91 protein-coding genes, 1 tRNA gene, 2 pseudogenes and 1 riboswitch (1 of these 95 only partly in view) are annotated in these 115,343 nt (G+C 46.4%); of the genes and pseudogenes, 38 read left to right on the top strand and 56 right to left on the bottom strand.

Annotated elements, in window-relative coordinates:
- Window positions 1–104: 104 nt before the first annotated feature.
- The 3 genes from OIM59_RS01990 to OIM59_RS01980 all read left to right on the top strand — a co-directional run bounded on the left by OIM59_RS01990 (window position 105) and on the right by OIM59_RS01980 (window position 3,156).
- A complete protein-coding gene (locus OIM59_RS01990) occupies window positions 105–809 on the top strand; it encodes an SIMPL domain-containing protein (protein ID WP_299174167.1) in 705 nt (234 codons plus the stop codon).
- Window positions 810–996: 187 nt separating this feature from the next.
- On the top strand, window positions 997–2,781 hold the full coding sequence (rpsA, locus tag OIM59_RS01985; protein ID WP_072541857.1) for a 30S ribosomal protein S1: 1,785 nt from the start codon (window positions 997–999) through the stop codon (window positions 2,779–2,781).
- 99 nt (window positions 2,782–2,880) lie between these two features.
- Window positions 2,881–3,156, top strand: a complete 276-nt coding sequence (locus tag OIM59_RS01980) for a putative quinol monooxygenase (RefSeq protein WP_022353991.1) — start codon at window positions 2,881–2,883, stop codon at window positions 3,154–3,156.
- A 120-nt stretch (window positions 3,157–3,276) separates the two neighbouring features.
- Here the strand turns inward: OIM59_RS01980 and OIM59_RS01975 are convergent, their stop codons facing one another.
- Entirely contained in the window at window positions 3,277–4,662 is a 1,386-nt protein-coding gene (locus OIM59_RS01975) for a threonine/serine exporter ThrE family protein (RefSeq protein WP_072541856.1), read from the bottom strand.
- 84 nt (window positions 4,663–4,746) lie between these two features.
- Here OIM59_RS01975 and OIM59_RS01970 point away from each other — a divergent pair, with 84 nt between their 5' ends.
- From OIM59_RS01970 to OIM59_RS01955, 4 genes are all read left to right on the top strand, one after another.
- Complete coding sequence (locus OIM59_RS01970; RefSeq protein ID WP_148330027.1) at window positions 4,747–5,052, top strand: nitrous oxide-stimulated promoter family protein; 306 nt, start codon at window positions 4,747–4,749, stop codon at window positions 5,050–5,052.
- A gap of 180 nt (window positions 5,053–5,232) precedes the next feature.
- Window positions 5,233–6,429, top strand: coding sequence for an efflux RND transporter periplasmic adaptor subunit (locus tag OIM59_RS01965; protein WP_299174173.1), 1,197 nt, complete (start codon window positions 5,233–5,235; stop codon window positions 6,427–6,429).
- A 21-nt stretch (window positions 6,430–6,450) separates the two neighbouring features.
- Entirely contained in the window at window positions 6,451–9,555 is a 3,105-nt protein-coding gene (locus OIM59_RS01960) for an efflux RND transporter permease subunit (protein WP_303894565.1), read from the top strand.
- Between the two features lie 17 nt (window positions 9,556–9,572).
- Window positions 9,573–10,958 (top strand): efflux transporter outer membrane subunit, encoded by a 1,386-nt coding sequence (locus OIM59_RS01955; RefSeq protein ID WP_299174179.1) that lies wholly within the window; start codon window positions 9,573–9,575, stop codon window positions 10,956–10,958.
- Window positions 10,959–11,026: 68 nt separating this feature from the next.
- Here the strand turns inward: OIM59_RS01955 and OIM59_RS01950 are convergent, their stop codons facing one another.
- From OIM59_RS01950 to OIM59_RS01930, 5 genes are all read right to left on the bottom strand, one after another.
- Window positions 11,027–11,563 carry a GNAT family N-acetyltransferase gene (locus OIM59_RS01950; protein ID WP_299174182.1) on the bottom strand — a complete coding sequence of 179 codons (537 nt, stop codon included), beginning with the start codon at window positions 11,561–11,563 and terminating at the stop codon, window positions 11,027–11,029.
- A 20-nt stretch (window positions 11,564–11,583) separates the two neighbouring features.
- Entirely contained in the window at window positions 11,584–12,870 is a 1,287-nt protein-coding gene (locus OIM59_RS01945; protein WP_299174184.1) for a M64 family metallopeptidase, read from the bottom strand.
- Between the two features lie 136 nt (window positions 12,871–13,006).
- Entirely contained in the window at window positions 13,007–15,313 is a 2,307-nt protein-coding gene (locus tag OIM59_RS01940; protein WP_299174187.1) for a TonB-dependent receptor, read from the bottom strand.
- A gap of 49 nt (window positions 15,314–15,362) precedes the next feature.
- Window positions 15,363–15,704, bottom strand: coding sequence for a hypothetical protein (locus tag OIM59_RS01935; protein ID WP_022353983.1), 342 nt, complete (start codon window positions 15,702–15,704; stop codon window positions 15,363–15,365).
- A 26-nt stretch (window positions 15,705–15,730) separates the two neighbouring features.
- Window positions 15,731–17,425, bottom strand: a complete 1,695-nt coding sequence (locus OIM59_RS01930; RefSeq protein ID WP_299174420.1) for a bifunctional UDP-sugar hydrolase/5'-nucleotidase — start codon at window positions 17,423–17,425, stop codon at window positions 15,731–15,733.
- Window positions 17,426–17,636: 211 nt separating this feature from the next.
- Between OIM59_RS01930 and OIM59_RS01925 the strand changes: the two genes are divergently transcribed.
- The 12 genes and pseudogenes from OIM59_RS01925 to OIM59_RS01870 all read left to right on the top strand — a co-directional run bounded on the left by OIM59_RS01925 (window position 17,637) and on the right by OIM59_RS01870 (window position 38,915).
- The gene (locus tag OIM59_RS01925; RefSeq protein WP_299174192.1) at window positions 17,637–19,775 is read left to right on the top strand and encodes a Tex family protein; all 2,139 of its coding nucleotides are present in this window, start codon (window positions 17,637–17,639) and stop codon (window positions 19,773–19,775) included.
- A gap of 12 nt (window positions 19,776–19,787) precedes the next feature.
- A complete protein-coding gene (nudC, locus tag OIM59_RS01920) occupies window positions 19,788–20,585 on the top strand; it encodes an NAD(+) diphosphatase (RefSeq protein WP_299174195.1) in 798 nt (265 codons plus the stop codon).
- Window positions 20,582–22,987: a transglycosylase domain-containing protein gene (locus OIM59_RS01915; protein WP_299174198.1), complete on the top strand. Its 2,406-nt coding sequence runs from the start codon at window positions 20,582–20,584 to the stop codon at window positions 22,985–22,987. Before nudC ends, OIM59_RS01915 begins: the two co-directional genes overlap by 4 nt.
- Before the next feature lie 144 nt (window positions 22,988–23,131).
- Window positions 23,132–24,094, top strand: a complete 963-nt coding sequence (locus tag OIM59_RS01910) for a hypothetical protein (protein WP_299174201.1) — start codon at window positions 23,132–23,134, stop codon at window positions 24,092–24,094.
- A gap of 105 nt (window positions 24,095–24,199) precedes the next feature.
- Window positions 24,200–24,352 (top strand): annotated as a pseudogene (locus tag OIM59_RS18655) (D-alanyl-D-alanine dipeptidase); the annotation flags it as partial.
- Between the two features lie 120 nt (window positions 24,353–24,472).
- Window positions 24,473–26,101, top strand: a complete 1,629-nt coding sequence (gene pepT, locus OIM59_RS01900; RefSeq protein WP_299174206.1) for a tripeptide aminopeptidase PepT — start codon at window positions 24,473–24,475, stop codon at window positions 26,099–26,101.
- 1,169 nt (window positions 26,102–27,270) lie between these two features.
- Window positions 27,271–31,566 (top strand): two-component regulator propeller domain-containing protein, encoded by a 4,296-nt coding sequence (locus OIM59_RS01895; protein WP_299174209.1) that lies wholly within the window; start codon window positions 27,271–27,273, stop codon window positions 31,564–31,566.
- Window positions 31,563–32,210 carry a response regulator transcription factor gene (locus OIM59_RS01890; protein WP_299174210.1) on the top strand — a complete coding sequence of 216 codons (648 nt, stop codon included), beginning with the start codon at window positions 31,563–31,565 and terminating at the stop codon, window positions 32,208–32,210. Before OIM59_RS01895 ends, OIM59_RS01890 begins: the two co-directional genes overlap by 4 nt.
- A 175-nt stretch (window positions 32,211–32,385) precedes the next feature.
- On the top strand, window positions 32,386–33,642 hold the full coding sequence (pgk, locus tag OIM59_RS01885) for a phosphoglycerate kinase (RefSeq protein ID WP_299174212.1): 1,257 nt from the start codon (window positions 32,386–32,388) through the stop codon (window positions 33,640–33,642).
- A gap of 135 nt (window positions 33,643–33,777) precedes the next feature.
- Window positions 33,778–37,767, top strand: coding sequence for a response regulator (locus tag OIM59_RS01880; protein WP_299174214.1), 3,990 nt, complete (start codon window positions 33,778–33,780; stop codon window positions 37,765–37,767).
- A 13-nt stretch (window positions 37,768–37,780) separates the two neighbouring features.
- Window positions 37,781–38,323 (top strand): chromate transporter, encoded by a 543-nt coding sequence (locus OIM59_RS01875; RefSeq protein WP_299174216.1) that lies wholly within the window; start codon window positions 37,781–37,783, stop codon window positions 38,321–38,323.
- 22 nt (window positions 38,324–38,345) lie between these two features.
- Complete coding sequence (locus tag OIM59_RS01870; protein WP_299174219.1) at window positions 38,346–38,915, top strand: chromate transporter; 570 nt, start codon at window positions 38,346–38,348, stop codon at window positions 38,913–38,915.
- 3 nt (window positions 38,916–38,918) lie between these two features.
- Here OIM59_RS01870 and OIM59_RS01865 read toward each other — a convergent pair whose 3' ends face one another.
- The 8 genes from OIM59_RS01865 to OIM59_RS01830 form a co-directional block, all read right to left on the bottom strand.
- Window positions 38,919–39,464: a ParB/RepB/Spo0J family partition protein gene (locus OIM59_RS01865; RefSeq protein ID WP_299174222.1), complete on the bottom strand. Its 546-nt coding sequence runs from the start codon at window positions 39,462–39,464 to the stop codon at window positions 38,919–38,921.
- Window positions 39,455–40,753: a DUF3440 domain-containing protein gene (locus tag OIM59_RS01860; RefSeq protein WP_299174225.1), complete on the bottom strand. Its 1,299-nt coding sequence runs from the start codon at window positions 40,751–40,753 to the stop codon at window positions 39,455–39,457. Before OIM59_RS01860 ends, OIM59_RS01865 begins: the two co-directional genes overlap by 10 nt.
- Complete coding sequence (locus OIM59_RS01855; RefSeq protein ID WP_299174227.1) at window positions 40,740–41,147, bottom strand: hypothetical protein; 408 nt, start codon at window positions 41,145–41,147, stop codon at window positions 40,740–40,742. Before OIM59_RS01855 ends, OIM59_RS01860 begins: the two co-directional genes overlap by 14 nt.
- A gap of 69 nt (window positions 41,148–41,216) precedes the next feature.
- Window positions 41,217–42,230 carry an ABC transporter ATP-binding protein gene (locus OIM59_RS01850; RefSeq protein WP_299174230.1) on the bottom strand — a complete coding sequence of 338 codons (1,014 nt, stop codon included), beginning with the start codon at window positions 42,228–42,230 and terminating at the stop codon, window positions 41,217–41,219.
- Window positions 42,230–43,270, bottom strand: a complete 1,041-nt coding sequence (locus OIM59_RS01845) for an iron ABC transporter permease (RefSeq protein WP_299174233.1) — start codon at window positions 43,268–43,270, stop codon at window positions 42,230–42,232. Before OIM59_RS01845 ends, OIM59_RS01850 begins: the two co-directional genes overlap by 1 nt.
- Window positions 43,267–44,403: an ABC transporter substrate-binding protein gene (locus OIM59_RS01840; RefSeq protein WP_299174236.1), complete on the bottom strand. Its 1,137-nt coding sequence runs from the start codon at window positions 44,401–44,403 to the stop codon at window positions 43,267–43,269. Before OIM59_RS01840 ends, OIM59_RS01845 begins: the two co-directional genes overlap by 4 nt.
- A 5-nt stretch (window positions 44,404–44,408) precedes the next feature.
- Window positions 44,409–45,494 carry a DUF5074 domain-containing protein gene (locus tag OIM59_RS01835; protein WP_299174239.1) on the bottom strand — a complete coding sequence of 362 codons (1,086 nt, stop codon included), beginning with the start codon at window positions 45,492–45,494 and terminating at the stop codon, window positions 44,409–44,411.
- A 17-nt stretch (window positions 45,495–45,511) separates the two neighbouring features.
- The gene (locus OIM59_RS01830) at window positions 45,512–47,539 is read right to left on the bottom strand and encodes a TonB-dependent siderophore receptor (protein WP_299174240.1); all 2,028 of its coding nucleotides are present in this window, start codon (window positions 47,537–47,539) and stop codon (window positions 45,512–45,514) included.
- Window positions 47,540–47,598: 59 nt separating this feature from the next.
- Window positions 47,599–47,815, bottom strand: a riboswitch (cobalamin riboswitch).
- 376 nt (window positions 47,816–48,191) lie between these two features.
- Here OIM59_RS01830 and OIM59_RS01825 point away from each other — a divergent pair.
- Window positions 48,192–49,652 carry a potassium/proton antiporter gene (locus OIM59_RS01825; protein WP_299174243.1) on the top strand — a complete coding sequence of 487 codons (1,461 nt, stop codon included), beginning with the start codon at window positions 48,192–48,194 and terminating at the stop codon, window positions 49,650–49,652.
- On the opposite strand, the gene OIM59_RS01820 is transcribed toward OIM59_RS01825, so the two are convergent.
- A complete protein-coding gene (locus tag OIM59_RS01820) occupies window positions 49,649–51,706 on the bottom strand; it encodes an RNA degradosome polyphosphate kinase (RefSeq protein WP_299174246.1) in 2,058 nt (685 codons plus the stop codon). The two genes, OIM59_RS01825 and OIM59_RS01820, sit on opposite strands and share 4 nt — an antisense overlap.
- Window positions 51,707–51,768: 62 nt before the next feature.
- Between OIM59_RS01820 and OIM59_RS01815 the strand changes: the two genes are divergently transcribed.
- From OIM59_RS01815 to asnA, 3 genes are all read left to right on the top strand, one after another.
- Window positions 51,769–52,260 (top strand): metallophosphoesterase, encoded by a 492-nt coding sequence (locus tag OIM59_RS01815; RefSeq protein WP_299174249.1) that lies wholly within the window; start codon window positions 51,769–51,771, stop codon window positions 52,258–52,260.
- A 65-nt stretch (window positions 52,261–52,325) separates the two neighbouring features.
- Window positions 52,326–53,465, top strand: a complete 1,140-nt coding sequence (gene rfbB / locus OIM59_RS01810; RefSeq protein WP_288353398.1) for a dTDP-glucose 4,6-dehydratase — start codon at window positions 52,326–52,328, stop codon at window positions 53,463–53,465.
- A 207-nt stretch (window positions 53,466–53,672) separates the two neighbouring features.
- The gene (asnA, locus tag OIM59_RS01805) at window positions 53,673–54,713 is read left to right on the top strand and encodes an aspartate--ammonia ligase (RefSeq protein WP_299174252.1); all 1,041 of its coding nucleotides are present in this window, start codon (window positions 53,673–53,675) and stop codon (window positions 54,711–54,713) included.
- A 98-nt stretch (window positions 54,714–54,811) separates the two neighbouring features.
- On the opposite strand, the gene OIM59_RS01800 is transcribed toward asnA, so the two are convergent.
- The 6 genes from OIM59_RS01800 to OIM59_RS01775 all read right to left on the bottom strand — a co-directional run bounded on the left by OIM59_RS01800 (window position 54,812) and on the right by OIM59_RS01775 (window position 61,144).
- Window positions 54,812–55,474, bottom strand: a complete 663-nt coding sequence (locus OIM59_RS01800; protein WP_299174254.1) for a uracil-DNA glycosylase — start codon at window positions 55,472–55,474, stop codon at window positions 54,812–54,814.
- Between the two features lie 13 nt (window positions 55,475–55,487).
- The gene (gene metH, locus OIM59_RS01795; RefSeq protein WP_299174256.1) at window positions 55,488–58,247 is read right to left on the bottom strand and encodes a methionine synthase; all 2,760 of its coding nucleotides are present in this window, start codon (window positions 58,245–58,247) and stop codon (window positions 55,488–55,490) included.
- 28 nt (window positions 58,248–58,275) lie between these two features.
- Complete coding sequence (gene smpB, locus OIM59_RS01790; protein WP_022354222.1) at window positions 58,276–58,734, bottom strand: SsrA-binding protein; 459 nt, start codon at window positions 58,732–58,734, stop codon at window positions 58,276–58,278.
- Window positions 58,734–59,303, bottom strand: coding sequence for a Yip1 family protein (locus OIM59_RS01785; RefSeq protein ID WP_299174259.1), 570 nt, complete (start codon window positions 59,301–59,303; stop codon window positions 58,734–58,736). Before OIM59_RS01785 ends, smpB begins: the two co-directional genes overlap by 1 nt.
- Window positions 59,304–59,671: 368 nt before the next feature.
- Window positions 59,672–60,511 carry a hypothetical protein gene (locus OIM59_RS01780; protein WP_299174262.1) on the bottom strand — a complete coding sequence of 280 codons (840 nt, stop codon included), beginning with the start codon at window positions 60,509–60,511 and terminating at the stop codon, window positions 59,672–59,674.
- A 123-nt stretch (window positions 60,512–60,634) separates the two neighbouring features.
- Window positions 60,635–61,144 carry a DMP19 family protein gene (locus OIM59_RS01775; RefSeq protein WP_299174265.1) on the bottom strand — a complete coding sequence of 170 codons (510 nt, stop codon included), beginning with the start codon at window positions 61,142–61,144 and terminating at the stop codon, window positions 60,635–60,637.
- A 291-nt stretch (window positions 61,145–61,435) separates the two neighbouring features.
- Between OIM59_RS01775 and OIM59_RS01770 the strand changes: the two genes are divergently transcribed.
- The 4 genes and pseudogenes from OIM59_RS01770 to OIM59_RS01755 form a co-directional block, all read left to right on the top strand.
- Complete coding sequence (locus tag OIM59_RS01770) at window positions 61,436–62,137, top strand: iron-sulfur cluster assembly scaffold protein (RefSeq protein WP_022354280.1); 702 nt, start codon at window positions 61,436–61,438, stop codon at window positions 62,135–62,137.
- 17 nt (window positions 62,138–62,154) lie between these two features.
- Window positions 62,155–63,165, top strand: coding sequence for a GGGtGRT protein (locus tag OIM59_RS01765; protein WP_072541826.1), 1,011 nt, complete (start codon window positions 62,155–62,157; stop codon window positions 63,163–63,165).
- Window positions 63,166–63,534: 369 nt separating this feature from the next.
- Window positions 63,535–63,951, top strand: a complete 417-nt coding sequence (locus tag OIM59_RS01760; RefSeq protein WP_299174268.1) for an Arm DNA-binding domain-containing protein — start codon at window positions 63,535–63,537, stop codon at window positions 63,949–63,951.
- Between the two features lie 70 nt (window positions 63,952–64,021).
- Window positions 64,022–64,174: pseudogene (locus tag OIM59_RS01755) on the top strand (Txe/YoeB family addiction module toxin); the annotation flags it as partial.
- 2 nt (window positions 64,175–64,176) lie between these two features.
- Here the strand turns inward: OIM59_RS01755 and OIM59_RS01750 are convergent.
- The 7 genes from OIM59_RS01750 to OIM59_RS01720 all read right to left on the bottom strand — a co-directional run bounded on the left by OIM59_RS01750 (window position 64,177) and on the right by OIM59_RS01720 (window position 71,068).
- Complete coding sequence (locus tag OIM59_RS01750) at window positions 64,177–64,371, bottom strand: twin-arginine translocase TatA/TatE family subunit (protein WP_299174423.1); 195 nt, start codon at window positions 64,369–64,371, stop codon at window positions 64,177–64,179.
- Window positions 64,372–64,407: 36 nt separating this feature from the next.
- Window positions 64,408–65,556: a carboxymuconolactone decarboxylase family protein gene (locus OIM59_RS01745; RefSeq protein WP_299174270.1), complete on the bottom strand. Its 1,149-nt coding sequence runs from the start codon at window positions 65,554–65,556 to the stop codon at window positions 64,408–64,410.
- Between the two features lie 26 nt (window positions 65,557–65,582).
- Complete coding sequence (locus OIM59_RS01740; RefSeq protein WP_299174273.1) at window positions 65,583–66,716, bottom strand: aldo/keto reductase; 1,134 nt, start codon at window positions 66,714–66,716, stop codon at window positions 65,583–65,585.
- Between the two features lie 287 nt (window positions 66,717–67,003).
- Window positions 67,004–67,789, bottom strand: coding sequence for a Cof-type HAD-IIB family hydrolase (locus tag OIM59_RS01735; RefSeq protein ID WP_303894531.1), 786 nt, complete (start codon window positions 67,787–67,789; stop codon window positions 67,004–67,006).
- A 53-nt stretch (window positions 67,790–67,842) separates the two neighbouring features.
- The gene (locus OIM59_RS01730) at window positions 67,843–68,199 is read right to left on the bottom strand and encodes a heavy-metal-associated domain-containing protein (protein ID WP_303894528.1); all 357 of its coding nucleotides are present in this window, start codon (window positions 68,197–68,199) and stop codon (window positions 67,843–67,845) included.
- Between the two features lie 29 nt (window positions 68,200–68,228).
- Window positions 68,229–70,445 (bottom strand): TonB-dependent receptor domain-containing protein, encoded by a 2,217-nt coding sequence (locus tag OIM59_RS01725; RefSeq protein ID WP_303898141.1) that lies wholly within the window; start codon window positions 70,443–70,445, stop codon window positions 68,229–68,231.
- Between the two features lie 83 nt (window positions 70,446–70,528).
- Window positions 70,529–71,068 carry an AraC family transcriptional regulator gene (locus tag OIM59_RS01720; protein ID WP_299174429.1) on the bottom strand — a complete coding sequence of 180 codons (540 nt, stop codon included), beginning with the start codon at window positions 71,066–71,068 and terminating at the stop codon, window positions 70,529–70,531.
- Between the two features lie 178 nt (window positions 71,069–71,246).
- Between OIM59_RS01720 and OIM59_RS01715 the strand changes: the two genes are divergently transcribed.
- Entirely contained in the window at window positions 71,247–72,116 is an 870-nt protein-coding gene (locus tag OIM59_RS01715) for a Fic family protein (protein WP_299174281.1), read from the top strand.
- Window positions 72,117–72,139: 23 nt separating this feature from the next.
- On the opposite strand, the gene OIM59_RS01710 is transcribed toward OIM59_RS01715, so the two are convergent.
- The gene (locus OIM59_RS01710; protein WP_303898138.1) at window positions 72,140–73,333 is read right to left on the bottom strand and encodes a multidrug effflux MFS transporter; all 1,194 of its coding nucleotides are present in this window, start codon (window positions 73,331–73,333) and stop codon (window positions 72,140–72,142) included.
- Between the two features lie 143 nt (window positions 73,334–73,476).
- Here OIM59_RS01710 and OIM59_RS01705 point away from each other — a divergent pair, with 143 nt between their 5' ends.
- Window positions 73,477–74,313, top strand: coding sequence for an AraC family transcriptional regulator (locus OIM59_RS01705; RefSeq protein WP_299174283.1), 837 nt, complete (start codon window positions 73,477–73,479; stop codon window positions 74,311–74,313).
- 1 nt (window position 74,314) lies between these two features.
- Here the strand turns inward: OIM59_RS01705 and uxuA are convergent, their stop codons facing one another.
- Both uxuA and OIM59_RS01695 read right to left on the bottom strand, forming a co-directional pair.
- On the bottom strand, window positions 74,315–75,496 hold the full coding sequence (uxuA, locus tag OIM59_RS01700; RefSeq protein WP_303894525.1) for a mannonate dehydratase: 1,182 nt from the start codon (window positions 75,494–75,496) through the stop codon (window positions 74,315–74,317).
- A gap of 20 nt (window positions 75,497–75,516) precedes the next feature.
- A complete protein-coding gene (locus OIM59_RS01695; RefSeq protein WP_303894522.1) occupies window positions 75,517–76,332 on the bottom strand; it encodes an SDR family oxidoreductase in 816 nt (271 codons plus the stop codon).
- Window positions 76,333–76,436: 104 nt separating this feature from the next.
- Here OIM59_RS01695 and OIM59_RS01690 point away from each other — a divergent pair, with 104 nt between their 5' ends.
- The gene (locus OIM59_RS01690) at window positions 76,437–77,300 is read left to right on the top strand and encodes an AraC family transcriptional regulator (RefSeq protein ID WP_299174289.1); all 864 of its coding nucleotides are present in this window, start codon (window positions 76,437–76,439) and stop codon (window positions 77,298–77,300) included.
- A gap of 367 nt (window positions 77,301–77,667) precedes the next feature.
- Complete coding sequence (locus OIM59_RS01685) at window positions 77,668–78,543, top strand: copper resistance protein NlpE N-terminal domain-containing protein (RefSeq protein ID WP_299174291.1); 876 nt, start codon at window positions 77,668–77,670, stop codon at window positions 78,541–78,543.
- A 115-nt stretch (window positions 78,544–78,658) separates the two neighbouring features.
- On the opposite strand, the gene OIM59_RS01680 is transcribed toward OIM59_RS01685, so the two are convergent.
- The 6 genes from OIM59_RS01680 to OIM59_RS01655 all read right to left on the bottom strand — a co-directional run bounded on the left by OIM59_RS01680 (window position 78,659) and on the right by OIM59_RS01655 (window position 86,538).
- Window positions 78,659–80,983: an outer membrane beta-barrel family protein gene (locus OIM59_RS01680; RefSeq protein ID WP_299174294.1), complete on the bottom strand. Its 2,325-nt coding sequence runs from the start codon at window positions 80,981–80,983 to the stop codon at window positions 78,659–78,661.
- A 132-nt stretch (window positions 80,984–81,115) separates the two neighbouring features.
- The gene (locus OIM59_RS01675) at window positions 81,116–81,838 is read right to left on the bottom strand and encodes a hypothetical protein (protein ID WP_299174297.1); all 723 of its coding nucleotides are present in this window, start codon (window positions 81,836–81,838) and stop codon (window positions 81,116–81,118) included.
- A 160-nt stretch (window positions 81,839–81,998) separates the two neighbouring features.
- Window positions 81,999–82,616, bottom strand: a complete 618-nt coding sequence (locus tag OIM59_RS01670; RefSeq protein WP_303894517.1) for a hypothetical protein — start codon at window positions 82,614–82,616, stop codon at window positions 81,999–82,001.
- Between the two features lie 136 nt (window positions 82,617–82,752).
- On the bottom strand, window positions 82,753–85,029 hold the full coding sequence (locus OIM59_RS01665) for an outer membrane beta-barrel protein (protein WP_299174302.1): 2,277 nt from the start codon (window positions 85,027–85,029) through the stop codon (window positions 82,753–82,755).
- A gap of 369 nt (window positions 85,030–85,398) precedes the next feature.
- Window positions 85,399–85,962, bottom strand: coding sequence for a Crp/Fnr family transcriptional regulator (locus OIM59_RS01660; protein WP_299174303.1), 564 nt, complete (start codon window positions 85,960–85,962; stop codon window positions 85,399–85,401).
- Between the two features lie 9 nt (window positions 85,963–85,971).
- Complete coding sequence (locus OIM59_RS01655) at window positions 85,972–86,538, bottom strand: Crp/Fnr family transcriptional regulator (RefSeq protein WP_299174306.1); 567 nt, start codon at window positions 86,536–86,538, stop codon at window positions 85,972–85,974.
- Window positions 86,539–86,942: 404 nt separating this feature from the next.
- Here OIM59_RS01655 and OIM59_RS01650 point away from each other — a divergent pair, with 404 nt between their 5' ends.
- Window positions 86,943–87,206, top strand: coding sequence for a hypothetical protein (locus OIM59_RS01650; RefSeq protein ID WP_299174309.1), 264 nt, complete (start codon window positions 86,943–86,945; stop codon window positions 87,204–87,206).
- A gap of 89 nt (window positions 87,207–87,295) precedes the next feature.
- Here the strand turns inward: OIM59_RS01650 and OIM59_RS01645 are convergent, their stop codons facing one another.
- From OIM59_RS01645 to OIM59_RS01600, 10 genes are all read right to left on the bottom strand, one after another.
- Window positions 87,296–89,572, bottom strand: coding sequence for an outer membrane beta-barrel family protein (locus OIM59_RS01645; protein WP_299174311.1), 2,277 nt, complete (start codon window positions 89,570–89,572; stop codon window positions 87,296–87,298).
- Window positions 89,573–89,631: 59 nt separating this feature from the next.
- Window positions 89,632–90,360 (bottom strand): hypothetical protein, encoded by a 729-nt coding sequence (locus tag OIM59_RS01640; protein WP_299174314.1) that lies wholly within the window; start codon window positions 90,358–90,360, stop codon window positions 89,632–89,634.
- A gap of 292 nt (window positions 90,361–90,652) precedes the next feature.
- Window positions 90,653–91,048: a hypothetical protein gene (locus tag OIM59_RS01635; protein WP_299174316.1), complete on the bottom strand. Its 396-nt coding sequence runs from the start codon at window positions 91,046–91,048 to the stop codon at window positions 90,653–90,655.
- Window positions 91,049–91,526: 478 nt separating this feature from the next.
- The gene (locus OIM59_RS01630; RefSeq protein WP_299174318.1) at window positions 91,527–92,093 is read right to left on the bottom strand and encodes a Crp/Fnr family transcriptional regulator; all 567 of its coding nucleotides are present in this window, start codon (window positions 92,091–92,093) and stop codon (window positions 91,527–91,529) included.
- A gap of 148 nt (window positions 92,094–92,241) precedes the next feature.
- Window positions 92,242–92,317, bottom strand: a tRNA-Lys gene (locus OIM59_RS01625).
- A gap of 123 nt (window positions 92,318–92,440) precedes the next feature.
- Window positions 92,441–94,084, bottom strand: a complete 1,644-nt coding sequence (locus OIM59_RS01620; protein WP_299174321.1) for an ABC-F family ATP-binding cassette domain-containing protein — start codon at window positions 94,082–94,084, stop codon at window positions 92,441–92,443.
- A 56-nt stretch (window positions 94,085–94,140) separates the two neighbouring features.
- Window positions 94,141–95,097 (bottom strand): hypothetical protein, encoded by a 957-nt coding sequence (locus tag OIM59_RS01615; RefSeq protein ID WP_299174323.1) that lies wholly within the window; start codon window positions 95,095–95,097, stop codon window positions 94,141–94,143.
- The gene (locus tag OIM59_RS01610) at window positions 95,094–96,935 is read right to left on the bottom strand and encodes a U32 family peptidase (protein ID WP_299174326.1); all 1,842 of its coding nucleotides are present in this window, start codon (window positions 96,933–96,935) and stop codon (window positions 95,094–95,096) included. The genes OIM59_RS01615 and OIM59_RS01610 overlap by 4 nt, the downstream gene beginning before the upstream one ends.
- A gap of 2 nt (window positions 96,936–96,937) precedes the next feature.
- Complete coding sequence (metA, locus tag OIM59_RS01605; protein WP_299174329.1) at window positions 96,938–97,861, bottom strand: homoserine O-succinyltransferase; 924 nt, start codon at window positions 97,859–97,861, stop codon at window positions 96,938–96,940.
- A 129-nt stretch (window positions 97,862–97,990) separates the two neighbouring features.
- A complete protein-coding gene (locus OIM59_RS01600; protein ID WP_299174330.1) occupies window positions 97,991–98,881 on the bottom strand; it encodes a LysR substrate-binding domain-containing protein in 891 nt (296 codons plus the stop codon).
- Window positions 98,882–98,984: 103 nt separating this feature from the next.
- Between OIM59_RS01600 and OIM59_RS01595 the strand changes: the two genes are divergently transcribed.
- Genes OIM59_RS01595 through OIM59_RS01585 form a run of 3 tightly spaced genes read left to right on the top strand, consistent with a single transcriptional unit; the run spans window position 98,985 to window position 101,785 of the window.
- On the top strand, window positions 98,985–99,893 hold the full coding sequence (locus OIM59_RS01595; RefSeq protein WP_299174333.1) for a hypothetical protein: 909 nt from the start codon (window positions 98,985–98,987) through the stop codon (window positions 99,891–99,893).
- Complete coding sequence (locus OIM59_RS01590) at window positions 99,868–100,290, top strand: hypothetical protein (RefSeq protein ID WP_148330511.1); 423 nt, start codon at window positions 99,868–99,870, stop codon at window positions 100,288–100,290. The genes OIM59_RS01595 and OIM59_RS01590 overlap by 26 nt, the downstream gene beginning before the upstream one ends.
- Window positions 100,291–100,330: 40 nt before the next feature.
- Complete coding sequence (locus tag OIM59_RS01585) at window positions 100,331–101,785, top strand: catalase (protein ID WP_072541814.1); 1,455 nt, start codon at window positions 100,331–100,333, stop codon at window positions 101,783–101,785.
- Window positions 101,786–102,000: 215 nt separating this feature from the next.
- On the opposite strand, the gene OIM59_RS01580 is transcribed toward OIM59_RS01585, so the two are convergent.
- The 4 genes from OIM59_RS01580 to OIM59_RS01565 all read right to left on the bottom strand — a co-directional run bounded on the left by OIM59_RS01580 (window position 102,001) and on the right by OIM59_RS01565 (window position 107,967).
- Window positions 102,001–103,176, bottom strand: a complete 1,176-nt coding sequence (locus tag OIM59_RS01580) for a TolC family protein (RefSeq protein WP_299174338.1) — start codon at window positions 103,174–103,176, stop codon at window positions 102,001–102,003.
- Window positions 103,173–106,283, bottom strand: coding sequence for an efflux RND transporter permease subunit (locus OIM59_RS01575; RefSeq protein WP_299174341.1), 3,111 nt, complete (start codon window positions 106,281–106,283; stop codon window positions 103,173–103,175). The genes OIM59_RS01580 and OIM59_RS01575 overlap by 4 nt, the downstream gene beginning before the upstream one ends.
- A gap of 12 nt (window positions 106,284–106,295) precedes the next feature.
- Window positions 106,296–107,450, bottom strand: coding sequence for an efflux RND transporter periplasmic adaptor subunit (locus OIM59_RS01570; protein WP_299174343.1), 1,155 nt, complete (start codon window positions 107,448–107,450; stop codon window positions 106,296–106,298).
- 103 nt (window positions 107,451–107,553) lie between these two features.
- On the bottom strand, window positions 107,554–107,967 hold the full coding sequence (locus OIM59_RS01565) for a DUF6769 family protein (RefSeq protein WP_299174346.1): 414 nt from the start codon (window positions 107,965–107,967) through the stop codon (window positions 107,554–107,556).
- A 189-nt stretch (window positions 107,968–108,156) separates the two neighbouring features.
- On the opposite strand from OIM59_RS01565, the gene OIM59_RS01560 reads away from it, so the two are divergent.
- Window positions 108,157–108,930, top strand: a complete 774-nt coding sequence (locus OIM59_RS01560) for a lytic transglycosylase domain-containing protein (RefSeq protein ID WP_299174347.1) — start codon at window positions 108,157–108,159, stop codon at window positions 108,928–108,930.
- Between the two features lie 70 nt (window positions 108,931–109,000).
- On the opposite strand, the gene OIM59_RS01555 is transcribed toward OIM59_RS01560, so the two are convergent.
- The 5 genes from OIM59_RS01555 to OIM59_RS01535 form a co-directional block, all read right to left on the bottom strand.
- Complete coding sequence (locus OIM59_RS01555; protein ID WP_299174350.1) at window positions 109,001–109,669, bottom strand: FKBP-type peptidyl-prolyl cis-trans isomerase; 669 nt, start codon at window positions 109,667–109,669, stop codon at window positions 109,001–109,003.
- 13 nt (window positions 109,670–109,682) lie between these two features.
- Window positions 109,683–111,224 carry a glycine--tRNA ligase gene (locus tag OIM59_RS01550; RefSeq protein ID WP_299174352.1) on the bottom strand — a complete coding sequence of 514 codons (1,542 nt, stop codon included), beginning with the start codon at window positions 111,222–111,224 and terminating at the stop codon, window positions 109,683–109,685.
- Between the two features lie 108 nt (window positions 111,225–111,332).
- Window positions 111,333–112,130, bottom strand: a complete 798-nt coding sequence (locus OIM59_RS01545) for an MBL fold metallo-hydrolase (protein WP_299174355.1) — start codon at window positions 112,128–112,130, stop codon at window positions 111,333–111,335.
- Window positions 112,127–113,152 (bottom strand): UDP-N-acetylmuramate dehydrogenase, encoded by a 1,026-nt coding sequence (murB, locus tag OIM59_RS01540; protein ID WP_299174358.1) that lies wholly within the window; start codon window positions 113,150–113,152, stop codon window positions 112,127–112,129. Before murB ends, OIM59_RS01545 begins: the two co-directional genes overlap by 4 nt.
- 4 nt (window positions 113,153–113,156) lie before the next feature.
- On the bottom strand, window positions 113,157–114,014 hold the full coding sequence (locus OIM59_RS01535; RefSeq protein WP_299174361.1) for a DUF4348 domain-containing protein: 858 nt from the start codon (window positions 114,012–114,014) through the stop codon (window positions 113,157–113,159).
- Between the two features lie 146 nt (window positions 114,015–114,160).
- Between OIM59_RS01535 and pheS the strand changes: the two genes are divergently transcribed.
- Window positions 114,161–115,180 carry a phenylalanine--tRNA ligase subunit alpha gene (gene pheS / locus OIM59_RS01530; protein WP_299174363.1) on the top strand — a complete coding sequence of 340 codons (1,020 nt, stop codon included), beginning with the start codon at window positions 114,161–114,163 and terminating at the stop codon, window positions 115,178–115,180.
- Between the two features lie 134 nt (window positions 115,181–115,314).
- Window positions 115,315–115,343: the start of an MFS transporter gene (locus OIM59_RS01525; protein WP_299174366.1), read on the top strand. It continues 1,171 nt past the right edge of the window; 29 of the gene's 1,200 nt are visible here — the first part of the coding sequence; it begins with the start codon at window positions 115,315–115,317; its stop codon lies beyond the right edge, outside the window.

Below are 115,343 nucleotides of genomic sequence, written 5' to 3'. Positions count from 1 at the left end.
ACATTTTCAAGCAAACGTAAAGACGTTTTAAAACCCTTGGGAAATTCAATAATTTTCAATACCTTGCGTTATTATTCCTAACATCTAACTATAATTAAATCATCATGAAAAATTTCAGAATCGAGGCCCTTATCCTGGCTGTCGGACTCTTGTTGTTAGGAGTCTTTATTGAAAAGGGATTCAACAAATTTGCAGAGAAAGACCGTTGCGTCACCGTAAAAGGGCTGGCGGAAATCGAAGTTCCGGCCAATAAAGTCACCTGGCCGCTGGTTTACAAAAGCCTCGGAAATAACCTGGGGCAGCTATACGACGATATCAAGCGTTCCAACCAGACCATTATCAGCTTTCTGAAAGAGAAAGGACTGACAGAAAAGGAAATCAGCGTGAATGCTCCCGAAATCATCGACCTGGCTGCCGAACGCTACGGCAACAACCAGAACCCGGCCAACCGCTACAATGTGACAACCGTCATCACGGTCACTTCCGACAAGGTCGACCTCATCCGTGGACTCATCAGCGAACAAGGAGAATTGCTGAAACGGGGTATCGCCATCACTTCCGGCGAATACCAGTACAGGGTGCAGTATGAATACACCGACCTGAACAAAGTAAAGCCGCAGATGATTGAAGAAGCTACCAAAAACGCCCGTGAGGCTGCTGAAAAATTTGCCAAAGACTCCGGCAGCAGTCTTGGAAAAATCCGGCAGGCCAACCAGGGACAGTTCAGCATCACCGACCGCGACCCTAATACACCGTACATCAAGAAAATACGTGTAGTCACAACCATCGACTACTCTCTTGAAAACTAAAAAAATCCAAAATCCGGAGAACGAAGCCTCCACAGAGCCGTTCTCCGGATTTTCTGTTTTCCTTTCTCCCGAAAAAAAAGAACGAAGTATTTTAATATTCAGTATTTTATTATACCTTTGCAGCCGATTTATATAAACAATATAAAGTCTAACACAATTAGTTATTTAAAAACAATTTTTTTATTTAATGGAAAACTTAAAGAACATTGCTCCTATTGAAGATTTCAACTGGGATGCGTATGAAAACGGTGATGCAACAACCAACGTAAGCAAGGAAGAACTTGAAAAAGCTTACGACAGCACCCTGAACAAAGTAAACGACCGTGAGGTTGTAGACGGTACTGTCATCGCAATGAACAAACGCGAAGTGGTTGTAAACATCGGTTACAAATCAGACGGTATCATTCCGTTGAGCGAATTCCGTTACAATCCGGATTTGAAAGTAGGTGACACTGTAGAAGTGTACATCGAAAACCAGGAAGACAAAAAAGGTCAGTTGATCTTGTCTCACAAGAAAGCTCGCGCTACTCGTTCTTGGGACCGCGTAAACGCTGCGCTTGAAAACGAAGAAATTATCAAGGGTTACATCAAGTGCCGCACGAAGGGTGGTATGATTGTAGACGTATTCGGCATTGAAGCATTCTTGCCGGGTTCTCAGATTGATGTGAAACCTATCCGTGACTACGATGTATTCGTAGGCAAGACTATGGAATTCAAGGTGGTTAAAATCAACCAGGAATTCAAGAATGTGGTTGTTTCTCACAAGGCTCTTATCGAAGCCGAACTGGAACAGCAGAAGAAAGAAATCATCAGCAAACTGGAAAAAGGTCAGGTACTGGAAGGTACTGTCAAGAATATCACATCTTACGGTGTATTCATCGACTTGGGCGGCGTAGACGGTTTGATTCACATCACCGACTTGTCTTGGGGCCGTGTAAGCGATCCTCGCGAAGTGGTTCAGCTGGATCAGAAACTGAACGTAGTTATCTTGGACTTCGACGACGAAAAGAAACGTATCGCTCTTGGCTTGAAGCAGCTGACTCCGCACCCATGGGATGCACTGGATCCTAACTTGAAGGTAGGCGACCACGTGAAAGGTAAAGTAGTCGTTATGGCTGACTACGGTGCATTCATCGAAATCGCTCCGGGCGTTGAAGGTTTGATTCACGTATCAGAAATGTCTTGGTCACAGCACCTGCGTTCTGCTCAGGACTTCATGAAAGTGGGCGACGAAGTAGAAGCTGTCATCCTGACTCTGGACCGTGAAGAACGCAAGATGTCTTTGGGTATCAAACAGCTGAAACCGGATCCATGGGAAACTATCGAAGAAAAATATCCTGTAGGTTCTAAGCACGTGGCTAAGGTTCGCAACTTCACTAACTTCGGTGTATTCGTAGAAATCGAAGAAGGTGTAGACGGATTGATCCACATCTCTGACCTGTCTTGGACAAAGAAAATCAAACATCCTTCTGAATTCACTCAGATCGGTGCAGACATCGACGTAGTAGTACTGGAAATCGACAAGGAAAACCGTCGTCTGAGCTTGGGCCACAAGCAGCTGGAAGACAATCCTTGGGATGTATTCGAGACAGTATTCACTGTAGGTTCTATCCACGAAGGTACTATCATCGAAATGCTGGATAAGGGTGCTGTCGTTGCATTGCCTTACGGTGTAGAAGGTTTCGCTACTCCGAAACACCTGGTAAAAGAAGACGGTTCTCAGGCTCAGCTGGATGAAAAACTGCCGTTCAAGGTAATCGAATTCAACAAAGATGCAAAACGTATCATCGTTTCTCACAGCCGTATCTTCGAAGATGCTGCAAAGGCAGAAGAAAAGGCAGAAAAGAAAGCTTCTAAGAAGTCTTCTAAGAAAGAAGAAACTCCGATGATTCAGAACCAGGCTGCTTCTACCACTTTGGGTGACATCGATGCACTGGCTGCATTGAAGGAACAGCTGGAAGGTAAGAAATAATCTTTCTGAATAAATATCAAAAAGGGATTGCACGTATGTGTAATCCCTTTTTTTATGGTATCTTTACGCCGTAATTTTTAAACTTAAAAACAAGAGACAATGATCAGACTAAACGTATTTATCCAAGCAGAAGAAAAGAACTACGACCAAGTAGTCACTGCAGCAAAAGAACTGGTAGCCGCCTCCCTGAAAGACAACGGCTGTGTAGCATACGATTTGTTTCAGAGCAGCACCCGCAAGGATGTCCTGATGATTTGCGAGACATGGAAGGATGCAGCCTCACTGACTGCCCACGAACAGAGTGCTCACTTCACCACTCTGGTTCCTAAAATCCAAGGACTGGCTGCCATGAAACTGGAAAAGTTTGAGTTCTAAGCACTGTTCTACAGAACTTCATACAAAAAAATCCCACCCCATTCGAAAAGAATCAGGTGGGATTTTTGTTGTATGAAGCCTTCCGGCTTTTTATAGAATAAGATGAACGAACTTTTCAGATTACCATTCCACAAACTTACCGCGTGCGCGACGTTCTTTCAATATCGCAGCCAGACGCTTGTTCTTGGATGCCGCAATAAAACGACGGCCAAAAATGTTAGGAATGGCAACTCCCAAGGCAATGCACATAATGACCAGCCCGGAATTTACCCCACTCTCAATGGCCTTCATCAACGGAGTGACCTGGTCGATGGATTGTACATTCATATTAATCAATCCAAACAGCATACGATACATCAGTACTCCCGGAATCATCGGAATAACCGATGGAATGGTCAGCACGTGATTCGGCACATGGAACCAGTGTACGGCCTTGATGGCAATCAGACTGACAAGTACGGAACCGGAGAAGGAACCGATGACAAGTCCCATGTCCAAACCGATATTATTGGTACTCGGTCCCAGATTCACGAAATTTCGGGTACAAACCGCAATGATACCTCCAATGGCTACCACCCACAACAGGCGACGCTGGATATTGAATATCATCGAGAAGCCCATGGCTGAAATAGCCGCTGCAATGGCATATTCCCAATATTTATGATGAGGAACCATACTGATGGTAGGGAAGAAATTATCGATGTGGCAGAGCTTCACTGCAAACGCGATGCCGAACGCCATAGCCGCCACCATCAAAAGGGTGTTCACCGCCCGCACAATACCTACCTGAATGTAATTGTCGAGCATATCGTCCACAAAATTAATCAAAGGAACACCCGGCACGATAAAGAGCGCACAAGCCAGCAACGGATGCCAGGGAGTAGACGTCCATTCAGCCGGCAACAAAGTGGAAGCCCAGGCAATGATGGTAGCCACAAAAGCAGAAATGGCGATACCCATATAATGGTTCAAACCGGATTCATTGCATATCTGACGGAGACGCATACCCAATATAGCCGCGATGGAAGCATACAGGAACGCCATCCAGTCACAACCGAACTGAATACAGAATCCGCCACACGCAAAACCAGCACCGACAGCCACCTGCCAAGGAGTGTAATTGCGTTTCTTCTTGCGGATGTTCTCCAGTTCTTCTTCATACTGGTCCAGCGTGTAATCCTGCTCAATGGCACGCCAAGAAAGTTTACTCACCTCCGAAATGGCCGTCATATTCACACCGTGACCTTCAATCCGCTGAAACTTGGTGAAAGAATAATCTCCGTCACTCACATTCACCATCAGCATCGTAAAACTGACATTGATATGGAGCTTCTCTTCAGGGATGCCAAGGTAAGCAGCCGTACGTTTCATGTTTCTTACAATACGGTTCGTATCGGCCAGACTCTCCACCAATAATTTCCCCGTACGCAACAATAAATCCACTCTACGATGCAGCAACTGATCGTGAGCCTTTACAGTCGTCTCTAAATGTTCCTCTAATATCATTTTGTTTAAAGATTATTTCGGGCGCAAAGTTACGAAAAATATCAATTCTATTCGTACCTTTGTAAATCGAAGTTCCATGTTAATATGAATAAACTTTCACGGAGAGAAGAAGAGAAACAGACCGTAGAACAGATGATTCGCTTTTATTGCAGACATAAAGAAGGGAATACTACCCTCTGCAAAGACTGCAAAGAGCTATTGGAGTATGCCCACCAGAGACTGTCGCACTGTCCTTTCGGGGAACAGAAGAAAACCTGCCGGCAATGCCCTGTCCACTGCTACCGCCCGCAAATGAAACAGAAAATAAAGGAAGTCATGCGATACGCAGGCCCCCGCATGCTTTGGCATCACCCAATCTGGACCCTCAAACATTTGTGGAGAGAGCGGTGACCACACCCAATGTGTGGATTTTTTCCACAATAATCTGTAAAATTCCCCAATACTTCCTTATCGGAAAGGGAAGGAAGTCTGCTGATTTTCAGCTTATAAAACATTTTTGTAACTTTGGCACGAATCTTGTCGGCCATTTTAGAGATAATGGCATCTAAAACTATAAAAAAAATTGAACTTATGAAACGCTTTTTGACTAGGAAAGAATTAAAGGTGAAAAGAAAGGAAATGATTTACATGATTATCGGCATCGCAGTCATTTTATCCATCTATTTTATTTTTACCCGAGAAAAGAAACCCATAGCTGAAATCCCTGTTGTTTCCGTCATGCCTGCCAGCCGGCAGAACGTACAAATATTCGGTGAATATGTAGGACGGGTTCGTGCGCAGCAGTTTGTGGAAGTACGTGCACGTGTAGAAGGATTTCTGGAACAGATGCTGTTTGAAGAGGGTACCTCAGTCAAGCGGAATCAGGTATTGTTCATCATCAACCAAGACCAATATCGCGCCAAAGCAGACAAAGTACGCGCCCAGCTGAAGAAAGATGAAGCACAGGCACAGAAAGCCAAACGTGACCTGGAGCGTATCCGCCCGCTTTACGAACAGAACGCAGCCAGCCAGCTGGACCTGGACAATGCGGTAGCAGCGTATGAGACAGCCGTCGCCAGTGTAGGCATGAGTAAGGCCGACTTGGAACAGGCCGAACAGGAACTGGGCTACACAGTGGTACGCTCCCCTATCTCCGGACAAATCAGTGAACGTCACGTCGATTTGGGTACATTAGTCGGCAGCAGCGGAAAATCCCTGTTGGCTACCATCGTAAAGAGTGATACCATCCTCGTGGACTTCAGCATGACCGCACTTGATTACCTGAAAAGCAAGGAAAGAAACGTGACTTTCGGACAGAAAGATTCTACCCGTTCCTGGCAGCCCACCGTCACCATCACCTTGCCGGACAACAGCGTCTATGAGCACAAAGGACTGGTAGACTTTGCCGCTCCTCAGGTAAACCCGAAAACAGGAACTTTCTCCGTACGTGCCGAACTGGCCAATCCGGACCATGTATTGCTGCCGGGACAGTTCACCAAAGTGAAAGTGTTGCTCGACGTACGTGAAAATGCCACAGTCGTTCCCCAAAAAGCCTTGATTATCGAAAAGGGAGGAGCCCATATTTTCGTCATGAGAAAAGACTCAACTGTGGAAAGACGTTTCATCGAGCTGGGTCCTGAATTCGGAAACGACGTGGTAGTGGAACGTGGATTGTCTGCCGGAGAAATGATTGTGTACGAAGGTTTCCACAAACTGGCTCCGGGAATGAAGGTCCGTGTGCAAGACCCCGCCCAACTTGAAAACGAAGCGAAAAAAGAGGAAGAATAATCCACCTAAACGAAATTACGCATGAAAGTCAGCTTTTTCATTGACAGGCCCGTATTCTCGGCCGTCATCTCCATATTGATTGTAATCGTAGGTATCATCGGTCTGATGATGCTGCCTATCGACCAGTACCCGCAGATTACTCCCCCCGTAGTCAAAATCAGTGCTTCCTATCCGGGAGCCAGTGCCGTAACCGTATCGCAGGCAGTAGCTACCCCTATCGAACAAGAATTGAACGGAACACCGGGCATGCTCTACATGGAATCCAGCAGTTCCAACTCCGGAGGTTTCTCTGCCACAGTTACTTTCGACATCTCCGCCGACCCAGATCTGGCAGCCGTGGAAATCCAGAACCGTATCAAACTGGCGGAATCCCGACTGCCGGCAGAAGTGATTCAGAATGGTATTTCGGTGGAGAAGCAGGCTCCAAGCCAGCTGATGACTCTCTGCTTGACTTCCAACGACCCGAAGTTTGACGAAATCTACCTGAGTAACTTCGCCACGTTGAACGTACTTGATTTGCTCCGCCGTATTCCGGGAGTAGGACGTATTTCCAATATCGGTAGCCGTTACTATGCCATGCAAATCTGGGTAGACCCTGCCAAGCTGGCCAACTTCGGACTTACCGTACAGGATGTGCAGAATGCACTGAAAGACCAGAACCGTGAATCGGCCGCCGGTGTGCTCGGACAGCAACCCATGAACGGAGTGGACATCACCGTTCCCATCACAGCACAAGGACGTTTGTCATCGACATCCCAGTTTGAAGAAATCGTGCTGCGCGCCAATCCGGACGGCTCACTTATCCGTATGCGCGACGTGGCGCGGGTGTCTTTGGAAGCCTCTTCCTATAGCACGGAAAGTGGTATCAACGGTGGAAATGCAGCCATTCTGGGTATTTACATGCTCCCGGGAGCCAACGCCATGGAAGTGGCCCAGAGCGTGAAAGATGCCATGAAAGAAATCAGCAAGAGTTTTCCGGAAGGAATGGAATACAACTTCCCATTCGACATGACGGATTATATTTCCGAATCCATTCACGAGGTGTACAAGACGTTGTTTGAGGCGTTATTCCTGGTTATCGTGGTGGTATTCCTTTCTTTGCAGAACTGGCGTGCCACACTGATTCCGGTAGTAGCCGTACCGATTTCCTTGATTGGTACTTTCGGATTTATGCTTATATTTGGTTTCTCGCTCAACATCCTGACCTTGTTGGGATTGGTACTGGCCATCGGTATTGTGGTGGACGATGCCATCGTGGTAGTGGAAAACGTGGAACGTATCATGGACGAAGAAAAGCTCAGCCCGTATGAAGCCACCAAGAAAGCCATGGAAGGACTGGTGGGTGCCATCATCGCCACCTCACTGGTATTGGCTGCCGTATTCGTTCCGGTTAGCTTCCTTTCCGGTATCACCGGACAGCTATACCGCCAGTTTACGGTCACCATCGTGGTTTCAGTGCTTCTTTCTACGGTAGTAGCCTTGACGTTGAGCCCAGTGATGTGCTCACTGATTCTGCGCCCGGTTGATCCGAACAAACCCAAGAACAGAGTGTTCCGCTTCATCAACAAATGGCTGGCCATCGGAAACAACAAATACATTATCTATATCAAGCGTGTCATCAAGAATCCGCGCCGTGTGATGGTCGGTTTCGGAATGGTATTGATTTTCATCTATATGTTCCACCGGTTGGTGCCCACCAGCTTCCTTCCGGTTGAAGACCAAGGTTATTTCACCGTGGAACTGGAGCTTCCGGAAACAGCCACTCTGGAAAGAACCCGCGCTGTGACCGACCGGGCTGTAGATTTCATCATGAAGGATCCGGCCGTGGAATACGTACAGAACGTAACCGGTAGCAGCCCGCGTGTAGGAACCAGTCAGGCCAGAAGCCAGCTGACCGTCATTCTGAAGGAATGGAAAGAACGTGACAATACGACTATTGACGAAGTGATGGACAGAATACAGAAAGAGCTGGAGACTTATCCAGAAAGTAAGGTCTACCTTTCTACGCCTCCGGTCATTCCGGGTCTGGGTACGGCCGGCGGTTTCGAGATGCAGCTGGAAGCTCGTGGTGACGCCACTTACGACGACCTGGTACGGGCTACCGATACCTTGATGTATTATGCCTCCCAACGAAAAGAGATTACAGGACTTTCTTCCTCTTTGCAGGCTGAAATTCCTCAACTGTACTTCGACGTAGACCGGGATAAAGTGAAACTTTCCGGAGTGCCGATGGCAGATGTATTCTCAACGATGAAAGCATACACCGGTTCCGTATATGTGAACGACTTCAACATGTTCAACCGCATCTACCGTGTGTACATTCAGGCCGAAGCGCCTTACCGCCGTGAACGTGACAACATCGGCTTGTTCTTCGTACGTGGTTCGGACGGCAACATGATTCCGCTGACAGCTTTGGGTAACACGGATTATACTACCGGACCAGGAAGCATCAAACGTTTCAACATGTTCAATACTTCTATCATTCGAGGTACTACCGCCAACGGGGCCAGTTCCGGACAGGTGATGGAACTGTTGGAACAGATTGCCCGCGAAAAACTGCCCGAAAACATCGGAGTGGAATGGAGCGGTCTTTCCTACCAGGAAAAGCAGGCTGGCGGACAAACCGGACTTATCCTTGCCTTGGTATTTCTGTTCGTATTCCTGTTCCTGGCTGCCCTTTATGAAAGCTGGACCGTCCCCATTGCCGTATTGATTTCACTTCCGGTAGCTGTATTGGGAGCCTATGCAGGTATTACCCTCTGCGGATTGGAAAACGATACTTACTTCCAGATTGGTCTGGTTATGTTGATTGGTCTGGCCGCCAAGAACGCCATCCTGATTGTAGAATTCGCCAAAGACGAGGTGGATAAGGGACGCGACATCGTAGAATCGGCTCTCCATGCAGCCAGCCTGCGTTTCCGTCCGATTCTGATGACCTCACTGGCCTTTATCCTCGGTATGCTTCCGATGGTGCTTGCCACCGGTCCAGGTTCTGCCAGCCGACAGGCCATCGGTACAGGTGTCTTCTTTGGAATGATTGTGGCAGTTACCGTAGGTATCCTGCTCGTGCCGTTCTTCTTTGTAATGATTTACAAAGCCACTCATAAAATGAAAGTGAAAAAGTAAACTTACAGATGTAACTTATGAAACCAACTAACAAATTATACCGCCTTTTACTCATTTCCGTAGCAGCCCTTCTGATGGGGGGCTGCAAAATCGGGAAACAATATACCCGCCCAAAAATGGACCTGCCTGTCACCCTTGACAGCACCAGCGTAGACTCCACATCCATCGGTGACTATCCCTGGGAACAGATGTACACCGATACCATCCTCCAGCAACTTATCCAGAAAACCTTGGACTACAACAAGGATATGCTGATTGCGGCTGCCAGGGTCAAGGAACTGGCTGCCATGAAACGGATTGATTATGCCAACCTGTTCCCTCAGCTAGGGTTGAAACTCTATGCAGAAGAAGAAGGGGAAGACTATGGTGGAAGTAACTATAAAAAAGACAACCAATACGATATCAAGCTGGGAATCACATGGGAAATCGACCTGTGGGGTAACCTGCGTTGGGCCAAGGACAAAAGCATGGCCGAATTTATGGGTTCCATTGAGAACCAACGGGCTCTCCGAATGAGTTTGGTAGCACAGGTAGCACAGTCTTATTTCGAACTGGTAGCCCTCGACAACGAACTTTCCATCGTGAGAAAGACCGTAGATGCCCGTCGGGAAAGCTTGCACCTGGCACGTATCCGCTACGAAGGCGGATTGACATCCGAAACCGCTTACCGGCAGGCCCAGGTGGAATTGGCCCGTACGGCAACCCTCGTCCCCGATCTGGAACGGAAAATCACGTTGAAACAAAATGAGATTACGTTTCTGGCAGGAGAATATCCTCATGAAATCAAGCGGGCCACCCTGCCGGAAGATGTAGTACATTCCGCTTCACTTCCCGTGGGACTTCCTTCTTCCTTGCTGGAACGCCGACCGGATGTACGCCAGGCTGAACAGGCCGTCATTGCGGCCAATGCCGCAGTAGGAATTGCCTTTACCAACATGTTCCCAAAACTGACCTTGACGGCCACACACGGTTCTGAAAATGAAGAACTTTCACACATCTTCAAGTCGCCTCACTACCTGTTGGCAGGAACCATCCTTCAGCCCCTTTTTGCCATGGGCAAGAACCGCGCCATCCTGAAAGCCAAGAGAGCAGCATGCGAACAGGCTGCATACGCATACGAAAAAGCCGTATTAAATGCTTTCAAGGATGCGTACAACGCCATTGCTGAATACAACAAAGTGAAAGAAATCTACGAAACCCGCCTGCGCTTGGAACAGTCGTCGAAAATCACACTGGATTTGGCCCAGCTGCAATACATCAATGGAGTCATCGGCTACATGGATTTGCTGGATGCTCAGCGTGGATACCTGGACGCACAAATCAGCCTGAGCAACGCTGTACGTGACAAACAGATCACGCTGGTCAACCTCTACAAAGCCTTGGGAGGTGGCTGGAAAGAATAAGCCTCATATACCACATAAAAAATGCGGAAACTGGAATCATCACCCCCAGCTTCCGCATTTTTCTTTACTTACACGGATTTTACACCATATACTTTTTCATAAATCTCATCCCTGATGAATGCAAAATCAGCCGCAATATCCCCTGTGCCCGCATACATCAGAAACATGGGTAAGCTCTCTCCACCTTTTCGATAAGGAGGCTGTACATAGTCTTTTTCACACAACCGGAACCCGCATCGCTGATAAAAACCGATACGCCGTCGGCTCATTTCGTCCACCGGCTTCTCTACCTCTAAAACCAAGAGTCCCGGGAACTGATTCTGGAGTTCTTCCATAATTTTCCGGCCATATCCTTTGTTGCGCACCAACGGCGAAGTGGCCAGATGCTCCACATAAGAGAAGCCTTCCAACGTCCATACGGTAATAAATCCTATCTGAAGCGTATCCTCCGCAATCAGATAACAAGTAAATGCATCGTGATGGTCTACATTGTCACGCTGGGGCTCATCCTCTCTCCGCTCCGATTCAGGGAAAGATTCATGCCACAGATTCTCTACAAACACATACGCCTGATCCGTCGTATGAAGGGGAATAAATTGAAGCATACCTATAAATTTAAAGATGACTATTCTGTATAAAAACGAATGGTACGTTCCAAGGAACGCTGGCATACCGGACAGAACACCGGAGCTTCATTGATTTTCATCCGACATTCCGTAGTGGGACGATAAATTCCTTTTTTCGTATAACCGCCCCCTTCATACACACCGACTTTGGTATAAATCAGCTTCTCATCCGTCTGAGGTTTCGTCGGAATGGGAGTTTCCGGGTCTACCATGTCTTTCCACTTGTCCTCAAAGTGTACCAGTGTGGTGATATTCGGTTCCCACGGCTCCACGCTGTAAGGATACAAAGGACTCGGTGCCTCATCGTATGCATATTCGTCGGCCAAGCCTCCGAAGCTGTGTCCAAACTCATGCACGACTACCGGGCGGAACATGGAATGATGCGCCGTAGTCAATGTATAGGAATTATAGATTCCTCCTCCCCCATACGTATCTGTATTGGCCAGGATGATGATATGCTCATAAGGAATACCCGCCAGCCAGTTGTGAATGGCCTTTACACTCCGTGTAGTCAGGTAACGGTCGGAATAGAAGGTATCAAAATGCGAGCTGACCGCCGTGGTCTTCCACTCATTGTTTCGCGGAATGCTGACCCCGCTGTCTTTCGACTCACTGAAAACAGCCACAATATTAAACCGGTCTTTCAGTTTCTTGAACGGTTCATGATCAAACAAAGACTCACAGGCTATCTCAGCATCCTTATAGAACAATGCTTCATCCTTTGCCGAATAACCCTCCGCCATAATGGCCACATCGATGCACTTCTCCGGGGAACCTCCTTTCCACAAATAACGGTGAGGCGTCAAATTACCTGTACCCCGCTGGTGAATCAGAATATCCTTTGGATTGACCTCGTGCGTCAATGTAGCACTGGGTTTCTGATACGCATCTTTTAAAGTCACGGTAATCTCGGCCGGCTGTTTGGGATAAGGCACCAAGAACGTATTCTCAAATCCGCGAGTCACGACCTTGGCTTCCTGCTCTCCAAGCCATTCCTGAAACAGACTGGAAAAGGAAGTCCGGTAAATAACCTTTCCCGTGGCCTTGTCCTTCATGGTGATTTCGCCATTTCCCGCCAATGGAAGCTCCGACAAATGCGTATGCCGGCCTGCCCACTGAGGAAGCGAAGACAACTCATCCAGGCAGATATCCTGCTTGTCGACATTCCCCATAAATATATAATCCAACCGAAGGGTTTTATCAATAAAATAATCATCGAAATTCTGTGCGAAAGCATTTCCACAAAGTGACAATCCAAGTGTGAGAATCCATACTGTCTTTTTCATATATCTTCAATTTTTCCCACAAAAATAGCGATTTGCCTTATTTCACACAATTCTTGTAACAAGAAAGCGAGGTCCCCTACAAAAAAAGCGGTGCCTTGACAGAAGACACCGCTAGAAAGACTATTTTATCCGTTTATCAATTGAAAAACTTGATGCCAATAAAATAGGTACGAGGCTGAGTGGGACCGTAGAAATACTTCGAATCACGCTTTCCTCCCTTGTCCAAATCTTTCTGGAACGCATTGAAGATATTCTGTACCCCTCCGTTCAACTGCAACTTCAGATGGTCGTTCAACACAAACGTATAATTCAACTTCAGATTGAAGTCCATGAAATCGGGTGTGTGCTCCAAGCGGTCCTTTTCAATATACCCTGCAAAGTGAGGCACAATCATCCGGCCTGTATAGACGCCCGAAAGAGAGAAATCAAAATTCTTACAGGGTGCGGAACTGAAGGTGAAATATCCGTAATAGTCCGGTGTACGCGGCATACGCTTGATGGCTGCCACATCTTCATCCTCACTCCATCTCACAGCCTCCGTATAACGGCTCCGCTGTACAGTAAAGCCCAACTGCAATTGGGCTTCCTTTCCATGTGCAATCTTATAGTCAATATTGGCTCCATACACCCGGGCTCCACTACCGTTCCGACGTTCCTGCACGGAGGTACCCGATACCGGGTCTTTTCCAATGCTTTCCAGATAAAACACATCGTTCAACGCCGTATAGAAGCCTTCCACCAACAAGTTCGACTGAAAATGTCCGAAATTTGCCGTCCAGTCAATCGAGCCGCTGAAGCTGTTGGAATGTTCAGGTTTCAAGCCTTTGGCCAGCCGGACTTCCATCGCTTCACCTCCCACGGCTGCCACATGCAAATCTTCATCGTAAGCCTGAGGGGCACGGAAACCTGTCGACCATGTCAGACGTCCCTGAAGCTTGTCGGAAGGTTTCCAAAGCGCATTGACACGAGGACTGAAAATCACCTTGTCCACCAAGTTATGCTTGTCCAAACGGAATCCGGCCAGAATCGTGAAATAGTCCAGCTTCCATTCATTCTGCACAAATCCACTGGCAATCTTTACATCCTGCCGTAAATCACGCTGGTAACCCGTCATCACATCGTGCAAGGAATTATACTGATATTCCACCCCTCCCGTAAAAGTAGCCGGAGAAAACAGACAGTTATCCATATTTCCCACATACATGGCTCCTCCCACAGCTGTCAGGTCCTTGGTCTTTCCGTAAGCATTCGGGTCACCACCTGCGCCATAATAACTGTTGCGGTCGATGTGCTGGGCCGAGCCATAGACCGAAAGCTTATGCTTGTACTCGTTGAAAAACACATCGTACGTCAAACCTCCACTGTTAATGATGTGTTTGGTCTGCTCCGTGATGTCCGTTTCGTGCGGCTGCAAGTCGAACTTGTTACCGCCGCGACGGAACTCATTCGTCGTATGATATTCCAGACTGATGCGGCTGAACTGAGTAGGACGATAATAAGCCCGCAACCCGAAAGTATTCATATTAAGTTTTCCCAATTCAGAGAACCCGTCTCCATCCGCATCATACGGATTACGGTTACGGTAGGACTGATACAATGCAATACCGTACGAGTTATCGGACGAAACGAGTGAGGCATTGGCTCCCATATATTGCTCCCATACCTTTCCGTTCAGGTTCGACATCGTAGAAGCCACCTGAAACGAATTGCGTACCGGGTCTTTGGTAATGATGTTGATGGTACCTCCCACGGCATTGGCCCCGAACAAGGCAGAACCTCCGCCACGTACCACTTCCACCCGCTCAATCATGTTGGTCGGTATCTGTTCCAGTCCATACACCCCCGACAACGCACTCATCACCGGACGGCTGTTAATCAGAATCTGTGAATAAGGTCCCTCCAGCCCATTGATACGGACCTGAGGGAAACCGCAATTCTGACAGTTGTTTTCCACCCGCAAGCCCGACTGATAGCTCAATGATTTAGCCAGATTGGTCGAGTTTACAATCTCAAACAGTTTGTTGTTCATCACATTGACTACCACCGGAGCCACTTTCCGGCTGGTTTCATTCCGGTTGGCCGAAACCACCACCTCATCCGTCATAATGGATTCCTCTTCCATGACAAAATGCATGTCGACCACGAAATCCTTGCTGACCGTCACCTTCTTTATCTGCGTGGCATAGCCCATTATCTGCACCTTCACGGAATATTCTCCTTCCGGAACATTCTTGAAACGGAAATAACCTTCTCCGTCTGTCACGGTACCTTCACCGGTTTCCACTACCAACACGGCCGCATAAGGCAAACCTGCCTCCGAACCCTTTTCAATCACATGCCCCAAAATGGCATTTCCCTCTTTGACGGGACCTTCTGCGTAAGCATACGCATAGCTGACGAGAGTGCATACCACTCCCATCCACAAATTGATATATTTTTTCATTAATTGCTCCTAAAATATTCATACTAAGTTCTTCAAATCTCCAATAGAACTATCGTATGGGAGGAGCACGGAGATAAATTCCTGCCGCATAAGAAGACACGACAGGAGAGATTTCCAGTTTTTCCACCAATGAATAAAGCACATACAGATTCGGAAGTTCCAAGTCTGTCTGCCCTGCTTCCAAAGAGTGAAAACTGGAAAGAAAATGAAGGGCCAGTGTCTGGCCGTCGTTATGAGAATGGGATTTGGTAAAGGGATGCGAGTGTACAAGCATCACCCCGTTCACCACATGTACATGGGCAAACAAGGCCGTAGCAGCATAATAAGAGGCAAACAAAGTTGCCAGACAAAATGCCCATACCCGGAGATGCTTACGAAAACCTCTACACATTTCCCTTTTCTTTCTAATCTCTATAATTATTTATTATTTCCAAACAAAAGCTTGTAATCACGCTGTGCCGCCGGAACGGTCCATTCCTCCGGAATAAACTTCCACTGGTTCAGCGGCTTCGGATCCAATACCTTGACTTCCTCAATCCGTTTCATCAAGTAATAGCGCAAATCCTTGTCGGTAGAGAAAACAATGCGCTTTGACAATTCTGCTTTGGGAATACCTGCTCCTTTGGTCAGCAAATCGCCTCCCCCGTTTCCACGGTAAGAATTGACTGCCACCTTGTATTGCCTATCCAATTCAAAGGGTTCTCCGTCGGCCATGCGCTCAATAGTAATTCTTTCGCCACGCGGTTTGGTCACATCCACCGTATAAATAATGCCTGCCGCAGAATCAAAGTTGAAGCTGGGATTCCGAAAACGCCCGAATCCATTGTCCTTCTCGTTCAGCAGCAACAAATGGTCATCAGCCGATTTCATCTGGTTCACCCAGAGGTCGTACGACATTTCCAGGAAGTTCTTCACCTCTTTTCCGGAAAGCAACATGGTATACAGCATGTTCTCAAACTTATACAAGTTGAACATGTCGCTCACACAGATATCTCCTTTCTGGATTTCCGCATAAGCCGACAGCGGAGCACAGAAAGAAATATCTGCCCCGGTAATATCCAGCTGCAACTGATGAATCAGGTCGATAAAGGCAGAAGGACCAAAGAAGGCATCCTTCGAAGAAATAGTATGTTCTATCCGTCCGATTTTCCGCGAAACAAAATCCATGGTAGCCTCATACTGCTCCTGGAATGTATTCATGAAATCCGAGTCTACGGCATAATCATCCATATTGACCAGCTTACCTTCCATCTGCTTGGAGACTACTTTCCCATCCTGTTTTTTCACGGTGAAAGTGACTTCTGAAACCACCTTTGCCGTATTGGCGGGGTCTATCAGCAGCACAGAATCGCCTTTCACATTGGCCACCCTTTCATTCCAGCGGGTATGGTCGTGTCCCATGAAAATCACATCAAACCCCGGTACGTTTTTAGCCACTTCGGCCGATTCATTTTCAATGGCATTGTCCAAACGGTTTCCTTCCGGTCCCGCATGGAACAAACCAATCAGAATGTCCGGATGTTCCTTTTCCTGGATTTCCTTTACCCATTTTTCCGCACAAGCCCTCATGCTTTCAAAACGCAACCCGCTCCACAGCTGTTCGGGCAGCCAGGAGGGTATGGCCGGAGTAATCATGCCGAGGATAGCAATCTTCACCCCATCCCGTTCCATCACCTGATAAGGCTTCAGATACGGACGGCCTGTCTTGGCATCGATTATATTGGCACCCAACACCGGAAACTCACACTGTTTCACCCAACGGTCGTACACGGCGTGCCCGGTTTCCACATCGTGGTTACCCATGTTGCCCACATCATAACGCATATAGTTCAACATGGCAGCGCATACATGCACCGAAGTCGTATCCATATAATTATAGTAATAAGCCACTGGCTGTCCCTGAAGAATATCACCGTTATCCATCAGGATGACATTCTTCCCGTATTGCTTCCGCTGCTCCTTCACATACGAAGACACACGGGCCAGACTACCCTTCATTTGCTTATTCTGGATAAAATTATAAGGGAAATAACAACCATGCACATCACTGGTTTCCATAAACTTGAGTGTCACAGTCTGACTGTCGGCTGCACACAACTGCAAGTGACTCATGCCCCACAAAGTAATCAGGCTAATAATAAAATAGATTGGTCTAGTCTTCATTTTATCTGACATTGGTCATAACAGCTGCAAAGATACGAGAACTTCCCGATATTCCACCAGAATACTTCCTAAAATACTAAAAAACGAAAGGCTGTTCCACACTACGATTTTCCCATTTTTTCACTACTTTTGCAACCAATATAACTCAACCACATTTTACATGGAAGATTTCAGCCGGATGATTGCCGTCGAACTTAAGCTGCCGGAACATCGTATCGCCCACACACTCAAGCTGCTCCAGGGGGGAGCCACCATTCCATTTATCAGCCGTTACCGGAAAGAAGCTACCGGAGGGTTGGATGAAGTACAGATAGGAGACATTCAAACAAGATATGAAAAGCTCTGTGAACTGTCCAAGCGGAAAGAGACCGTACTTTCCACCATTGAGGAACAAGGGAAACTGACGCCGGAACTGAAAGCGCGCATCACTGCCTGCTGGAACGCTACCGAACTGGAGGACATTTATCTTCCCTTCAAGCCCAAACGGAAAACCAGGGCAGAGGCCGCACGTGCCAAAGGGCTGGAGCCGCTGGCCCTACTGCTGATGATGCAGAAAGAAAACAACCTCGGAACCAAAGTGCGTGCTTTTGTGAAAGGTGACGTAAAAGATGAGGAAGACGCCCTGAAAGGGGCCCGCGACATCCTGGCCGAACAAGTCAGCGAAGACGAACGCTCGCGCCACCTGATGCGCAACCAGTTCCAGCGACAGGCGATTATCCAAGCCAAAGTGGTGAAAGGAAAAGAATCGGAAGAAGCCTCCGCCAAATACCGTGACTATTTTGATTTCAGTGAACCGCTCAAAAGATGCTCCTCCCATCGCCTGCTGGCGCTCCGCCGCGGAGAAGCAGAAGGCGTGTTGAAGGTGTCCATCTTCCCGGAAGACGAAGAAAGCTGCCACGACCGACTGCAAAGGCTGTTCGTACGGACGAACAATGAATGTGGCCGCCAAGTGGAGGAAGCGGTATCCGATGCCTATAAACGGCTGCTGAAACCTGCCATCGAGACTGAATTTGCAGCCCTCAGCAAGGAAAAAGCCGACGAAGAGGCCATTCGTGTATTTGCAGAGAATCTCCGTCAGTTGCTGCTGGCCCCTCCGTTGGGACAAAAACGAGTCATGGGCATCGACCCCGGATTCCGTACCGGCTGCAAAGTGGTCTGTCTGGATGCCCAAGGTACACTTCTGCACAACGAAGCCATTTATCCCCACCCTCCCAAATCGGAATATGCACAGGCTGCACGCAAGCTCGTGAAGCTGGTGGAACAATATAAAATTGAAGCCATCGCCATTGGAAACGGTACGGCCAGCCGCGAAACGGAACAGTTTGTCACCAGTCAGCGCTACGACCGGGAAGTACAGGTATTCGTGGTCAGTGAAGACGGAGCTTCCATTTATTCGGCATCGAAAACAGCCCGCGAAGAATTTCCAGACTACGATGTCACAGTCCGTGGGGCCGTCTCCATCGGCCGCCGCCTGATGGACCCGCTGGCCGAACTGGTCAAGATTGATGCCAAATCCATCGGAGTGGGCCAGTACCAGCACGACGTAGACCAGGCCAAACTGAAGGCGGCCCTCGACCAGACAGTGGAAAGCTGTGTCAATCTGGTAGGTGTGAATGTCAATACGGCCAGCAAGCACTTGCTGACGTATGTGTCCGGTTTAGGCCCTACACTGGCACAGAACATCGTAGACTACCGTACGGCAAACGGCCCGTTCGAATCCCGCAAACAACTGCTCAAGGTACCGAGAATGGGAGCAAAGGCCTACGAACAGTGCGCCGGATTCCTCCGTATTCCACAGGCTCCCAACCCACTGGACAATTCGGCGGTACATCCGGAAAGCTACCCCATCGTGGAACAAATGGCAAAGGATTTGCATTGCAGTGTGAACGACCTGATAAAGGACAAGGAGCTGCGCAGCAAAATTGACTTGAAGAAATACATCACCGATACCGTGGGCCTCCCTACCCTGACAGATATTCTTCAGGAACTGGACAAGCCCGGCCGAGACCCACGCCAGAAAATCCAGGTATTTGAATTCGACAAAAATGTACGCACGCTGGACGACTTACAGGAAGGCATGGAATTGCCCGGCATCGTGACCAACATCACCAACTTCGGCTGTTTCGTCGATATCGGTATCAAGGAAAACGGGTTGGTGCATGTTTCCCAACTGGCCGACCGTTTTGTCAGCGACCCGACCGAAGTGGTTCGCATCCACCAGCATATACGGGTAAAAGTGCTGAGCATCGACCGTGAACGAAAACGTATCCAGCTCACCATGAAAGGATTAAACAAATAAGAACACAACAACATGAAACAAGATAAAAAAGAACTGTGCGGCTGGTTTATTTTCTGTCAAGGCCAGCAGCTTCTAGTCGTAAAGGAAGGTGACAGGTTTCACATTCCTTATGCCACCGAACCTCCGGTAAGAGTCACTGCCGATACGACGATACATGCCATCGGAGAAATCCAAGGACACCCGGCCAAGGCGTACGCCCTCTCTCCCGACGCACTGAACGGAAACGAGGATTCCTTTATTCCGACCGACTTGCGGGCTTCTTACGACATCCTCCCGCTGGAAGAATACCAGTGTGCCGGAAAGGCTTCCCAAATACTGACCTGGGACAAGCAAAGCCGTTTCTGTCCGGCCTGCGGTACGCCCACAGAACAGACAGGCCCCATCACCAAACGCTGTCCCCACTGCGGACTGGAAATCTATCCGCGCATCTCTCCGGCTGTCATCGTACTGATTAAGAAAGGAGACAGCATATTGCTGGTGCACGCCCGTAATTTTCGGGGTACATTCAAAGGACTGGTGGCCGGCTTTCTGGAACCGGGCGAAACGCTGGAAGAGTGTGTACGCCGTGAAGTGATGGAAGAAACAGGTATCCGCATCAAGAACCTGACCTATTTCGGCAGCCAGCCCTGGCCTTACCCCAGCGGCATCATGGTAGGCTATTATGCGGAATACGAGAGCGGCACCATCAAGCTGCAAGATGAAGAATTAAGCGCAGGCGACTTTTACAGCCGCGACCACCTGCCGGAAATACCCAAGAAACTGAGCATTGCCCGAAAACTGATTGATGCATGGTTAAACAACGAAATATGAAAAAATACATCCTTTACCTTACTCAATTTTTAGGAAAAACAGTCCGCCGTATCCTCAAGGCGGGGAAACAAGCCATCCAATGGTATGTACGTACTTTCCGTAAATTGCCGTGGTATGGACGTACCGGCATGGCCATCCTGACAGGTATCTGTTCGCTGATTGTGCTGCTGATTATGATTGACCTCAATTTCCTGTGGCTGTTCGGCAAATCACCCAGCATGTTCAATATCAAGGAACCGATACAGCACATCGCGTCGGAAATCTACAGCGCCGACGGGAAACTGATTGGAAAATTCTATTCAGAGAACCGTACACCGGTAGAATACAAGGATATCTCTCCCATCCTGATCAAGACACTGGTCTATACGGAAGACGAACGTTTCTACAAGCATTTCGGCATCGACTTCGAAGGAGTCTTCGCAGCCGCAAAAGACTATATTACCCACGGGGAAGCACGAGGTGCCAGCACCATCACCCAGCAGCTGGTGAAAAACCTGTTTAAAGTCCGCTCGCAGTATTCCACCGGTCTGCTGGGCTATATTCCCGGTGTAAAACTGCTGATTATGAAAGCCAAAGAATGGGTCACCGCCGTCAAGATTGAGATGCTGTACAGCAAGGAAGACATCCTGACCATGTATTTCAATACCGTAGACTTCGGCAGCAACGCCTTCGGTATCAAAACGGCCTGCCATACCTATTTTAATACTACGCCCGACAAAATCACCGTAGAGCAAGCAGCTACCCTGATTGGGCTGCTGAAAGCCACTACCTACTACAACCCCCGTATCAATCCGAAAAACAGTCTTTCGCGACGGAATGTGGTGTTGGGCAAACTGTACGAACACCATTTTCTGAACAAACACCAGCTCGATTCTATCCGGCAGCTGCCCACAATCTTGAAATTCAGGCAAGAAAGCTACAACACCGGACTGGCTCTCTACTTCCGCGAAGCCGTAGCCAACGAACTGAAAAGCTGGTGCAAGGAGAATGACATCGACTTATATGGAGACGGACTGAAAATCTATACCACCATCGACAGCCGGATGCAACGCTATGCGGAAGAGGCCGTCGACCGGCAGATGCGGGAAGTACAGAAAAAATTTGATGCCCACTGGGGCACACAAGCTCCCTGGCGAGACCGAAGTGGAGAAGAGATTCCTCACTTTATCGAAGATTTGGCTGAAAAAACGCCGGCCTATCAGTATCTGTCGCACAAATACGGCAGTCAGACCGACTCCATTGCCTATTACCTGAACCTGCCTCACCGCTGTAAAGTGTTCGACTACCAACTGGGGCAAAAGGATACGACCTTCAGCACCATGGACTCCATCCGCTACATGGAACGCTTCATGCACTGCGGTTTCGTGGCCATCGCCCCGCATACCGGAGAAGTGAAAGCCTGGGTAGGCGACATCAACTTCCAGTCGTGGAAATACGACAAAGTACTGTCCAAACGTCAGCCAGGGTCTACTTTTAAACTGTTTGTCTATACAGAGGCCATGAACCAAGGACTTTCTCCCTGCGACTTACGGGTAGACGAGAATATTCCCTGGGAAGTGGAAGAGAACGGAGAGAAGAAACTCTGGATGCCGCACAATGCCAACGGAGGTGCCACCCTCGACACCATGTCCCTGAAAATGGCATTCGCCCAGTCTGTCAACACCATCGCCGCCAATGTGGCACATGAAGTCGGCATCTCCAATATAGCCCGCACCGCCCGCAACATGGGCATCCGTACCCCACTGGAAGAAACTCCGGCCCTGAGTCTGGGCGCTTCCGATGTGTCCTTGCTGGAACTCGTTTCGGCCTACGGTACGGTAGTCAACGATGGAGAAGCCATCCGCCCGATACTCATCACGCGGGTGGAAGACAAAGACGGACACGTCATTTACGAAGAAGAACCGGAAAAGACACAGGCCATCCCCTACGCCAGTGCTTACCTCATGCAACAGATGCTGAGAGGGGGACTGACCTGTCCGGGAGGTACCTCACAGGCCCTCTGGCGTTTCCGCATCTTTGACAAAGGGACGGAATTCGGCGGAAAGACCGGTACTTCGTCGAACCACTCCGATGCCTGGTTCGTAGGCGTCAGTCCCAACCTGGTGGGAGGTGCCTGGGTAGGTGGAGAATACCGCAGCATCCATTTCCGCACGGGAGAACTGGGACAGGGCAGCCGCACGGCACTTCCCGTGTTCGGCTACTTCATGGAAAAAGTGCTGGCCGACCCCAAGCTGGCTCCGCTTTATGTGGCAAAGTTCCCGCAACCGAAGGAGAAACTGGACCGCTCATGGGACTGTAACGACTATTTCCCGCATTACAGCGACAGCGATTCCATTTACATGACGCTGAGTGACTCCCTGCGGTTCGAAACGGAAGAAGATGCATCAATGCCATTGGAATAATAAAAATATATTTTCGTATTAACTTCTCAACCTGTCATTAAATTTACCCGATTGCCATAGGTGAATTTAATGACAGGTTTTTTATTTTTTATATTGAAATTTGGGATGAAAGATAACGTTTAATTAAAAAAAGGAACCAGCCTTATGAGAACAATCTTTTTCATCCTTATTGAAGTATTGTTGTATACGTCACTGAGTGCACAAAGCTATCTACCCCTTATCCAAAATAGCGATGCACGCAACGACTATTTTCTGAAAGGAAATCCGCAAAGCCTTTACCATCAGACTTTCGAAATCTCACAAGACCCACAATCCGGAGCTATTACCATCGGAAAAGAAATTGATTCATTCTCCGAATTTTCTTATCGCATTTATTTTACAAACGGAGGCGACGTCCAAGAATTCCATCACATATATGATGGACGCCCTTCGACCTCACTCCGTTATTTTTTCGACCCGGAAGGAAGATATTGTGTACTACAAATCGCAGAAAACAGTCTCACCTCATACCAAAGGAACTGGGTCAGTCAGTACAACGATTCTCCCATCCAACAAAATTCTGTATACAATCTCATCCAGGAAGAATACACCATGGATTATTCCAGTGATTCCCTTCTTTTAACAAGGCGAGACACCATCTCTTTCATCGAAAAAGACCATATTCTTCTCTCATTTTTCTCTTCGGAAACAGCCACTCAATATGACAGCTACCCCATAACAGACAGTGCCTACTACGCACGTTACATTGATAGCTGCCGAAATTACGTCCGCCCCGAAAACAGAAGTATTAATTTATACAATGAGCAGGAACAGCTTGTCAAAACGATAGAATATACTTCCATCAGCGAACAGCCCTCCTATATCGTATATTTTTATTACAACGAACAAGGATTGCCCATTCTGGAAAAAAGACTCAACTATACCACATTCGATGAATTTGGGAACACCGTATACAACCCTGAGCCAATTTCTGACATCTTCCGATATGAATATCCTGATAACGCCATTGACGGACAGGGAAACTGGACCCAAAGATATGTCTTCCGCCAATTCCAGACAGAGAAGGAGCAACCCCTCTATCTGGAATGTCAAAAAATCAGTTATTAGAACAATCAGAATATGAAAATGAACAAATTTACAATTACTGCTGTCATGTTGTTTGTCGGCTTCCTCACGGGGTGGGGACAGACCGAAAGTTCCTCTGTCCGGCACATGCAGGAAAAAGGACTGGTCAACATACATTCACTCGACCCAAGCATACGGGTAGATTTAATGTATGCGAAAGCCGACAACTTTGTAGGAAAAGTCTTATACACAGATCTTAAAGAGGCTTATCTGCATCCGGAAGCCGCAGAGGCACTCATCAGTCTGGCACTTCAACTATAAAGGATATAACCGTAACTGGCTGACAGCCCATGGCTACCAAGCCATCCCATAAACAGCAAGAACAGACTCTTTTTTATCTTACCCTAAAATTTCCACAATATGATACGTATCCTCGTCTTACTTTCCTTCACGCTTTTCACGTTGAACGGACAGGCGCAGTTCTGGAAACAAGTAGGCAGAATTGCAGTCCTAAAAATTTATGAACGTACCAAAGATTCTCAAAAGAATTATCCCCGCAAGAGAGTCCCAGACTCCGTAATAAATGCTATGAGAGGAAGTTACATACTCAAGCTAGACTCAGCCCAGCTGGCCCGTAATGCCAAATCGAAAGTTCTTTCTTCCTCGCCTGCACAACCGTCACAGCCAAAGAAAGAAAAAACTCCTCCGGCTACTCCACGTCCTACCGTCCAACGGAAAAAGACAAACAAGAATGCACACGAGAAAGTGTTGAACCGCTTTTTGTCTTATGTGAAAATTGAAAGCCAATCGGTCGACGCACCCGACTTCAACGCATTTCCCATGACAGAAGGGCAAAAAAAGATGGCCACTTTCCTGGCGAATGAAATACAGTCCTTCGGAGGAAAGAATGTAGAAGTAACAGTAAGTAAGGACTTCTATGTATATGTAAAAATTCCCTCCAACCTGTCTGACTCCAAACACAAGACAGTGCCCAACCTATTTTTTACAGCCCATCTGGATGTTACCCCTGAAGCACCTGGAAAAGGCATCAACCCCATTGTACACACCAATTATCCGGGAGGAGACCTTACTCTTTCACCAGGCATCGTACTCAGCCCCTCTTCACCTGCCGGAGCACGCCTGAGCGAACTGAAAGGAAAAACCATCGTCACCACCGATGGAACCACCCTGCTCGGAGCCGACGATAAAGCGGGATGCACCATTCTCGTCACGCTGATAGAGGAACTGGTGAACAATCCACGCATCAAGCACCCCGACCTTTTCTTCATGTTTTCACAGAATGAGGATATCGGACGGGCAGCCTATCGTTATGATTCTGAGGTATTTGACACAAGGCCCGACATCGTCATCGACGTAGACGGAGGAGAACCCGGCGTTTTCTCGGCCGAGAATTTTACGGCGGCCGGACAGACATTTTATTTCAAGGGAAACAAGGCACACCCCGGAGACGGGCTCAAAAGCCAATATGCCGACGCACTTACTGCCGCCGCCTACTTCATAGGTGCGATTCCGCCTTCCGTACATCCCAGTGCCAGTTCCGGTAAACAAGGATACTTGCATTGCTATGCATGTGAACACCCCGTTGATGCATCAGGAAAGACAATCGAAGAAGATTATATCGCCAAATACCGTATCCGCTATTTTGACAAGCAAGAAGGTGACACATTAAGAGCTTACTTGCAAAAGGCCTATCAAAAGACCTGTGAAGCTTTTCCTTTTGTGAAAGTTACTCCGTCGGAAGAAGTGAAACAATATGATAACATTGCCTATACCATGTACAAGCACACCCCGGAAATCATCCAGAAAGCAGCCTTGAAAGAAGGTTTGCAAATGGTTGCCAAAAGTGAACGTGGAGGAACCACTTCTTCCATGCTGGTCACTACCGGAGCTCTTCCAGGCGGCCCTTGCATTTATTCCGGCCAACAGGCTGCACACAGCTGCATGGAATGGTGCTGTATTGAAGACCTGACGCTGATGGTGCAAGTCTTAAAGAACCTCATTGACGAAACATTGAAATATGAAAAATAGAAAACTTGCAATTAACCTATATTTCCCTAAAAACATGAGTTATGAAAAAGTCCTTTTTTGAACCTATCATCTGACCACCAAGAAGTCAGTGACTTCCATGCCATTTGGATAGTCTTATCTGTTATGCAGCCAAGCTGTATCTTGTGTCCTTCACTATTTTTCGGATATTCCTGTGACACAACCATGGGATGCTATTTTTAACTATATTTTTTCTAACCAATCTTCTTAAAACATGAAAAATCTTCTAATTCTAACCTTAGTCCTTTTCGGTTCAATGGTCTCTTTATCATTTTCAAACAGCAATCCTATCGAAACCAAACATGACAAAAAGGAATCAGGATGCAACTGTAATAATATTATTACAGAATCAAGTTACAAATGTACATGTGGGGGAGAGTTATCTTTAAGTTATACCACATGTTTCAACTGGGTACGCTGTCCACTTAAGTGTAAAAATGGGTGGCTTTATATTGGGGGAAACCGTGTAAAATGTACAGGATGTACCCCAAAACAAAATGGAAATGGACGGGGAAGTGTAAAAGAATTTTACTCTTGTCACGTTTGTAAAACATGTGGTAAAAGATATGTATTCGATTAAGTTCTGCTATGAAAAACGGCAGTTTTCTGCATGCAGCTTCCTGACAGGCTGCATAAGTTACAGAAACTGACCTAGAGCCACTGCCTGAACCGACTATCCAACGGCGGTTCAGGCAAGTGGCCAAATTATCTCCAGAGTCCCACCCTTTTTATCGCCATCACAAAGACTTATCTATGTTTTCCACCCGGAAAACGTACGTTTCACGGACGGGAAACCTATGGTTCCGCTACGGGAAACGTAGGGCTCCCGACCGAGAGACCTAAAAAAAGACCTGACTTTTTCCCATTTACGAACCTGCATTCTTATCATCCCGAAAAAATATATACCTGCAGCCTATGTAGTAATTTTTTCCCCATTTATATTCGATTTATAGCGACAATAAATCCACAGCATTAACCTATCTTTACGAAAAATATAGATTTTTCTCCCGCAAATTAAGGAAACAGGGAGAAATTTTCTATATTTGTCTAATTATTAACAACTTAAAACAAAGGTAAATATGCAGCATGACAAAAACTCAAATGAGTTTTTTCTACATTCATCCAAAACTTGGACAATGGTCAAAATCTGGATGAAGATACTTACACTCACATTATGTACCTTTGTACCCCTTCAAGCCGACACTATATCTTTACCTGTATCCGACAACCTTCGTTTTATCCGGTATTCCACACAAGACGGATTGCCCTCCGACAAAATCTTAAATATCCTACAAGACCAGTATGGATTCATGTGGTTCGCGACAGAAAACGGACTTTCCCGATTCGACGGCATCCACTTCATAAACTATACGCACTCATCCCACAACTCCAACAGCTTATCGAACAATGTTGTCACCTCCCTCACCGAAGACCTGTATGGGAATTTATGGATAGGCACACAAAATGGCTTAAACCGCTATGACAGGACCCACAATCGTTTTCAGCAATATACCACACAAAACGGATTGAAAGACAACTTTGTCAGGGCTCTTCATGCCGACAAGGAAGGCAATCTGTGGATAGAAACCGCACAAGGCTATTTAACGCAATACCGTCTGAAAGAAAACAAATGGATACATTTCAAACACAACCCTGGAGCAAATGAAGGCAATCACTACTACTGGCAAATATATGAGGATTCTCTTCAGAATCTATGGATAGGAGGACGTGCCCTGCACGGCTTCTTATTCTCCAAAAAATCTTATCAATTCACCCCGGTTCCTACATGGTCGGATAAAGGTATGCCACTTGAATCGGCGTTTTATGTGAAAGCCAAAGACGGCAGTCTGTTTTCGTCCTCGTTTGGTTCTGTCCAGAAATATGATTTCCGACAACATAAATTCATACACTATCGCTCCATCCCCTTTGAAGCAACATGCGCAGCTACTGACAAGGAAGGCTGCATCTGGATTGGAGGTTACGGCGGACTACTCAGATGGCATTACCCTCTGGATGAAACCGAACAGCTGACTCCCCATTCCGATATTCCCCACTCCATCTCTTCCAGCCAGATACTTTGTCTGTACGTATCCGATGACGGATGTGTATGGATTGGAACCTCAAATGGAGTCAATCTATATGCACCGCACAACAATCTGTTTCACACTTACGCAGGATATGAAGTCTCTGCCTTGATGGAGGACAAGAAACAGCATTTATGGGTAGGAACCCAAAATGACGGAAGCTATATTTTTGACTTCGAGAACAAACGACTCACACATTTCAATTACCGGCTGATGACAAAAGATATCGATTATCCTACTTTCCAGCGTGAAAGAGAAGTCATCCGGCAGTATATCAGACACGAGGCAATCTATGATGGACAGCAAGCTCTGCCGGAAAGCCTGGCAGACAATTTCCAAGCATACAAAAATGCAAACCTACATTTCCGGTATCCGGATGAGAATCATGTATCCGCACTCTATCAGGATAAAAAAGGCTTGATTTACGTCGGATTATGGAACCATGTAGGGTTCAACGTATATAATCCCCAAAACGGACAATGGAAACGTTATGCCTTGTGGAGCAAAAAACCAGATTATCATTACCCGCGCTTATGGCTGGGAAATCCGTTTGGAGCCAACTGGTACAATGGATTTCTCGAAGACCGGAAAGGACGTTTCTGGTGTGTCACATGGGAATGTTTCGGCCTAAATCTGTTCAACCGTGAAATAGGCAGATTTGAATTCAAGCATTATTTTCCGAACAATGTGCCTTGCTTTCCGCAAGGAAAAATCGAACAGATTTTTTATGATAAAGACCGTGACCGTTACATATTCAATGGGAAAAGTACCTACTTCGGATATTACGACAACAAAGAGAAACGTTTTTACAAATTTGGGGAACACTTCCCTGACAATTATACCAATCTTGAGATTGTAAAGGGATATTATCAATACAGCAAAGCAAAAACATTCTCGCTTCCCAATGAATTTGGATGCGACTACATATTACCAGATGGGAACGACCGGCTCTATATGGCCAATGCACAGAGAATCATGTACATGAATCTGACAGATAATTCCGCGCATCAGGTTCTTTCCATGCCTGGAAATACATCTTTTGCGTGGACGCTTTCTGCCGACCGAAAATCCCTTATAATTTACTGTGACAAAGGATTTATGTCAATAGATACCCACAAACACACTTGTACCCCATTCACTCTGCCCAATACCAATCTGCTGGAAAAAGAAGAGGTGAAAGTCTTGCTACAAACAGGTAACCACGAACTATGGGTGGGTACATCAAAAAATCTATGGAAACAAACCCCACAGCACACATGGGTCAAATTATTACCAGACAATCAAGCCGTCAGCCTTTTACAGAAGACTGCAAATGACAAATTATACGTTGGAGGCAGTAAAGGATTGTATATCTTACAGAAAGGAAAAGTGCTAAATCATATTTCTTTTTCCATCTATAGCGCCAAAGGACTACCTGGCACAGAAATCAGAGACCTCTACGTGACCGACTCACAAACATGCTGGATTGCGACCAACGACGGACTGGCCAAACTGACAAACGGAAAAATCAAAATATATGAGCACAACCCGCTTCGTCCGTACAGCCTCATCGACAATAATGTCTGTGCCATATCCCAAGGTCCCGCACAAAAACTCTGGATTGCCACCTACCAAGGACTTTGCCTGTTCAATCCTGAAAACGAACGTTTCACTGACATGACCCAACCCGGCAACGACTGTCTGACCTCCCGACTCGCCAGTTGCATAACCGAAGACCGTCGAGGAAACATCTGGATAGGAACCACCGAAAAAGGCCTCAACGTGCTGTCTATCGAAGCCGACACCCTTACACACTATTATCACCAGGCATGGAATCCCTACAGCCTGCCCGATAATTACGTTGAATGTATTTTTTGCAGCCAGAACGGTAATATCTGGATAGGAACGCATCAGGGACTGGCGAAATACAATGGGGGAAACAAACCCTTCCAACGCATTCCGCAGACAGAGGAGCTTCAGGTGAAAGGCATACAGGAAGATGCACAACAACATTTATGGATTGCCACCAACGAAGGATTACTGCTATCCGATGCCGACGGACATATCCTGAGAAGGTTTCATGAATATCACGGCCTGCCCAATAATGATTTGTCAAGAGCTGTCTGCCGACTGAAAAACGGATACATCTGCATCGGGGGGAACAATGGATTCAGCCTTTTCAATCCGGAGCAAGCAAGCCGGCCGCTGCCTTCCTTCCCAATCATGTTGACAGACGTGCAAGTAAACGGTTCTTCATTTCCTGCCGACTTAAACAAGGGTGAACAACTGCTTCTTGAAGCTGAACAGAATTCATTTGCCTTTGGATTTGCCGCTGCCGACTATGCATACAGTCCTAATCTGAAATACCGATACAGGCTGGTTCCTTTCGAAGAAAAATGGAATTATACAACACCTCCATTGCTCACTGCCAAATATACGAACATTCCTTTCGGACATTACCATCTGGAAATAGAAGCAAGCAATGCCTATGGAGAGTGGAACGGACACCCCCTCAGACTTTCCATTCATATTGCAACCCCCTGGTATTATTCATGGTGGTTCATCACACTTCTTATACTAGGCGGCATATTGGGTATCTGGACATTTATCCGATTCCGGGAAAGGCAACTGAGAAAAGAAAACGAACAACTGGAAACGCTTGTCAAAGAAAGGACCAACAAGCTGTATCAGATAATGGAAAGCAAAAATAAATTTTTCAACATTGTGTCACACGACTTGAAAAGTCCACTGAATAATTTAAATGTGCTATCTACGGTACTGCTAGAAGAATATAACAGTTTGGAAGAAGAAGAAAAGCTGCAGAAAATACGCATGATCAGCAAAACCTCACGCCAAGGAAAAGTGTTGCTCGACAATCTTCAGCTATGGGTGCTTTCTCAAAAGGAAATCATCAAGCCTGTTTTCCGGCAAACAAATCTGACCGATGAGATAGAGGCTGTGTTGCAACTTCTGAATCCCGATATCCTGAAAAAAGAACTGACCATTACAGCCCCTAACCGGCCAATCATCGTTTGTACGGACAAAAACATGCTATCTACCATTTTAAGAAATCTGATAGCTAATGCCATAAAATACACTTACCGCAAAGGACACATCTACATAACCGTGCAAGAAGACAAGGAATGCTGGCATGTAAGTATCAAGGACAATGGTGTAGGCATGTCGACCGACCGGATTGAAAAACTTTTCCAAATCGGAACCAAAGTGTCTTCTCGAGGTACCGAAAAAGAAGAAGGCACTGGATTAGGACTGCTGATTGTCAAAGAATTCATCAACCGGTTGGAAGAAAGCATTCAGGTGGAAAGCATCCAAGGAAAAGGCAGTATATTCACATTTACGTTACATAAAACCATAAGAAAATGATAAAAATATTCATTGTTGACGATTCAGAAATACATCTGGAAGGCATGAAAAGTATTCTTAAACGATCAGACAACTTAACTGTGGCAGCCACGGCACAAACGCCCAATGAAGCCAAACAACTGCTACGAAACGAAGAATATGATTTAGCTATTCTTGATATCAGCTTAGAAGAAGAAACAGACGGACTGGATCTAGCCCGCTTCATCAAAGCAACCTATCCGAAGATGCCCATCATCATTCTCTCACATTATAAAGATATACACTATATCATCCAGTCACTGAAAATGCAACTCAACGGATACTTGGCTAAAGACACACAGGCAGAAGACCTGATTTGTGCCATACAGGCTGTCGTACAAGGAAAAGGGTTCTACTTTGGCAATACAATCTCTTACAATGACATCATCAAGGCATTCGGAGGTGAAGAAAATATGAAAAAACGGAAACCGTATGAATTGACGGATAGGGAACTCGAAGTAATCCAACTGCTGGCCAACGGATACACCAGCAAAGAAATAGCAAACGAATTGAATATCGACCGTAATACGGTAGAAACCTACAAAGACAGAATAAAAAGCAAACTTGACTGTAAATCCGCGATTGAAATTGTAGTATTTGCCTACAAGAACAAACTTATTCATTAAATATCAGTCTATCAATTACCTTAGTAAATTACTATTTGCTGTTTTTTAATAGAAAATAACACACCTAGATGAATTTAGATGAAAGAGAATGAACTTCGTCACATTTTTTTCTTAACTTTGCGCTGCAACTCAAAGCAAGATTACAAACAACTTTAAACAAAAAATATTAGAGATTATGATGACTATTGACAAATTCAACTTTGCCGGCAAAAAGGCAATCGTTCGTGTGGACTTCAATGTACCTTTGAACGAAGAAGGTAAAATTACTGACGATACTCGTATCCGTGGTGCACTGCCTACTTTGAAGAAAATCTTGGCAGACGGTGGCGCTTTGATTATCATGTCACACATGGGTAAGCCCAAAGGCAAAGTAAACGCTAAATATTCTTTGAGCCAGATTGTAGACGCTGTGGCTGCTGCACTGGGTACTCCGGTGAAATTTGCTCCGGACTGCGCAAAAGCTCAGGACGCTGCTGCTGCACTGAAACCGGGCGAAGTGCTGTTGCTGGAAAACCTGCGTTTCTATCCTGAAGAAGAAGGTAAACCTGTAGGCATCGAAAAAGAAGACCCTGCATACGAAGATGCAAAGAAAGAAATGAAAGCTCGTCAGAAAGAATTCGCCAAGACTCTGGCTTCTTACGCTGACTGCTACGTAATGGATGCATTCGGTACTGCTCACCGTAAACACGCTTCTACAGCTGTTATCGCTGACTACTTTGATGCAGACCACAAGATGCTGGGTTACCTGATGGAAAAAGAAGTACAAGCTGTTGACAATGTATTGAAAGACATCAAACGTCCGTTCACTGCCATCATGGGTGGTTCTAAAGTATCTACTAAAATCGGTATCATCGAAAACTTGATGGACAAGGTAGACAACCTGATTCTCTGCGGTGGTATGGCATTCACTTTTGCTAAAGCTCAGGGTGGTAAGATTGGTAACTCATTGGTAGAAGATGACAAACTGGATCTGGCTTTGGACATCATCGCAAAAGCGAAAGCAAAAGGTGTAAACTTGGTTCTGGGTTGCGACTGCATCGCTGCCGACAAGTTCGCTAACGACGCCAACACTCAGGTTTGCGACGACAAGAACATTCCTGACGGATGGATGGGTCTGGATGCAGGTCCTAAGACTCGCGAAGAGTTCAAGGCTGCCATCAAAGGTGCAAAGACTATCCTGTGGAACGGTCCTGCCGGTGTATTCGAGTTCGACAACTTCGCCGGTGGTTCTAAGGCAATCGCTGAAGCTATCGCTGAAGCAACTAAAGAAGGTGCCTTCTCACTGATTGGTGGTGGTGACTCTGTAGCTTGTATCAACAAATTCGGTATGGCCGACCAGGTTTCTTACATCTCTACAGGTGGTGGTGCTTTGCTGGAAGCTATCGAAGGTAAAGTTCTTCCGGGTATCGCTGCAATCCGCGGTGACAAATAAGATTGTTCTTATAAATAAATACCTGAAGGCATGGCTTGTTCAGCCATGCCTTTTTTATTTTGCCTTGATGAAAGCCTCTGTATAATTTTGATAAGAAATTGTTTTTTGCGAAATTTGCGAACACACAAGAAAAATATGATGCACAAATATGTATATATCATCTGCCTGTTGTTATCGGTCACTTTCGCGCAGATGAACGCGCAAATTTTCCAATACATCGGTATAGAGGATGGACTCAGCAGTCGGCGAGTCCTCTCGCTTCAGCAAGGAGAGCACGATTATATCTGGATTCTTACGCATAAAGGAATAGACCGCTACAACGGCAAACAATTTACTCACTATCCATTAATTAAAAACGGAGTGGTCGTCAGCTGCTTCCCGAACTTGAACACGCTCAAAACAGACAAAGAACAAAGAGTGTGGGAGATCGGGAAAGACGGGCTGGTTTTCACCCTGGACGAAGCACAGGATTCTTTCCAACTGATATTCGACCTCCACGCACGATTTCCTGAGACACAGAATGTTCCGATAACCTGCACCTACATGGATGATGAAAAAAATATCTGGTTCTGTACGGAAGGCCACCAGTACATCTATAACGGACAGAATAAAAAAACATACAAAATAAGTCAGAAGATTCCGGGAAAAGTGACTTGTATCACGCAAGCTCACGGAAACAAATACTTCATATCCAACGAACAGCATCTCTATTCTGTTACCTTTCAGAATGGACAGCTGGAAAACATCCAAAAAGTAAATATATCCCCGATTCATATCATTGACTACATATACTATCACAAGCCGACAAGGAAACTTATCATCAATGCCTTGCTCGACAAACTTTTTATTTACACGCCTACCACCGGCGAACTGACGGATTTGGGAGACCACCTGAAAGACATCGGTGTAAATACCATTATCCCCAACCGGAAAAATTCGGAAGAGGTGTTCATCGCCACCGACGGAGACGGTGTCTACAAACTCAATGTCACCCAAAAACAGCTCTCGCATTTTCTGGAGGAAGACAATGAAAGTTTGAACAAAATGAACGGAAGCATCATCAAGGATATATACATGGACCGTACCAACCGGATATGGAATGTGATTTATCCGATTGGTATTACCATCTACTCGGAAAGGTATCCTCAATACCAGTGGTATAAACATGCCCCCAACAATCCCAACACGCTGCCGAACGACTGCATCAATGGAATCATGGAGGACTCGGACGGAGATATCTGGTATGCCACCAGTAACGGGGTAAGCTGTTTTAATTCCCGCGAAAAGAAATGGAAAAACTACTGTACCACTGAAGAGCTTCCGAACTATGAAAATCATATTTTCTTGTCGGTTTGCGAAATCAAGCCGGGAATCATCTTGGCCGGAGGCTATATGTCGGGGATTTTCCGTATTGAAAAAAATACGGGAAAAGTCACTTTCCACCAGCAAGGAAAGTCACCAATAAGAGAAACACCCGACAAATACATTCGTGGAATCATCGTAGACAAGGAAGGGGTCATCTGGAGCGGAGGATTCTACAGTCTGAAAGGATTCGACACCAGGACTTTCGAAAAGCAGGAGTACAATTCATCCTATCCTATCACTTTCCTGCTGGAAAGAGATGCAAATTCATTATGGGTAGGTACCATCCACGGACTGTATGTATTCGACAAGAAAAAGAAACAACTCCTGCCTTATCAGGAAAAAGAAGAAATCGGTTGTGTGAACGCCATATACAGCACTTCCGACTTGCAAAAAACGTATGTCGGCACATACGGAAACGGACTGTTCATTGTTGACAATCAGACCCAGGAAATTACTCACTGCCGGGCCAACAACAGTGGCCTGCAAACCAACAACATCTACAGCATCGTGCCCGACAGAAATGAAAACCTGTTCCTAGGAACGGAAAATGGCCTGTCTTTCTATAACCGCAAAGACCATACGTTTACCAACTGGACCCGGGAACAAGGACTTCAAGCTGCCAATTTCAATTCGACAGCTGGCCTGCATACACGCGACGGCCATCTTATCTTCGGCAGCAACGAGGGGGTGATTATCTTGTCCGACAGCTTGGAGTTACCCTCAAGTTTCTCCAGCCACATGGTGTTCTCCAATCTGCAAATCATGTACCATCCGGTGCATCCGATGGACCCTAACTCCCCTCTGGCAAAAATATTGGATGAAACCAACTTTATCCAGCTGAAATACAACCAGAACACGTTCTCCATGGAGGTGTCTTCCATCAATTTCGACAATCCGTCGAGTATCTTATACAGCTGGAAACTGGAAGGATTCTATGACCAATGGACTCCTCCTACCAGCAATGGCACCATACGCTATACCAACCTTTCACCGGGAAACTATACCCTGAAAGTACGTTCCATCCTGCTCGACAACCAGCAGGTACTGGAAGAAAGAGAGATTGAAATCCTGGTAGAACGCCCGTTCTGGCTGACGTTCTGGGCTTTCCTGTTCTATGCCCTGCTGATTATCGGAGCCGCTTATACTTTTCTACGCTACCAGATTATCAAACGGGAACGAAAGACATCGGAAGAGAAGATCAATTTCTTCACCCATGCCGCCCATGATATCCGTACCCCGCTGACCATGATCAAGGCACCTCTGGGTGAAATCATGGAAAAAGAAAAACTGAGCGAAAACGGACAGAAAAACATCAGACTGGCCATGGAAAGTACGGAAAATCTGGCAGAACTGGCCAATAACCTGATTAATTTCCAAAAGGAAGAGTTGTATTCCTCACAGACCATTGTCACGGAGCATGAACTGAACCACTACTTGAGCACGTACTTACACCAGTTTGAAAGTTTTGCCCAGCAAAAAGACATCCAGCTATCCTACGAAAGCACATTCCCTACACTACAGGTTTGGATTGACGTCAGCAAAATGGACTCCATCCTGCGCAACCTGTTATCGAATGCCCTGAAATACACTCCTCAGGGAGGCAAAGTGTCCATGAAGGCGGATGCCAACAAAAACACGTGGATGCTGACCATCTCGGACACCGGCATCGGCATGAACAAGGAAGAACAGAAAAAGCTGTTCAAGTACCTGTTCCGAGGACATAATGCGACCAACCAGACCAATACCGGTTGTGGCATCGGCATGCTGCTGACTTACCGCCTGATTGAGAACCACGAAGGAAAAATCACCTTCAACAGCACAGAGAATGTAGGCACCAGTTTCCAGCTGAGCTTCCCGATTCGGAGTAAAAATTATCAGTACAAGAAAATACGCCCTGACACGGAAAAACAAAGCCTTTCCGTCATGCCTTCTCAAGCCGCAGGAAGCGGAGTAATCTCCCAGTTCGAGGTGTCTCCCACTCAGACCGACGAATACAGACCATTGATTCTGGTGGTGGAAGACAATGCCCCTCTACGCTCTTTTATCCAGCAAAGCCTGTCGGACACTTATCAGACAGAAGGGGTGGAAAACGGAAAGGAGGCCATCGAATTTGTACAGGAAAGACAACCCGACCTGATTCTTTCAGACATTATGATGCCGGTCATGGACGGAAGGGAAATGTGCCAGCGGCTGAAAGGAAACATGGAAACCAGCCACATTCCTATCATTCTGCTCACCGCATTGGGAGACAAGGAGCACATTCTGGAAGGACTGGAAATCAAAGCCGACCAGTATCTGGTGAAACCTTTCGACGTACATATTCTGAAAGCCACCATCCATACGCTGCTTGAAAACCGGAAAATGCTCCGCAGCCGCTTCCGCTCGGCCGTCACCGCGCTGCCGGAAGAAGCCGATACTCCCATCGAACTTCCCACCACCCTGGACGACGAGTTCATTCAGAAGGTAACCGAGCTGGTTAAGGAAGGGTTGGGCAAAAACTTCAATGTAGATACGCTGTGCGCCTCTGTCAACATGAGCCGTACCAGCTTCTACAATAAAATCAAGGCACTGACAGGCATCGCTCCGGCAGAATTTATCCGGAACATCCGGATGCAGGAAGCAGCACTGATGCTGAAAAGCCAGCGCTATACCGTAGCAGAAGTTTCCGACAAGATGGGCTTTGCCGATCCGAAATATTTCACCGATACCTTCAAGAAATTTTACGGAGTGCCGCCCAGCATATACATGAAGAAAAACTAAAAAAACAGATAATATGAATTTTTATTTCCGATCGTTTCTCATCTTTTTCCGTATCGGTGTCTTCACCATCGGCGGGGGCTATGCCATGGTCCCACTGATTGAAGCCGACTTGGTGGACAAACGGAAATGGATCAGCAAAGAAGACTTTTTGGACCTAATGGCTCTGGCACAAACGGTACCGGGCATCTTTGCCGTCAATATAGCCATCTTCATCGGCTATAAACTAAAAGGGTTCTGGGGAGCCTTCTGGATGGCACTGGGTACCATTCTTCCTTCCTTTCTCATCATCCTGGCCATTGCCCTTTTCTTCCGGCAATTCCAGCATGTGGAAGCAGTGGAACGTGTATTCAAGGGAATCCGTCCGGCCGTGGTGGCCCTGATTGCTGCCCCGACTTTCAAGATGGCCAAATCGGCCCGTATCAACCGATACAACATCTGGATTCCGGTGGTTTCCGCACTGCTGATATGGCTTATCGGCTTCTCCCCCATCTACGTCATTATTCTCAGCGGACTGGGAGGATACCTTTATGGACGCTACCAAAAGAAATATAATTAACAACACATAGGAGTAAAACAATATGGCTTTATTATTACTGAAACTATTCTATACTTTTTTCAAGATAGGCTTATTCGGGTTTGGAGGCGGCTACGCCATGATTTCGATGATACAAGGAGAGGTAGTGACACGCTACGGATGGCTCAGTTCTTCCGACTTCACCGATATTATTGCCATCAGCCAGATGACTCCCGGGCCTATCGGTATCAATTCGGCTACCTACGTGGGTTATACCGCCATGGTCAATGCCGGTTACTCACACAGCATCGGCATCCTCGGATCGACCATAGCTACCCTTTCCGTGGTACTCCCTTCCTTTATCCTAATGGTCTTCATCAGCCGTTTCTTTCTGAAATACCAGAGACATCCGGCAGTAGAGAATGTGTTCAGAGGACTCCGTCCGGGAGTGGTCGGACTGCTGGCCGCCGCCGCACTGGTACTGATGAACGGGGAGAATTTCGGAACAGATACCTACCAGATTGTGGTAAGTATCCTGCTCTTCCTTGCAGCCTTCGTCGCTTCACACCGATATAAGATTAACCCGATTCTGCTGATTGTCTGCAGCGGTGTACTGGGTTATTTCCTGTATTAGCACTTAATCCTCCTCATTCTCCGGCAAGATAGACTGGGGAGTGGGGATGGAAAAATCATGGTCGGCAAACAAAGAAGCCAGTCCGGAAATCTGTTTCAACCGGAGCAGCTCATCCCGGTCCATGCCGATGTTCTTCATTATCCATTTATCCGACATGCCGGCCTGTGTCAGTTCGGCCACAATGTGTGTCATCAATCCAATATCATGAGTACCTCTTGCACGATTATGACGAATGGTAGAACCTATCCGGTTAGACAAGTCCTTATTGATTACTACGACTGGTAACATCCCTTTTTCTCGTTCGTAAATACGCTTGGAGGTTTTCAACACCTGATAACGGTGGAAACCGTCCACAATGATGTATTTATCATTCTCCTTGTCATAATAGCATACGCAAGGCATGGTGAACCCGTCCTCCCAAATAGACAATTCAAGCAATTTCATCTCTGGAGGTGCCACCACGTTCGGATTATAATCATTGGCATACACCTTCTCTACCGGTACAGCTATCACATTGTACACCGGGCTCTTCTCTTCTTTTAAGTCCATATCTTTTTATATTGTTGCAAAATATAATCTTTCATTTTCTTTTCTTCCTTGCTCACGGCAAATCCCATATACTTGCACGCATAATCATTGCGGAGAATACACAGACACATCCGTTTGTAAGTAGGAATCTCACGAAACTCTGCAATGTCGATGTCATCAAGGTATTCCATCATCACCGGATGTTTGGTAGTTTTATAATTACTCTTATTCCTTACCGTAATCGGTATCTTCATTTCCTCCAGCTTGGCAATGGTTTCATCGCTCAAGCATCCACCCTTGGTTCTCCAGAATTTAATGCTTGTATGCAACTTACTCAGATATCCTCTTCGGGTCTCTTCCGGAAGCGTGGAAAGCAGGAATTCCATAAACGACTTCCACGTATGTCCTTCCGGCAATTTGATTCCGCCATGTCCCATGGCCCGTGTTCCGCCATACAACCCCGAAAAATTAACCCCATTCACACGTCCGATCATCTTGCCCCAAGTGTCTGGTTCAATAGCCTTATACAAACGCAGGCTCTCAATGGCTTCACTGATAAACGGACTGGCCACACGTTGCCGCTCCAGACTGACGCCTGCGTAATAATACAAATCGTATAAACGGTTATAATCCCACCCAAACTTTCCATTGGCCGTCCAGACGTCCGTGGTCTTCCAATCATAAATGGGATAAAGATTATATACATCATTCGCAATCTTTGAACTCCATTGGTATTTATGATAAAGCTGCTGCTTCAACCCTCCATAAATCGTACGCCAACGATTGTAACTTTCTTGTGTACGGATACCTACCAGGCAAGCCGTACGCACTGCCTTTTTCTTTTCATGCAACCATGCGGCAAAGCGTAACTGAAATTCATAGTCCCACATACTTGTATGGAAAAAAGGAAAATCACTGGCCTTCATCACCCCTTCCGGCATCTCACGGACCCAGATATCCCGCAACTTTTCATCCCACGGGCGCCAGTAATGCTGATACATGGACGTACAAGTTCTTACCTTAAAAGGCACACAAATCCGATACACTTCAAGTATATCCTTATGCTGCTCCAACATCCGGTTGACAAACTCAATCGTGTGATCATACTGCACTTCATAATCCATAAAAAACACTCCAAGCTTGATGTTCAGCTTATTTCTACGGATATAGTCTATACACAGATGAAGCAGCACCCCACTGTCTTTCCCTCCAGAAAATGACACATAGACATTATCAAATTCCTTAAACAAAACAGACAAGCGTTCCTGAGTCAACTCATACACATTCTTTCCGTTTTCAGTCTTTTTCATCCTTCCTTCTCATTTTAAGATATGCACTCCACATACGTTCTATTTCAAAATTCTGAACCGAGAAAAACGATTCATGGATTTTCTGCACCACGGCCTCCAGCGGCTTATCCGTATCTTGAAATTCATCTGTCACAGCCTTCAGCAAACCTGCAAATACCGACTCATCATCATTCTCCACATAATAATTGTTGATGACAATTGCTTTTTTGCGTACTTCTACAGGGAAAAAGCCCAACACTTTTTTTTGCTGAAAAGCGACAAACCAAATAAATGACTCACTGGTCTTAAATGGATAGTTATGATTATATTTAAGGATTTCCGGATTCATCACCAAAGGAGCCACACATTTATACAACTCTTGGGATGTGCCTGCCATTTTTATTACATTCCACATAGATACCCACTCTTAGAATTCGCGCCAACAAAAATAGAAAATTCTTTTAAAAAACTATTTCTCAAATAATTATATATTTTCCAACAAACACTTAAAGGAAGTATAACAAACAGTTTGTCCGTTACCTCCCGTATAAGATAGCCGATTGGGGGCAATGACTTCCAACAGCGGAAGTCCTTCTCTTCCAGGAGATGCCTCCAGACAGAAATAATGATGCCGGTTCAATGCATTCTGCGCCCAATGACGCAATATTTCGTCTGCCGCCCTCAATACAATAAATTTCTCCCCCGACACTTCCGGAGAAAAACCTCCATGCATCAAATCAAATTTGATGTGCGGACGGTCACGGAACAAAGTATCCATTCTATTGCCCAATATCAGGTCTTCTGTCACTCCACACTCCAATCCTTCCGCTGAGGAAAGAAGCCACAGACGGTCGGCCAGCACAAGGGCCTGCTCAATGTCGTGCGTGGACAAAAGAATAGCTCTGTTCTCTTCCACAGCCAGCCGATGCAGGAGATTCATGATTTCAATCCGGCTCACCACATCCAGAAAGGCCGTCGGCTCATCCAACAGAATCAACGGACATTCCTGTACCAGCGCTTTGGCTATCATCACTTTCTGCCGTTCTCCATCCGAAAGCTCCGCCATGTAACACCGGGCCTTATGAGCAATCTCCACCGCCTGAAGCGCGTGCTCCACCAACTGTTTGTCCTTTTTATCCAACCGTCCGAAAAATCCCGTATAAGGCTGACGCCCCAAAGCCACCAGTTCATAAACTGTAAGCCCTCCGGCCTGTGTGCGGTCGGTCAATACCACTCCGATGGTTCTCGACAGCTCCCGTTCGGAATACGCCGACAAATCACGTCCCAATAACTCCAAGCCACCCGACAAGAAAGGCTGGGCAGCAGCCAATGTACGGAGCAAAGTTGATTTTCCAGCCCCGTTGGCTCCTAACAGACAGGTCAGTTCTCCCCGGAAAAGCTGGAAGTTCAACCCGATATGTACCTCCGTCCGCTTCTTTCCCACCTGATAGCCGATGGTCAAGTCTTTTCCCTCTATTACGATTTCCGTTTGCCTCATCAGTTAAAATATTGAATCCGACGTTGGTTAATAATCACATAAATAATCACTGGCGCTCCCAGAATAGGTGTGACCGCATTCAAAGGAATCACTCCCGATGCTCCCGGAAGCACACAAATCAGGTTGCACAACAAGGCCAAAGCCCCACCGGAAAGCAAGGTGACCGGCATTAAAGAATTATGGTTGGAAGTTCCCAGCATCAGACGTGCCAGATGAGGAACGGCCAGCCCGATAAAAGAAACCGGACCACAGAAAGAAGTAGTTACCGCAGTCAGCACCCCTGTGGCCAGCAGCAGGTAATTGCGTACCCGCCGGATATTCACTCCCAGATTCTCGGCATAACGCGGACCCAAAAGCAAGGCATTCAACGGCTTGATCAACAGAACCGCCACCACCAGTCCGGCCAAAGTCAGCAGCGAAAAAGCAGGGAGCTGTTCCAAAGAAACACCGCCGAAATTTCCCATCCCCCACACCATATACGATTGTACCCCTTCTGCCGTAGCAAAGAAATTCAGCAGCGAAATCAGAGACGAGGCAATATAACCAATCATGATACCGGCAATGAGCAGCATTACATTACTTCTTATCAGAGAAGACAGAAAAAGAATCAGGGCCAGCACGGCCACAGCTCCTAAAAAGGCTCCCAAGATGACCGAGAAAAATCCGGAAAGCGTAAACACGCCCGTCGCAATGGTACCTCCTCCAGCCAGCATCACCAACGCCACTCCCAGACTGGCGCCTGAACTGATTCCCAGGATAGAGGAATCGGCCAACGGGTTGCTGAACACCGTCTGCAACATCAGCCCGGAGGCCGAGAGCGCCGCCCCACAGAGCAAGGCCGTCACACACTGCGGAAAACGTGATTCCCACACAATATAGGTCCAACTGGCTTTTGCCGCCTCTTCCCCTCCCAGAATACGCACCACTTCCCGTGCCGGTATATCCACCGAACCAAGAAACAGATTGGCCGCTACCAGAAGTACAATCAGGAAAACCAAGCCGACAAACACCATGTAATTCTTTCTGCCTGCAAATATCATTCTGCTAATTTACTAAAATATTTCGGTTCATACCCCTCCAGCAATTCCGGATGGAAGATTTTTACCATATCTTTCAACAAGACCTCGGGATGAAAGGGCGATTCTTCGTAGAACGGAATCCGATAAGTGTTGCATCCGTAAACCCGACGTTCATGAAATGCCTTGAAACGGGCATACAACGAATAGTCTTTCTGCAATTCCCGATAAGTTTTGTCGTGCGGCTGATTGTACTTTATCAGCCAGAAATCCGCATTTTCTCCTTTGTCGAACACCGTTTCAAAAGCCATGGGCACCGAACCACTGTTCGGCAATGCAGCAAAGACATACTCTGCTCCCGCATCCGCATACAAACGTCCCGTCGTACTCTGCCCGCCGGCGATATACCAGGCTGAACCGTATTTCAAGTCACTCAATACCGTAGGATGAGAGGTTGCCTTGGCAGCCAAAGCTTTCACCGTCAAGTACTCCTTTTCTATCTGTGCAAAAAGAGAATCACCTTTCTGCGACTGCCCCACCAGCAAGCCATAGAAGCGCAGCCATTCGGCACGGCCCAATGGAGAAGTCTCCATATAGTCCGCACATTCTATCACGGGTACGCCCAGTTTGCCTACCCGTCCATAACCGCCACTGTTCTCAAACGGAGAAAGCAGGATGGCATCCGGATGCAAATCAATGATTTTCTCGATGTCCGGATTCATACCGTTTCCACAGTCCACCACCGTCCCTTTCCGACAGCCTTCCTGTACTTCCGGCATTTTGAAATATTCCAGGTTGCAAACCCCCTTGATGCTTTCTACGCAGCCCAGCTCTTTCAGCACACTTCCATGTACCACCGAATACACCACCGCCCGTTCCAAAGGCACACGCACGACGGTGCCCTCCGGCAAGTTTTCCGGCACCGGCCGCGTCTTGTCCGTCAGCAGGTAGGTATGCAGTGTTTTCAGCGTATCCCATGGATTACGGATAGAAACCATTGTATAATCCGGAAACTTCACCACCGACAAGTTGGTGGCATACTTCATCCTCAGCGTATCCCCTCCTTCTCGAACAGAAGAAGCCTTGCCTCCTCCGCCACAGGCAGAGAGAAGCAAGACCATGATTACTATATGGGCAGATAGTAAAATTTGTTTCATAAAAATCAGTCAGCTAAGAAACGGATGTTTGTGGTAGAATTTCCTGTTTCAAACTTTTTCTTGAATTGTCCGTCTTTAGAGTAAACATATATATCATTCAGAGAGCTATAAGGCTGACTGATAATATATACATCTTCCGAAACCGGATCTACCGCAATCCCTCCCGGATATGGAATATCATTTATATCAATAAACTCTTTTTTCTCCTTCGTCTCTACATTATATACAAAGCAAGAATTTCTTTCAGGCAGATAATATTCTGCATATAACACGTAAATGTTATCTCCCTTCTTTGCGGCATACGTGGCATTACATACCTCTTCCACTTGATTGGTCTGCACGTCAATCCGTTGAAGAGTTTGGTAAATCCATTGATCTTCAGGTAAGCCCTCTGCACCTGCATAATTACCATTAGACACCACATATACGTATCCGTCTTTCCCATCAAAACAAACAGTATAAGGATTTAATTTCACTGTGATATCCGACTGCTTTGTCCATGATTTTACATCCACGACAGCCACCTTATCTCCCGAACCATATCCAGATATGTTCACATAAAGTTTGCCATCCACATAGGTCAAAGCTTCTGGGTATGCTCCCACTTCCAAACTTCCAGTAACCTCTTGTGAAAGAGTATCTAATTTAGAAACCGTCCCATCATAAGCTGAAAAGAACACACAACCTTCCGCCCCGACAGCATAACGTGGTTGAATCGGCTGATTTTCATCATTATTCAAAGGAATGCTTTTTATCAATTTCCCTTTTAAATCTAAAATTTCAATTTTAGAAGAAGTGCTCCCTATGGCATACATTTTCGAACCATACACACACAAATCCTGTAAATCTCCTATGCCCTTTCCATTCTGTGCTTGATACAAATCACCACTTACCGTCTGGGTCGCCATGTCAAACCACTGGATAGAACCATCATTAGCACCCCAGTTTCCTGTATTTACAATATAAGCTCCATACGTAGTAGTAGGTTCCGGGTCTGTGGTTGGAACAGGATCATTCTCATTATCACATGCGGTCAAACCACTGACCAAAGGAATTGCCATTAAGGCCAAATAAAGCCAATTTTTTTTCATTCGTTCTCGTTTTTAGTTTATAAATAATAGTTGATAGAAATCTTATAATTCCTGCCAGGCATAGGATAAAAGCGTATTACCTCATAATTTTTGTTGGAAAGGTTCAACGCATCCAGTTGGATACGTAACTGATGCCGTTTCCAGGAGAATTTATGGGACAAAGATATCCCATGATCAGAATAAGGTTTAATACGATAACTGGGCAGGTTCTGTGCTAACGTATACCGCTCTGATGCATAAGTCAGATTATAGGACAAATTTATCCAAGGCAATTCAAGGGTAAAATTCCCACCACCGGAGTGGCGGGGTGTATACACAATCTGATTCCTCCAGGTCTTGGAATCCGGGTCAGTCACATCTTCGGCCTGCATAAAGCTGTAGTTTGCGGTCAAATAGCACTTCAACCACTCTGTCACACGAGCTTCAGCCGACAGATTCACATCCAGACCTATCGTTTCCACTTTCCCTACATTCGTCATTTTCCAAACAAACATGGTGGGAACAGCCACAATCTTATCTTTTACTTTATTATAATAAGTATCGGCCGACACACTAAGAAAGTCAAGAAAGCCCAATCTCGATCCGCTCCAAGTCACTCCGATATTTCCCTGCTTGGTTGTTTCCGGGCGCAAACTACTATTTCCTATTACCAAGTAATATAAATCATTGAACGTCGGGGTACGGAAAATATCCTTATAAGATGCCCGAAATCGCAATCCGGTTTCCTCAAAAGGCTTCCATGACACACTAAACGCAGGAGAAAGACGCTTACGGTCTGCAGCCGCCGTTCCAATACGCACATTTTCCGTAATATAGGTATTCAATAAAGAAGCAGTAGCCGTAAAAGAAGCACGTTGATATTGGGCAGCCAGGACCGTCAACAACGTATAACGCTGCGGAAACTGGCACTTTTCCAGATTCGTATGCAAATAGTTATACACAAAATCTTGTGCCAACGACAAAGAGAATCCTTTTCCCAAGTCTCCCCACAAAGTGGCAGACAAATAGGTCTCCGTCTGTCTATAACGGTCATCGGTGATACCTGAGGCCTCATCATTGTAATCCCGGTTCCAGCTATAATTGAACTTACCCGAAGCCTGAAGTTTAAGACGGTCGGAAAAACGGTTCTCATATCGGAATTGCCCGAAATAGTTTTTGTCAAAAAGTCGTTCTGCCGCATAGGGATTGTCATAAACCACACCTCCCGGCAATCCACGCTCCGAATCAAAAAGATAAGCTTTTACCTGTAAATCTTGTTTGGAAGTCAGGTTTGTATACAAGGTAGCTTCCGCACGGTAAGTCCGTATGTCACTATTATTCCGCTTACTGTCAATCAGACTGTTCCCATTCCACATTTTAAAGGGATAATTGCCGTCTGCCCGCAAAAAATCGCCATATACAGACAGGGATGTTTTAGCAGACAGGCGCTGATTGTATAATATGGAAGGATTTACCAAACCGAAAGAGCCGGCCTTCAAATTGGCATTGATATGATACGATGTTTCCTGGAAATCAGGTCGGGCAGTCTGAATGCTCAACACACCCGCAGAAGCAAAAGCACGTGCAGTCTGATAAATATCGTCACTCTGTCCTATCGTCATGGTGAGTTGGGACACGTTATCCAAAGAAAAGCGAGAGATGTCTACCTGACCTGACTGACAGTCACTGACAGCTACCCCATCATAAATCACTCCCGTATGCTGACTTCCCAAGCTACGGACAGAAATCGTTTTCAATCCTCCGATACCTCCATAATCTTTTACCGTCACTCCCGAAAAATGGCGCACGGCATCGGCTACTTCATGCACCCCCAGACGCTCCATTTCCATTTTTCCCATCACCTGCAAGGGGGAAGTAGCTTTCACGGCCTGAGGAGTCTTACGCACGCTCACCGTCACATCCGGAATCTGATGCACTTTTCCCGTAATGCTGTCCGAATCGGCCTGCTGTGCAAAAACACTCCCCACTCCTGTAAGGACACACAGGCACACGAGTATAAAAAAGCGATACCCGACCCTGAAAGCCGGTTCATTCCATCTTTTCATTTAAATTTTTAATTGTAATTCTACATTACGCACGTTCTTGCCATCCTTTCCTCGAGAATGCAAGCATGACTTCGTTTTGCAGGTCTTCTGACTTACTCCCGTTTGTCTTGCCTTCCCATCTTTCATTGAAAGACAGTGGCCTCGTAGTCGGTAGACAAACGTCGAAACGCTGGAGTTCACAGCAGCGGGACTGTTCGGGACTTTCACCCGATTCCCTTTTCATCCGTGATTTCGCCGAACGGAAATCCAAACGGAACAAAACATTGCAAATATACGGTTTTCTTGAAAAACAAAAATAAATTTCTACAAAATTATAGTACAATCCTTTTCTTCCTTACACATTCTTTGAAACTCCCTCACATATTCTTCAAAACACTTCCATAAATTCTCTGTTCCACTGTTTGGTTTTTGTATTTCACACTGTGAAATATATATCCCACACTGTGGTTTTTATATCCCACAGTGTGGGACAGAGAAATTATCCGGTAATTTTCATTTTCACACAAGGATGCCTGAAAAAAATGATACGGACGAACCAAAATAAAAAATCCACAAAAATTTTCATGAAAAGCCCTTATCCACAAAACATTTTCTTACCTTCGGACATTAATATTTACACAAACCTTTACTTTTATTAATCACTTAAGGCATTATGATTTTTACGGCAGAAAATATTTTGATGATTGGGTCAATCCTGATTTTTTCCAGTATTCTTATCAGCAAGACCGGATACCGGTTTGGAATCCCTACCCTCTTACTCTTTCTTGTGGTGGGAATGCTTTTCGGAAGCGACGGACTGGGATTGCAGTTCAACAGTGCTTCGGATGCACAGTTTATTGGTATGATGGCATTGAGCATCATCCTTTTTTCCGGAGGTATGGACACGAAATACGGCGACATCAAGCCAGTACTCACTCCGGGAATTGTTCTGTCGACTGCCGGCGTCCTGCTCACCACCTTGCTGACCGGTGTGTTCATCTTTTATATTTCCGACTGGAACCAGACCAACATCGAGCTGACCTTGCTCACGTCTCTGCTGCTGGCTGCCACCATGTCGTCTACCGACTCGGCGTCTGTGTTCAACCTGCTCCGTTCGCAGCGGATGAACCTGAAGCAGCATCTCCGCCCGATGCTGGAACTGGAAAGTGGTAGTAATGACCCGATGGCCTACATGCTGACCATCGTACTGATACAAGTCATCTCCAGCGGAAGCCATCCCGACTTTCTGCTCATCACGAAAGATTTGCTGGTACAGTTCTTTTTCGGAGGGGTTATCGGCTATGCCATGGGACGCTTCAGCGTATGGCTCATCAACCGCATCAACCTATCGAACAGCTCTCTCTACTCCATCCTTCTGCTCAGTCTGGTCTTCATCACCTTCACCATTACCGACCAGCTGAAGGGAAACGCCTACCTGGCCGTGTACATCATGGGCGTGATTTTGGGAAACACCAAACTGGCTTTCCGGAAAGAAATCAACACCTTCATGAGCGGACTGACCTGGCTCTTTCAGATTATCATGTTCCTCACCTTGGGATTGCTGGTCAACCCGCATGAAATGCTCGATCTGGCCGCAGTAGCCTTGCTGATTGGTGCCTTCATGATTATCGTGGCACGTCCACTCAGCGTATTCCTCTGCCTGCTTCCTTTCCGGAACATCACCGCCAAAGGCAAGCTGTTTGTCTCATGGGTCGGGTTGAGAGGAGCTACCCCCATCATTTTCGCCACCTACCCCGTACTGGCCGAAATCGAGGGTTCCCAACAGCTGTTCAACATTGTCTTTTTCATCACCCTCGTGTCACTGGTCATTCAGGGGATGACCATCACAAAGGCTGCCAAGCTGCTGCACTTGGACTTGCCGGCTCCCAAGGAAGGCAATGAATTTGGAGTGGAACTGCCAGAAGAAATCGACACCCGCCTGAACGACCTTACCCTGACACCGGAAATGCTGGCCACCCAAAACAAGCTGGCCGATATGCAGATTCCGAAAGGCACACTGGTGATGCTGGTAAAACGAGGCAGTGAGTTTCTCATCCCCAACGGGCAAATGGAACTGAAGCCGGGAGACAAGCTGCTGCTCATTTCCGAAAACAAACACAAGCCGGCTGATTAATCCTCAGCCAGCCTGCGTTTCAAGTATTCATAAAAGTCATATTGTGCCCGCACGTCGTCATTCCCCGGTTTCCGCTTGAAGACATTCTGCAGATGATTGTCCACCCAGCAGGCCTTCCGGTTGGCCGACAACTGGAGGTTCAGCATGTCGGTCAGTTCCTGACGGAGTTTTCCGTCCAGAATGGGAGTGACCGCCTCGATGCGGCGATACAAATTGCGACGCATCCAGTCGGGTGAACCGATAAATATTTTCGGGTCGCCCCCGTTGCCGAAATACCACACACGGGCATGCTCCAGAAACGTATCCACGATGCGGGTGACCCGAATATTCCGACTGAACGCCTCTCCGGGCACCAGACAACAAATTCCTCGAACAATCAAGTCAATCTGTACCCCCGCCTCACTGGCCCGATACAGTTCGTCAATCATGGCCGTATCCTGCAGGGCGTTCATCTTCAAGATGATTCGCCCAGGCTTTCCTTTACGCACTAAATTGATTTCTTCTTGAATCAACTGTTTAAGTTCCGGCAACAAGTTAAAGCGGGCAATCAGCAGACGTTTGAAATGAGGTTCCTTCAGCTCTTTTCTCAACACACGGAACAAGGTGTACATGTCTTCCACAATCTGCTTGTTGCACGTGTACAAGGCAATATCCGCATAAATTTTCGCGGTCTTCTCGTTGAAGTTCCCTGTACTTACATACGCATAGCTTCGCAAACGCTCCCCCTTGTCGTTCTCCCGAAGCACCAACGCCACCTTCGCGTGAACTTTCAACCCCGGAATACTGAAAATGATGTCAATCCCAGCCTTCCGCATCAGCTCTGCAGTCGCCAGATTATTCTCTTCATCAAAACGGGCCTTCAGTTCCACGAACACCGTAACATGCTTCCCGTTCCGGGCCGCCGCAATCAAGGCATTGATTACCTCCGAATGTTCTGCCACCCGATACTGCGTAATCATAATTTCCCGACAGAACGGGTCACGCACGGCTTCATACAGAAAACGGATGAAATGCTCAAAACTGTGATATGGGTAATAGAGCAGCATGTCGCGTTTGGCTATCCGCCGATACATGAAATGCTTTTCGTTCATCCCCGGCAAACACATCGGCTGCGGCTTGACCATCTGTGGAATATCCGGATTCGGGTTCGGCAGGAAGGACAGGTTTTCCAGGTTCAAATGCTTGTCGCCCGGCACGAGTTCCTCCCGGTTGATGCCCAGCGCTTCCACCAGCGCATCCAGAAACTCCTCCGGCATCTTCCGGTCGTACACAAAACGACAGATGGCCCCAATCTTCCGTTTCTTCACTTTCTCCTTCAGCTTCTCCACCATGCTTTCTGCCGGCACATCATCCACAAACACATCAGCATCCCGCGAAATCTTGCAACAATAGCTGCACTCCACCTCATAGCCTACAAACATTTCCTGCAAATTCGCCTTGATGATATCCTCCAGAAACATCAGATAATAATTTCCGTCATGAAAAGGCAATTCCACAAAACGGGGCACTTTGCTATACGGCATCTTGATGAGGTAGTAGTCCGACTTGTCCGCTCCTAGCTTCCGGACTTTCACCGCCAGATACAGCCGCTTGTCGCGCAAAAAGAAGCGTACGTTTTCCGGTTCCATCTTCATCGGCTGAAGATAAGGGAAGACTTCCTCCATGAAAAAACGGTGCACAAACTCCTTGTGGAAGTCCTCTACCTCACTCTTGCTCTGATAAAAGACAACATGGTTCCTCCGCAGTTCAGGAAGTATCTTCTGCTCATAAATGCGCACACGGTCCTCCAGCTGGCGGTTCACCACCTCCGTGATGCGCCGAATCAGGGCATGCGCCTCTTCTACCGTCATATCCTCACTCTTTCCCCCGGAGGCTACCGCCTTGTGTTCAGCCACACGCACCTGGTAAAACTCTTCCAGATTGGACGAATAAATCGAAATGAAATTGATTCTTTCATACAAAGGGAGGCTGTCATCGTCAGCTTCCAGCAATACACGATAGTTGAACGCGAGCCAGCTGATGTCGCGGTTGAAATATTTATAGTGGCTTTCCATACATAGAATTCTTCAAGGTTTGCTCAAATGTACTATCTTTGCCGGAGAAAAACAACAGAAAAATGAAAAGAATAGGACTTCTGTCCGATACCCATGGCTATTGGGACGAACGTTATCTGAAATATTTTGACACCTGCGACGAGATATGGCATGCCGGAGACATCGGCTCACAGGAAGTGGCCGACCGGTTGGCAGCCTTCCGCCCCCTGCGGGCCGTATATGGAAATATCGACGGTCAGGACATGCGCCTCCGTTTTCCGGAAATCAACCGTTTCCAGCTGGAAGGAACCGACGTACTGATGAAACACATCGGAGGATATCCGGGAAAATATGACCCTTCCGTCCGGCAGATTCTCGCCACGCAGCCCCCACAGCTGTTTATCAGTGGGCACTCCCATATCCTGAAGGTGAAATACGACCCTCGCCTGCACCTGCTGCACATCAATCCGGGGGCCGCCGGGAAATACGGTTTCCATAAGGTGCGTACCTTGGTACGCTTCTCCATAACCGACGGTAATTTCTCCGATTTGGAGGTTATTGAACTGAATGATTAAAGTTTGAAAAGTCTTGTCGCATTCAAAAATCTTTCCGAAATTTGCACTCAAAATAGAAAAACGATATGAAAACTTATCTAGTTACTGGAGCTGCCGGATTCATCGGAGCCAATTATATCAAATATATCCTGGCCAAGCATGATGACATCAAGGTAATCATTCTGGACGCTTTGACATACGCTGGAAACCTGGAAACCATTTCATCCGACATCGACAATGAACGCTGCTTCTTCGTAAAAGGAAACATCTGCGACCGCGACCTGGCCGACCGGCTGTTTGCTGAGTACAAATTTGACTACATCGTGAACTTCGCCGCCGAGAGCCATGTGGACCGCAGCATCGAAAATCCGCAACTCTTCCTGCAGACGAACATTCTGGGCACACAAAACCTGCTGGATGCCGCCCGCCGTGCATGGGTGACCGGGAAAGACGAAAACGGCTATCCTACGTGGAGAAAAGGAGTCCGCTTCCACCAGGTATCTACCGATGAGGTGTATGGTTCTTTGGGAGCAGAAGGTTATTTCACCGAAGAAACGCCTCTTTGCCCGCACAGTCCGTACAGCGCTTCCAAGACCAGTGCCGACCTAATCGTCATGGCATATCGGGATACCTACAAGATGCCGGTGACCATCAGCCGCTGTTCCAATAACTATGGTCCGTATCACTTCCCGGAAAAACTGATTCCGCTCATCATCAAAAACATTCTGGAAGGAAAAAGACTTCCCGTATATGGCAACGGAACCAACGTGCGCGACTGGCTGTACGTGGAAGACCACTGCAAGGCTATCGACATGATTATCAACAAGGGTAAAGACGGAGAAATCTACAATGTAGGCGGACACAACGAGAAGCAGAACATTGAAATTGTCAAACTGACCATCGCCACCATTCATCGGATAATGACCGAGCAACCTGAGTATCGGAACGTGCTCAAAAAGAAAGAAATGACTGCCGACGGACAAATCAGCATTGACTGGATCAACGATTCACTGATTACCTTTGTCAAGGACCGGTTGGGACACGACCAGCGCTACGCCATCGACCCTACCAAGATTACCCGCGAACTGGGATGGACGCCCGAAACCAAGTTTGAAGACGGTATCGTCAAAACCATCAAATGGTATCTCGACCACCAGGCATGGGTAAAGAACGTCACCAGTGGGGAGTACCAGAATTACTACGACAACATGTACAAGAATCGCTGAAAAGCAAATTCTCTATCACTTCATAGAATGTCATTCCGGAAAGCAATTTCCAGAATGACATTTTTTATTTCCACTCATTTGTTTTCATTTTATCTATCTATACAAATAAAATAAAATCATTTTGATAAGTTATTTCACATTTCGCTTGCATATTTACGAAATACACCTATCTTTGCAAGCAAAACAAACAATTAAAGAAATAAACAAATGAGTTACCTTATAAAACCTGTCGGCTACAAGCCGTTGCTTGACATGAAGCAAACCGAACTGGGTATCAAGCAGATTAAAGAATTTTTCCAGCAGAACCTTTCTTCCGAACTTCGCTTGCGGCGTGTAACCGCTCCTTTGTTCGTCCTGAAAGGAATGGGTATCAACGACGACTTGAACGGTACGGAACGTCCGGTCACCTTCCCGATAAAGGACCTGGGCGACCAGCAGGCGGAAGTGGTTCATTCACTGGCCAAATGGAAGCGACTGACTTTGGCCGACTACCAGATTGAACCGGGTTACGGTATCTATACCGACATGAACGCGATTCGTGCCGACGAGGAACTGGGCAACATCCACTCCCTGTATGTGGACCAGTGGGACTGGGAACGGGTTATCACGCCGGAACAGCGGACAGTAGATTTTCTGAAAAGCATCGTGACCCGCATCTATGCGGCCATGCGACGCACGGAATACATGATTTGTGAGATGTATCCGCAAATCAAATCCTTCCTTCCGCACGACGTGCATTTCATCCACTCGGAAGATTTGTTGCAGATGTACCCCGACAAGACTGCCAAGGAGCGTGAGAACCTGATTACCGAACGTTTCGGGGCTGTATTCATCATCGGTATCGGCAACAAGCTGAGCAACGGACAACCGCACGACCTGCGTGCTCCCGACTATGACGACTATACCACCATCGACCCGAAGACCGGACTGCCGGGACTGAACGGAGACTTGCTGGTATGGAACGACGTACTGCAGCGCGCTTTCGAAATTTCTTCCATGGGTATCCGTGTGGACAAAGCTGCCATGCTCAAGCAGCTGGAACTGGCCGGAAAAGAGGAACGTACCAAACTTTATTTCCACCAGCGCCTGCTGAACGATACATTGCCGCTCACCATCGGAGGAGGTATCGGACAGTCACGTCTGTGCATGCTTTACCTGAAGAAAGCCCATATCGGAGAAATCCAAGCCAGCATCTGGCCGGAAGAGATGCGCAAAGAATGTGCACGTCTGGGCATGCAGCTCATCTGATACAAACACACACTATTATAAACTTCCCCTTGTTTCCACTCCACGGAGAGCAGAAGCAAGGGGATTCATTTTTTCAGAAATAATCTGTTCGATTTCAATTACCAGTTGATGGGTGTCTCGCCATGAGCCACCAGATACTCGTTGGTACGGCTAAAATGCTTGTTGCCGAAGAATCCATTGTAGGCCGACAAAGGCGAAGGATGTACGGAAGTCAACACCAGATGCTTGTTGCGGTCGATAAAAGCTCCCTTCTTCTGGGCATAAGAACCCCACAGGATAAATACCAGATGTTCTTTCTGCTCAGCCAATACCCGAATGGCCGCATCCGTAAACTCCTCCCAACCTCTCCGCTGATGGGAACCCGCCTGATGCGCCCGTACCGTCAACGTAGCGTTCAACAGCAGTACCCCCTGCTCTGCCCACCGGGTCAGATTCCCGCTCGCAGGCATCGGAGTACCCAAATCATCATGAATCTCCTTGAATATATTCTGCAAAGAAGGCGGAAACGGTACCCCGTCATTCACCGAAAAACACAGTCCATGCGCCTGTCCCGGTCCGTGATACGGGTCCTGCCCGATAATCACCACCTTCACCTTATCAAAGGGACAAAGGTTGAACGCATTGAAAATCAACCGTCCGGGAGGATATACTGTGGTCAGCTTGTATTCCTGGCGGACAAAATCCGTCAGCCGGACAAAATAATCCTTTTCAAACTCCGGGGCCAACGCCTTTTTCCATCCTTCTTCTATCTGTACATTCATACTATTTAAATGATTAATCCCAAAGATTCAACTTGTTTTTCTTCGCTTCTTCCAGTGACACCGTCTTCACCACTTTCTGCTTGTTCTTGTCGCGCAAGGCCTGATACTCCTCGTTCAACGCCTCTACAAAGGCCGGACGTTGTTCCGGATTCAGCAGTTTGGCAGCCACCAGCGCATTCTGCGAAGCATCTTTCATATACACTACCGGCGCATGATATACGGGCGCAATCTTCAAGGCCGTGTGCAATTTCGAGGTGGTTGCCCCTCCAATCATCACCGGCACATCCACTCCCGCACGCTGCAGTTCCGTCACCACATGCACCATTTCCTCCAATGAAGGTGTAATCAGTCCGCTCAACCCTACGATATCCACTTTTTCCCGGATAGCCGTCTCCACAATTGTCTCTGCCGGCACCATCACACCCAAATCGATAATCTCATAGTTGTTGCACGCCATGACCACCGATACGATGTTCTTCCCGATGTCGTGCACGTCGCCCTTCACCGTGGCCACCAGCACCTTTCCGGCACTACGGGCACCCTCCTCCTTTTCCGCCTCGATATAAGGCTGGAGAATGGCTACGGCCTTCTTCATGGTCCGCGCCGTCTTGACCACCTGCGGCAAGAACATCTTACCCGAGCCGAACAAATCGCCCACATGGTTCATGCCCGCCATCAGCGGACCTTCAATGATGCTCACCGCATTCGGATAACGGGAAAGCGCTTCCTGCAAATCCTCTTCCAGGTAGTCCGAAAACCCTTTCACCAGTGCATACTGCAGCCGTTCTTCCACCGTGGTATCTTTACGCCACAGCAACTGAGCCTCATGTCCTTCCTGCGAAGCCGTTCCTTCCTTTTCCCGTTTCAATTGTTCCGCCGTTTCAATCAGCCGTTCCGCCGCATCGGGCCGGCGGTTCAGCACCACATCCTCAATCCGTTCCAGAATATCCTGCGGAATGTCCGTATAAAGCACGGAAGTGGCCGGATTCACAATGCCCATGTCCATACCCTGCTGAATGGCATGATAGAGGAACACCGCATGCATGGCCTCACGGATATAATTGTTGCCGCGGAATGAGAACGACAAGTTGCTCACTCCCCCGCTCACATGTGCTCCCGGCAGATGCTTGCGTATCCATCCGGTAGCCTGAATGAAATCGACCGCGTAATTGTTGTGTTCTTCGATACCCGTCGCCACGGCCAGCACGTTGGGGTCGAAGATAATATCGTGAGGGTTAAATCCTACCTTATCCACCAGAATACGGTAAGCCCGTTCACAGACCTCAATCTTGCGGCTGAAGGTATCGGCCTGCCCCTTCTCGTCGAAAGCCATGACAATGACAGCCGCCCCGAGCTCTTTTACCTCACGGGCATGTGCCACAAACACTTCCTCCCCTTCCTTCAAGGAGATGGAGTTGACAATGCATTTACCCTGCACACACTTCAGTCCCGCACGAATCACTTCCCATTTGGAAGAATCAATCATGAGGGGCACACGGGCGATTTCCGGTTCCGAAGCCACCAGGTTCAGGAAGGTGGTCATCTCTTCTGCCGCATCCAGCAGTCCATCGTCCATATTGACATCGAGAATCAATGCCCCATCTTCCACCTGCTTGCGGGCGATGGACAAAGCCTCCTCGTATTTCTTCTCGTTGATGAGTCGGAGAAATTTCCGCGAACCTGCCACGTTGCAGCGTTCACCCACATTCACGAAATTGATTTCGGGTGACACCTCCAGCAGTTCCAGTCCCGACAGCCACATATACTTGTGCGGCTGCACCGGCACGCGAGGCTGTACCCCCCGAATCAAATCTTGGTATTTGGCAATATATTTTTCCGTGGTACCACAACATCCACCGATGATGTTGACCAGTCCTTCGTCGATATATTCCTTCACTTCGGCTGCCATATCTTCCGGCGTCTGGTCATACTGTCCCAGCGTGTTCGGAAGTCCGGCATTCGGATATGCACTGATATAATAAGGTGCACGGGCAGCCAGTCTTTCCAGGAAAGGCTTCAACTGACGGGCCCCGAACGAACAGTTCAGTCCGATAGAGAAAATATCCGCATGTTCCACTGAAGCCAGAAACGCATCCAGTGTCTGTCCCGACAACGTACGACCGCCTACATCCGACACCGTAACCGACAGCATCAGAGGCACTTTCCGACCCGTTTTCTCCATCGAAAGTTCCGCCGCCCGAATCGCCACCTTGGCATTCAGCGTATCGAAAATGGTTTCGATGAGCAAGGCATCCACCCCGCCTTCCAGCAAGGCTTCCATCTGCTCGCAATAAGCCTCCTGCAATTCGTCGAAGGTCAATGCCCGGAAAGCCGGATTGTTCACATCCGGACTCATGGAACACGTCTTGTTGGTCGGCCCCACAGAACCCGCCACAAAACGAGGCTTCTCCGGATTCATCGCCGTAAACTCATCGGCCATCCGACGGGCCAGACGGGCAGCTGCCAGATTGATTTCCCGGCAATAGGCCTCCACGTGATAGTCGGCCATCGACACCGAAGTGGCATTAAACGTATTGGTTTCGATTATGTCGGCTCCCGCTTCCAAGTATTTCCGATGAATGTCTTCTATCACCTCCGGACGCGTGAGGCACAACAGGTCGTTGTTTCCTTTCAGCTGTCCCTTTGCCTCCTTGAAACGTTCCCCACGGAAATCCGCTTCCGAGAGATTATATTGCTGTATCATCGTACCCATCGCCCCATCGAGCACCAGGATACGTTCCCGTATCAGTTGTTGTATTGTCTTTGTCTGCATAGGCATGCCTACCCTTTAATCGTTTAGTTTAGCGTTTGAACATGCGGTCCATCATCCGCCGGTCTTCTTTCTCTTTCAATGTCTGACGTTTGTCATACTGTTTCTTACCCTTGGCCAGCGCAATGACCACCTTGGCCAGTCCACGCTCGTTGATATACATGCGGGTAGGCACAATGGTAAAGCCCGGCTCCTCGGAGGTGCGCTGCAGTTTGCGCAGTTCCTTCTTGGTCAGCAGCAGCTTACGGTCGCGCCGCGCCGTATGGTTGTTGTACGAACCGTAAAAATACTCGGCAATGTGCATGTTCTTCACCCACAGTTCCCCACGGGAGAAGAAGCAGAACGTATCTACCAGACTCGCCTTCCCTTGCCGGATGGACTTGATTTCCGTACCGGTCAGCACGATTCCTGCGGTGTACGTATCGATGAATTCATAATCGAACGATGCCCGCTTGTTTTTGATATTAATATTATTTGCAACTGGTCTCATCAATTCAAAATTACAGACAATTTATTAAACACAAATTCAATCATCACCGGAGAAAGTAATACCAAAATGGAAGCTACCACAGTGTAAGAAGTCAACCTGCTCTCCGGAATATCCAGAAAACGCCGTGCCCCTTCAAACACCACCACTACGGTGTACAGCTGCAGAATCCAGTGAAGAATCTCAATGGAAATCAACCCGTTGACCACATCGAGCACAAACAAGACCGTCATGGAATAACCCACAAACACCTGCATTTTCTCCGTTGGCACATACTTGTCGAACCATCTCCAGGTAATTTTATCCAGCAGATAGGAAGCCAGGAAAAATCCTCCAAACAAAGCCACGGCCACGGCACAACAACGTGTCAGTGCCCATTGAAAGAACTCTGAGCTGACATCCCGTCCGATAAATGTCCCGACAAACTCGGCCAACCCGCACAATCCAATCAGCGGATAGACATATTCCGACATCATCCGGTTTCCTTGCCCTTGGGAAACTTCTTTTTCCCAGAAACGACCGGGCGAGGAAAGCAAAAATGCCATTTTATTGAACAATTCTTTATAATTCATTCCCAATTCTTTTCATTATGCGACGAAATGAATTGCAAATTTACAAAAAAGTATGAGATAAAGGAAAGTAGAGGTTATCTTTTCAAGCTATTTAAAAGTCTGACACTCTTAAAAAGTAAAAGCTTTTCCGGTGAGGAGATACGAAGAAATAAGAAGATTTTCAAAGACTTTTGAAGACCGTTCCAAAACGTCCTTGCGTTTCAAGCAAAACGCACTTACGTTTTATCCAAAACTCTTTGACGTTTTCATCCAAACGTAAGGACGTTTTGGAACGAACGTAAAGGCTTTGCAAGACACATAAAAAAACTGCATGGCAACCCGTCTTGTGTCGACTTCCTGCCATGCAGTCTACCTATATTTTTATTATTTTATTGATTAGCCGTATCCTTATACAAAGAGAAAGTGACTGTCTTTACTTGTTTGTTAGCAATTGTAGGCACAGCTGTACTTCTATTGCTGCATTCATACTCCACAGCTATCTTTTCAGGATCGGATCCATGAACCGCCTTATATTGGGAAAGCAGATAATTCAAACTTATATAAGAGACATCTGTATATTGGTATTGTACGCTATAATCAGCAGCCCAGCTTTCATCCGTATCAGAATTTTCTTCTACAGAAGAATATCCTACTCCCGCAATCTTATAACGCAGGTGCAAGGTCAAAGTTTTAGCTTGCACATCGTCATCCTCAGCCAAGTAATATACGCTTAGGCTATGATTGGCCAATTCCGTCTTCAAATTGTCCGTAGTTGTACCTGTCTTCAACAGATAAGTAGGCGCCAAAACCAAATACTTGTTTTTTCCCCACACAAATCCGGCATTCTCTCCCAATGAATAAATAGAAACCGTCTCCGTGTTCAAAGGCAAATTAGAAGACGGATAACCCAAATCTTTCAAATAAACCGGATCATACAACAAAGTCACAGGCAAATTGGTGGAAGTAGAAGTAATAGCCTGCATATCTGCATTGTTATACTGATAAGCAATATAAGCCAGTTTTGATTCAGGAGCAGATGCCACCGTCTTATTGGGCACACACACCCAGCCATACATAGAAGTAAAAGACAGTCCCCCAAAACTGCTTGAATTCACTTCGGCATAATCCTCTAACGTTCTTACGCCATCATCTTCAGAGTTCAAACAAGAACTAAACCCTACCATTGCCAATAATGCAGCAAAAACTACTGCCCATTTCTGTTTTTTCATACTTTATCCTACTCTTATCTTTAGTTTATAAATTAAAATCCAGACTTAAAATTCACCAAATAAACGCGAAAAAAAGAAAACACTGCATAAGAAGAGTCTAAATTTAACATAAATAAACCTATCCTATTTTATCGCAGCAAAAGAATCCAAATGCTCGTCCACGTAAGCGGCAATCTGCGCCGTAATCAGCTCTTCCTCTTCCATATACTTCTCTTCCAAATCGTCGAACGCCTCATACTGCTCGTACATGGCCATGAACTCATCTTCCGTACAGTCTTTCTCCAAATCGGCACGGTGGGCATCGTAAATCTCCTTAGCTTCATAAATCAGCTTCGAAAAGTCCTTCACCCCAAACAGACGCATCGCCTTGGCAAACGGATTGTCAAATATATACGGCCCATACCCATTCTGGATGAGCTGCACAAAACCGCCTTCCATCACTTCCTCCCGGAAAAAGTGATACCCCAGCAATGTATGCTGATAGCCGTTCAGCAACGGCATGGTTTGCTCATTAATCACCCCACCCGTCACCTCCAGGTACTTGTCGATAAACACCTTCAAGAACGCGTCCATTCCCTCTTCCGCTCCTTTGCGCAAATCCGCATCGGACACCGTAATCTGATTCATTTCCATGCTATACCTAATAATTATTACCTATCTTTATGTAGACCTGCCATACGGCTTGTCACCGTATCTGCGGCAAAGATACAAGATTCTTTCAGAAGAGGAAAAACATTTTGGCAAGCAGAGTTTGCAAAACAGGCCAAACTGGAAAAAATATCATTAAAATGTAAGAAAAAGTTTGGTTTCGCACGTTGCAGAAAGAAATAAAACGACTAACTTTGCGTGCGGATTAAGGAAGAAATTCCGTAATTCGTGGTTTACGAAATACTTATTTTTTATTACCAATAAAACGTAAAGAATATGATTTATTCACATGAAGTTGAACACATGTGTTGTGTTGCTAAAGGACCTAACCACGGTCCGGCCCCAATTCCTGAAGAAGGAAAATGGATTCAAGCAAAAGAAATCAAAGACATTTCAGGCTTAACTCATGGTGTGGGATGGTGTGCTCCGCAGCAGGGTGCTTGTAAACTGACTTTGAACGTCAAAGAAGGTGTAATCGAAGAATGTCTGGTAGAAACTATCGGTTGCTCAGGTATGACTCACTCAGCTGCTATGGCATCTGAAATCCTGCCGGGTAAGACAATTCTGGAAGCACTGAATACAGACTTGGTTTGCGATGCCATCAACACCGCAATGCGTGAATTGTTCCTGCAGATTGTTTACGGTCGTACTCAGTCAGCTTTCTCTGAAGGCGGTTTGATGATTGGTGCAGGCTTGGAAGACTTGGGTAAAGGACTCCGCAGCCAGACTGGTACTCTGTATGGTACAAAAGCAAAAGGTACTCGTTACTTGGAACTGACAGAAGGTTATATCACTCGTATGGCTTTGGACAAAGACAACCAGGTAATCGGTTACGAATTTGTTCACATGGGTAAATTCATGGAACAGATCAAGAAGGGTGTAGATGCAAACGAAGCATTGAAAGCTGTTACCGGAACTTACGGACGCTTCAAACCCGAACAAGGCGCAGTTAAATATATTGACCCACGTAAAGAATAATAAGGAGGATACAGATTATGATTAGACCAGTACAGTTTGAAAGTCAGGACCGTCGTATCAAGCAGATTTTGGCTGCTTTGAATGAAAACGGTATCAAAGACATTGAAGAAGCTAACGCAATCTGTGACGCAGCCGGCCTTGATCCGTATCTGACTTGTCAGGAAACTCAGGGTATCTGCTTCGAGAATGCTAAATGGGCATACGTAGTAGGTTGTGCCATCGCACTGAAAAAAGGTTGCAAAAACGCTGCCGACGCTGCAGAAGCAATCGGTATCGGTTTGCAGGCTTTCTGTATTCCGGGTTCAGTAGCCGATGACCGTAAAGTAGGTTTGGGTCATGGTAACCTGGCAGCTCGTCTGCTCCGTGAAGAAACTCAGTGCTTCGCTTTCTTGGCAGGCCACGAATCATTCGCTGCTGCAGAAGGTGCTATCAAGATTGCAGAAATGGCCAACAAAGTTCGTAAGAACCCGTTGCGCTGTATCTTGAACGGTCTGGGTAAAGACGCTGCGATGATTATCTCTCGTATCAACGGATTTACTTACGTTCAGACTAAGTTCGATTACTTCACAGGTGATTTGAACATCGTAAAAGAAACTCCGTATTCAGACGGTCCTCGTGCAAAAGTAAAATGCTACGGTGCAGACGATGTACGTGAAGGTGTAGCTATCATGTGGCACGAAAATGTAGATGTATCTATCACAGGTAACTCTACTAACCCGACTCGTTTCCAGCACCCGGTTGCAGGTACTTACAAGAAAGAACGTGTTCTTGCTGGTAAGCCTTACTTCTCAGTAGCTTCAGGTGGTGGTACAGGTCGTACACTTCACCCGGATAACATGGCTGCAGGTCCTGCTTCTTACGGTATGACAGATACTATGGGCCGTATGCACTCAGACGCACAGTTCGCTGGTTCTTCATCAGTTCCTGCTCACGTAGAAATGATGGGATTCTTGGGTATCGGTAACAACCCGATGGTAGGATGTACAGTAGCTTGCGCTGTGAACGTAGCTTTGGCTTTGAATAAGTAATTTATACTTGATTCAATCATATAAATCCCTGTAACTCTCTGAGTTATGGGGATTTTTATTTTATCCGTACTACATGGAGAAATGATAAAATCCCATCACTTTTCGTCTGTTGTGCTTCTTATAAATCGTTGTGAATGGATGCTGAAATTAAAGCGGAATATTGCTTGAATCAGGCTTGTTTTTCTAAGGGTAATAAGTGGCTGATTATCCTTGAAAATGGGCTGAAAAGAGGATATTTTGTGTGCAATCTGTGTGCAATTCCATATTTTATCGAAACTGCACACAAAAATTTCTTCATCTACCTCATAAACAGAAAGATATATCATATTTGAAAGGACTTCCCAATGTCTAATTTAAAATGATTAAACTATGGTAAGAAGTTCATTTGCCATTCTCTTTTTCATAAGAGAGAGCAGAGTTAGAAAAGATGGTACAGCATCAATAGAGGTTGTGCTCACAGTAAATGGAGAAAGATGTGCATTTTCTACAGGTAAAAGAGTAAAATCTTGCAATTGGGATAAAGCCAAGCAACAAGTAAAAGGTAAAGACGAAGAAGCTCAAAGCCTCAACAATTATCTAAAAGCAATCAAAGCCAAACTCTATCAGAAGGAAGCAGAATTATTAGACAGAGGTTTTATCATCACAGCAGAACTATTACGTGACGCTTACTTCGATAAGGTAGAATCACTCAAAGAAAAAACGCTGTTTGAAGTTTTTGAAGAGCATAACCAAGAACAGGAAAAGCTGGTAGGCAATGGGGTTTCCAAAGCTACTTATTGGATTTAGGTCTATACAGTAAGATTACTCAAAGAATTTATTCAGCAGAAATACAAAAGAGAAGATTTATACCTACGCACACCCATACACAGGAATAGGAAAACCCGAACCGCTTAAATATGAACTGGCAGGAAAATGGTCAAGAAGAATTAATGCAGAGCATAGAATCGTTTACTCCGTGCATGATGATATAATAGAGGTTTACATATTCTCTATGAGATACCATCATTCAAATTACAGGAGATTTTTATTTGCATCCGAATTTGCATCCCTCATATCCAAATCGGTTTCTACGCCTTTTACCCCTTCTTTAAAGCTACGTACTCCTTTACCAAGTCCTTTCATCAGTTCAGGGATTTTTTTACCGCCAAAAAACAACAGAACTATCAACACGATAAAGATTATCTCTTGCGTCCCTATTCCAAACATCATTTTTTAATTTTATAAGATTTTGTTTTGATTGCCTCATTTCATTCTCAATCCTGGTATCAGCGGATCCACATCCACCAGTTCCAGCTCCTTCACCATCGATAGCGTACCCTGCTTATATTTCACAAAATGCGCTGTTTTCAGATGACTCTCGTAAGCAGAGCGGTCGGCATAGATTTCAAGGATAGTCACTTTGTGCGGAGCATCCTTCTCGGCAGTTGCATAAAGTGCCAACACGCCCGGTTCCAGCCGCATCGAAGCTTCAATTTCTTCTTTCAGAAAAGCATTGTAAGTATCAAGCTGTGCTGGGTCCACGACAATCTTTGACAAACGCACCAAATTATTTGCAGCAGGAACAGATGGGGCATATTCCTGTTTGATAATACGCAAAGCCTTGATAGCAGCGGGAAAACCTATATAAGGCAGACACTGAACGACAGCCGCCGCCAACATTTCGGGCGTATTGCCCACACTGATATTACCATGATAATGCGATTGAAGCTGGCTTTCGGCTTCCAATGTTGTCAGCACACAATATCCTAACAGTTCACGGGTCGGTAAGTCGAGTACACCACGACTGTATATCTCGCCGAAGAAATAATCCGTAAGGAATTGCTCTACCTCCTTGCCTATATCACCGGGTAGTCCCTTCATCACCGAAGCAATGCCCCCGGGATAGAGTTTGTCCTGAATCGCCTTGCCTGTCTCATGGCGGTTACTTTCCGTAACTGTTCCCTGCTTCTCCAGAGGAAGAGGAACACCCCGGTCTTTGAATACCTCGTTTACGGCAGCGACTGCATTCAGCATCCTCGGGAAACCGATAAACGGAGCTGTAAGATACATCACTTCGCGAAGTTCTTCGGGGGTAACCCCCACACGAAGTGCCGCTCCCGCATGGGCTTTCAATTGCGGAAGAGTCTGCATAACGGCAAGGGTCACACACGTAATCATTTCACGCTGCTTCAGGGACAATTTTCCCGCCTGAAACACCTCGCCGAAAATAAACTTCTGTAAAATATCCATCATCTCCGGATCCGTACCTTGTCCGGTCAGTGCCTCCCCACCGAACAGGGAGTGATAATTTTCTTTGCATACGTCTATTCTATCCATCTTGTAATCTGTTTGCGCCATCGTAGACCAGCAACCAGCCAGCACGAAAGCTATAATTCCTATGACCTTTTTCATACGTTTTTTCGCTTATTAATCTGTTGTCACTTGTCAATCTGACTTTCCGTGAACGGGTCAGCACGATGCCCCATCAAGTCAATTTGAGCATAAGCAGCGTCGAACTCTTCCATTTCGTAAGGAGTGAGCCGTACGGAAGATGCCCCCAGAAAATCGTCCAAATGAATGGGGTTCGTCGTACCGGGTATAGGAACAATCCACGGTTTGCGAGAGAGCATCCATATCAACGCAAACTGCGCCGGAGTCACACCTTTGCGCTTCGCCCATTCTTGTACCAGATAAACCAGCGGCATGTTGTGTTTCAATGCTTCAGGCTGAAACTGTGGCAAATTATACCGTCTGTCCCCCTTTTGGAAACGACTGTTTTCGTGGATAATTCCTGTAAGAAAAGCCCGTCCGAGCGGACAATAAGGCACAAAACCGATTCCCAGTTCCTGAAGAGTAGGAAATATCTTGGTCTCCGGTTCCCTCCACCAGATGGCGTATTCACTCTGTACGGCAGAAAGCGGACATACCGCATGCGCTCTCCGTATAGAGCGGGAACTGGCCTCGGATAATCCCCAATGTAACACCTTGCCTTCCTGCATCAAGTCTTTCACTACGCCTGCCACCTCTTCCATCGGCACTTTCGGGTCTACCCGATGTTGATACAAAAGGTCTATATAATCGGTATGCAGCCGTTTCAATGAACCTTCCACCGCCCGGCGAATGTGAGCAGGCTGACTGTTCAAGGCGGTTGGCTGACCTTCTTCCACGCCAAATCCGAACTTCGTTTCAATCTTCACCTTATCCCGGAAAGGTGCGACAGCTTCGCCCACCCATTCCTCACTGGTATAAGGTCCGTACACTTCCGCCGTATCGAACAACGTGACACCTTGGTCGTATGCCCGGCGGATAAGAGCAATCATGTCCTTCTTTTCGTATTTACCTCCATAATAACCTACCATCGGCAGACAGCCTAAACCGATAGCAGTGACCTTCATTCCGCCCAGATTCCGATATTCAATATCCTTGCTGGGATTTTGATTGCCGGAAAAACCGTTTGACTGATTTTCTTTTGCAGGCATTGTTCCGGCAAAAACATCCCCTATGCCTGTCATCACTCCGGCTGTAGCCAATGCATAGCCTGAAACCCGTTTTAAGAAACTTCTGCGATTCATAATCTGTAGTTTAATTTCTATACAAAAATACTGGGAAACAGCGTAAACCATTGTAACGATAACTCAGAGTTTTCTACCCGTTTTACTGAAAGTTTATAAGCTGGCTACACCCGAAAATCTCCCTACCTCCAGACGCGGCAGATGCTCCGGAATACCACAGAGTAGAAGGAAGTCACCTAAAAAAAGAAGCCGACGGTTGCAGGGATTAGGCTCCACTTCCATCGGCTGTTTATTTTCAACTGTCCTCTCAGAACAAGAGCCGACAGTCTCATATCGAACATCAGATTCTAATATTGAAAGACAAAATGCTCCAGGGCTTTCCGAATGCCCTCTTCCTCCACACAGGCGGTCACGTAATCCGCTACGGCTTTCAGTGATTCATTCGCATTGCCCATGGCCACACCGATTCCGGCTTCCCGGACGATGGGAATGTCGTTGCCCCCGTCGCCAAAGGCCATCGTCTCTTCCCTTTTCAGTCCCAGGATATCCATGACAGCTCTCAGTCCTTTACTTTTATCTGTACCTTGTGCCGTAATATCGGCAAAATCGGGATACCAGCGACTGGATACGCAATGAGGAAGCCGAGGCATGATTTGCCGTTCCTCTTCCTCCGAAATGACCGGCGTCAACTGGAGAATGGGATGTGCCCATAAGGCATCGAGCGAACGGCTTTCTTTCATGCCATGTACATTCAGCATCTGTCGGAAAATATAATCCACTTTTTCATTACTGTTGTACATTATCAGGTCTTTCTCTCCTACCACCATACAGGCGAAGTTCATCTCATCGGCCTGCCGGATAAGGGTACGCACATCTTCTTCTGGAATCGGACTACAAGATATCACCTGTTCGCCAATGAAACAATACGCACCATTCACCGTGATATATCCGTCTATCAGTTCACTGATTTCCTGCAGATTATTAATGAGTGAGAACGGGCGTCCGGTGGAAATGAACACTTTGATGCCCAGCTCCTTCGCCTGCCAGATAGCCTGTACCGTAGAATCAGGTATCCGGTGGGTCTGAAAGCTGACCAAAGTGCCGTCTATGTCAAAAAACAATGCTTTTATCATACTTTATCTTTTCGCTAAATAGATTTCAACCATACAGAGGAGAATTACTTTCTTCAATCCTCCTTTTTACCCTGCGCCCCTTGCTGACTGTTTGCCTTTGAAACAGCAGGAAGAGGGGCCACTGTGTATCCCAGCTTTTGAATGGCTTCTTTCAGTTTTTCGGGCGAAGTCTTTCCGTCACGATACTTAATTGTCACCGTCTTCTGGGGAAGATTGACATCCAGACCGGTCACTCCCTTTTCAAAAGAGAGGGTATTTTCAATGCGTTTCTGACATTTTTCACATTTCATAGATACCAGAAAAGTCACCTCCGATTTTTCTTTTTTGTGTGCTGCCACGTTTTCAGCTGATGCAGAGAATGAAAAAATCCACATCATCAGCATAAGGAATGTCATCAGTTTTGTTTTCATTGTCTCGTATTTTTAAATTACACATTCTGTCATAACTTAGGAATCTGGTAACGGATTCCTGCATAAAGTTTGTATCCCATTGTAGGACCCCAGACCATTGTCGCATCGAAATCCGGACTGTAGGGATTGGCTGCGGATACAATGGGGGACTGCTGCTTATAATTGGTCAGGTTCTCCCCTCCTACATAAATCTGCCACCGGCGGAAGCGATGGGTAATCTGCGCACTCAGCTGGGCAAACGAGGGGAAAGAAGTATTCCATAACGGATGCACCGCGTCGGCCAAAGGCATACGTCCTCCCCCGTTGAACTGGACCGTGGCATCCAACTGCCATTTTTTCAAAGGCGTCTCATAAGAAGCGGTCACCAGTGCCTTGTAGCGGCTTGTCAACGGTTTTCGCATCGTCTGTCCATCGTACGTACACTTCACATCCATCCACCGGTAAGCTCCCAGCAGGGTGAATCCCCGAAACAACGGATAGCTGGCTTCTATCTGGAACACACTGGAGGTAGAACGTCCCGCCAGGTTGTAGAAATAAACGCTATGCACATCCTGGTCCAAATCGACCACCACCTGATTCTGAAAATCCGTATAAAACCACTCCGCATTGAGGGTCAATTCTTCGTGGTTCACGGGAATATGGAAAGAAGCAGTCACTCCATAATTCCATGCTTCTTCCTGTTTTAAATCTTCTGCAAGATGAAACGTGCGGCTGCTTGCCAGCAAATAGCTGTTCTCCGGAAGCACAAAAGTGGTGCGGTATCCTTTCCCGGCAGAGGCACGCAGACTCAGCCACGAAGTCACCTCATACTTCACATGAACACGGGGTGTCACAAAGAAATGATGCAAGGAACTGTAGTCCGCTCGCAATCCAGCCATCAGCGTAAACTTCTGGAGAGGAGTCCACGTATATTCCGCATACGCTCCTCCTACCTTCTCCGACACCTGATGCCACTGTGGACAGTAAAGGTCCACCACATTGCCACTCTGCACATACCGGTCCCAGTTATAGTTCAGTCCGGCCGCCAGTTTATGATGCGCTCCAAACTCACTTTCATAAAGGAAAGAAGCATATACATTCGATTCATACACATTGTACACCTTGTCGGCATAATTGGCACGCTGGTCATGATACGACCCCGACACGATGAGGGCCACACTTTCATTCCGTTCCTGATTCAAGATAAATCCATTCTTCGTGAATCCTTCCACCCGATTGGCATCGTTGTGAATGGTATAAGGGGACATCTCGTCCACAGCATGTAAAGTATGTTCCGTCTGCCCGCTGGTTCTGCGGTCCGTCAGAATCTTAATGCCCGACTGGGAAACGAAACGGGAGGTTTGATAATGCCAGCGGTTCATCGCACTAAACGACTGCATCTGGGGCATATCCAAGAAAGTATCTTTGTTCCTGTCGTGTGCCTGCTCCTCATTGTAGTAGTTCACAAACAAAGCGGTAGACAAGCGGTCATTCAACTCCACGGCACCCACCACATTGCCCTCATAACGTCCGGTGCTGCTGCCAAACAGATTCACCAGCAAGGGGTCTGCCACCTTCGGTTTCTTGTATTCCACATCAATCTGCCCGGTCACCGACTCGTATCCGTTCTTTACGGAAGCAGCCCCTTTGGAAATCTGTATGCTTTGCATCCACGGTCCCGGAATATAGTCGAGCCCGTACGTGGAAGCCACCCCGCGCAAATTAGGGAAATTCTCGGTCAGCATCTGCACGTAAGTGCCGGCCAGTCCTAGCAACTGTATCTGCTTGGCACCTGTCACCGCATCACTGTAGGCCACGTCTACCGAAGGATTGGTCTCAAAACTTTCCGAAAGATTGCAACAGGCCGCACGCGTCAAGGCTTGCGAGGTGACACTCTCTGTGTTCAACACACTTTTCCGGTTCTTGATAGCTCCGAGACCTCCGGCTGTCACCACCACTTCTTTCAATTCCGTACTGGGAGACATCACCAGAATCTGGATATCGTCCGGACGTTCCATCTCGTATGTCAATGTCGTAAAGCCTACGTAATCGGCTTTCAGCAGTTTGGCCTCGTCCGGTACTGCCAACTCAAAATATCCGTTTTCATCCGTCACCGAAGTATGCTTGCTCTCATCATACACATAAGCCCCGGGCAAAGGAGCTCCCTCTTTATCCATCACATATCCTTTGACTGTCCTCTCAGAAAGTGCCATTGCCACACTTCCACATCCTATCCACACTCCTATCAACCATACAATTTTCTTCATCATATCACTGTTCATGCTTTAAATTCACACGACAAAAGTAAGCTACATACACAAACCGGACGTTACATAATTATGGATATGATTTATATCTCGTCCAACGGCCTCAACGCATGCCCTTTCATCCGTTTGAATTGAGTAGGCGACAATCCGGTCACAGCCTTAAACTGCCCGCTCAAATGAGCCACACTGGAATAATGCAACTTATCGGCAATCTCACCGACACTCAGTTCATCATAGAAAAGCAACTCCTTGACCCGTTCTATTTTCTGATGGATATAATATTTTTCAATGCTGATGCCTTGCATTTCGGTAAACAATTTGCTGAGGAAACTGTACTCCCGGTGACACTTCTGCTGCAAATAGTCAGAAAGATTCACCTTTTCCTGCTCTTCGGCATGATGTACCAGTTCAATGACTCCCACCCGGATCTGTTCGACAATACGCATGCGCTTGTCGTCAATCACTTCAAAGCCATATTGTTCCAGACGAGCCTGTATCCCGCGCCACTGGGCAGGAAGCAAAGGCTGGGCCAATGTCACAATGCCCAATTCTACTTTCAAGGGAGAAACGCCATTTTCCTGAAACACTTCCGCCACCGTATAGATACAACGGCGGCAAACCATATTTTTAATGTAAATGCAGGTCTTTTTCATTCCACGTCTCCTGTTAATCGGACGGCAAAGATAAGCATAAAACTTTACAACCATGTTGTCATCTTCTTTTTCGGTCATTTTAAGTACTTATTCACGGGTGTTATGCAAAAGGAAAGGTATCTTTGTAGAAAATTCAACCATTTATACCATGGGAACTTATCGCAAAAAGCTGCAGGGAACTGCCCAATATATCTCTTTCATTCCCGCTCCTCTTTCCACCGTCCAGATGGAAGAGGAATTACTCACCCCTTTTGTCACCGAGGCCCAGGAAGCCATCGACCAGTTGAACCAGACCCTCTGCGGGCTGAATGAAGAGGAAGTAGAAAACGTACTGCGAAAAGAAGCAGAAGCTTCGTGGATGCTCTCTGCCGGAAAATACTTTTTCCCGTTTGGCATTCCATCCTTCACTTCCCAATGGAATGAAGAGGAACAGGAAGAAATCCGGCATCTGACAGAGGCCTCAACCTATGCCTTAGAAAGTCTGAAAACACTGCCTCTCTGCGGACGTCTGCTCAAGAATGCACATTACCTGATGTGCCAAAGTACCTTGTATGAAAAGAAATATCCAGGAGAATTCCGTAACTCACCCGTATGGATAGGGCCGGAAGGATGCAACCTGAAAAACGCTCTTTTCGTTCCTCCCACCGAAGAAGACATGACTGAAGCCTTCTCCGAACTCGAAAAATTCATCCACGAAAAATCGGACCTGCATATCCTCATACGGGCTGCACTCATCCATTACCAGTTTGAGGCCATCCATCCTTTCATCGATGCCAACGGACGAACCGGCCGATTGCTCCACCTTCTCTTTCTGTTCGACCACAAGGTCATCCGGGAACCGGCTTTCATCTTTTCTTACACTTTAGGGAAGTACGCCCTCCGATACTACACAGAATTACAGAAAGTACACGAAAGCGGTGCGTATGAATCTTGGGTGATATTCTTCCTCCAGACCCTGAAAGAGGCTGCTCAACAAACAACCCGCTTTCTGTCCACACCTCCTCCCTCGTTTGGCTGAGGGAGGGAAAGAAGTACCGAAGATTATCTCCGGTAATACTGCGCCAGTGAGAAAGCCCGACGAAGCGCGATACGTGTACACACCAGCGCACAGACAGAACCGACCAAAAACATAATCCCCGTGGATACCATGATATTGCCCAGTCCCACCAACGGAGAGACGATACCGCCAAAAGCAAAGCCCAGCGCTCCCAGCAAAGCCGAAGCCATACCGGCATTTTCCCGTTCACTATCCATTGCCAACGTATTGGAGGCGGTGAAAGTCAGCCCCAGCATGGAAAGCAGACAAAGCAGCAAGACCTCGTAAAGCCAGAAAGGACAATTGGCACAAAATGCAATGCAGAGGAAGAAAGAGGCGATGACCATTCCCACACTTCCCCGGTACAACGCCTGTTCCGAATGGGCAAACTTGACCGATGCAGCCGCAGAAACCACAATGGCAATGGCATTGATGCCAAAACAAAGACTGAACATCAAAGGAGAAAAGCCATAATGCTGCTGCATGATAAAGGGAGCAGAAGAAATATTGGCAAACATCACTCCCTGTGCAAAACCGAACTGAAAAATGTAGCACACGTACCGACGGTTCTGAATGACGGTGAGGAAACTCTTATAGACATCGCTCCAACGCGCATTCTGCCGACGGACAGCCGGCAAGGAATCCGTGAAATGCAGACTTCCGGCCAACAGAATAACACCCAGTCCGAACAATACCCAGAAAATACCGTGCCACCCTACACTGTCGGCCATACCGCCTCCGGCAATCGGAGCGGCCACCGGAGCGACCCCGTTGATGGCTCCGATAATGGCCAGCATCTTTGCCAACTCCCTGCCGGAATATTTATCGGCTGCGATAGAGCGGGAAATGACAATACCTCCGGCACCCGCCATTCCCTGAATCAACCGCCAACCCACGAACTGCATGATGGTGCGGGAATACAGGCAACCCAACGTGGCCAGTAAAAACAGACACATGGCGATAATCAGCGGACGACGACGGCCATACTTGTCGCTGAGCGGTCCGAAGAAAAGCTGTCCCACAGCCAGCCCGATCATGCTGGCCGTCAGTCCCAGCTGCACCTGTGAGGAAGTGGTATGGAAAAAGCCTGTCATGGCAGGCAAAGTAGGCAAATACATGTCGGTTACAAAAGGCCCGAAAGCCGTCAGTACCCCTAAAAATACGAGAATAAACAATTGTGAATTTTTTCTTGTCATAATGCTTGTTTTTAAAACGCTGCAAAATTAGTAATTATCCAAAGGCCATATCATACCTTTTGCCGTACAAAACTTTTCAAAAACCGCACAAAATGAATTTTATTCCGAGAAAAAAGGCTATTTTTGTTTCATAAAAATACTTCCTCATGAATATTTCACTCTTGTCATCCCTCAACGGAATCCACTACGATGAAGGGAACCTGGACTTTCTCCGGCCCTCTCCCCTCCACTTCAACTGTGGCGTACAGATATTGTGTACCTGCGGAACGTGCATTCTCTCTACAGGAGCCCAGCAGTTTCATCTTCGGGAAATGTCGGAACTTATTTTCTGGGGAGGAAGCATCATGCAACTGATGGAAGCCTCGGACAACTTCCACGTACGTCTGCTGCTCTACCCCAAAAAGATATTTCTACAAGCCGCCATTTCCCTCGATACGACCTATTTTAATTACATGAGGGAATTCCCTCAATACGACCATGGAGAAGAAAGCTGGAAGAATGTCAACCTGTGGATTGACATGGCCCAGCTACTCTTCAGCCGGCCTTCACCTGCATTCCGCGAACGGCTGGAACTGAACTTCCTGCAAAGCATGCTCATGTGGATTTTCAGTTCCATTCCCGACACATACGTATCGAAAGCTGAGTCGTACACCCGGAAACAGCTTTTGTTTCATAAATTCATGCACCTCATTCACGAGCATGCGGCACAGATGCACCAAGTGTCTTTCTATGCCGAACAGCTTTGCATCTCTCCACGCTACTTAAATGAAATAACCTTGTCGTTTTCCAACGGAAAAACACCCAAGGCGCTCATTGACGAACAGCTGACAGCCGAGCTGAAGGTGTTGCTCAACAACCCGGCTTTGTCGATTGCCGAGATTGCTTCCCTCTGCCACTTTCCCGACTCGTCCTACCTGAGCCGCTTCTTTAAAAAGAACACCGGCATCGCCCCAAAGGCTTTCCGAGCCCTGAAACAAAGCTAAGTTATATCAGTCCCCGCTTCAGCTCGTCACGGACAGCGGTCATCATGCCTTCCACCTGGGCCAACGCCAGCATGCGCCCGTGGAAAGAATACCCGGGATTATAACCTTCCTTTTCATCTCCCAGCATCGTACGTCCATGGTCTACCCGCATGGGAAGTCCGGGATTCTCTTTCTCGAAGATGCGAATCAGGTCGAGCAGCTGTCCTCTTCCAGCTAAATGAGACGTTTCCTTAAAATCTCCTCCTGGTAAAATCTCCGTACTGCGCAGATGGACAAAATGAGTTCTTCGGGCAAAACGGCGGGCCAGTTCACGGGTATCGTTCTGACTGCCGGAACTCAGGGAACCGGCACAGAAGGTCAGTCCGTTATGCGGATTGTCCACTGCCTGCAACAACCATTCGATATCTGCTCCACCTGTCACAATGCGAGGCAAACCCAGCACCTGGAAAGGAGGGTCATCGGGATGAATGCACAAGTTCACTCCGTAGGTATCACACACGGGCATCACCGCCTCCAGAAATGTACGCAAATTTTCTCTCAACCGTTGCCGGTCTATACCTTTATATAAAGCCAGCAATTCACGGAACTTGCGGACCGGATAAAGTTCCCCCTCCTGAATGTTCCCGTCGATAAATCCCTGGGTCTTGACGATAATCGTATCAATCAGTTCGGCCTTTTCGGCTGCAGTAATACTTTGGTCCAGCTCGTCCACCTCCTGCACTTCTTCCGGAGTATAATCTTGTTCTGCTCCTTCCCGACGCAGGATTTTCAAATCGAAATAAGCAAAACGTATGCGATTGAAATAAAGCGACGTGCTTCCGTCCGGCAATGCATAATGCAAATCCGTACGTATCCAGTCGATAACCGGCATGAAATTATAACAAACGGTTTTCACGCCACACATACCCAGATTGGCCAGACTGGTTTTGTAGTTTTCAATCAACCGATTCCGTTGCGGGCCACCATATTTGATGGCTTCACACACGGGAAGACTTTCTACGACCGACCACCTCAATCCATACGACTCTATGTAGGCTTTCAGGTCCTGGATGGCTTCCACCGTCCAGACTTCTCCGTTGGGCACCTCATGCAGGGCCGTGACAATCCCTTCCACTCCTATCTGACGGAGCATGGAAAGCGTGATAGGGTCTTTCTTTCCAAACCATCGCCATGTCTTTTCCATCTTTTTCCCTCCGACCGGTTTTAAACTCCACTGAATGAACTGAATCCGCCGTCTACGGGCAACGTCACGCCTGTGATGAAACTGGCTGCTTCACTGCACAAGAACTGTACGGCTCCATTAAGCTCTGAAATATCCCCAAAACGCCTCATCGGAGTTTTGGCAATGACCTTCCGGCTGCGTTCCGTGAGTGAACCATCCGGATTAATCAGCACGGCCCGGTTCTGATTGCCGATAAAGAAACCGGGAGCAATGGCATTGACCCGAATTTTCTCGCTGAATTTAAGGGCCATTTCCTGGGCCATCCAACGGGTGAAGTTCTCCACCGCACTTTTGGCCATGGAGTATCCCGGCACCCGGGTAATGGCTTCGCACGCCGCCATGGAGGACACATTTACAATGCTACCACTCTTCTGTGCTGCCATCACTTCTCCAAACACCAGACAAGGATACACCGTTCCGTTCAAGTTCAAATCAAGCACTTTATTCAAATCCTCCACTTTCATGTCGAACACATGCTGGCTTTCGGTCAGCGTACCTCCGGGAATGTTTCCTCCTGCCGCATTGACCAGAATATCCACCCTTCCCCATTGTACCAACACCTCGTCCTTCACTTTCCGCAAGCTGTCCATATCGAGCACATTGCAGGTAAAGCCATACACTTCGCCACCCGTCTGCCTCAATCTTTCCACAGCTTCCTCCACATGGTCGGGATGTGCCCCAATCACAGCCACCTTTGCTCCGGCCTTCAGCAGACCTTCGGATATATTACTTCCCAATACCCCGGAACCACCCGTAACTACGGCTACACGTCCGGATACATCAAACAGATTGTTCATAACTTACAGATTTTAATCTGCCACAAAGTTAGAGGAGAAATAAACACCCAAATTCACCGATTTTTGCAGGTTATTTGCGTAACTTTGCCATTATTACGTTCACTATGAAAAAGATACTCAACGAACAACTGGACATTTCGGATACCAACCCGCTAAAAGCACGGTACTACGATTACAAACGTTTCACCTATCCTTGGCATTTCCACAGCGAGTTCGAAATCATCTACATAGAAAAAGGATATGGACAGGGAATGATTGGAGACGGAATGACCGATTTCAGCGACCAGTCACTTTTTCTGCTGGGCGCCAATCTTCCGCATTATGTGGAAAACCCGCCGGAATATATACAGCAAGAAGAACTGAGAGTAAACGGGGTCATCATCCAGTTTGAAAAAGATTTCATGCAATACGCCTTTTCCCACTACAGCCAGTTCCAGGCAATCAACCGCCTGCTGGAAGAGTCCCAAAGAGGATTACTTTATTCTCTCACCGATTACCCGGAAATTCCGGAAACACTCAAACGCATTCCGTCACAGCGGGGAGCCGGTCAGATTATTGAGTTTCTCCAACTGCTGGATGCATTGACACGCCTGTCTCCCTACAAACAGATTTCATCGCCTGTCTATCATCCGATGCCTTCCCAATTCAACGGACGGAAAATAGAAAAGGTCATGGCGTTCCTCAACACGCACTACACACAAAATCTCCGGCTGGAAGACGTGGCTTCTTATGCAGCCATGAATCCTACCGCCTTCTGCCGTTTTTTCAAGACGAATACGGGCAAGACCTACAAGCAGCACCTCACAGACATGCGGATAGGCTATGCCTGCAAACTCCTGCTGAACGAGCGATGGAACATCGCAGAAATCAGTCTGGAATGCGGATTTGAGTCAATTACCCATTTCAACCGCTGCTTCAAAAGCCACATGGGAATGAGTCCTACCGCCTACCGCAGAAGACTTTTATAACACTCTATGAATCAACAAAATAACACAATAACAACAATTGTCAGAACCTTTCTGAAAAACGCACTTACGTTTCAAGTAAAACGCACTTGCGTTTGAGACAAAACGCCAAAGAGTTTTGATTGAAACGCACTTGCGTTTTCTCCCACGCTTCTCTCTCATGAACTTTTTCTACGTTTGTTTGTTTCCATTATCATAATAAACAAACAGCTAAACAACTGATAAACGATAAAAAATCACCTCATCCGCATTCTTCAAGAACACAATTTTTCCTCTACAGGCATCACATTCCTCACCACCCATCCTAATAACTAAACCAGAGTAGAACATTCATTTTATTTCAATAACTATACATTAAAAAAATCACCTCATGAAAACAAATCACATCTTTCCCTCATTCATGGGAAGCCTAGCCTTTCTGCTAGGGTCATGCCAAGCTCCTCATACAAACGACGGAATCTATGAGGGCATACTTCCTGCCGCAGACTGTCCGGGAATCTATGTCATGCTGGCCATCAACGGCGACCAGTATGAACTTCTCGAAAAATACATTGCAGAACCTGAGACATTCGTCACCCGCGGGAATATCAAACAAAAAGGGAAACAGCTCCATCTGGACAATCAGATGCAAATCACACCCCTCTCCAATGAATTGCAATGCCAACATACGACATTAAAAAAAATCTCAGACCAAAATGAACTGCCGGAAATCTATGTCTCGCAGTTATTAAAAGAAGACCAAAGTGGAGAAGACGCCTCCATCAAACTATACAGTCAGAAAGACAAGCAATATGCAGAATTTCATTTCAAGAACAACACATACCAGCTGAAATTAAACCTGCATAACGATTCGGTAAACGAATACACCCGTCCGGAACAGTCTGTCAAACTATCGCAGCCCGTTCCGCAGCTTTCATCCTTTCAGGAGCTCATTTTCAGAAATGATACAGCTACCTATACTTTCACCCAACTCAGTCCAACCAACTGCATCTACCGGCTGGCCGACGAAAAGAAAGAAAATGAGGTACCCGCCTTTCTGAACGTCATCTATTATAACGACGACCAACAGGCCCTTGTAAAACTGCTGCATCCGGCACTTCCTCATTGCTATACCCTCTCTCAGACAGAGGCATCGGCCAAAACCGCAAACTATACAGACGGAGAAACGGAATGGCAGCTCCACAATGACCGACGTGCTACCCTGGTCATTCACCATAAAAAATACCAATATCTGGAAGAGGAATAACAAACAACCCGAGGGGGCGTCTTCAAAATGAACTTGGGATAGCCCTCTCGGAATTTCAATCTTTTCGACACACATCCCATCCGCAATCCTTCATTGATATGATTCTCACTTCACATCACTGATTGTCCATATTCAACCGCGACATTTCCGTCTCAGCTGCACTCTGATTCTTCATCTTCTTTTCCGTGCGGAAGCGATAAGTAACCGTGAAACCGACTTTTCGGGTTTCCTCCTTTCCAACAGTATTCATGATAATATCATGCAGACGGGCTGAAGCACGCGTATTGTTCTTATTGAAAATGTCGTAAGCATCCAGTGAAAGTTGAAGCTTGTCTTTCAGGAACGATTTCTTCAAACTCAGGTTGAAGGAGGTGAAACCCTTCGATTCATATAACTGATAATATCCTTTGGAGCCATAACTAAAATCAGCAGACAACAGGAATCCGGAAGGGAGTGTGAAACTGTTGTTGAAGTTCACCATCACCAACGGACGCCCGGCTTTTAGAATACTCTCGTTCGGCCCCGGATAACTGAAGAAGGTCTTCATGCAGGTCAGTGTAAGCGAAGGTATCCACCACTTCACTGGATATTGTATATTTACCATACCTGTCAGATTATGCATTTTATTAAAATTATCCATGCTGTTTATTGTCACTGCCGAGTTTCCCGGCATACTGTGAAATGCCAATATTAAGGGATGATGTATATTGTTATAATTCAAGTTTATAAGTAGGAACTTGTAAAACAACATATAGTTCAAGTCATGAGTTATTGCCTGTTTCAGATATAGGTTTCCTTTCCAATAGGTGAAACGGTCGGTATAGACGGCATTGTCGTTCATCTCGTCAAAAGGAGGTCGTTCTGTATGAATGGAGTAACTGAACGACTGCTGTAGATTCTCCGTATTATAACTGAGCGAAACAGAAGGCAGAAAATTATGATAGTTCTGATTCTGCCGCTTTCCGGTATAAGTTTCCTTTAAGTCACTGCGAAGGTATTCATAACGGAACCCAGCCCCCATCGAAAGATTTTTCCAGGAAAAATCGTATGCCAGAAAAAGCGAATTCTTCAACTCCATATTTTTTGTCCTTCCATTATTCAGGGCACGTACATTTTCGATGTAGTTCGTTCCGCTTGTATGACTGAAATCATAACCGAAACTGATGGTTCCCGCTTTCTCGGTATCATACGAGAGGCGGAGCTTGGCAGCGAACAAGTCCCACACAGCTTTATTATAATAATTCAATGAAGTTTCCGAACGTCCACTTTCCCATTCACGGATATAGCCGTTGCCTTGGTCCGTTTTACGGATATAGTCACCGTAGGTATTTATTTTCCAACCATTTTCCCAGTCGTTCACGTAATACAGATTGAGGTGGTGACTGATTGATTTTCCGGATACGTCCCTATGGTTCTTCATGAACGTGGAGATTCCCCGGTCCGGTATCATGGAAAGGGTGTCATTGGAAAAGGTACTGTTTTGACTGTGCTTGCCCACGTACTTCAGTCCGATTTCCGATTCGGGTGAGAAATGATAGGAAACCCCTCCCATATAGGTATGGCTTTCATTAAAAATCTGTTTTGCGCTCAGTTGGGTCAGGTTCCAGACAGTGTCACTTTGTGTCTGCTGGTAAGCGTCAAGTGCTGAATTGTTTTTTCCCCGGTTGTAATTGTAAGAGAAAAAGAAGTCCCAGTCCTTGTAATTGTAACTGCCATTTATGAGATAGTTCTGTTTGAAATGGTTTCCCTGCTGCAGATTGCCCTTTACATTGAAAGCAAATCCATCCCCCAACCGTTTGGTCTTTATTTCGATGACGGCACGCTGCTCCGAATTGTATCGTATGCTCGGATTCATAATCAGTTTAACGGAACGAATCTCATCGACAGACAGATTATCCAGTTCGGTCTGGTCCATCACTTCCCTGCCGTTAATGTAATAGACAGGACTTCCTTTCCCTATCACTTCAATGGAGTTTCCTCTTTGCTGTATCCCCGGAATCTTGCAAAGCAAGTCGTTCAGGTTGGTTTGTTTGGCAAGAATGGTATTCTCCACATCGGCCAACAGCCCATCACGGTCCAGTTTGAATGGCTTCCGATACGCGGTGACTTCCACTTCTTTCAGCGTGGTCTGTGAGGCTTCCATCCGAACCACCGGCAGCGTACGGTCGGCATTGACCTGCATTTTCTTATACAGTGTTTTGTAACCCAGATAAGAATAACGGATAATATAATTTCCCTCCGCAAGCGATGTGCTGTATATCCCGCAAGAATCGGATACCGCTCCGCTGACAAGGGTACTGTCCATCTGATTCAAAAAGGCCACATTTACCATCGACATCACTGCATTTTCTGGGTCCATGATTTTTCCTTTTACAACATACTGGCTGTAAGCCGGCAGCAAAACCCAACAGGCTATTATAGCTAAAAATAGTTTTTTCATTAGTCAAGTTTATACAATAAATTCAGTCAAAAACTGTAGTTCAAAATACATTATCTTCCGAAGCGTGAAGAATCCACCTCTTTTATTTTACATTTGATATCAAACAATATTCTTAATGTCTCATGCCCCCAATTAATAAGTATCCGAAATGTTGAAATAGCCTTTGGCATTACCTCCCACAGGCTTTTGGGCTCTAAAGGTCCAATGACATGAGGTATTTTTAGTATCAGTAAACCACCAATATCGCTTTATACAACCCGCCGTATTACTATTTCCATAAATTGTAAAAGCAGGTCCGTATGAAGAGGAACCCGTCTCACAGACTATGACTGTGCTCCAATATCCATCACAAGATGTAACACAAAAATCACTGGTCACCTGCTCCGTGGCCTCAAAACTCTTGCTATACTCAAACCAATTTCCATACGCAAAAGACATCTTTCCTGCATACACACGTTCTGTTCTTTTTAATTCCGATTCAGGAACATACAAGTCCAAGAACTTTATTTGCGACTTGCTAATATTGGCAGTGAATGATTTGAAGCCATGCATATTATTCAATGTAAGTGTTACCACTTTACCGTCTTTAATGTCCTCCTCTATATTTTTATTAATGGACTCTATGCCTTTTAAAGCACGTATCACATTCTTTTCCGTTAAATTGTGCTCTAGCATTATTTCATCAGTTATTATAACTGAATAACAATTATTTACCGTATCAATTGTGGTGTAATTATTTATAACCGCAACCTCTTGTTCATAAGTTAACGGCATAATAATCTTTTCTTCATCAAATTCTTTCTTGCAACCCACCAATGCAAACACAAATGCAAAACTTAATAATAGCTTTTTCATACTTCAACTTAGTTTAACTGAACTTTCGCAAGTGAATTTTCATTCATCAAGCAACGTTTAAATTATACATTCTATAGAATTTATGGGACTTAGGATCATCATCAAAAAATGCTATAGATAAAAGCATAATTACATTTTTTGATTTCATCACATAAATATTTTAATAAGTAAGTTCATTTATCGCAGTCTTTGTCTCAAATTCCCCTTTAATAACAAGTTTTTCAGGAGCATTTTCAGACGAAGAAAAAGAATAATATCCATGGCAAACATTTGTTTGAGGATTTATGTTTTCTAATACAAGTTCCCCCTTTAGCGGTATACGCTTCTCGGAAACACTTGATGCTGCATAAGCAATCCCTTCTGCACTTTCTTTAAGAATTTCAGATGCATTTCTTGCAAAATATGGGATAATATCAAGCCAATATAGAGTATCAATATTCTCATCCTTATAAGAGTTGATTATATAAGGGTGGTTTGTCTTAAATTGAGCATCATCTGCGAAAACATAGATGATAATGCTGTAGGAAGGATTACCTCCTTTTTCAGGAGATAATCTCGCAATAAAATCAAACACCTTATAGTTTTTATTAAATTCAAGATATGAAGGATATCCTTGAAAATTCCAAGCCCATATAATAGACTCTTTATAATTCTGACCGTTAATAGTGGCAGTACCTAAAATTTTCTCTCCACCTATAAGATATTTTTCACACCCCACTAAGAAAGGTAATGTAAACAAGAACAGCAGCAGTATTCCAAATAAATGTTTTGTTTTCATATTACTATTGTTTTTGAATTTTATATTTACTCTTATTTGTCTGCAATGATAACGACTATCACTAGCTCGTAAAATTTTATGCTTCTGATGTATTACAGAACAACAATTGTTTTATAAAATGAAATATCACGTTAAATTATTTTGCAGTATTAATATTTATCAGTCCAGAATCTTTATCTGAATTACTGATACGTTTTCCTGCATGATTGCGGGATTTGCCTTTGGAGAAATAGTAGGTGAACTTCAGGGACATAAGATTCTTGAAGTTGTTCCATCTGGTTTCTTCCGCGTAGCTGAATCCTTTGATGTCAGCATATACTTTTGATGGATTGGGATTGTAAATATATTCCATCCCCACTGACATTGACTTGAATTTGTAAAGCACTGAAGTACTCATATTGAATCCCATACGAGTATATATGTCACCATCGACCAATGTCATAGGAAGATTACCATTCCACATAATCTGCCAGTTTTTAGGCAGGAACTGGATACTAATACCCGCATTATGGAAGTCATGCTTTACGGCTTGATTGTATGTCTTGTATGTTGTATATTCATAGTTATAGAATGGCCGGAGTACAAGCCAGTTGATGGGCTTGTAATTCAACGACAAAGATGCCCCTATATTATGAACATTATTTATTTCCGTTATCTTAAGAATAACATCGTCACCTTCGGTAAATAATGCTGGCATATTCTTATTCGGATAATACGAATAGGTTACTGATGGGGCAATATAAAATTTCCCATTGTCAGAAACATATTGGTAGCCAAGGTTTGTGTAATAGTAATAATATGGTTTAAGTGCTGTATTTCCTTGTGAATAAAAATGTTCGTCAATGGTTACGATGCTATTGGTAAGATCTCCTACATTAGGTATCGATGAATTTATTGAAGCCGTTAACCTTATAGCAGAATGTTTATTGTTTTGCATATTAAGAGACAAAGATGGGCGAAATACCCAATAATTAAACTTTTCGTTTGTCGCTGTTTCATAATGATTGTTTTCCAGTCCAAGACCTATATTATATGAAAATTTACCTACCGCATTGCTATAATCGGCATATACATATTCTTTTTGTGTGTCAACTGTTGAGTTTTCAGTAAAATTATATTTCTGGTCTAGGTTTTTATATTGGTAATAAGCGCCCAGATTGAAATCTCCGTTCCATAATTTATCGCCATACAGAACTTCAGCGATTAAGGAATAAGATTTGTTGTCTATATGGTTTTCAAATGAGTATCCGCCTTCTTTGTTTGTCAAAATATTATCTGAGTTTGAATGATAATAGGTATTTAATATATTTATAGATAAATTTCTGTTCTGACTAAACATATACATATAGTACAAGTCGGCCGAAATGGATGAATAGTCGCTTTGGAGGCTTCTACTGTTGATGGGAGGATTATCGTTTTTCCCCATCAGCTCTTGTTCGTATTCTTGTTTGCCGGGTGATTTACGGTATTCAACTTTGGCATTGAAAAGATTCTTGCCTTGATAACGCTGATAGGTAAGCTGACCAATATGATATTGCCCGTTATAACTGCCTGGCAGTCCTCGATATTCATTTATTTTTCCATCATACGAATAGGTGTTGTTCATCCTATTGTCGTTCAGTGCCCTATAATCGATAAAATACGCCGCAGTGAACATATTCAGAGAGTCCCTATATGCCATCGAGAGCATATCTGTACCGTATCCCGTTGTTATTCCGTTCTTTGTGTCAAGATATAGGCTGTATAGTTTATCAGCTTTCTTCTTTGTTTTCACATCAATAACGGCTCCTATGTTTTCATGGGCGTACCTTGCCGGAGGATTGCTATAATACTGAATATTCTTAATTTCATCAGCTTTGAGCATTTTCAGTTCACGCGAAGAACGCCTCATCCCATCTATCAGTACAAGAATACTTTTATTGTCCACAGTCACCAGAGCATCACTGCTGATGTCTGTCTTAAATTGTGGCAGACTACTGATAGCATCCAAAGCATTGTTGCCTACTTTCATGGCTGTTTCGCTCAGTATCAATTGATTTTTGTTCCCGAAAGTATTCAGTATTTGTGGAGTAACGACCACTTCGTCAAGAAGCATGGCATCCTCGTTAAGCACTATATTTCCCAAATTACCGGGTTTGCAGATTTGGCTTCTCTTCTCATATCCAACAGATGATAATTGCAGGATATATTCTTTATCCTCCTTTGCCTCTAATTTAAACCTTCCTTTCAAATCACTTGTAGCTCCGGTTATCAAAGTCGAATCCGGCAAATTCAAAAGGACACAATTTATCCCTGCAATAGGAATCTGTTCCGAATCCACAATTCGCCCAATGATGCATACTTGTGCATTTACTGTATGGCAACAACATATCGTCATAAGTATCAAAAAGAAGTGATATTTAAATAGTCTCATATAAATCATTTTTATGCTGTGTATTTACTCTAAAAAGTTTCATCAGAAAATATACATTAGACAATGCTTAAAGTATATGATTTTTGCAAATGTACATACCAAAAGTGACACAACTCTCAAACTAATTTGAGAGTTACAAACAAAACCATATTCCAGTTGCATAAAATTGACAATGCATTTTCTTATAAACATTGTCAATGATAATGTTGGAAGCGACATCTTTTCACTTTTATAGGTATGGCCATAATAAAAGGGTTCCTGTTTATATTCATATTGAAATTTTGATTTTAATGCAAAGTATGGGATAATAAATAAAAAAGGCCTTGAAATATTTCAAGACCTTTCTCACTAAACATTAAAATAATTGAATTATCCCCTCAGTTTCCGGCGTATGTGACTGACAGTTTCAGGAGTAACACCCAAGAATGAAGCAATGCTTTTCAAAGGAACTGCTTCTTTCAGGTTGGGACAACGCTCCATCAATCTTTTGTATCGTATTTCAGGGCTGCAATACGAATCGAGCAGCCTTTCATATACCATTTCATATAGATTTTCGGCTACGCATCTTCCGAACCGTTGGGTTTCCATATTAGTCTCCCAATATTCAATAATGTCATGCGAGGATATTTCGTAAACGGAGCAGTCTGTTATGGCTTGAATGCCTACCAAGGACAAGCCGCCTTTCATGAATGAGGAATAGTCACATATATATTCATTTGTAAACGAATACCCTACAATGTGTTCTTCTCCCTCTTCGTCAATATGGGTATATTGAAAGGTACCATCTTCCACCCATCCCGCAAAACGTTTTTTCTCATGCTGACGAATGAAAAAATCTCCTTTACGATAAGTATGCAGTTTCCCTTTCCTTTTACATAAATCTGTTATAAAAGAATAGTCTAAGTTGTTGAGGTATGTATTGAACTCGTTCATCTAATAAAATCATTTGTTCTCAAAAGTAATTTCCTTGCGGATACGGCTGAGATAGGTTGGTGTAACATTCAAATAAGAGGCAACTTCTCCAATCGTAATATTTTGGAGAATATCAGGACATCTTTTCAATAAAGCGATATAGCGTTCTTTGGGTGAAAAACGGTGTGTATCCAAATATTGTTTATACACATGATGGAATAGTAAATCTGAAAGCTGTTGATGAAGTTCTCTATCCTCATCGAAAACTTTATTAAGTACTTCACAGTCACATACCAGAGCCTCCACATTTGTTGCAGCAACAAGACTGGTCATACAAGGTGTTTTGTGTGTGGTACTTAAATAGTCGCCAACAAAGGCTCCTGGGAGCGCTAATCCGGTTATATGTTCATTGCCGCTTGAATCTGTAGTGACATATTTAAAATATCCCTCTTGCACAATTCCCATATATCGTATAACATCTCCCTCTTGCACAAAGAAATCTCCTTTTTTGTAATGACACAGTTTACCGTTCTTAGCACAAATCTCATGCCAGAATTCCATGTCTAATTTGTCGATGAAAGAATTAAAATTGCCCATTTTGCATTGAATAATTCATGAAACAAGCCCCTAATAGAGAATTAACAGCACAAAAATAATTGATTTAGACAAGGACAGAACAAAAGAAAACAAGAGAAAATAAAAGAAAACAAAAAAGAAAAAGCCTTCAAAACTGAAGGCCTTTCTTTGGTGATCCGCTTGGGGCTCGAACACTATATCTTTATCGCTAATAATCAATCGTTTATTTTGCAATTCGTCATTCAGTCCACCTATTTCACCTCGATTGAGATTCTTTATTCTGCAGTGACACACAAAACAGAATCACTATACAATCTGATCCAAAAAGAGAAAAAAAATTCCTACTATTAGGATATACATATATTATAGTTGGAATCATGTTCTTCCTGATTGCATCTTTCTGGGATGATATTGAATATATGTTTATGAACGATAAAATTAATGGTATTTTAGGACTTATGGGACTTGGAATAACACTTTTTGGATTAATGCTTGTCTTTGCTATGTCTGTAAAAACAAGTAATCATATTTCTGAAATAGAAGATTTAAACAAAAAACACACAAAATATTACAATGAGACAATAAATATCAAACAATTTGAAAAAATAGCAGAAATTTACGATCTTCTATTAAAAATAGAAGAAAAGAAGAACAAAGAAAAAAGACAGAAGAAAACAAAAACTCAGTAAAACTAGAGACAAAATAAATATAGAACTTAATTCCGGATATGCTCCTCGTCGACATTTCCGGAATTTTAGTTTCATATTGTTTTTTATTTTTAATGTCCAAATCTTGATGTATCGACTCCTTTCATCACCGATTTTTTATATTCACCAAAACGGTATGTAAAGTTCAGAGAAACCGTACGCGTGTAGAAAGAGCTGTTCATATCCAAATATTGGCCTTTGAAGCGAACCTTCATATTCGGCATACTGGAATTGAAAATATCACTGCAACGTACCGTAAATGAACATTTGTCTTTGGCAAAGTTCCATTTCATTCCGGCTGTAAGGTTGAATGAACTTGCGAGATCCAGCGTTCCTTGTATGAATGGAGTCTGTATGTTGCCTGTCAATTCAAACGAAAGGTTCTTGCATATCTTGAAGGTATTGTCAAGTGTACCTACAAACATCCATTTTTTACGGTCGAAAGGTATGTCAAAGAACCGATTACATTTCTGCCGTGCCTGCATTCCTGCAAGTGTAAGCCTTGCATCATACCAGTTCCCTATGCTGAATGGCAAAATGAGGTTGGCGCCTATCATACGCATGTAATTCCAGTTGGTATTCTTGTATATTAGAGCCAGACGGTCGGTATCCTGATAGGGAGACTGGGCAAAATAGTCGGATGTGTGCGTATAGAACAAACCGAATATATACTTCTGTTTCAGTATATAGGTACCGTTTAGATTATAGTTTGTCATAGGTCGTAAACCGGGTGTTCCTTGAAGCTCTGAATATCCGTTCAGATATGTGACAGACGACTGCATATCCCAATAACTTGGATATGTCTTGTCTGTTGATAAAGACAACTGGAAGATATGGTTCGGACTTTTCATATATGTCAGTGAGGCCTGTGGGTAAACTGCCCACTTGTGATAGTTCCCGATAGTATAATATTCTCCGGTTGCAGAAACCGAGAATGAAGTTCCGCTCGCCCAATTCCTACTCAACGAGAAATAAAAACTGGTTGTCTGCTCGTTTAACCAGGCTTCTGTATTTTCTGGTTTTATATTGCCTGTCACATTGTCGTACGTCTGAAAATCAAAATCTTTTGCATAGCGGTAGGAAAGGCCGTAGCCTATGCTCCAGTTATTTGCCAGATTATGTTTCTGGTCTGCAAAAACAGAGTAACGGTCGATACGCTGGCCGCCAGTCAGGGTATATGTGTTTTCACTATTGTCAGCAAGCCGTGTAAACATTGTCTGATTGTTATCCGATGTATAACGGGTATAATCACCGCCCACTTCCAGACCGAAACCGGAACTGTACCGCACGGCTATGTTATGCATTTTCTTATCCGTAAACTTATCAAGATTGGACTGCTGGAAACTACCGTCAGCTATGCTGCGGTTATGTTCGTCGGGAGTAAAGCTTCCCGTATAGGCAACATTCAGGTGATTCTTTTCATTGATGTTGCATTCCAGAGCCGTTCTTACATTATGCATCCAGCTTTTGGAACTCAGTTTCTCATTCTGGATAATTTCATAAACTTTATCACTCAATGTGTGCCTGGATAATAGGTTTGTATATTCTAACGTTTTTATATTGTCGGCTCCATACATTACATCCAAAGTTACTTTGGGGGTGGATAGACGGAAATTACCGTTTGCACCGCCGCTGTTGAAATATTTGTTCTGATAATAAGTACTCAATTCTCCTTGAAATGAATAGTCATTCGAGCGTTTCATTACCACATTGATAACAGCTCCGCGTACATGAAGTTCAGGAGGGGCACTGTACATGACTTCCGCTTTTTCCACACGCTCCACCGGCGTATTGCGCAGTAATGTTTCCAATTGCTCTGCTGTCATAGTTGTAGGCTTTCCGTTCATTACAATTGTAAGTGAACTTGCTCCGGCAAGAGAAAGCGCGCCGTTGCTCTCCTGCACTCCCGGAAGTTTGGTTATAGCTTCGTATGCATTATTTACAGCCAGTTTCTGCGAAAACACTGAAAGGTTATAGCCGAGCCGTCCGTTTTCTACTTTTACCAACGGTTTTTCCCCCTTTATTACCACTTCCTCCAGATTATAGTCTTTCGGCTCTAATACAATGATACCGACATCACGAGCCTGTCCCTTAACCAACCTGGTCTGATAGAGCAGATGTTGAACAATGAGCTGGTAACTTTCCAGTTCCGGTTCTAGTATGAATGTACCATCGGCCGCGGATATGGCAGCACCCAGATAGGTTGAATCCGGCAACTGCATGACGATAGTAGCACCATCCACCGGCTGCTGGTTGGCATCTACTATTTTCCCTATTGTCTGACTAAAAACAGGAAACGAAAGTCCTACACATATCAAGGTGCATATTACAAATCTTTTACAATCCATGATTAGATGATTGTTATAGTAAGGCTAATATTATTTTAATTCCTTCAACTTCTTTCCAGTTAGAATAATATTGTACATTTAATTCCCCATAGCCATTCCCATCTTTTTTGTATTATATTATATTGATAGCCCATTTGAGGACCGAGCACTATATTTTTTCTAAGGCTAAATAAGACTCCTACTCCTAGGGCATAGAGACTAGGATTTACTGGAAGTATTGGGCTATGTGATTTATCCAATGAATAGCTACCAAACGTATTGAAATGTAATTTACTGCTCAATGGAAAAGTAAGTTTCGTATTTCGTTGTAAATATTTTAAGGAATTATCCACATCTATATTACTGCCGATTATAAACTGATTATATTTGAAATATTCATTTTTTAAATTAGAAAACTTACTAGTAGTATGCTTCTTAAAGATATGTTCCATATTTATGGGTTGATATTTCGGTATTACTAAATCGTATGATTTTATATCCAATATGAAATCGTTCCAAGAACTGCAATTTTCCTTTATAGGTTCACAATTAAAGCTTCTCTCCAATTCCCTTTTTAAGTCGCTGTTTATGATGATAGGTCTTTCACTCTCTAATATTTTAGACAGTTGAACAGAATCTTCTTTGGTCCATACAGTTTGTGCACAAAGAAGGTTAGAGAAAAAATAGAAGGCTATAAATACCACAAGTCTATTACGTAAATATAATTTAAACTCACAAAAAATATGAATGATATTAACGCTATAATACCTGTTCGTTTTTGATGTACCTTTATATGTTTCTGTTCTCATATTTTTATTAGATTAATACCATACAATCATGGTTATTCTATCATTACAGCAAATTATATAGGAAGCGCAGCAAAAAGATTAAATCAATATACAAAAACCTGTTTTTAAGGATAAACGAATAAATTTTCCTTATTATCTTTGTTGGTTTCCAGTAATTTCATAGCCATTATTTTTTGTACCTATCTTAACATATTGTTCTCACAGTTATAGGCAAAGCTCATAATGCTATTGTACTCTTTTATTAACTTTCACTTCTTTCGGTTTTATAAGATAGTTTCATTATTACTTTTTATCACTTCTGTTTATATGTTTCTTTAGTCATAATTCCTGTTCCTACTTCTTCCCGAGAATCCGCCTCTTTATAAAAAATCCAATGATGTATTACATTTCCCTCATAGAATGAAGTATATGCCTGCTGAAAGTTCCATCCTTTCTCCGACATATAGTTTGCAGCATCCACCATACTGTTGAAATCTATTTCCTTACCATTCTCATCCACCAGTTTCTGCTTGCTTTTCAGACCGTTCCATATAGAGTACACAGGACTCTCACCAAAGTCAAAAACAATCTTCAGGCCAGCTGATAAAGCTTTGCTTGTTCCTTTAATCTCACAAAAATATTTTCTTGCTTCCAGTTGGACAGGAATGAAGCATAAAAATCCCAGACATAAGAAAATTAACCGTCTCATAATTTTAAGTATTTATTATTTGTAAAATAAGTCATTCCAAAACAGAAAAGCCTTTTATCTAAATAGATTATATCTTTTGCAAATGTACTGACCTAAGCCAGCACAGTTCTCAAACTAGTTTGAGAGTTACAGACAAAATTAGATTCTACCTCTTCAGAAAGCAATCTCCCTACAAAATATAACCATTTACTCCGCAAGAAAACTTTTCAAATAAACACTAATAGGAATCATTGCTTTTCTTTTTTCAACTTTATCAATGATTAAACAGAAGGCTATAGCTGCTGAACATAACCATACTACTTATACATTAATTTTGAGGATGTTAAAGCACAGAAGAAAAAAGGCCTTGAAATATTTCAAAACCTTTCTCACTAAATATTAAAATAATTAAACTATCCTCTCAATTTTAGGAGTGATTCCAAAATGAGGAATAGTACATACATATTCATTTGTAAAAGAATTCGTTCATCTGATAAAATCATTTGTTCTCAAAAGTAATTTCCTTGCGGATACGGCTGAGATAGGTGGGGGTCATATTCAAGTAAGAAGCCACTTCTTTAAGCGTAATATTTTGCAGAATCTCAGGACATCGTTTCAACAATGCCACATAACGCTCCTTAGGTGACGAACGATGCATATCCAAATACAATGAATAGACTTGATGAAACAAAGAATCGGCAATCATCTGATGTAATCTTGTGTCTTCATTAAACACCCGATTGAGAACCTCACAACTGCAAACCCAAACCTCTGCATCTGTGGCAGCAATAATATTAGTTAGACAAGGCATTTGGTGTGTGGCACTGAGATAATCGCCTACAAGCGTATTAGAAAAGGCAAAACCAGAAATATGTTCATTGCCTTCTGAGTCTATTGTATTATATTTTAAATACCCTTGTTTCACGAGTCCCATGTAGTGTGTAATTTCTCCGCACCGCACAAAATATTCTCCTTTTTTATAATGACACAACTTGCCCTCTCTTGTGCAGAGCTCATACCAAAAGTTCAAATCTAACTTGTCTTCGTAAAAATTAAAATTGCCCATTTTGCATTGAATAATTCATGAAACAAGGCCCTAATAGAGAATTAACGACACAAAAATAATTGATTTAGACAAGGACAGAACAAAAGAAAACAAGAGAAAATAAAAGAAAACAAAAAAGAAAAGGCCTTCAAAACTGAAGGCCTCTCTTTGGTGATCCGCTTGGGGCTCGAACCCAAGACCCCAACATTAAAAGTGTTGTGCTCTACCTGCTGAGCTAGCGAATCAATCCTTTGTCGCATCGGTCATTTCCCGATTGCGAGTGCAAAGGTAGTAACTTATTTTAAACCTGCAAAACATTTGGAAACTTTTTTCTCAAAAAAGCCGTTTTTTCTTTCCAAAGGGCCTTTTCAGACGTTTTTACGCTCCAACTCCTGCAGACTTTCCAGTTTCTTGGTCTCCAAAAACTCATAGATGCCACACAAGTGTTCCTTCACACGCTGGTGACCGAACTCATACACCTTCGTAACCAGCCCGTCCAAGAAATCACGGTCGTGCGATACCACAATCAGGGTGCCGTCGAAATCCATCAACGCCTGTTTCAGGATATCCTTCGTCTTCATGTCCAAGTGGTTGGTCGGCTCATCCAGAATCAAGAGGTTGACCGGCTCCAGCAACAGTTTAATCATGGCCAGACGGGTACGTTCTCCTCCCGACAACACCTTGACCTTCTTCATCGAGGCTTCCGGACTGCCGAACATGAAGGCTCCCAGCAAGTCCCGGATTTTATTGCGGATTTCTCCCTTGGCCACATCGTCAATGGTCTGAAACACCGTCAGGTTCTCGTCCAGCAACGAAGCCTGGTTCTGTGCAAAATACCCAATCTGCACGTTATGGCCCAGCGTCAGCGTACCTTCATAGTCTATTTCATTCATGATGCACTTCACGAGGGTAGACTTACCTTCTCCGTTCTTTCCCACAAAAGCCACCTTGTCGCCCCGTTCAATGGTGAGGTTGGCATTCTTGAACACCACGTGGTTGCCATACGTCTTTCCCACTCCTTCCATGATGACCGGATAGTTTCCGCTGCGTGGTGAAGGAGGGAATTTCAAGCGCAAGGCCGAGGTATCTTCTTCGTCCACTTCTATCAGTTCCAGTTTCTCCAGCATCTTCACCCGGCTCTGCACCTGCAAGGTCTTGCTGTAAGTGCCCTTGAAACGTTCAATGAAGTCCTTGGTCTCCTGAATCATCTTCTGCTGTTCTTCGTATTGCTTCATCTGCTGTTCGCGGCGTTCCTTCCGCAGCACCAGGTACTGGGAGTAATTCACCTTATAGTCGTAAATCCGTCCCATGGTCACTTCGATGGTACGGGTCGTGATGTTGTCCACAAACTTCCGGTCGTGGCTGATGACCACCACCGCCTTGGCACTGTTGATCAGGAAATCTTCCAACCATTGGATGGACTCGATGTCCAGGTGATTGGTCGGCTCATCCAGCAGCAACACATCCGGATTCTGGAGCAGCAGCTTGGCCAGTTCGATACGCATCCGCCACCCTCCGCTGAAATCGCTGGTCGGACGGTTGAAGTCTTCCCGCAGGAAGCCCAGTCCCAACAAAGCCTTCTCCACATCTTCCTCAAAATGTGTCATGTCGATGGCATAAAACTTCTCGCTCATCGAAGCCACTTTCTCTATCAGGGCCATATAGGAATCACTTTCATAATCCGTCCGTGTGGCCAGTTCGTTGTTCATCCGCTCAATCTCTTCCTCCATCTCCTTCAGATGGGCAAAAGCCTGAGAGGCTTCTTCGAATACCGTCCGCCCGTCTTCCGTCATCAGGTGCTGCGGCAGATAGGCAATCACACAGTCTTTGGGGGCGGTCACTTTTCCCCGCGTAGGCTGGCGCACACCGGCCAGTATTTTCAGCAGCGTGGATTTGCCGGCGCCATTTTTTCCCATCAGGGCAATACGGTCTTTTTCGTTAATCTGAAAGTTCAGGTCACTAAACAAGGTGGTCCCTCCGAATTCCACGGTCAGTCCATCTATACTAATCATATTATGTAGGGTTTTAAATTTTTGAAAGGTGCAAAATTACAAAATTATGCGGATTATTACTCATTCAAGGCGCCACAGTGCGGACAAATGCCTTTCGACCTCATCTTGGCACCGCAGGCTCCACAGGCGTAGGGATAGCTGTTGGCCTTGCGCAAGCGCCGGACGCACCACACGGAATAAGCGATAAAGGCCAAATAGGCCAGATACACCCACAAGTAGGTGAAAAAGATATACAAGAAAATGCAGCAGGAAGCCAGCCCCAGCAGATAGAAAAAGGCCACTTCCATCGTGGTCTGGTGAAACAGGTCGTCCAGCAAGGCCACCCCCAGCAACAGGATAAGGAACACGCTGAGCACGAACAGTCCCAATACGAAAGGCAGGTCGAAGGGATTCAGCGAGGGGTCATAATAATACCGCTCCCAGGTTTCCGGCACGAAATGCTGCATGCTGTTATACAACGTGGCTGCCGCGGCCATCAACCACGACAGGGTAATGGGAAACACACTGTCGATGTCGTTCAGCCAGATGAGCTTAATCTGCTTGCGCCGCAGGGCACGGTACACGAAGCAGAGGAAGAACACAGCCAATACTAAAAAGAACGGCAGGGCATGGGAGTTGCTGAACAAGTGGATGCAACGGGAGATGGGGTCTACGGGGACGATGTGCGACAGCAACTGGCGTTCGGGAACCCATCCGATGGTTTCCTGGTCGCGGGCCACTTTCACCCACACCGAGTCACCTTCCATTTCTTTACGGGCGGTAATCTCGGCTACCACCAGTTCATCGCCCTCCTTCACCGGAATGGAATCGAGCAACGGGAGCTGATGAAGCCAAAGCGTGTCGGCCGTGACCCGGAAATTGCTGTTCAAGGCATACGGACATTCCCTGACCACCTTCACCACCGAATCGTTCGGATTTCCTTCTCCTGTGGAAGACAAGGAAGTGCGGTAATGGCAGGCCGTCACGCACAACAGCAAACAAATCACCCCTAGAATATAACCCGCGTGTTTCATTCTGACTTCTGATTATCCAATGACACTTTCATCTGACAGACTTTACAGTCGAAATCCAGGCGGAATCGCCGTCCGTCCGTACTTATCAGGTAGTAAGGTTCCTTGTAGGGCGATTTCACCTTATGATGTACCGGACACCAGCCCATGCTGTAGCGCAGGCAATGCTTGCAGAACATCAGCACGGCATCGGTCCGTGGTTCTTTCTCAAAAGCAGGTGCGATGCGCTTCACCCCGTGGTCGTGATAGAAGGCCTGTGCCTTCGTATTCATCACATTGCCCAAGTAGGTCAAGTCGCCCACGATAAACGCATGCGTGGTTTTCGGGAAGCGTACCCTTTCCTGCGGATAGTTGATGCGGCGGGCTTCCAGCAGCTTTTCCACCGCATTGCGACGCAAATCGGCCAAGGCAGAAGAAGGTACGAACCAGTCTGCCGACAAGGAGATGTCCAATTTCTCCAGCTCAAACGGGGTGTTGCCCAGCTTGCCCAACTGGTTCTTCAGGTTTTCGGCCTGAGGGGTACGTGCCAGTGTCTTTTCTGCCGGCAGCGTCACGCTGATGCAGTTATCGTCTTCATCGGTCAGGGTCAGGGTAAACCCGAAGTTGTTCTCTTCGAACAGCATGGATACGGCCATCTTACGTTCGGCCGACTTTTTCTGCATCACCCGTTCAAACTCCTGGTCGAAGTTGCGGTAGATTTTGGTTTTCGGACGCAGACGCGGCATCTCCTGAGGATAGAGTTTGTTGTTCTCCACCCGGTTCACCCGGAAACCGTGCAGTTTGCCTTGCTCATCCAAATAGCAGAGTCCGTCGCCGTTGCTGAAAGGTTTCACTCCGGCCACCGTGAAATAGTTGCCGCGCACTTCTTTCACCACGCCCATCTCCTCGCCCAACGACTTCGGCGTATGGAAAGAGAAAATATCCGGCGTACGTCCGTGCAGGAAATAATCGGTAAATCCCCGGCTGAAACTCTTGTCCAGCTGCGGACGGAAAGCCAGACGGACGGTACCAGACGAAGCCCGCACGTATTCTTTCCGGCGCTTCAGGATGGCATCCAGCTTCTGACGGTAATAGGCGGTCACGTTCTTCACATAGGCCACGTCCTTCAAACGGCCCTCAATCTTCAGCGAAGAGGCGCCCGCATCCAGCAAGGCTTCCAGGTTGTCGCTCTGGTTCATGTCTTTCAGCGACAGTAGGTGCTTGCCGCGGGCAATCGTTTTCCCGTCCGCATCCACCATGTTGAAGCTCAGGCGGCAGAACTGCGCACACTCTCCACGGTTGGCACTACGGCCGAAACATGCCTGACTCACGTAGCACTGTCCGCTGTAGCTCACGCACAAGGCGCCGTGTACGAATACCTCCAGCGGCGTATCCGGACAGGCGGCATGAATCTTTGCAATCTCGTCCAGCGTCAGCTCACGGGCCAATACCACTTGACGGAAACCGGCCTCGGCCAGAAATTTCACTTTCTGCGGCGTACGGTTGTCCATCTGCGTACTGGCATGCAGCGGAATCGGGGGCAGATTCAGGCGGGTGATTCCCATGTCTTGTACGATGAGGGCATCCACCCCCACCCGGTACAAATCCCAAATCATTTTCTCGGTATCTGCCAGTTCCTCTTCCTTCAGGATGGTATTGACAGTCACGTAGATGCGTACGCGATACAAATGGGCATAACGCACCAGGGCCTCAATGTCTTCCAATGAGTTGCCGGCAGCGGCACGTGCGCCGAAACGCGGGGCACCGATATATACCGCATCGGCCCCGTGGTTGATAGCTTCCATGCCGCACTCCAGATTCTTGGCCGGGGCAAGCAGTTCGATAGGACGTTGTCTGATCATTCTTATTTTATCTGGTTGATATCGTAAGGAGTTTCTTGGTACACATAATAGTTCATCCAGTTGGAGAACAACAGGTTGGCCACGCTCCGCCAGCGCACCAGCGGTCCTTTTTCCGGATCGTTGTCGCGGTAGTAATTGCGCGGCATTTCAATGGGCAGGCCTTTGCCCAGGTCACGGCGGTATTCCGTATCCAGCGTGTAAGGAGAATATTCCGAATGGCCGGTCACGAAAAACTCGCGTCCGCCACGGGCCATCACAATGTGTACACCCGACTCGGGCGACTCGGAAATAATCTGCAGGTCCTTGCATTTTTCAATGTCTTCCCGGCGGACTTCGGTGTGACGGCTATGAGGTACATAGAACACGTCGTCGAATCCACGGAAGATGGGCAGATGCTCGAAGCCCTTGCAGATGTGGTGTTCAAAGATGCCGAACATTTTCTTGTCCAACGGATACTTCGGGATGCCGTAATGGTAATACAAGCCGGCCTGTGCCGCCCAGCAGATATAGAACGTGGAGGTGACATGGGTACGGGTCCATTCGAAAATCTCCGTCACCTCGTCCCAGTAGTTGACATCTTCAAAATCCAGGTGTTCCACCGGGGCTCCGGTAATAATCATTCCGTCGAACTTTTCGTTTCTCATCAGTTCAAAATCACGATAGAACGCTTTCATGTGCTCCACCGGTGTATTCTTTGAAGTATGGCTTTTCAGCTTCATCAGGCTCACCTCAATCTGTAGAGGGGAGTTGGACAACAAACGAATCAAGTCGGTTTCTGTCGTTATTTTAAGTGGCATGAGGTTGAGTACGACAATCTTCAACGGACGGATGTCCTGTGAGCTGGCCCGCGAATTATCTATCACGAAAATATTCTCTTGCTTCAACAACTCGATTGCCGGCAGTTTATCGGGTAAATTTAATGGCATATTGCTGTGTTTCTGTTTATTTTCTATCAAAGGGCAAAGTTAATAATTCGGCACGGATTACGGGGAACAGCCGTCCATCTTTTTTTGCCCTTATCATTTTTTAAACCCGCCGGCATCCTTTCCGGCCGCTTACTCTCCCCCGTTTCCGACCGCCTTCTGCAAAAAATCGGCGAATGCCAGCGCCGACTTTTTCCGGTAGTTTCCCTGCGCCCAGAACAGACAGCCTTCCGAGGTCAGCTTGTCGGCACACAAGATGGGAATCTGCACCAGGTCTTCCTCTCCCCGCACGGCAGCTTGCGTCAGGATGGTAGCCCAATAGCCCGCACGCAAGGTATGGATAATGGTATGCACGTCGTTCATTTCCACACCCACCGTCAGTTCCAGCCGATGGGTCCGGCAAAGCTCGTCTACCTTTTTCCGGGTGGCAAAACCTTGCCCCGGCAGCACCAGCGGAGTTTCGGACAACCGTTTCAGGGTGATGGAAGAAAGTCCGGCCAACGGATGCGAGCGATGCACGATAAAGCGGAGCCGGGAAGAGAACAACGACAGGGTTTCAAACCCTTCCGACGTGCCTTCCGGCTTGAAGGACAAAACAAAATCCAGGTGATTGGCTTCCAATCTTTCCAGGAGTTCTTCCGAAGTGGCAAAACAGACATCCACCTTGACCTTCGGATAGGTTTTCGTAAACATTCCCAATGCGGTTATCAGCAAGGGACTCATGCTATAAGTCACCCCGATGTGGAGCACCCCTGTCTCTATCCCTTTCAGGTCGCGGATAATCTGTTTCCCGTCTTCCGCATCATAAAGAGCCTTTGCCGCATAAGGCAAAAAAGCCAGTCCGGCTTCCGTAGGGACTACCCGCTTCCCTATACGGTCGAAAAGCAAGACGTCCAATTCATCCTCCAGCTGCTTAATCTGCTGGGAAAGTGTACTTTGCGAGATAAACAACGCACGTGCCGCCTCCGAAAAATTCTGCAATTCGCAGGCCGCTTTAAAATATTTCAACTGACGGAGTTCCATTTCTTATCGTTTCTGCCTATGAATGTTATCGGAAAAATGAGTGCTACAAATATAGAAAATATTTGGCTCGCTTTTAACTTTGTCAAAAAATAAACGTAAAAAGATGAAAAAGATTCTCAGTGTAATGTTTGTTTGCTTGTCGATGGGGGTATCGGCACAAACTGTAAAAGGTGTAGTAAACGAAGGACTTCGTTATTGTGAAAGTACGTATCCGTATCAGGGAGGTATCCTGGTAGCCAACTTCGGTACTGCCGAACTGAATCCGCTGAACACGGAAGGAAAAGGATACATCGCATTTTATAAGGACGGAAAGACCCAGGTCATGGTTCCGGCCGACGGCAATCTGTCGGCTCCCAAAGGAATGTTCATCCGTCAGGACTACCTGTATGTATGTGATGTGAATAAAATCGTAGTATATCACCTGACCGACAAGGCGAAGAATCCGAAAGTCATTTCCCTGCCCGAAGGCAACCTGTTTGTCAACGACCTGGCGGCCGACGGAAACTATCTGTATGCCTCAGTGACCAATACCGACCGTATTTTCCGCCTGGACATCAGCAATCCGGCCCAGCCGGGACAGCCCGAAGAATGGCTGCAAATCAGCGGACCGAACGGACTGCTCGTACGTGACGGAATAATGTATGTGGCTTCTTATCCGGCCGACGGAGTGACCAAGGAAGCCAATGTGATTTACCGCATCGACAACCTGAAGCAGCCCGTGGCCCGCAAACTGACGGAAGTGACCGGACAATACGACGGCATCGCTTTCTCTTCCGACGGAAAATCGCTGATTGTCACCAACTGGACACCGGCCCAGCTGAGCCGTATTGACTTGGCCAGCGGAAAGATGTCTCCTCTGCCTTTGAAACTGGAGCAGCCGCTGATTGGTCCGGCTGACATCACCGTAAAAGACGGCTTTATCTACATCCCCGACCTGCCCAACAGCCGGGTGGTGGTTGTAAAGGAATCTTGTTGCTGCAAATCAAATGAAAGCCACTGTCCTGTATTATAGCCACAAAGGAAAGACAGCCTTTTTCGCCAGAGAAATTGCAATGTATCTCTGGTCGAAAGGGCTGCATGTCAGCTTGTGCGCGATCTCTGATTTCGACCCTCAGAAGCTGGCAGAAACGGATTTCCTGCTGTCGGGATGCTGGACCTGCGGCTGTTTCGTCGTCGGACAGCACCCGCACCGGCAATGGAAAGCCTGCAGCCGACGAATGGCAGGACAAGTGCCTCCTCACCGAACGCTGCTTTTTACAACTTATAAATTCAGGACAGGAAGCATGCTCCGGAACATGAAGAAAGCCTTGCGTATTTCCCGGAAAGCCCCTGTACCTTTCCTGCAATCCAAGAACGGCTTGCTGACCGACTCGGACAAACAAATCCTGGACCGGTTCATCACCGTATAATTCCTTCTTAATCTATTATCAAATCACAAATGTAATGCTTATGGAAAAAAAGAAACTTACCAGTGCCTCAGGTGCACCCGTAGCCGACAACCAGAATGTGGCTACCGCAGGACGAAGAGGTCCGATGCTTTTACAAGATGTGTGGTTTCTCGAAAAACTGGCACATTTTGACCGCGAAGTGATTCCCGAACGGCGCATGCACGCCAAAGGCTCGGGAGCGTTTGGAAAATTTACTGTCACGCACGATATCACGGCCTACACCAAGGCGGCCATCTTCTCACAGGTGGGAAAAGAAACGGAACTGTTTGTCCGTTTTTCTACGGTGGCCGGTGAACGTGGGGCGGCAGATGCGGAACGTGACATCCGCGGCTTCGCCATCAAATTCTATACCGAAGAAGGAAACTGGGACTTGGTGGGAAACAACACGCCAGTGTTCTTCCTGCGCGATCCGCTGAAATTCCCCGACTTGAACCACGCAGTGAAACGGGACCCGCGCACCAACATGCGCAGCCCGCGCAACAACTGGGATTTCTGGACCTCACTGCCCGAAGCCCTGCACCAGGTGACCATCACCATGAGCGACCGCGGCATTCCGGCTTCGTACCGCCACATGCACGGCTATGGCAGCCACACGTTCTCCCTGATCAATGCGGAAGGGAAACGTACGTGGGTCAAATTCCATCTGCACACCCAGCAGGGTATCCGGAACCTGACCGATGCGGAAGCGGAAGCTATCATCGCAAAAGACCGGGAAAGCCATCAGCGCGACCTCTACGAAAGCATTGAAAAAGGTGACTTCCCGAAATGGACGATGTACATCCAGCTGATGACGGAAGAACAGGCCAAAGCATGTCCGTTCAACCCCTTCGACCTGACCAAAGTCTGGTCGCAAAAAGAATATCCGCTGATAGAGGTGGGGGTACTCGAACTGAACCGCAACCCGGAGAATTATTTTGCCGACGTGGAACAGGCGGCTTTCAATCCAGCCAACGTGGTGCCGGGTATCAGTTTCTCGCCCGACCGCATGCTGCAGGGCCGTCTCTTCTCTTACGGTGACACGCAGCGTTACCGCCTGGGTGTCAACCACCACCAGATTCCGGTGAACCGGAGCCGTTGTCCTTTCCTGAACATGTACCACCGCGACGGACAGATGCGCGTGGACGGCAACCACGGTTCGACCCTGGGTTATGAACCCAACAGCTACGGAGAATGGCAACAGCAGGGCGAATACAAGGAACCGCCTCTGGAACTGGACGGCGCGGCTTATCAGTGGGATTACCGGGAAGATGACGCAGACTACTATTCTCAGCCTCGTGCCCTGTTCCGTCTGATGACACCTGCCCAGCAACAGGTGCTCTTTGAGAATACGGCCAGAGCCATGGGAGACATTCCGGAAGAAATCAAGCTCCGCCACATCCGGAACTGCATGCAGGCAGATGAAAACTACGGTAAGGGAGTGGCCCAGGCCCTTCACATTCCGTTGGACAGAATTTAAGGTATTTCCCCGGCTGTTTCAGGGAAAGGCCAGCCGCTTTTCCCTGAAACACTGGAGTCTATTTTACGTTTCCCTTGGGAAAAACGTACGTTTCCCACTGCGGAAACGTATGTTTCTCGGGTGGAAAACCTACGTTTCGGCCACGGGAAACGTAGAAAACATCGAAAAAAAACCGCCTCTTCGCAGGGGCGGTTTTACTTTTTATCACAGCTGATTTACAGACGGTTCTTATAGATGTCGGCCATGAGCTTCTGGTACTGGTTCTCCAGCGTCATGTAGCTTTGCAGGTTGCCATATACGTTGTCGGCCTCCACATAAAAGTCGATGATGGACAACTGGCCTGCCGTGACGGCATCGTAGAGCAGACGGAGGGTGTGGTGCATCAAAGGCACATCGTAGGCCTGCATCGCCTCACGCAACTGCTGCATCTCGTTGAACTGGCTCTGTACCTTGGCTTCCACCTGCAGGCGGGCATTGTCGCGCTGCAAGTTGGCACTCAACGCCTGGGCTTTCGCAATTTTCAGTTTCTTACGGTTGGAAAACAAAGGGAAACTGCCTCCTACCAGGAAGCCGTTGCTTTTCTCTCCCACCGAGGTATTCCGCCGGTAGCCCACTTCCAGTTTCGGCAACCAGTTCTGCTTGTTTACCTTCACTTCTTCCGAAGCGGCCTGAACGGTTGCCTCAGCGACCTGCAAATCGGCATCCGACTGCATCACTTCGTTATACAACGTCTGATAATCCCGGATAGCTTCAACCTTCGGGTAATCCGTTTCCGCAAATTCCAATGGCATATTACCGTTCATGGCCAGCAACTGCTGCAAGGCCGTACGGTGTGCGGCATTGTTCTGAGCCACTTCGGTCTGCACCTTCATGCGTTCCATCTTGATTTTATTCACTTCCAGGGCATTGGCATCCCCCTCTTTCAGGCGTTTTTCGAACAACTCCAACAGGGCATCGGCATTCTTCATCCGCTCGGCCAGCAACTGCTGTTCCTGGTTCAGCCGAATCAGGTCCAGACACAGGTTCTTGGCTTGCAGCAGAATGTCGCGACGGAGCACCTGCTGCTGACGGTCCAGCACGTTTTTCTGCGATTTTCCGGAACGGTTGCGTGCCGCATACAGCGTGGGGAAATCAAATCCCTGCGTCACCACCAGTTCCGAACTGGCCATGCCGTCCACATTGCTTGCATAAAACGGACTGTACTCCACGCTGGGGTCTTCCAGATTATTCCGTGTCTGCACTTCCATCTTGGCCGCCTCCATGCTGTGCGCACTGGCCTGAAGTTCCTTGTTGTGCTGCTCTACGGATTGCAACACCTCTTCTATTTTCTGTGCCTGCAGCCCGCCGGAAAAAGCCAGGCCCGCAAGCAATATCCATCCAAATTTTTTCATGCTTCTGTTCTTTTAGTCGTTTTCTTCCGGTTCATTAACTCATACACAATAGGAATGACAAAGGCATTCAGGAAAGTGGAGGTCAGCAAGCCTCCCAGGATGACCTTGGCCATCGGACTCTGAATCTCATTGCCCGGCAAATCACCGCGCAAGGCCAGCGGAATCAGGGCCAGGGCAGACGAAAGGGCGGTCATCAGAATCGGGTTCAGACGGTCGAGCGAACCATGTACGATACTTTCGCGCACATCCAGGTGTTGCTCTTCACGCAACAGGTTGTAGTGGGTGACCAGCAACATACCGTTGCGGGTGGCAATACCGAACAAGGAGATAAATCCGATGATGGCCGGAATACTGACTTCACCCGTGGTCAGCCACAGGGCAAACACACCGCCAATCAGGGCCAGCGGCAAGTTCAACAGAATCACCCCGCTCTCGGCGGCATCGTGGAACTGCATGTACAGCAACAGGAAAATGACCACTATGCTCATCAGGGAAGTCAGCAGCAAGGTACGGCTGGCGGCCTGCTCGCTTTCAAACTGTCCGCCGTATTCGATGTGATAGCCTTCGGGCAACGTAATCTTCTCGTCCACCCGACGCTGGATGTCATTCACCACGCTGCGCAAGTCGCGCCCGCTGGTATTGGCCGAAATCACGATTTTCCGTTTCACGTTTTCCCGGTTAATGGTGTTCGGTCCCATGGAAGACACCACATCGGCCACGTACGACAACGGAATCTTCCGCCCCTGCGCATCGTCAATCATCAGGTCTTTCACACGGTCCATCTCACCCCGGTCGGCCTCATCCGCACGCACCACCAGGTTGAAGGTCTTTCCCTTTTCATACACCTGCGACACGACCTCGCCGGCCATATTCACCTGCACGAACTCACTGAACTGCGGCAACGAGATGCCATACTTGGCCAGCATCTCCCGCTTGGGTACAATCTTCAGTTCCGGACGCTCAATCTGCTGCTCCACGTTCAGGTCGGCCACACCTTCCACGTCACTGATGGCCGCCTTTATCTGATTGCCCAAGGCAAACATCCGGTTCAGGTCATCTCCGAACAGCTTGATGGCAATGCTGGCCTGCGTACCACTCAACATGGCGTCGATACGGTGGCTGATGGGCTGTCCGATTTCAATGTTGGCCCCCGTGATGACCGACAGTTTCTGACGGACATCCGCCAGCAGTTCGGCATGCGAACGGTCCTTCAGCTCGAAAGGTGCTTCTATCTCGGACACGTTCACGCCCAGCGCATGCTCATCCAGTTCCGCACGTCCTGTCTTGCGGGCTACGGTCTGTATCTCTGGAATGGAGAGCAGAATTTCCTCGGCCTGACGCCCAATCTTGTCGGATTCTTCCAACGAAATACCCGGCAGGGAGCTGACATTAATGGTAAACGACCCTTCGTTGAACGACGGCAGGAAGCTGTGGCCCAACGTAAAGAAGATGCCCAAAGCCACCACGAACACGGCAACCGTACCTCCCAGCACCGTCTTCTTGTGCTCCAGCGACCAAAGCAAGGCCCGTTCGTAATATTTCTTCAGCCATACCGCCAAGAAGGCTTCTTTCGGCAGGCCGTCTCCTTTTGACTTTCCCCCTAACAGGTAACTGCACAACACCGGAGTCAGGGTCAGCGCCACCACCGTAGAAGCAAACAAAGACACGATGAAGGCAATGCCCAGCGGCACCAGCATACGGCCTTCCATCCCGGTCAGGAAGAAAAGCGGAATAAAGCTCACAATGATAATCAGTGTGGAGTTCAAAATCGGCATGCGTACCTCGCGCGAGGCATTGAACACCACCTCGCGTACCGGCTTGCGTTCTTCCGGCGGGAGCATCTTGTTTTCCCGCAGGTGCTTCCACACGTTTTCCACATCGACAATGGCATCATCCACCAGCGAACCGATGGCGATGGCCATACCTCCCAGACTCATGGTATTGATACTCAGCCCCATGTAGTGCAGTACTAGAATGGCCACCACCAGGGAAAGAGGAAGGGTAATCAATGAAATAATGGTAGTCCGTGTATTGGCCAGGAACAGGAAGAGCACGATGACCACAAAGATGGCACCTTCATACAGCGATTCCTGTACGTTGCTGATGGAGCTTTCGATGAAGCGCGACTGGCGGAACACATCGGTAGAGATTTTCACATCCTTCGGCAGGTTCTTCTGCAAGTCGGCCAAGGCCTTCTCCAGCTGTTCCGTCAAGGCAATCGTACCCGTGTTGGGCTGTTTCGTTACCGTGAGCAATACGGCTGGCTTTCCCTTTTCGGAAGCCACTCCCAGCTTGGGCTGCTGCGAACCGATGCGCACATCGGCCACATCTTCCAAGGTAACGGGAGCTCCCTCTGCCGTGGTCTTGATGACAGCCCGACCCAGCTTATGCACATCGTCCGTAGAAAGCACTCCCCGCACAATGTACTCGTTGCCATATTCATAGATGACACCTCCGTTGGTATTCTGGTTCATGTTGCGCGACACGGCCATCACCTCTCCCAGAGTCACCCCATAATGACGCATCCGGTCGGGATGAATCAGAATCTGGTATTCCTTGATGTCTCCCCCCAGTACGGCCACCTGTGCCACACCTCCGGTGGACAACAGACGCGGACGGATGGTCCAATCGGCCAGCGTACGCAAATCCTGCATGGAAGTAGAATCGGCGGTCAGGCCCACAATCAGCAATTCGCCTAGAATAGACGACTGCGGTCCCAGCGTAGGCTTCCCCACATTGTCCGGCAAAGACTCGCTCACTGCAGCCAGTTTCTCAGACACAATCTGACGGGCCAGATAGATATCAGTATCCCATTCAAACTCGACCCAAACTACTGAAAAGCCCGTGGTGGAGGAAGAACGAACCCGTCGTACATTGGTCGCTCCATTCACGGCCGTCTCAATAGGGAAAGTGACCAGCTGTTCCACTTCCTCTGCCGCCATGCCGTTGGCCTCGGTCATCACCACCACCGTCGGGGCATTCAGGTCGGGAAACACATCCACTTCGGTGTGGAAGGCTGTATAGGTTCCTCCTATCAGCAGCAATATCGCTGCCACCAGCACCAACAAGCGGTTCTGTAAGGAAAATCGTATAATCTTGTTCAACATAGTTCCTCCGCTTTAATGATTATGTGTATGCGCCGGAATGGCATTGGAAGCCGAGGCCAGTTTGACATGAATTGCGCCACGGGTCACCACCGTATCCCCATCTTTCACACCGGAAAGAATCTCTACCCGGCTGCCGTCGGAAATTCCCAGTTTCACTTCCTGCTTTTTATAGCACTCCTCGTCCAGCTTCAAGTAAACGAAATACACACCCTGTTCCTCGGTCAAGGCCGATAGCGGAAGACTCAACACCCCGTTCCGTTCACCCGACAAGAGGTACACCTCCACGAAAGAACCGGGAATCATCTCTCCCCGGTTGTCGAACTCAAAAGTCACCGGCACATAATAAGAAGTATCTCCTGAAGATTTACCGAAAGAAAGCAGCTTACCTCCCAAACTCTCAAGGCTATAGACTTTATTATTATAAGGAGTCTGGAAATTGGCAGACACCACCTGGGAAAGCTGCGCATAATAACGCTCGGACACTTCCGCCTTCAACACCAGCCGACGGGTCTGGGTCACCGTCATCAACGGCTGGCCCACTGTTACATAATCACCCTCCTTCACCAGGCACGTCTTGATAAATCCGCCGATAGGAGACTTGACAGATACTCCCTTGCCCGACATGCTCGGCTTCAACGCTTCGTAGGTGAGACGGGCATTCTCGTAGGCTTCACGCAAGGCCGCAAAGTCTTTTTGCGACACAATCTGACTGCTCACCAGTTTCTGCGCACGTTCATACTCTTCCTTGGCCTTCTCATAAGCCACCTTGGCTTTCTGCACAGGGTCGCCATCCTGAATATGGGCAGCCGACACACTCAGCAGTTCCGTTCCCTTTCCGACAGCCATTCCTTCGGCCACCTTACGGGAAAAAGAAACCACTCCCGAAGAAGCGGCCACCACAGTAGCTTCCTCGCCCTGGGCAGCCAAAATCTGTCCGCTAGTATGAATCACATTACGAAAACTTCCCGCACGAACGGTTTCGGCCTCCACACCTGCCGCCTTCGCCTTTTCAGGAGTCAGAATAATCTCATCGGAATGGCCGGCCTTTTCTCCGGCATGCATTTCTTCTTCATGGCTGTGTCCCTCTTCGCCATGTTCATGGGCATGCTCTCCACATGCACCCAACAGGAACATGCACAATGTGCCTGTCAAAATATAATTTTTCATTGAATTACGGTGTTTTTAATTTTGCTGCAAAAATAACTTCTGTACCCTGCAAGCTGGTTGCAAAGTACACTTCTCGCTCTCTATTCCCTACAATAGGGTTGTTTTATGCAGCAAAGGGAGGGGCACGGAAATTCCGCACGGCCGAAAAGTTCCGGGCGTGTAATCTTTCGATATAATAGGAAGTCAGGTCCGTAGATTCCACAGAGACAGGCGTCTCCAACCACACGGACGACAGATAAATCAAGGTATAATACGTATAATCCGGCGTGAAATCCGGCAAATGATGCGGAGTAGAAAAAGAGAAATGGGTCACACAGCTGATATCGCAGGTATGCTTGTCGGCATCACCGGGACAATGACAAGTTTCTCCTTCCGCATGCACATGGGCAGGAGTGCAGGTTTCCATGTCCGTACTGACACAGAACGCTTCGTTGTGATGATGATGTGGAAAAACTCCGACTACCAGTACCCACAAACTGACAAGCAACAGGCAATATGCATGTACACGACGTTTCATTTCCCTTCTCTGACGGGCGCAAAGGTAAAAAGAAATCCAGAAAAAAACAACGTTTTGCCTGCTACCCGTTTTTTTTACCGTTCAGTCTTCATCCATATAGAGAAAACTTTTAAAAGTCTGACAGTACACCCTGACCATAAATCGCTTACCTTTGCCGGCAAGAAAAGATAACATGAAAAAAAACGAAGTATGAAACCTGGTCTGACATTGCTGCTGGTGTGTTTCCTGCCTCTCGCACCCTTGACGGTGCATGCGCAAGGCCCCGACCGGAGGCCCCGACCTTCACTTCCCGAAGAAGAGATAGAAGGCACTCCTGCCTATGCCGCACTCAGCCGCATTGAAGTGGCCGACAGTCTGCTGGAACCGAATGTACTGATTTTCTGTGGGGAACAGGTGAATCTGGATCCTTCCGACCGCAAACGGAAGCTGCGCAGGGAACTGGCCTCCTTGTCCCGCTTTTCCCAGTCGCTCCAACAGAAGGCGGCTTATTTCTTTCCTCTTGTAGAACCGATTCTGGAGGAACACCAGATTCCCGACGATTTCAAATACCTGATGGTGATTGAAAGCGGCATGAATCCGGAAGCACGCTCACCCGTGGGGGCCTTGGGACTGTGGCAGTTCATGAAGGAGACGGCCCGGGAATACGGTCTGCGGGTGGAACGGAAAATCGATGAACGGCTGGACATTGAAAAATCGACCCATGCCGCCTGCCGTTACCTACGCACCGCTTACGACAAATTTCACGACTGGGTGGCCGTGGCACAGTCGTACAACATCGGACAGGCCCGTATCGGAACGGAGCTGAAAGAACAGAAGGTGGAAGAAGCCATCGACCTGCAACTGGTGGAAGAAACCAACCGCTATATCTACCGCTTACTGGCCATCAAAATCCTGTTTACCCATCCGGAAAATTTCGGTATCTCTGCCGTGCCCGACTATTACAAGAAAATACGAAGAAGATAGAAACAAAAACGCCATGAAGAAATCTCTCGCAAGAAATTCTTCATGGCGTTTTCTATCCAGCCTTTCAAGATTATTTCACTTTCAAACTGTAACTTTCAATTCCATTCGGATGAATCACCTTCTCCAACTTCAAATCGAAAATCAACATGGAATTAGCCGGAATGGACGACTGGCTTTGCGTACCATATCCAAGCTCTGCCGGAATATACAATTCCACCCGTTGACCTTCTTTCATCTGCTGCAAGGCAGTAATCCAACCCACAATCAGTCCGTCGCCCCCACTTGTCTGACTAGCCTGTAAAGCGAAATGGGTAGGTACATGGATTTGCTCATCCAAATCTCCCGTATAATTCTGGTCGAACACCGTTCCGTTAATCAGCTTGCCACGATAGTACACACTGACACTGTCCGTAAACAAAGGAGTGGCTCCTGTGCCCGGTTCAAGAATCTTCATATACACCGAATCGCTGGCGCTGGCAGGCGTTTCAAACGGATTGGTCACCACCGAACTTCCTCCCAGTCCGGGAGAGGTGCTTTCACTTGCAATCTTGTAATTACAATATATCTCCCATTCTCCCGGATGCGTACGGGCCACATCCGCAATGGAATCCAAATAGCGGTCATTACGCACTTCCCAGTTTGCATACGGGTCTTCCACGGTCGTATCTTTCGCGCAGGATGCAAATCCGAAAGAAAGTACCAATGACAGGGCTATCAGCCAAAATAGGTTCTTGTTCATGTAGTTTAATTTATTACTGCAACGTTTTCAGCAAGCTGGTGATGCTGACTTTGTCGGCAATGATATTATTCAAATCTGCAATCGCCACACGTTCCTGTTCCATGGTGTCACGGTTACGCAAGGTTACGCAGTTGTCTTCCAATGTCTGATGGTCGACAGTCACACAATACGGAGTACCGATGGCATCCTGACGACGATAACGCTTTCCGATTGAATCCTTTTCATCGTACTGGCAGTTGAAGTGGAATTTCAGCTCATCGATAATTTCACGGGCCTTTTCAGGCAGACCGTCTTTCTTGACCAACGGCATGACAGCCAGTTTCACCGGTGCCAAAGCAGCAGGCAACTTCAAGACCACACGTGTTTCGCCGTTTTCCAGCTTTTCTTCGTGATAAGCGGCACTCATCACGCTCAGGAACATACGGTCCACACCGATAGAAGTTTCGATGACATACGGAGTGTAGCTTTCGTTGATTTCCGGATCGAAATACTTGATGCTCTTGCCAGAGAATTTTTCGTGCTGGCTCAAGTCGAAATTGGTACGAGAATGGATACCTTCCACTTCCTTGAAACCGAACGGCATCAGGAACTCGATATCAGTTGCTGCATTGGCATAGTGAGCCAACTTTTCGTGGTCGTGGAAACGATAGTGGTCATCGCCGAAGCCCAGTGCCTTATGCCATTTCAAACGGGTCTCTTTCCATTTCTTGAACCATTCGAGTTCGGTTCCCGGTTTTACGAAGAACTGCATTTCCATCTGTTCGAACTCACGCATACGGAAAATGAACTGACGGGCCACGATTTCGTTACGGAAAGCCTTACCAATCTGAGCAATACCGAACGGAATCTTCATACGTCCTGTCTTCTGTACGTTCAAGTAGTTCACGAAAATACCCTGAGCGGTTTCCGGACGAAGATAAACCTTCATGGCACCGTCGGCAGTAGAACCCATTTCGGTGGTAAACATCAGGTTGAACTGACGCACTTCTGTCCAGTTCTTTGTACCTGAAATCGGACATACAATCTCTTCATCCAAAATAATCTGACGAAGTTCTGCCAGGTCGTTGGCATTCATTGCCTTGGAATAACGTTCGTGCAACGCATCGCGTTTGGCCTGGTGTTCCAGCACACGCGGATTGGTGCTGCGGAATTCAGCTTCATTGAAAGCATCCCCGTATTTCTTGGCAGCCTTGGCTACTTCCTTGTTTATCTTTTCGTCGTATTTGGCAATCTGATCTTCAATCAATACATCGGCACGGTAGCGCTTCTTGGAATCACGGTTGTCAATCAACGGGTCATTAAAAGCGTCCACGTGTCCGGAAGCCTTCCAAATGGTAGGATGCATGAAAATTGCAGAATCGATACCTACGATGTTCTCATGCAGCAACACCATGCTCTGCCACCAGTACTGTTTGATATTGTTTTTCAGTTCCACACCGTTCTGACCGTAATCATATACGGCGCCCAGTCCATCATAAATTTCACTTGACGGGAATACAAAACCATATTCTTTACAGTGTGAAACAAGTTTCTTGAAAACGTCTTCTTGTGCCATTTTTCCTATTATTTTGATTTTTTCTACTTAAATGTCTACTTAATAGGGCACAAAGATACAGATTTATCAACAAAAAAGCACCATAGGTATATTAATTTATCTTATGAGTCATTTCATCTTGCCGCTCTCATCCACCTCAAGCTGAAGTCCGTCGTAGGTCAGACAGACGTTTTCCGGCAATTGCGCCTGCACTTTCGCATGCAGTCCAATCTGATGACTCATGTGAATGAAGTAAGTTTTTTCGGCATGGATGCGCTGCGTCTGTTCCAATGCCTCGGATAAAGACTGGTGTGTCCAATGGGGTTCTATTCGCAAAGCATTCATCACCAGAAGCTTCAGGTCTTTCAGGCAATCATAGCTTTCTTCCGGCATTCTCGACATGTCGGTAATCCATGCCATCGGACCGATACGGAATCCCATGATGGGAAGTTGCCCATGCATCACGCGGAAAGGCACGACTTCCACTTCATTCCCTTCCATGCTGGATACAGTGAAAGGTACTCTTTCTTCTATGTAGTGCAAAGGGATGTGCGGTACACCCGGATAAAGATTCTCGGCAAAACAATAGGGCATCCGGTTTTTCAGGCGTGTGGCTGTATATTCCTCGGCATACACCGGTATGTCCCGGAAACGGCAGAAAGGCCGCAAGTCATCCAGTCCGCCCACATGGTCATAATGCTCGTGCGTAATCAATACTCCGTCAATCGGGCGGTAATCGTTCAGACGAATCATCTGCTCCCGAAAATCCGGGCCACAATCAATCAGGATACGCACCCCGTTTACCTCTACCAGCCCCGAACAACGCAACCGGTTGTCATGCGGGTCATGACTGGTACACACTTCACACGTACATCCCACCTGCGGCACACCTGTCGAGGTGCCACTACCTAATATTGTGACCTTCATTGCTTTTCTCCAATAAAATTAACTTCCGGACAAATGGTGATACCAAATTTCTCTTTCACCGAACGGACAATCGCCTCTGCCAGCCGGACCACCTCTTCTCCGGTAGCCCCTCCCAGATTCACCAGCACCAACGCCTGCTTGTCGTGCACTCCCGCACGGCCCAGATGTTTGCCCTTCCAGCCGCAACGGTCAATCATCCATCCGGCCGGAATTTTCACCCGATTTTCATCCACTTTGTAGTGAGGCATATCCGGATAAAGCTTCAGCAACGCCTCAAACTGCTGCACCGGTACAATGGGATTCATAAAGAAACTGCCGGCATTGCCGATTTTCTCCGGGTCGGGAAGTTTCGCCTCCCGGATACGTATGATGATTCGCCGGAGAACGGCCAAAGAAAGTAGTCCACCCTCTTTTTCCAATTCGGAACGGATGTTTCCATAATCCAAATGATACACCGGATGTTTTTTCAGGCGATAAGTAACATAAGTGACGATATATTTCCCTTTCAGTTCCTGCTTGAAAATGCTTTCACGATACGCATAACGGCATGCTTCGTTCGTAAACACCCGAAGTTCACCGGTTGCGACAGAAACCGTCTCGACAGCCACAATCAAATCTTTCGCTTCTACCCCATAGGCCCCGATGTTCTGCACCGCAGACGCACCTACCTCACCGGGTATCAAGGAAAGATTCTCCGCTCCATACCATCCTTTCTGTACGGTATAATCCACCAGGTCATCCCACACTTCACCGGCTCCGACACGCAGGTCCACAAAATCCTCTGTCTCCTGTACCACTTGCATGCCTTTAATACCGGAATGTAACACAGTTCCCGAATAATCGGACACAAACAGCAGATTGCTTCCTCTTCCTACGTGCAAAAGAGGTGCATCCTTCTCCTGCTGTCCGTTCAAGAAACACTGCAGTTCATCCACTGATTCATATTCCACGAAACGAGCTGCCTTTACATCCATACCGAACGTATTATAAGGAAGCAATGAGTAATTTGTAAAGTCCTTCATATCGTCAATCGCTCAAATCTTCAAATCGCATCAGTTTCCATTCACCTCCGTAGCGCTCAAAATACAGCGTGTTACTGAAACCGTTGCCAAATCCTTTAAACTCCACGACCTTATAGTCAGAATGTATATTCTCGGGCTGACCGTAATGCACATTGGTCATGCGTCCCTTCATCATCGGTGGACGGAAAGCAAACCATTGTCCCTGCTCCAATGTTGTTTCAAGTATCTGAAACTCATCCTCCGGATCAGCCGTTACGAACTTCAGCGGATCATGCAAACGTTCTTGCTGAAACAAGGAATCCCGTGAAAACCGCTCATAGAAAGCATAGAAGTCTTCCTTTCCATCTTCTTCGTCCGGCAATTTTTCCACATTGATGGCCTCCAAAAACCAGGAATCTTTTTTCCGCTGAAAATAATAACGCTTGATTCTTCGGTCTGTCAGAAAAATCCAGTCGACCTGCACACTATGCAGACTGGTATCTTTTTCAATTTCCATATCCTCTTCCTTATCGAAAAGGACGGTATAAGCCGGTTCCCGACTGAACAAGGGATCAAACTTCCAGTCTTCTTTCTGAATACGTGTCACTTGTTTCCCTTTATACAAAGAAAATGGAAACACCACACGCGTCCGCTGAAACGCCTCATCGGAAGCGAAATTATAAAAGAAATCGGCAAAGCTTTCATCTGCCGCAGCAGGAACCTGTTCCTCTACTACCACGGTTGAGTCCTGAATGGAATCCGGATGTACTTTTATAGAATCGATTTGTTCAGTCAATGCGGAGAAAGGGTCTGCTTTCTTCTTTCCACCTCCGCACGATACCATCAGCATCAGCAGACAGCATCCAATGATTAGTCTTTTCATTTGGTCTCCTCAAATATCGCCGCAAAATTACCTTTTTTTTCCATTCATTGTCTACGAAACAAGAGTTTTCTTTTTTATTGAATGAAAAACAGAATTTTTTCAGTTTAAATCCTTACCTTTGCAGACAAAATAATTAAAGAAGAGATATGTTAGCAAAAATAGAACAGTTGCTTCAGGAAGTAAAAGGACTCACAGCGCAGAATCCAGAAGAGCTGGAAGCTTTACGCATCAAATACCTGAGCAAAAAAGGTGCCATCAACGCCCTGATGGCTGACTTCCGTAACGTACCTGCAGAACAGAAGAAAGAAGTAGGTATGAAATTGAACGAGTTGAAGAACCTGGCACAAGAACGCATTGCTGCTTTGAAAGAAACATTCGAGAATCAGGACAACAGTGCAGCCGAACTGGATTTGACCCGTACAGCCTACCCAATCAAACTCGGTACACGCCATCCGCTGACTATTGTACGCAATGAAATTATCGATATCTTCGGCCGTATAGGCTTTACCATCGCCGACGGTCCGGAAGTTGAAGACGACTGGCATGTGTTCTCTTCCATGAACTTCCCTGAAGACCATCCGGCACGCGACATGCAGGATACCTTCTTCATCGAAACCCATCCTGACATCATCCTCCGTACGCACACTTCATCCGTACAGAGCCGCGTAATGGAAGTGTCACAACCGCCTATCCGCGTAATCTGCCCGGGACGTGTGTACCGTAATGAGGCTATCAGCTACCGTGCCCATTGCTTCTTCCACCAGGTAGAAGGTCTGTACGTGGACAAGAACGTTTCTTTCACCGACCTGAAACAGGTGCTGCTGCAGTTCGCACAGGAAATGTTTGGTCCGGATACAAAAATCCGCCTGCGTCCGTCGTACTTCCCGTTTACGGAACCTAGTGCAGAAATGGATATCAGTTGCGACATCTGCGGTGGCGAAGGCTGTCCGTTCTGTAAATATACCGGATGGGTAGAAATTCTGGGATGCGGTATGGTAGACCCGGCAGTCTTGGAAGCCAACGGCATCGATAGCAAAGTGTACACAGGTTATGCTTTCGGTATGGGAGTAGAACGTATCACGAACCTGAAATACAAAGTAAAAGACTTGCGAATGTTCTCTGAGAACGACACACGCTTCTTGGAAGAATTCGAATCGGCCAACTGATTCTTGATTTTCCATACACTATAGTAATAAAAACACGGATTACACCGGAAAAAGTGGAAAGGGAATTTCCCTGACTGCATCCTGTGTAATCCGTGTTTATCTATATACACCTTAATAATTATTCTCCTCCGAATATGCCAAAAGATAAACTGGTCACACCGAG

This window comes from Bacteroides mediterraneensis (genome assembly GCF_025993685.1).
Taxonomy (GTDB): domain Bacteria; phylum Bacteroidota; class Bacteroidia; order Bacteroidales; family Bacteroidaceae; genus Phocaeicola; species Phocaeicola mediterraneensis_A.
Note: the sequence above shows the minus strand (reverse complement) of the source record. Positions and strands in the feature narration are given on the sequence as shown.

Excerpts from the sequence above, each read along its gene's own strand:
- OIM59_RS01990 (WP_299174167.1), top strand. The coding sequence starts at position 105 with ATGAAAAATTTCAGAATCGAGGCCCTTATCCTGGCTGTCGGACTCTTG.
- rpsA (WP_072541857.1), top strand. The coding sequence starts at position 997 with ATGGAAAACTTAAAGAACATTGCTCCTATTGAAGATTTCAACTGGGAT.
- OIM59_RS01980 (WP_022353991.1), top strand. The coding sequence starts at position 2,881 with ATGATCAGACTAAACGTATTTATCCAAGCAGAAGAAAAGAACTACGAC.
- OIM59_RS01975 (WP_072541856.1), bottom strand. The coding sequence starts at position 4,662 with ATGATATTAGAGGAACATTTAGAGACGACTGTAAAGGCTCACGATCAG.
- OIM59_RS01970 (WP_148330027.1), top strand. The coding sequence starts at position 4,747 with ATGAATAAACTTTCACGGAGAGAAGAAGAGAAACAGACCGTAGAACAG.
- OIM59_RS01965 (WP_299174173.1), top strand. The coding sequence starts at position 5,233 with ATGAAACGCTTTTTGACTAGGAAAGAATTAAAGGTGAAAAGAAAGGAA.
- OIM59_RS01960 (WP_303894565.1), top strand. The coding sequence starts at position 6,451 with ATGAAAGTCAGCTTTTTCATTGACAGGCCCGTATTCTCGGCCGTCATC.
- OIM59_RS01955 (WP_299174179.1), top strand. The coding sequence starts at position 9,573 with ATGAAACCAACTAACAAATTATACCGCCTTTTACTCATTTCCGTAGCA.
- OIM59_RS01950 (WP_299174182.1), bottom strand. The coding sequence starts at position 11,563 with ATGCTTCAATTTATTCCCCTTCATACGACGGATCAGGCGTATGTGTTT.
- OIM59_RS01945 (WP_299174184.1), bottom strand. The coding sequence starts at position 12,870 with ATGAAAAAGACAGTATGGATTCTCACACTTGGATTGTCACTTTGTGGA.
- OIM59_RS01940 (WP_299174187.1), bottom strand. The coding sequence starts at position 15,313 with ATGAAAAAATATATCAATTTGTGGATGGGAGTGGTATGCACTCTCGTC.
- OIM59_RS01935 (WP_022353983.1), bottom strand. The coding sequence starts at position 15,704 with ATGTGTAGAGGTTTTCGTAAGCATCTCCGGGTATGGGCATTTTGTCTG.
- OIM59_RS01930 (WP_299174420.1), bottom strand. The coding sequence starts at position 17,425 with ATGAGTCACTTGCAGTTGTGTGCAGCCGACAGTCAGACTGTGACACTC.
- OIM59_RS01925 (WP_299174192.1), top strand. The coding sequence starts at position 17,637 with ATGGAAGATTTCAGCCGGATGATTGCCGTCGAACTTAAGCTGCCGGAA.
- nudC (WP_299174195.1), top strand. The coding sequence starts at position 19,788 with ATGAAACAAGATAAAAAAGAACTGTGCGGCTGGTTTATTTTCTGTCAA.
- OIM59_RS01915 (WP_299174198.1), top strand. The coding sequence starts at position 20,582 with ATGAAAAAATACATCCTTTACCTTACTCAATTTTTAGGAAAAACAGTC.
- OIM59_RS01910 (WP_299174201.1), top strand. The coding sequence starts at position 23,132 with ATGAGAACAATCTTTTTCATCCTTATTGAAGTATTGTTGTATACGTCA.
- pepT (WP_299174206.1), top strand. The coding sequence starts at position 24,473 with ATGATACGTATCCTCGTCTTACTTTCCTTCACGCTTTTCACGTTGAAC.
- OIM59_RS01895 (WP_299174209.1), top strand. The coding sequence starts at position 27,271 with ATGAAGATACTTACACTCACATTATGTACCTTTGTACCCCTTCAAGCC.
- OIM59_RS01890 (WP_299174210.1), top strand. The coding sequence starts at position 31,563 with ATGATAAAAATATTCATTGTTGACGATTCAGAAATACATCTGGAAGGC.
- pgk (WP_299174212.1), top strand. The coding sequence starts at position 32,386 with ATGATGACTATTGACAAATTCAACTTTGCCGGCAAAAAGGCAATCGTT.
- OIM59_RS01880 (WP_299174214.1), top strand. The coding sequence starts at position 33,778 with ATGATGCACAAATATGTATATATCATCTGCCTGTTGTTATCGGTCACT.
- OIM59_RS01875 (WP_299174216.1), top strand. The coding sequence starts at position 37,781 with ATGAATTTTTATTTCCGATCGTTTCTCATCTTTTTCCGTATCGGTGTC.
- OIM59_RS01870 (WP_299174219.1), top strand. The coding sequence starts at position 38,346 with ATGGCTTTATTATTACTGAAACTATTCTATACTTTTTTCAAGATAGGC.
- OIM59_RS01865 (WP_299174222.1), bottom strand. The coding sequence starts at position 39,464 with ATGGACTTAAAAGAAGAGAAGAGCCCGGTGTACAATGTGATAGCTGTA.
- OIM59_RS01860 (WP_299174225.1), bottom strand. The coding sequence starts at position 40,753 with ATGAAAAAGACTGAAAACGGAAAGAATGTGTATGAGTTGACTCAGGAA.
- OIM59_RS01855 (WP_299174227.1), bottom strand. The coding sequence starts at position 41,147 with ATGTGGAATGTAATAAAAATGGCAGGCACATCCCAAGAGTTGTATAAA.
- OIM59_RS01850 (WP_299174230.1), bottom strand. The coding sequence starts at position 42,230 with ATGAGGCAAACGGAAATCGTAATAGAGGGAAAAGACTTGACCATCGGC.
- OIM59_RS01845 (WP_299174233.1), bottom strand. The coding sequence starts at position 43,270 with ATGATATTTGCAGGCAGAAAGAATTACATGGTGTTTGTCGGCTTGGTT.
- OIM59_RS01840 (WP_299174236.1), bottom strand. The coding sequence starts at position 44,403 with ATGAAACAAATTTTACTATCTGCCCATATAGTAATCATGGTCTTGCTT.
- OIM59_RS01835 (WP_299174239.1), bottom strand. The coding sequence starts at position 45,494 with ATGAAAAAAAATTGGCTTTATTTGGCCTTAATGGCAATTCCTTTGGTC.
- OIM59_RS01830 (WP_299174240.1), bottom strand. The coding sequence starts at position 47,539 with ATGAAAAGATGGAATGAACCGGCTTTCAGGGTCGGGTATCGCTTTTTT.
- OIM59_RS01825 (WP_299174243.1), top strand. The coding sequence starts at position 48,192 with ATGATTTTTACGGCAGAAAATATTTTGATGATTGGGTCAATCCTGATT.
- OIM59_RS01820 (WP_299174246.1), bottom strand. The coding sequence starts at position 51,706 with ATGGAAAGCCACTATAAATATTTCAACCGCGACATCAGCTGGCTCGCG.
- OIM59_RS01815 (WP_299174249.1), top strand. The coding sequence starts at position 51,769 with ATGAAAAGAATAGGACTTCTGTCCGATACCCATGGCTATTGGGACGAA.
- rfbB (WP_288353398.1), top strand. The coding sequence starts at position 52,326 with ATGAAAACTTATCTAGTTACTGGAGCTGCCGGATTCATCGGAGCCAAT.
- asnA (WP_299174252.1), top strand. The coding sequence starts at position 53,673 with ATGAGTTACCTTATAAAACCTGTCGGCTACAAGCCGTTGCTTGACATG.
- OIM59_RS01800 (WP_299174254.1), bottom strand. The coding sequence starts at position 55,474 with ATGAATGTACAGATAGAAGAAGGATGGAAAAAGGCGTTGGCCCCGGAG.
- metH (WP_299174256.1), bottom strand. The coding sequence starts at position 58,247 with ATGCAGACAAAGACAATACAACAACTGATACGGGAACGTATCCTGGTG.
- smpB (WP_022354222.1), bottom strand. The coding sequence starts at position 58,734 with ATGAGACCAGTTGCAAATAATATTAATATCAAAAACAAGCGGGCATCG.
- OIM59_RS01785 (WP_299174259.1), bottom strand. The coding sequence starts at position 59,303 with ATGAATTATAAAGAATTGTTCAATAAAATGGCATTTTTGCTTTCCTCG.
- OIM59_RS01780 (WP_299174262.1), bottom strand. The coding sequence starts at position 60,511 with ATGAAAAAACAGAAATGGGCAGTAGTTTTTGCTGCATTATTGGCAATG.
- OIM59_RS01775 (WP_299174265.1), bottom strand. The coding sequence starts at position 61,144 with ATGGAAATGAATCAGATTACGGTGTCCGATGCGGATTTGCGCAAAGGA.
- OIM59_RS01770 (WP_022354280.1), top strand. The coding sequence starts at position 61,436 with ATGATTTATTCACATGAAGTTGAACACATGTGTTGTGTTGCTAAAGGA.
- OIM59_RS01765 (WP_072541826.1), top strand. The coding sequence starts at position 62,155 with ATGATTAGACCAGTACAGTTTGAAAGTCAGGACCGTCGTATCAAGCAG.
- OIM59_RS01760 (WP_299174268.1), top strand. The coding sequence starts at position 63,535 with ATGGTAAGAAGTTCATTTGCCATTCTCTTTTTCATAAGAGAGAGCAGA.
- OIM59_RS01750 (WP_299174423.1), bottom strand. The coding sequence starts at position 64,371 with ATGTTTGGAATAGGGACGCAAGAGATAATCTTTATCGTGTTGATAGTT.
- OIM59_RS01745 (WP_299174270.1), bottom strand. The coding sequence starts at position 65,556 with ATGAAAAAGGTCATAGGAATTATAGCTTTCGTGCTGGCTGGTTGCTGG.
- OIM59_RS01740 (WP_299174273.1), bottom strand. The coding sequence starts at position 66,716 with ATGAATCGCAGAAGTTTCTTAAAACGGGTTTCAGGCTATGCATTGGCT.
- OIM59_RS01735 (WP_303894531.1), bottom strand. The coding sequence starts at position 67,789 with ATGATAAAAGCATTGTTTTTTGACATAGACGGCACTTTGGTCAGCTTT.
- OIM59_RS01730 (WP_303894528.1), bottom strand. The coding sequence starts at position 68,199 with ATGAAAACAAAACTGATGACATTCCTTATGCTGATGATGTGGATTTTT.
- OIM59_RS01725 (WP_303898141.1), bottom strand. The coding sequence starts at position 70,445 with ATGAAGAAAATTGTATGGTTGATAGGAGTGTGGATAGGATGTGGAAGT.
- OIM59_RS01720 (WP_299174429.1), bottom strand. The coding sequence starts at position 71,068 with ATGGTTTGCCGCCGTTGTATCTATACGGTGGCGGAAGTGTTTCAGGAA.
- OIM59_RS01715 (WP_299174281.1), top strand. The coding sequence starts at position 71,247 with ATGGGAACTTATCGCAAAAAGCTGCAGGGAACTGCCCAATATATCTCT.
- OIM59_RS01705 (WP_299174283.1), top strand. The coding sequence starts at position 73,477 with ATGAATATTTCACTCTTGTCATCCCTCAACGGAATCCACTACGATGAA.
- uxuA (WP_303894525.1), bottom strand. The coding sequence starts at position 75,496 with ATGGAAAAGACATGGCGATGGTTTGGAAAGAAAGACCCTATCACGCTT.
- OIM59_RS01695 (WP_303894522.1), bottom strand. The coding sequence starts at position 76,332 with ATGAACAATCTGTTTGATGTATCCGGACGTGTAGCCGTAGTTACGGGT.
- OIM59_RS01690 (WP_299174289.1), top strand. The coding sequence starts at position 76,437 with ATGAAAAAGATACTCAACGAACAACTGGACATTTCGGATACCAACCCG.
- OIM59_RS01685 (WP_299174291.1), top strand. The coding sequence starts at position 77,668 with ATGAAAACAAATCACATCTTTCCCTCATTCATGGGAAGCCTAGCCTTT.
- OIM59_RS01680 (WP_299174294.1), bottom strand. The coding sequence starts at position 80,983 with ATGAAAAAACTATTTTTAGCTATAATAGCCTGTTGGGTTTTGCTGCCG.
- OIM59_RS01675 (WP_299174297.1), bottom strand. The coding sequence starts at position 81,838 with ATGAAAAAGCTATTATTAAGTTTTGCATTTGTGTTTGCATTGGTGGGT.
- OIM59_RS01670 (WP_303894517.1), bottom strand. The coding sequence starts at position 82,616 with ATGAAAACAAAACATTTATTTGGAATACTGCTGCTGTTCTTGTTTACA.
- OIM59_RS01665 (WP_299174302.1), bottom strand. The coding sequence starts at position 85,029 with ATGAGACTATTTAAATATCACTTCTTTTTGATACTTATGACGATATGT.
- OIM59_RS01660 (WP_299174303.1), bottom strand. The coding sequence starts at position 85,962 with ATGAACGAGTTCAATACATACCTCAACAACTTAGACTATTCTTTTATA.
- OIM59_RS01655 (WP_299174306.1), bottom strand. The coding sequence starts at position 86,538 with ATGGGCAATTTTAATTCTTTCATCGACAAATTAGACATGGAATTCTGG.
- OIM59_RS01650 (WP_299174309.1), top strand. The coding sequence starts at position 86,943 with ATGAACGATAAAATTAATGGTATTTTAGGACTTATGGGACTTGGAATA.
- OIM59_RS01645 (WP_299174311.1), bottom strand. The coding sequence starts at position 89,572 with ATGGATTGTAAAAGATTTGTAATATGCACCTTGATATGTGTAGGACTT.
- OIM59_RS01640 (WP_299174314.1), bottom strand. The coding sequence starts at position 90,360 with ATGAGAACAGAAACATATAAAGGTACATCAAAAACGAACAGGTATTAT.
- OIM59_RS01635 (WP_299174316.1), bottom strand. The coding sequence starts at position 91,048 with ATGAGACGGTTAATTTTCTTATGTCTGGGATTTTTATGCTTCATTCCT.
- OIM59_RS01630 (WP_299174318.1), bottom strand. The coding sequence starts at position 92,093 with ATGGGCAATTTTAATTTTTACGAAGACAAGTTAGATTTGAACTTTTGG.
- OIM59_RS01620 (WP_299174321.1), bottom strand. The coding sequence starts at position 94,084 with ATGATTAGTATAGATGGACTGACCGTGGAATTCGGAGGGACCACCTTG.
- OIM59_RS01615 (WP_299174323.1), bottom strand. The coding sequence starts at position 95,097 with ATGAAACACGCGGGTTATATTCTAGGGGTGATTTGTTTGCTGTTGTGC.
- OIM59_RS01610 (WP_299174326.1), bottom strand. The coding sequence starts at position 96,935 with ATGATCAGACAACGTCCTATCGAACTGCTTGCCCCGGCCAAGAATCTG.
- metA (WP_299174329.1), bottom strand. The coding sequence starts at position 97,861 with ATGCCATTAAATTTACCCGATAAACTGCCGGCAATCGAGTTGTTGAAG.
- OIM59_RS01600 (WP_299174330.1), bottom strand. The coding sequence starts at position 98,881 with ATGGAACTCCGTCAGTTGAAATATTTTAAAGCGGCCTGCGAATTGCAG.
- OIM59_RS01595 (WP_299174333.1), top strand. The coding sequence starts at position 98,985 with ATGAAAAAGATTCTCAGTGTAATGTTTGTTTGCTTGTCGATGGGGGTA.
- OIM59_RS01590 (WP_148330511.1), top strand. The coding sequence starts at position 99,868 with ATGAAAGCCACTGTCCTGTATTATAGCCACAAAGGAAAGACAGCCTTT.
- OIM59_RS01585 (WP_072541814.1), top strand. The coding sequence starts at position 100,331 with ATGGAAAAAAAGAAACTTACCAGTGCCTCAGGTGCACCCGTAGCCGAC.
- OIM59_RS01580 (WP_299174338.1), bottom strand. The coding sequence starts at position 103,176 with ATGAAAAAATTTGGATGGATATTGCTTGCGGGCCTGGCTTTTTCCGGC.
- OIM59_RS01575 (WP_299174341.1), bottom strand. The coding sequence starts at position 106,283 with ATGTTGAACAAGATTATACGATTTTCCTTACAGAACCGCTTGTTGGTG.
- OIM59_RS01570 (WP_299174343.1), bottom strand. The coding sequence starts at position 107,450 with ATGAAAAATTATATTTTGACAGGCACATTGTGCATGTTCCTGTTGGGT.
- OIM59_RS01565 (WP_299174346.1), bottom strand. The coding sequence starts at position 107,967 with ATGAAACGTCGTGTACATGCATATTGCCTGTTGCTTGTCAGTTTGTGG.
- OIM59_RS01560 (WP_299174347.1), top strand. The coding sequence starts at position 108,157 with ATGAAACCTGGTCTGACATTGCTGCTGGTGTGTTTCCTGCCTCTCGCA.
- OIM59_RS01555 (WP_299174350.1), bottom strand. The coding sequence starts at position 109,669 with ATGAACAAGAACCTATTTTGGCTGATAGCCCTGTCATTGGTACTTTCT.
- OIM59_RS01550 (WP_299174352.1), bottom strand. The coding sequence starts at position 111,224 with ATGGCACAAGAAGACGTTTTCAAGAAACTTGTTTCACACTGTAAAGAA.
- OIM59_RS01545 (WP_299174355.1), bottom strand. The coding sequence starts at position 112,130 with ATGAAGGTCACAATATTAGGTAGTGGCACCTCGACAGGTGTGCCGCAG.
- murB (WP_299174358.1), bottom strand. The coding sequence starts at position 113,152 with ATGAAGGACTTTACAAATTACTCATTGCTTCCTTATAATACGTTCGGT.
- OIM59_RS01535 (WP_299174361.1), bottom strand. The coding sequence starts at position 114,014 with ATGAAAAGACTAATCATTGGATGCTGTCTGCTGATGCTGATGGTATCG.
- pheS (WP_299174363.1), top strand. The coding sequence starts at position 114,161 with ATGTTAGCAAAAATAGAACAGTTGCTTCAGGAAGTAAAAGGACTCACA.